Source organism: Limnobacter parvus (genome assembly GCF_024623725.1).
GTDB classification, from domain to species: Bacteria; Pseudomonadota; Gammaproteobacteria; order Burkholderiales; family Burkholderiaceae_B; genus Limnobacter; species Limnobacter parvus.
On sequence record NZ_JANKHG010000027.1, the window covers coordinates 114,275 to 229,617 of the forward strand.

Annotated in this window: 100 protein-coding genes, 1 tRNA gene and 1 pseudogene (2 of these 102 running past the window's edge); 51 read left to right on the plus strand and 51 right to left on the minus strand. The window is 52.1% G+C overall.

Features of this window, described 5'->3' with window-relative positions; genetic code table 11:
* Positions 1-575: the 3' portion of a MaoC family dehydratase gene (locus NSP04_RS14225; protein ID WP_257513013.1), read on the plus strand. It extends 316 nt beyond the left edge of the window; 575 of the gene's 891 nt are visible here — the last part of the coding sequence; its start codon lies off the left edge, out of view; its stop codon occupies positions 573-575.
* A gap of 68 nt (positions 576-643) precedes the next feature.
* Here NSP04_RS14225 and NSP04_RS14230 read toward each other — a convergent pair whose 3' ends face one another.
* Entirely contained in the window at positions 644-1,303 is a 660-nt protein-coding gene (locus tag NSP04_RS14230; RefSeq protein WP_257513014.1) for a TetR/AcrR family transcriptional regulator, read from the minus strand.
* Between the two features lie 129 nt (positions 1,304-1,432).
* A complete protein-coding gene (locus tag NSP04_RS14235) occupies positions 1,433-2,467 on the minus strand; it encodes an extracellular solute-binding protein (protein WP_257513016.1) in 1,035 nt (344 codons plus the stop codon).
* A 178-nt stretch (positions 2,468-2,645) separates the two neighbouring features.
* Here NSP04_RS14235 and NSP04_RS14240 point away from each other — a divergent pair, with 178 nt between their 5' ends.
* On the plus strand, positions 2,646-4,559 hold the full coding sequence (locus tag NSP04_RS14240; protein ID WP_257513017.1) for a propionate--CoA ligase: 1,914 nt from the start codon (positions 2,646-2,648) through the stop codon (positions 4,557-4,559).
* 95 nt (positions 4,560-4,654) lie between these two features.
* Positions 4,655-5,455, plus strand: a complete 801-nt coding sequence (locus tag NSP04_RS14245; RefSeq protein ID WP_257513018.1) for a M48 family metalloprotease — start codon at positions 4,655-4,657, stop codon at positions 5,453-5,455.
* An 18-nt stretch (positions 5,456-5,473) separates the two neighbouring features.
* Here the strand turns inward: NSP04_RS14245 and NSP04_RS14250 are convergent, their stop codons facing one another.
* Together NSP04_RS14250 and NSP04_RS14255 are read right to left on the minus strand one after the other, a co-directional pair.
* Positions 5,474-6,994, minus strand: coding sequence for a fumarate hydratase (locus NSP04_RS14250; RefSeq protein WP_257513019.1), 1,521 nt, complete (start codon positions 6,992-6,994; stop codon positions 5,474-5,476).
* A gap of 39 nt (positions 6,995-7,033) precedes the next feature.
* The gene (locus tag NSP04_RS14255; RefSeq protein ID WP_257513020.1) at positions 7,034-7,567 is read right to left on the minus strand and encodes a TIGR00645 family protein; all 534 of its coding nucleotides are present in this window, start codon (positions 7,565-7,567) and stop codon (positions 7,034-7,036) included.
* A 199-nt stretch (positions 7,568-7,766) separates the two neighbouring features.
* On the opposite strand from NSP04_RS14255, the gene acs reads away from it, so the two are divergent.
* From acs to NSP04_RS14270, 3 genes are all read left to right on the plus strand, one after another.
* Entirely contained in the window at positions 7,767-9,749 is a 1,983-nt protein-coding gene (gene acs / locus NSP04_RS14260; protein WP_257513021.1) for an acetate--CoA ligase, read from the plus strand.
* A gap of 112 nt (positions 9,750-9,861) precedes the next feature.
* Complete coding sequence (locus NSP04_RS14265; protein WP_257513022.1) at positions 9,862-11,916, plus strand: VC_2705 family sodium/solute symporter; 2,055 nt, start codon at positions 9,862-9,864, stop codon at positions 11,914-11,916.
* A gap of 60 nt (positions 11,917-11,976) precedes the next feature.
* Positions 11,977-12,067, plus strand: a tRNA-Ser gene (locus NSP04_RS14270).
* A 192-nt stretch (positions 12,068-12,259) separates the two neighbouring features.
* On the opposite strand, the gene NSP04_RS14275 is transcribed toward NSP04_RS14270, so the two are convergent.
* Both NSP04_RS14275 and NSP04_RS14280 read right to left on the minus strand, forming a co-directional pair.
* Entirely contained in the window at positions 12,260-12,523 is a 264-nt protein-coding gene (locus NSP04_RS14275; protein ID WP_257513023.1) for a type II toxin-antitoxin system RelE family toxin, read from the minus strand.
* Positions 12,510-12,743 carry an RH3 domain-containing protein gene (locus NSP04_RS14280; protein WP_257513024.1) on the minus strand — a complete coding sequence of 78 codons (234 nt, stop codon included), beginning with the start codon at positions 12,741-12,743 and terminating at the stop codon, positions 12,510-12,512. Before NSP04_RS14280 ends, NSP04_RS14275 begins: the two co-directional genes overlap by 14 nt.
* Before the next feature lie 179 nt (positions 12,744-12,922).
* On the opposite strand from NSP04_RS14280, the gene NSP04_RS14285 reads away from it, so the two are divergent.
* On the plus strand, positions 12,923-13,528 hold the full coding sequence (locus tag NSP04_RS14285; protein ID WP_257513025.1) for a DsbA family oxidoreductase: 606 nt from the start codon (positions 12,923-12,925) through the stop codon (positions 13,526-13,528).
* A 104-nt stretch (positions 13,529-13,632) separates the two neighbouring features.
* A complete protein-coding gene (locus NSP04_RS14290; protein WP_257513026.1) occupies positions 13,633-14,967 on the plus strand; it encodes an NAD(P)H-dependent oxidoreductase in 1,335 nt (444 codons plus the stop codon).
* 17 nt (positions 14,968-14,984) lie between these two features.
* On the opposite strand, the gene NSP04_RS14295 is transcribed toward NSP04_RS14290, so the two are convergent.
* The 3 genes from NSP04_RS14295 to NSP04_RS14305 form a co-directional block, all read right to left on the minus strand.
* Positions 14,985-15,428 (minus strand): VOC family protein, encoded by a 444-nt coding sequence (locus NSP04_RS14295; protein WP_257513027.1) that lies wholly within the window; start codon positions 15,426-15,428, stop codon positions 14,985-14,987.
* Positions 15,429-15,534: 106 nt separating this feature from the next.
* The gene (locus tag NSP04_RS14300; protein ID WP_257513028.1) at positions 15,535-17,505 is read right to left on the minus strand and encodes an alkyl/aryl-sulfatase; all 1,971 of its coding nucleotides are present in this window, start codon (positions 17,503-17,505) and stop codon (positions 15,535-15,537) included.
* An 89-nt stretch (positions 17,506-17,594) separates the two neighbouring features.
* Positions 17,595-18,992 carry a sodium-dependent transporter gene (locus NSP04_RS14305; RefSeq protein ID WP_257513029.1) on the minus strand — a complete coding sequence of 466 codons (1,398 nt, stop codon included), beginning with the start codon at positions 18,990-18,992 and terminating at the stop codon, positions 17,595-17,597.
* A gap of 44 nt (positions 18,993-19,036) precedes the next feature.
* Here NSP04_RS14305 and NSP04_RS14310 point away from each other — a divergent pair, with 44 nt between their 5' ends.
* A complete protein-coding gene (locus tag NSP04_RS14310) occupies positions 19,037-19,666 on the plus strand; it encodes a class I SAM-dependent methyltransferase (RefSeq protein ID WP_257513030.1) in 630 nt (209 codons plus the stop codon).
* A gap of 8 nt (positions 19,667-19,674) precedes the next feature.
* Here NSP04_RS14310 and NSP04_RS14315 read toward each other — a convergent pair whose 3' ends face one another.
* Positions 19,675-19,875: a heavy-metal-associated domain-containing protein gene (locus NSP04_RS14315; protein ID WP_257513031.1), complete on the minus strand. Its 201-nt coding sequence runs from the start codon at positions 19,873-19,875 to the stop codon at positions 19,675-19,677.
* 123 nt (positions 19,876-19,998) lie between these two features.
* Here NSP04_RS14315 and NSP04_RS14320 point away from each other — a divergent pair, with 123 nt between their 5' ends.
* Together NSP04_RS14320 and cueR are read left to right on the plus strand one after the other, a co-directional pair.
* Positions 19,999-22,224 carry a heavy metal translocating P-type ATPase gene (locus tag NSP04_RS14320; RefSeq protein ID WP_371825027.1) on the plus strand — a complete coding sequence of 742 codons (2,226 nt, stop codon included), beginning with the start codon at positions 19,999-20,001 and terminating at the stop codon, positions 22,222-22,224.
* Position 22,225: 1 nt separating this feature from the next.
* Positions 22,226-22,630 carry a Cu(I)-responsive transcriptional regulator gene (cueR, locus tag NSP04_RS14325; RefSeq protein WP_257513032.1) on the plus strand — a complete coding sequence of 135 codons (405 nt, stop codon included), beginning with the start codon at positions 22,226-22,228 and terminating at the stop codon, positions 22,628-22,630.
* Here the strand turns inward: cueR and NSP04_RS14330 are convergent, their stop codons facing one another.
* From NSP04_RS14330 to NSP04_RS14350, 5 genes are read right to left on the minus strand one after another with little or no spacing between them, the layout of a single operon-like run.
* Entirely contained in the window at positions 22,631-23,401 is a 771-nt protein-coding gene (locus tag NSP04_RS14330; RefSeq protein WP_257513033.1) for an ABC transporter ATP-binding protein, read from the minus strand. It lies immediately after the preceding gene.
* Positions 23,398-24,393 carry a FecCD family ABC transporter permease gene (locus tag NSP04_RS14335; protein ID WP_257513159.1) on the minus strand — a complete coding sequence of 332 codons (996 nt, stop codon included), beginning with the start codon at positions 24,391-24,393 and terminating at the stop codon, positions 23,398-23,400. Before NSP04_RS14335 ends, NSP04_RS14330 begins: the two co-directional genes overlap by 4 nt.
* 39 nt (positions 24,394-24,432) lie before the next feature.
* Positions 24,433-25,044, minus strand: coding sequence for a TetR/AcrR family transcriptional regulator (locus NSP04_RS14340; protein ID WP_257513034.1), 612 nt, complete (start codon positions 25,042-25,044; stop codon positions 24,433-24,435).
* 1 nt (position 25,045) lies between these two features.
* Positions 25,046-28,180, minus strand: coding sequence for an efflux RND transporter permease subunit (locus NSP04_RS14345; RefSeq protein WP_257513035.1), 3,135 nt, complete (start codon positions 28,178-28,180; stop codon positions 25,046-25,048).
* A 24-nt stretch (positions 28,181-28,204) separates the two neighbouring features.
* Positions 28,205-29,365: an efflux RND transporter periplasmic adaptor subunit gene (locus NSP04_RS14350; RefSeq protein WP_257513036.1), complete on the minus strand. Its 1,161-nt coding sequence runs from the start codon at positions 29,363-29,365 to the stop codon at positions 28,205-28,207.
* Positions 29,366-29,549: 184 nt separating this feature from the next.
* Between NSP04_RS14350 and NSP04_RS14355 the strand changes: the two genes are divergently transcribed.
* Positions 29,550-30,854 (plus strand): NAD(P)/FAD-dependent oxidoreductase, encoded by a 1,305-nt coding sequence (locus NSP04_RS14355; protein ID WP_257513037.1) that lies wholly within the window; start codon positions 29,550-29,552, stop codon positions 30,852-30,854.
* A gap of 1 nt (position 30,855) precedes the next feature.
* Here NSP04_RS14355 and NSP04_RS14360 read toward each other — a convergent pair whose 3' ends face one another.
* From NSP04_RS14360 to NSP04_RS14375, 4 genes are read right to left on the minus strand one after another with little or no spacing between them, the layout of a single operon-like run.
* On the minus strand, positions 30,856-31,587 hold the full coding sequence (locus NSP04_RS14360; RefSeq protein ID WP_257513038.1) for an SDR family oxidoreductase: 732 nt from the start codon (positions 31,585-31,587) through the stop codon (positions 30,856-30,858).
* Positions 31,584-31,850, minus strand: a complete 267-nt coding sequence (locus NSP04_RS14365) for a SemiSWEET transporter (RefSeq protein ID WP_257513039.1) — start codon at positions 31,848-31,850, stop codon at positions 31,584-31,586. Before NSP04_RS14365 ends, NSP04_RS14360 begins: the two co-directional genes overlap by 4 nt.
* Entirely contained in the window at positions 31,851-32,804 is a 954-nt protein-coding gene (locus NSP04_RS14370) for a PA2778 family cysteine peptidase (protein WP_257513040.1), read from the minus strand.
* On the minus strand, positions 32,801-33,184 hold the full coding sequence (locus NSP04_RS14375) for a PA2779 family protein (RefSeq protein ID WP_257513041.1): 384 nt from the start codon (positions 33,182-33,184) through the stop codon (positions 32,801-32,803). Before NSP04_RS14375 ends, NSP04_RS14370 begins: the two co-directional genes overlap by 4 nt.
* 131 nt (positions 33,185-33,315) lie before the next feature.
* Here NSP04_RS14375 and NSP04_RS14380 point away from each other — a divergent pair, with 131 nt between their 5' ends.
* From NSP04_RS14380 to NSP04_RS14390, 3 genes are all read left to right on the plus strand, one after another.
* Positions 33,316-33,888, plus strand: a complete 573-nt coding sequence (locus NSP04_RS14380; protein WP_257513042.1) for a hypothetical protein — start codon at positions 33,316-33,318, stop codon at positions 33,886-33,888.
* Between the two features lie 393 nt (positions 33,889-34,281).
* Positions 34,282-34,710, plus strand: coding sequence for a TadE/TadG family type IV pilus assembly protein (locus NSP04_RS14385; protein WP_257513043.1), 429 nt, complete (start codon positions 34,282-34,284; stop codon positions 34,708-34,710).
* A complete protein-coding gene (locus NSP04_RS14390; RefSeq protein ID WP_257513044.1) occupies positions 34,703-36,331 on the plus strand; it encodes a Tad domain-containing protein in 1,629 nt (542 codons plus the stop codon). Before NSP04_RS14385 ends, NSP04_RS14390 begins: the two co-directional genes overlap by 8 nt.
* A 2-nt stretch (positions 36,332-36,333) precedes the next feature.
* On the opposite strand, the gene NSP04_RS14395 is transcribed toward NSP04_RS14390, so the two are convergent.
* Positions 36,334-37,236: a DMT family transporter gene (locus NSP04_RS14395; protein WP_257513045.1), complete on the minus strand. Its 903-nt coding sequence runs from the start codon at positions 37,234-37,236 to the stop codon at positions 36,334-36,336.
* 154 nt (positions 37,237-37,390) lie between these two features.
* Between NSP04_RS14395 and NSP04_RS14400 the strand changes: the two genes are divergently transcribed.
* Both NSP04_RS14400 and NSP04_RS14405 read left to right on the plus strand, forming a co-directional pair.
* Positions 37,391-40,513 carry an efflux RND transporter permease subunit gene (locus NSP04_RS14400; protein WP_257513046.1) on the plus strand — a complete coding sequence of 1,041 codons (3,123 nt, stop codon included), beginning with the start codon at positions 37,391-37,393 and terminating at the stop codon, positions 40,511-40,513.
* Between the two features lie 2 nt (positions 40,514-40,515).
* The gene (locus NSP04_RS14405; RefSeq protein ID WP_257513047.1) at positions 40,516-41,625 is read left to right on the plus strand and encodes an efflux RND transporter periplasmic adaptor subunit; all 1,110 of its coding nucleotides are present in this window, start codon (positions 40,516-40,518) and stop codon (positions 41,623-41,625) included.
* Here NSP04_RS14405 and NSP04_RS14410 read toward each other — a convergent pair.
* Positions 41,622-43,577 carry an alkaline phosphatase D family protein gene (locus tag NSP04_RS14410; RefSeq protein ID WP_257513049.1) on the minus strand — a complete coding sequence of 652 codons (1,956 nt, stop codon included), beginning with the start codon at positions 43,575-43,577 and terminating at the stop codon, positions 41,622-41,624. The genes NSP04_RS14405 and NSP04_RS14410 overlap by 4 nt on opposite strands.
* An 89-nt stretch (positions 43,578-43,666) precedes the next feature.
* On the minus strand, positions 43,667-44,077 hold the full coding sequence (locus NSP04_RS14415; RefSeq protein WP_257513050.1) for a hypothetical protein: 411 nt from the start codon (positions 44,075-44,077) through the stop codon (positions 43,667-43,669).
* Between the two features lie 153 nt (positions 44,078-44,230).
* Between NSP04_RS14415 and NSP04_RS14420 the strand changes: the two genes are divergently transcribed.
* From NSP04_RS14420 to NSP04_RS14430, 3 genes are read left to right on the plus strand one after another with little or no spacing between them, the layout of a single operon-like run.
* Positions 44,231-44,530: an iron uptake protein gene (locus NSP04_RS14420; RefSeq protein WP_257513051.1), complete on the plus strand. Its 300-nt coding sequence runs from the start codon at positions 44,231-44,233 to the stop codon at positions 44,528-44,530.
* A 12-nt stretch (positions 44,531-44,542) separates the two neighbouring features.
* Complete coding sequence (locus NSP04_RS14425; protein ID WP_257513052.1) at positions 44,543-46,234, plus strand: PepSY-associated TM helix domain-containing protein; 1,692 nt, start codon at positions 44,543-44,545, stop codon at positions 46,232-46,234.
* A complete protein-coding gene (locus tag NSP04_RS14430) occupies positions 46,227-46,538 on the plus strand; it encodes a DUF3325 family protein (RefSeq protein WP_257513053.1) in 312 nt (103 codons plus the stop codon). Before NSP04_RS14425 ends, NSP04_RS14430 begins: the two co-directional genes overlap by 8 nt.
* Position 46,539: 1 nt before the next feature.
* Here the strand turns inward: NSP04_RS14430 and NSP04_RS14435 are convergent, their stop codons facing one another.
* The 5 genes from NSP04_RS14435 to ahpC form a co-directional block, all read right to left on the minus strand.
* The gene (locus tag NSP04_RS14435; RefSeq protein WP_257513054.1) at positions 46,540-46,842 is read right to left on the minus strand and encodes a hypothetical protein; all 303 of its coding nucleotides are present in this window, start codon (positions 46,840-46,842) and stop codon (positions 46,540-46,542) included.
* A 14-nt stretch (positions 46,843-46,856) separates the two neighbouring features.
* Entirely contained in the window at positions 46,857-47,342 is a 486-nt protein-coding gene (locus NSP04_RS14440) for a hemerythrin domain-containing protein (RefSeq protein ID WP_257513055.1), read from the minus strand.
* 103 nt (positions 47,343-47,445) lie between these two features.
* A complete protein-coding gene (locus NSP04_RS14445) occupies positions 47,446-48,195 on the minus strand; it encodes a hypothetical protein (protein WP_257513056.1) in 750 nt (249 codons plus the stop codon).
* 161 nt (positions 48,196-48,356) lie between these two features.
* Positions 48,357-49,931: an alkyl hydroperoxide reductase subunit F gene (gene ahpF, locus NSP04_RS14450; RefSeq protein WP_257513057.1), complete on the minus strand. Its 1,575-nt coding sequence runs from the start codon at positions 49,929-49,931 to the stop codon at positions 48,357-48,359.
* Positions 49,932-50,027: 96 nt separating this feature from the next.
* Positions 50,028-50,591, minus strand: a complete 564-nt coding sequence (gene ahpC / locus NSP04_RS14455; protein WP_257513058.1) for an alkyl hydroperoxide reductase subunit C — start codon at positions 50,589-50,591, stop codon at positions 50,028-50,030.
* Positions 50,592-51,031: 440 nt separating this feature from the next.
* Here ahpC and NSP04_RS14460 point away from each other — a divergent pair, with 440 nt between their 5' ends.
* The 3 genes and pseudogenes from NSP04_RS14460 to NSP04_RS14470 all read left to right on the plus strand — a co-directional run.
* Positions 51,032-52,375 carry a sigma-70 family RNA polymerase sigma factor gene (locus NSP04_RS14460; RefSeq protein WP_257513059.1) on the plus strand — a complete coding sequence of 448 codons (1,344 nt, stop codon included), beginning with the start codon at positions 51,032-51,034 and terminating at the stop codon, positions 52,373-52,375.
* A 91-nt stretch (positions 52,376-52,466) separates the two neighbouring features.
* Positions 52,467-52,979, plus strand: a complete 513-nt coding sequence (locus NSP04_RS14465; RefSeq protein ID WP_257513060.1) for an STN domain-containing protein — start codon at positions 52,467-52,469, stop codon at positions 52,977-52,979.
* Between the two features lie 12 nt (positions 52,980-52,991).
* Positions 52,992-54,839, plus strand: a pseudogene (locus NSP04_RS14470) (TonB-dependent receptor); the annotation flags it as partial.
* Here NSP04_RS14470 and NSP04_RS14475 read toward each other — a convergent pair.
* On the minus strand, positions 54,836-55,435 hold the full coding sequence (locus tag NSP04_RS14475) for a TetR/AcrR family transcriptional regulator (protein ID WP_257513062.1): 600 nt from the start codon (positions 55,433-55,435) through the stop codon (positions 54,836-54,838). The pseudogene NSP04_RS14470 and the gene NSP04_RS14475 sit on opposite strands and share 4 nt — an antisense overlap.
* Positions 55,436-55,561: 126 nt before the next feature.
* Between NSP04_RS14475 and NSP04_RS14480 the strand changes: the two genes are divergently transcribed.
* On the plus strand, positions 55,562-58,003 hold the full coding sequence (locus tag NSP04_RS14480) for a hypothetical protein (RefSeq protein ID WP_257513063.1): 2,442 nt from the start codon (positions 55,562-55,564) through the stop codon (positions 58,001-58,003).
* Between the two features lie 13 nt (positions 58,004-58,016).
* Positions 58,017-59,582 (plus strand): neutral/alkaline non-lysosomal ceramidase N-terminal domain-containing protein, encoded by a 1,566-nt coding sequence (locus tag NSP04_RS14485; RefSeq protein ID WP_257513064.1) that lies wholly within the window; start codon positions 58,017-58,019, stop codon positions 59,580-59,582.
* Here the strand turns inward: NSP04_RS14485 and NSP04_RS14490 are convergent.
* Positions 59,579-59,863 (minus strand): sll1863 family stress response protein, encoded by a 285-nt coding sequence (locus NSP04_RS14490; protein ID WP_257513065.1) that lies wholly within the window; start codon positions 59,861-59,863, stop codon positions 59,579-59,581. The two genes, NSP04_RS14485 and NSP04_RS14490, sit on opposite strands and share 4 nt — an antisense overlap.
* A 182-nt stretch (positions 59,864-60,045) precedes the next feature.
* On the opposite strand from NSP04_RS14490, the gene NSP04_RS14495 reads away from it, so the two are divergent.
* From NSP04_RS14495 to NSP04_RS14515, 5 genes are all read left to right on the plus strand, one after another.
* On the plus strand, positions 60,046-60,960 hold the full coding sequence (locus tag NSP04_RS14495) for a VTT domain-containing protein (RefSeq protein WP_257513066.1): 915 nt from the start codon (positions 60,046-60,048) through the stop codon (positions 60,958-60,960).
* A 94-nt stretch (positions 60,961-61,054) separates the two neighbouring features.
* Positions 61,055-61,921, plus strand: a complete 867-nt coding sequence (locus tag NSP04_RS14500; protein WP_257513067.1) for a phosphate/phosphite/phosphonate ABC transporter substrate-binding protein — start codon at positions 61,055-61,057, stop codon at positions 61,919-61,921.
* 18 nt (positions 61,922-61,939) lie between these two features.
* On the plus strand, positions 61,940-62,821 hold the full coding sequence (gene phnE / locus NSP04_RS14505; protein WP_257513068.1) for a phosphonate ABC transporter, permease protein PhnE: 882 nt from the start codon (positions 61,940-61,942) through the stop codon (positions 62,819-62,821).
* The gene (locus NSP04_RS14510) at positions 62,818-63,555 is read left to right on the plus strand and encodes a phosphonate ABC transporter ATP-binding protein (RefSeq protein ID WP_257513069.1); all 738 of its coding nucleotides are present in this window, start codon (positions 62,818-62,820) and stop codon (positions 63,553-63,555) included. The genes phnE and NSP04_RS14510 overlap by 4 nt, the downstream gene beginning before the upstream one ends.
* Positions 63,556-63,558: 3 nt before the next feature.
* Positions 63,559-64,491 carry a hypothetical protein gene (locus NSP04_RS14515; protein WP_257513070.1) on the plus strand — a complete coding sequence of 311 codons (933 nt, stop codon included), beginning with the start codon at positions 63,559-63,561 and terminating at the stop codon, positions 64,489-64,491.
* A 17-nt stretch (positions 64,492-64,508) separates the two neighbouring features.
* Here NSP04_RS14515 and NSP04_RS14520 read toward each other — a convergent pair whose 3' ends face one another.
* The 9 genes from NSP04_RS14520 to NSP04_RS14560 form a co-directional block, all read right to left on the minus strand.
* A complete protein-coding gene (locus NSP04_RS14520) occupies positions 64,509-66,101 on the minus strand; it encodes a gamma-glutamyltransferase family protein (protein ID WP_257513071.1) in 1,593 nt (530 codons plus the stop codon).
* Positions 66,102-66,126: 25 nt separating this feature from the next.
* Complete coding sequence (locus NSP04_RS14525) at positions 66,127-66,963, minus strand: sulfite exporter TauE/SafE family protein (protein WP_257513072.1); 837 nt, start codon at positions 66,961-66,963, stop codon at positions 66,127-66,129.
* Between the two features lie 17 nt (positions 66,964-66,980).
* Positions 66,981-68,303: a TRAP transporter large permease gene (locus NSP04_RS14530; RefSeq protein ID WP_257513073.1), complete on the minus strand. Its 1,323-nt coding sequence runs from the start codon at positions 68,301-68,303 to the stop codon at positions 66,981-66,983.
* The gene (locus NSP04_RS14535) at positions 68,303-68,806 is read right to left on the minus strand and encodes a TRAP transporter small permease subunit (RefSeq protein ID WP_257513074.1); all 504 of its coding nucleotides are present in this window, start codon (positions 68,804-68,806) and stop codon (positions 68,303-68,305) included. The genes NSP04_RS14530 and NSP04_RS14535 overlap by 1 nt, the downstream gene beginning before the upstream one ends.
* 15 nt (positions 68,807-68,821) lie before the next feature.
* A complete protein-coding gene (locus NSP04_RS14540) occupies positions 68,822-69,913 on the minus strand; it encodes a TRAP transporter substrate-binding protein (RefSeq protein WP_257513075.1) in 1,092 nt (363 codons plus the stop codon).
* Positions 69,914-70,278: 365 nt separating this feature from the next.
* A complete protein-coding gene (locus NSP04_RS14545) occupies positions 70,279-70,725 on the minus strand; it encodes an Lrp/AsnC family transcriptional regulator (RefSeq protein WP_171099909.1) in 447 nt (148 codons plus the stop codon).
* Positions 70,726-70,831: 106 nt separating this feature from the next.
* Entirely contained in the window at positions 70,832-71,791 is a 960-nt protein-coding gene (locus NSP04_RS14550) for a class I SAM-dependent methyltransferase (protein ID WP_257513076.1), read from the minus strand.
* Positions 71,792-72,092: 301 nt separating this feature from the next.
* A complete protein-coding gene (locus tag NSP04_RS14555; protein ID WP_257513077.1) occupies positions 72,093-72,953 on the minus strand; it encodes a universal stress protein in 861 nt (286 codons plus the stop codon).
* 11 nt (positions 72,954-72,964) lie between these two features.
* Positions 72,965-74,443, minus strand: coding sequence for a SulP family inorganic anion transporter (locus NSP04_RS14560; protein ID WP_257513078.1), 1,479 nt, complete (start codon positions 74,441-74,443; stop codon positions 72,965-72,967).
* Positions 74,444-74,764: 321 nt separating this feature from the next.
* Here NSP04_RS14560 and NSP04_RS14565 point away from each other — a divergent pair, with 321 nt between their 5' ends.
* Positions 74,765-76,324: a carbon-nitrogen hydrolase family protein gene (locus NSP04_RS14565; RefSeq protein ID WP_257513079.1), complete on the plus strand. Its 1,560-nt coding sequence runs from the start codon at positions 74,765-74,767 to the stop codon at positions 76,322-76,324.
* Here NSP04_RS14565 and NSP04_RS14570 read toward each other — a convergent pair.
* The gene (locus tag NSP04_RS14570; RefSeq protein WP_257513080.1) at positions 76,310-77,740 is read right to left on the minus strand and encodes an aminotransferase-like domain-containing protein; all 1,431 of its coding nucleotides are present in this window, start codon (positions 77,738-77,740) and stop codon (positions 76,310-76,312) included. The two genes, NSP04_RS14565 and NSP04_RS14570, sit on opposite strands and share 15 nt — an antisense overlap.
* A 3-nt stretch (positions 77,741-77,743) precedes the next feature.
* Positions 77,744-78,925 carry a YbfB/YjiJ family MFS transporter gene (locus NSP04_RS14575; RefSeq protein ID WP_257513081.1) on the minus strand — a complete coding sequence of 394 codons (1,182 nt, stop codon included), beginning with the start codon at positions 78,923-78,925 and terminating at the stop codon, positions 77,744-77,746.
* A 155-nt stretch (positions 78,926-79,080) separates the two neighbouring features.
* Here NSP04_RS14575 and NSP04_RS14580 point away from each other — a divergent pair, with 155 nt between their 5' ends.
* Positions 79,081-79,683, plus strand: coding sequence for a LysE family translocator (locus NSP04_RS14580; RefSeq protein ID WP_257513082.1), 603 nt, complete (start codon positions 79,081-79,083; stop codon positions 79,681-79,683).
* A 4-nt stretch (positions 79,684-79,687) separates the two neighbouring features.
* Here the strand turns inward: NSP04_RS14580 and NSP04_RS14585 are convergent, their stop codons facing one another.
* The 4 genes from NSP04_RS14585 to NSP04_RS14600 all read right to left on the minus strand — a co-directional run bounded on the left by NSP04_RS14585 (position 79,688) and on the right by NSP04_RS14600 (position 83,718).
* Positions 79,688-80,842: a fatty acid desaturase family protein gene (locus tag NSP04_RS14585; RefSeq protein ID WP_257513083.1), complete on the minus strand. Its 1,155-nt coding sequence runs from the start codon at positions 80,840-80,842 to the stop codon at positions 79,688-79,690.
* Between the two features lie 24 nt (positions 80,843-80,866).
* Positions 80,867-82,012, minus strand: a complete 1,146-nt coding sequence (locus NSP04_RS14590; protein ID WP_257513084.1) for a ferredoxin reductase — start codon at positions 82,010-82,012, stop codon at positions 80,867-80,869.
* Between the two features lie 126 nt (positions 82,013-82,138).
* Positions 82,139-83,308 carry a hydroxymethylglutaryl-CoA reductase gene (locus NSP04_RS14595; RefSeq protein ID WP_257513085.1) on the minus strand — a complete coding sequence of 390 codons (1,170 nt, stop codon included), beginning with the start codon at positions 83,306-83,308 and terminating at the stop codon, positions 82,139-82,141.
* Entirely contained in the window at positions 83,305-83,718 is a 414-nt protein-coding gene (locus NSP04_RS14600; RefSeq protein ID WP_257513086.1) for a hypothetical protein, read from the minus strand. Before NSP04_RS14600 ends, NSP04_RS14595 begins: the two co-directional genes overlap by 4 nt.
* Positions 83,719-84,182: 464 nt before the next feature.
* Here NSP04_RS14600 and bcsD point away from each other — a divergent pair, with 464 nt between their 5' ends.
* The 13 genes from bcsD (at position 84,183) to NSP04_RS14665 (ending at position 103,480) form a co-directional block, all read left to right on the plus strand.
* Positions 84,183-84,632 carry a cellulose biosynthesis protein BcsD gene (gene bcsD / locus NSP04_RS14605; RefSeq protein WP_257513087.1) on the plus strand — a complete coding sequence of 150 codons (450 nt, stop codon included), beginning with the start codon at positions 84,183-84,185 and terminating at the stop codon, positions 84,630-84,632.
* A gap of 26 nt (positions 84,633-84,658) precedes the next feature.
* Positions 84,659-85,081 (plus strand): hypothetical protein, encoded by a 423-nt coding sequence (locus NSP04_RS14610; RefSeq protein ID WP_257513088.1) that lies wholly within the window; start codon positions 84,659-84,661, stop codon positions 85,079-85,081.
* Complete coding sequence (bcsQ, locus tag NSP04_RS14615) at positions 85,078-85,824, plus strand: cellulose biosynthesis protein BcsQ (protein ID WP_257513089.1); 747 nt, start codon at positions 85,078-85,080, stop codon at positions 85,822-85,824. The genes NSP04_RS14610 and bcsQ overlap by 4 nt, the downstream gene beginning before the upstream one ends.
* A gap of 8 nt (positions 85,825-85,832) precedes the next feature.
* Positions 85,833-88,055, plus strand: coding sequence for a UDP-forming cellulose synthase catalytic subunit (gene bcsA, locus NSP04_RS14620; RefSeq protein WP_257513090.1), 2,223 nt, complete (start codon positions 85,833-85,835; stop codon positions 88,053-88,055).
* On the plus strand, positions 88,039-90,276 hold the full coding sequence (bcsB, locus tag NSP04_RS14625; protein ID WP_257513091.1) for a cellulose biosynthesis cyclic di-GMP-binding regulatory protein BcsB: 2,238 nt from the start codon (positions 88,039-88,041) through the stop codon (positions 90,274-90,276). The genes bcsA and bcsB overlap by 17 nt, the downstream gene beginning before the upstream one ends.
* Positions 90,273-91,403 carry a cellulose synthase complex periplasmic endoglucanase BcsZ gene (bcsZ, locus tag NSP04_RS14630; RefSeq protein WP_257513092.1) on the plus strand — a complete coding sequence of 377 codons (1,131 nt, stop codon included), beginning with the start codon at positions 90,273-90,275 and terminating at the stop codon, positions 91,401-91,403. The genes bcsB and bcsZ overlap by 4 nt, the downstream gene beginning before the upstream one ends.
* Entirely contained in the window at positions 91,397-95,395 is a 3,999-nt protein-coding gene (locus NSP04_RS14635; RefSeq protein WP_257513093.1) for a cellulose biosynthesis protein BcsC, read from the plus strand. The genes bcsZ and NSP04_RS14635 overlap by 7 nt, the downstream gene beginning before the upstream one ends.
* A gap of 8 nt (positions 95,396-95,403) precedes the next feature.
* Positions 95,404-95,964, plus strand: a complete 561-nt coding sequence (locus NSP04_RS14640; RefSeq protein ID WP_257513094.1) for a GGDEF domain-containing protein — start codon at positions 95,404-95,406, stop codon at positions 95,962-95,964.
* 3 nt (positions 95,965-95,967) lie between these two features.
* Positions 95,968-97,764, plus strand: a complete 1,797-nt coding sequence (locus NSP04_RS14645; RefSeq protein ID WP_257513095.1) for a carboxypeptidase-like regulatory domain-containing protein — start codon at positions 95,968-95,970, stop codon at positions 97,762-97,764.
* A gap of 76 nt (positions 97,765-97,840) precedes the next feature.
* Positions 97,841-98,488, plus strand: a complete 648-nt coding sequence (locus NSP04_RS14650; protein WP_257513096.1) for a TetR/AcrR family transcriptional regulator — start codon at positions 97,841-97,843, stop codon at positions 98,486-98,488.
* A complete protein-coding gene (locus NSP04_RS14655) occupies positions 98,485-99,597 on the plus strand; it encodes an efflux RND transporter periplasmic adaptor subunit (RefSeq protein WP_257513097.1) in 1,113 nt (370 codons plus the stop codon). Before NSP04_RS14650 ends, NSP04_RS14655 begins: the two co-directional genes overlap by 4 nt.
* Positions 99,594-102,704 carry an efflux RND transporter permease subunit gene (locus NSP04_RS14660; RefSeq protein WP_257513098.1) on the plus strand — a complete coding sequence of 1,037 codons (3,111 nt, stop codon included), beginning with the start codon at positions 99,594-99,596 and terminating at the stop codon, positions 102,702-102,704. Before NSP04_RS14655 ends, NSP04_RS14660 begins: the two co-directional genes overlap by 4 nt.
* Positions 102,701-103,480: a nitroreductase family protein gene (locus tag NSP04_RS14665; RefSeq protein ID WP_257513099.1), complete on the plus strand. Its 780-nt coding sequence runs from the start codon at positions 102,701-102,703 to the stop codon at positions 103,478-103,480. Before NSP04_RS14660 ends, NSP04_RS14665 begins: the two co-directional genes overlap by 4 nt.
* A gap of 60 nt (positions 103,481-103,540) precedes the next feature.
* On the opposite strand, the gene nhaA is transcribed toward NSP04_RS14665, so the two are convergent.
* The 5 genes from nhaA to NSP04_RS14690 all read right to left on the minus strand — a co-directional run bounded on the left by nhaA (position 103,541) and on the right by NSP04_RS14690 (position 108,311).
* Positions 103,541-104,812 (minus strand): Na+/H+ antiporter NhaA, encoded by a 1,272-nt coding sequence (gene nhaA / locus NSP04_RS14670; protein WP_257513100.1) that lies wholly within the window; start codon positions 104,810-104,812, stop codon positions 103,541-103,543.
* 107 nt (positions 104,813-104,919) lie between these two features.
* The gene (locus NSP04_RS14675) at positions 104,920-105,654 is read right to left on the minus strand and encodes an SIMPL domain-containing protein (RefSeq protein WP_257513101.1); all 735 of its coding nucleotides are present in this window, start codon (positions 105,652-105,654) and stop codon (positions 104,920-104,922) included.
* Positions 105,655-105,680: 26 nt separating this feature from the next.
* On the minus strand, positions 105,681-107,015 hold the full coding sequence (locus tag NSP04_RS14680) for an NADH:flavin oxidoreductase/NADH oxidase family protein (protein ID WP_257513102.1): 1,335 nt from the start codon (positions 107,013-107,015) through the stop codon (positions 105,681-105,683).
* A 7-nt stretch (positions 107,016-107,022) separates the two neighbouring features.
* Positions 107,023-107,682 carry a DUF6989 domain-containing protein gene (locus tag NSP04_RS14685; RefSeq protein ID WP_257513103.1) on the minus strand — a complete coding sequence of 220 codons (660 nt, stop codon included), beginning with the start codon at positions 107,680-107,682 and terminating at the stop codon, positions 107,023-107,025.
* Positions 107,679-108,311, minus strand: a complete 633-nt coding sequence (locus tag NSP04_RS14690; RefSeq protein WP_257513104.1) for a TetR/AcrR family transcriptional regulator — start codon at positions 108,309-108,311, stop codon at positions 107,679-107,681. Before NSP04_RS14690 ends, NSP04_RS14685 begins: the two co-directional genes overlap by 4 nt.
* Before the next feature lie 88 nt (positions 108,312-108,399).
* Between NSP04_RS14690 and NSP04_RS14695 the strand changes: the two genes are divergently transcribed.
* Positions 108,400-109,455 carry an MBL fold metallo-hydrolase gene (locus tag NSP04_RS14695; RefSeq protein ID WP_257513105.1) on the plus strand — a complete coding sequence of 352 codons (1,056 nt, stop codon included), beginning with the start codon at positions 108,400-108,402 and terminating at the stop codon, positions 109,453-109,455.
* 26 nt (positions 109,456-109,481) lie between these two features.
* On the opposite strand, the gene ppnP is transcribed toward NSP04_RS14695, so the two are convergent.
* Complete coding sequence (ppnP, locus tag NSP04_RS14700) at positions 109,482-109,793, minus strand: pyrimidine/purine nucleoside phosphorylase (protein ID WP_257513106.1); 312 nt, start codon at positions 109,791-109,793, stop codon at positions 109,482-109,484.
* Positions 109,794-110,018: 225 nt separating this feature from the next.
* Between ppnP and NSP04_RS14705 the strand changes: the two genes are divergently transcribed.
* The 5 genes from NSP04_RS14705 (at position 110,019) to NSP04_RS14725 (ending at position 115,296) form a co-directional block, all read left to right on the plus strand.
* On the plus strand, positions 110,019-110,315 hold the full coding sequence (locus NSP04_RS14705) for a hypothetical protein (RefSeq protein ID WP_257513107.1): 297 nt from the start codon (positions 110,019-110,021) through the stop codon (positions 110,313-110,315).
* Positions 110,316-110,330: 15 nt separating this feature from the next.
* The gene (locus NSP04_RS14710) at positions 110,331-111,809 is read left to right on the plus strand and encodes a hypothetical protein (RefSeq protein WP_257513108.1); all 1,479 of its coding nucleotides are present in this window, start codon (positions 110,331-110,333) and stop codon (positions 111,807-111,809) included.
* A 143-nt stretch (positions 111,810-111,952) separates the two neighbouring features.
* On the plus strand, positions 111,953-113,053 hold the full coding sequence (locus tag NSP04_RS14715) for an NAD(P)H-dependent flavin oxidoreductase (RefSeq protein WP_257513109.1): 1,101 nt from the start codon (positions 111,953-111,955) through the stop codon (positions 113,051-113,053).
* Between the two features lie 122 nt (positions 113,054-113,175).
* On the plus strand, positions 113,176-114,855 hold the full coding sequence (locus NSP04_RS14720) for a GMC family oxidoreductase (protein WP_257513110.1): 1,680 nt from the start codon (positions 113,176-113,178) through the stop codon (positions 114,853-114,855).
* A 3-nt stretch (positions 114,856-114,858) separates the two neighbouring features.
* Entirely contained in the window at positions 114,859-115,296 is a 438-nt protein-coding gene (locus NSP04_RS14725; RefSeq protein WP_257513111.1) for an acyl-CoA thioesterase, read from the plus strand.
* 33 nt (positions 115,297-115,329) lie between these two features.
* Here the strand turns inward: NSP04_RS14725 and NSP04_RS14730 are convergent, their stop codons facing one another.
* Positions 115,330-115,343, minus strand: the final stretch of a protein-coding gene (locus NSP04_RS14730) for an alkane 1-monooxygenase (protein ID WP_257513112.1). Its footprint extends 1,147 nt past the window's final position; only the last 14 of its 1,161 coding nucleotides appear in the window; the start codon falls outside the window, past its right edge; its stop codon occupies positions 115,330-115,332.

A 115,343-nucleotide genomic window follows, 5' to 3' on the forward strand; every position in this document is an offset into this window, starting at 1 on the left:
TGCACAATTCAATTGAGTGCAACAAAGCACTTGAATATGGCACCGCATACGACGTGATGGTGACGGTGGGCGAGACCCGTGCTATTCCGCTGGGTTTGGAGTTTGACGTACACACCGAGTTTTTGGTGGGTGAAGAAGTGCACTGGCGCAGCGTAATGACCATTCTGTGCCGGGTAAAAGGCATGCCGAAATCCGGCAACAAGCCTGCGCCAGCAGAGCCTTTGAGTGCTGTTGGTGCGCAATACGCTGCGGTTAAAGTGCCTGAAAACCAGGGTCGAAAGTACGCCAAGGTTTCCAACGATTACAACCCGATTCATTTGTACGCGCAAACCGCAAAAATGTTTGGTTTCAAGCAGGCGATTGTGCATGGCATGTGGACTGCTGCAAAAACGCTGAGCATTGTGCAAGCCAATTTGGGTGCGCCTGCACGCAAGTTCGATTTGTCGTTCAAGCAGCCGGTGTTTTTACCTTCGGGTATATCGGTGAAGCACATGACCGCTGATGGTTCGTCGAAGTTTGAAGTACTGGCGGAGCGGGATTCGAAAGTGCTGATGGTGGGGAGCATTGCAGCTTGATTTTTTGATTGAATGAGTGGCTCGGTTGGGTTTGTAGCGCGTCACTCATTTCGCCTTCAGGAATGCCGCTATCGCTCTGAAAACCCCGGCATCAAACTGGTTTCAATCATTTTCTGCATGTCGCGAATCGGAATTTCCGGGTGTTGAATCCACCACCTTGCACCGGCTTCAACTGCGCCCACCATGATATTGGCGAGTGCCACGGCTTTAATTCCTGCCTTGTCACCATTCGAGGCCTTGCTGGGGTCATTTAGTTCTTCAATGGTTTTGGCAGCAGCTTCAATGAAGCTGTTCCTGAAAAAAGAAACTTTTTCTCCCACCGGCCCAACGCTGGTCAATGCTTCGTTGTACAGCACTGACCAACCTTCGCGGTGCCTTTCTACAAAGGTCAGAAAGCTCAGCATGATCAACTTCAAACGTTCTCGCGCGTTTGGATTGGCCATCAGAATTGAGAGCCCTGACATTAAATGGTTGCCCACTTGTGTAATTGTGGCCAGATAAAGTGCGTCTTTTGATCCGAAGTAACGATACAGCAGGGGCTTGGTTACGCCTGCACCTTCTGCGATTTGCTCCATGCTGGTGGAGTGGAACCCATGCCGAGAAAACACCGAACCGGCCACATCCAGGATTTGGCCCATTCGTTGTTCTTTGGGAACCTTGCGTGTGCCCAAGCGTTTTGTTTCAAGGATGGGCGCAGTTTTTTTATTGTTGTCGTTGGCTTTCTTCACCAATTTACTTGTCGGTTACATTGATGATTCAAAGTGTATCAAGCTTCTTTCAGTTTTGTGAACAAAAAAAGGCCCCACAAAAGTGTGGGGCCTTTTTACTGTGACCTTCAGGTAATTTACCGAAATTGCTTACTTGTAGCCAACCCGGTCCATAATTTTCTGTGAAATTGCTGTGTTGGCAGCAAGGATTTTCGCCGGCGTTATGTCCTGTTTGAAAGAGCCCAGTGCATCCAGCGCAGGGTTGTTTACCTTCACGCCAGGCACAGTTGGCCATTCGTTGTTGCCATTGGCGAAATATTTTTGAGCAGAGTCGCTGGCCAGATATTCGAGAAATTTAATGGCGCCTTCGCGATTTGGGGCATGCTTTGCAACTGCTGCACCTGACACATTCATGTGAACGCCGTAGTTGCTCTGGTTTGGCCAAATAAAGCCGACCTTGGACACCACGTCCTTGTCTTCCGCTTTGTCTGAGTTGACCAGGCGAACCCAGTAGTAACTGTTGGTCAAGGCCACGCCGCATTCACCCGAAGCCACTGCGCGAATTTGATCAGTGTCGCCGCCCTTTGGGCTGCGAGCCATGTTTTCAACCACGCCTTTGGCCCAGCTTTCCGCTCCCTTTTCGCCCATGTGATTGATCATGCTGCTCATCAATGAAAGCATGTATGGGTGTGAACCAGAGCGAGTACACACTTTGCCTTTTAATGCGGGCTTGGCCAAGTCTTCATAATTCTGGGCCAGTTTCGGATCCACGTTGGCCTTGTTGTAAACAATCACGCGGCTTCGTGAGGAAAAGGCATGCCACAGGCCATTGTCACCAGTGAACTGGGCTGGAATTTTCTCAGTCAGAATTTTTGATTTCACGGGTTGAAACAGGTTTTGTTCCTGAGCAGTGGCCAGGCGCGCAGCATCAACCAACAACACCACATCAGCAGGGCTGCGAGTGCCTTCACTGCGCATGCGTTCCAGTAGTGCCTCGTCTTTCAACTCAAGGCGCTTGATTGCGATGCCTGTTTGTTTGGTGAATTCCTGGTACATCATTTCGTCGGTTGCGTAATGGCGTGCCGAATACACATTGATTACCTTGTCATCGGCTTGGGCTACCGCGCTGGCGCCCATCAAGCCAGCGATGGATATTGAGATCAGTTTTTTGAAAGTGTTGTTCATGGTGGTACGGACTTTCCTTTTTCTGAAATGGATGAAGAATTTAATACGGTAAGTTTATCAAATAGTAATCATTTGTGTAACAAGAAGTGTTCTCGTTCAACAATATATTTTTCGATAGTCAGAGTGCCGTAAGCGCGGGTTTTTACATTGGAGACAAGAAAAACATGGAGACAGCATTGTGGCGGAGCAAGAAAAATACGAGTCCAACGGCACCTATCAAAATCTGTATGAGGAATCGATTCGTAACCCCAAAGGTTTCTGGGCTCGCCAGGCGGATTTGATTCATTGGCAAAAGCCCTTTGACAAAGTGCTCGACGACAGCAAGCCTCCGTTTGCCAAATGGTATGTGGGCGGGCATACCAATCTTTGCTTTAATGCAGTAGACCGTCACCTTGATCAGCTCGGTGACAAACCTGCGTTGATTTACGTGTCTACCGAAGTCAATCAGGAAAAGGTTTATACCTTTCGGCAGCTGCATCAGGAAGTTCAAATCGTTGCAGCGATGTTGCAAAAAATGGGAGTTCAAAAGGGCGACCGGGTTTTAATTTACATGCCCATGATTCCCGAAGCCACATTCGCGATGTTGGCCTGTGCCCGGATTGGCGCGATTCATTCTGTGGTGTTTGGTGGTTTTGCATCGCACAGCCTTGCCTCCAGAATCGAGGATGCCAAACCCAAAGTGATTGTGTCGGCCGATGCGGGTTCACGCGCTGGCAAAGCGGTGGCCTACAAACCCCTGCTGGATGAAGCAATTGAGCGGTCTAGCTACAAGCCAGCCAATGTGTTGATGATCAACCGTGGCTTGGTGTCTTTCAATTCAGTGAAAGGTCGCGATCACGACTACACCGCATTGCGCAGTGAGCTTGCTTCGGCGAAAGTGCCGGTGACCTGGCTTGATGCCACGGATACCAGCTACATTCTTTACACCAGTGGCACCACTGGCAAACCCAAGGGCGTTCAGCGCGATGTGGGTGGTTATTCGGTGGCTTTGGCTGCGTCGATGAAATACATTTTTATGGGTGAAAAGGGCAAAACCTTTTTTGCCACCAGCGACATAGGCTGGGTAGTCGGGCACAGCTACATTGTGTACGGTCCGCTAATCGCAGGTATGGCCACCGTGATGTACGAGGGTGTACCTATTCGACCCGATGCTGGGATTTGGTGGAAGATTGTTCAGGACCACAAGGTGTCCGTGTTGTTTTCCGCACCCACAGCAGTGCGGGTATTAAAGAAGCAGGACCCGGCTTACCTAAGTAAATACGATTTAAGTTCGCTGAAAGCGCTGTTTCTGGCAGGCGAACCCTTGGATGAAACCACATCCGACTGGATTTCTGGCGCCATCCACAAACCGATCGTCGACAATTACTGGCAAACCGAAACTGGTTGGCCGATTCTGGCTGTTCAACGCGGCATTGAAGCCATGCCAGGCAAACTGGGCAGCCCCGGCGTACCCGTATTTGGCTTCAATGTGAATGTACTGAATGAAGACACTGCACAGCCCTGCAAGGCCAATGAAAAAGGTGTTGTGGCCATTGAGGGCCCGTTGCCACCGGGTTGCATGCAAACTGTGTGGGGTGACGACGAACGCTTTGTGAAAACCTATTGGTCAAGTTTTAAAACGAGGCAAGTGTATTCAACTTTTGATTGGGGCATTCGCGATGAGGATGGATATTTTTTCATTCTGGGCCGCACCGACGACGTGATCAATGTGGCAGGCCACCGCTTGGGCACCCGTGAAATTGAAGAAAGTATTTCTTCACACCCTGCTGTCGCCGAAGTGGCCGTGGTGGGGGTGGCGGACTCTGTGAAAGGGCAGGTTGCTGTGGCTTTTGCGATTCTGAAATCGGCAGATGCAGTGGAGGCAGAAAAAGCGAAAATGCTGGAAGCCGAAATCATGAAAGTGGTCGATAGTCAATTGGGTGCAGTGGCCCGGCCCGCACGCGTGTATTTCGTGAATGTGTTGCCGAAAACACGTTCAGGCAAACTGCTGCGTAGGTCTATTCAAGCTGTGTGTGAAGGGCGAGATCCCGGTGACATGACCACGATCGAGGACCCGACAGCCCTGGAGCAAATCAGGGGGGCCATGATTTAAACAGAGTGACTAAGCAAGGCTTGCTCTGGCTTAGGCTTCAGTTTGGAAACATGCTTTAATGAGTCATCTCAGGCTGTGTCCGGGAGGGCTTCAGAATGGCAGACTACTCTGTTTCGAACGATTCGGCTTCGCGTGAGCTGGAAGTACTCAAGCTCAGCGTGCTTTTCGACAGCCATTTCTTTAACGGCTTGCCCACACAGGTTCATTTCACGCACAACAGCAGCATGGTTGGCACTTGGGTTGACCATCAAGGTGTGGCCAATCTAAGCGTTAGTCTGGATCGAATTCGTTTCATGAATTCAGATCAATTGGCCTTTCTGATTGCGCATGAATATGGTCACCTGGTGCTGAAGCACCCTGAAAAAACTGTTGAAATTCAACAGCAGTTTGGCGTTGCATCCACTTTCGATGAATTCATGTTGTCCTTCGACATGAAACGTGAGTACTCCAAATTGATGCGGGAAATGGAAATACAAGCCGACTTGTTTGGTGCAAAGCTGGCGTTGGGATTGGGTCGGGATCCTGAGTTGGGCGCGTCTTTTTTGTTGGGTGAAACGAAAGGTATTCAACACCCGGAAGGCACTCTGCGTGTGGCGAAAATCAAGTCGGAAAAAGAGTCGATGGCGGCAGAGGATTTCTCCGATACGTTTGACAGTCTCGCAGTTCAGTTGGGCGACGCGGAAGTCTTGGCTGCCTTGTTGCCCAGCAACCTGGTTTTGTATAGAGGGGATACCCCGGCTGGTGTGAAAGCAGCGGTGGAGAGTTGGTCCGAACCTGGCATGGAACCGGCTTACGCGGGCGGACCAGACTACGGGTTTGAAGTGTCGATACTGTTAACTTTGGCCGTGCTGGCCTGCGCCCTGCCAAGATGGTGGCGCAAGACCAGCGGCGGATAAACTTTACCGCCTCACAATTTAAACCACTGTTACCGGGATTTTTCCAATTTTCGCTTGCCATTCTTTTGGCCCGGTGTTGTGCACTGAAATACCGGTGCTGTCTACAGCCACGGTCACTGGCATGTCTTTGATCTCGAACTCATAGATCGCTTCCATGCCCAGGTCTTCAAAACCAACCACTTTGGCATTGGTAATGGCCTTTGACACCAAATAGGCCGCGCCACCCACTGCCATCAGGTAGGCCGATTTGTTGTCGCGAATGGCTTCAATGGCCACGGGGCCACGCTCTGCCTTGCCGATCATGGCGATCAAGCCAGTTTTTTCCAGCATCATGCGCGTGAATTTGTCCATGCGTGTGGCGGTGGTAGGGCCTGCGGGGCCAACCGCTTCGTCGCGAACGGGGTCTACCGGGCCAACGTAATAAATGACGCGGTTGGTGAAATCGACCGGCAGTTTTTCGCCTTTGGCCAACATGTCCGCAATGCGCTTGTGAGCGGCGTCTCGGCCCGTCAGCATTTTGCCGTTTAGCAGCAGTGTTTGGCCCGGCTTCCAACTGGCCACTTCGGCGGGGGTCAGGGTATTCAGGTCAACACGCTTGCTTTTTTCGGTGTCAGCTTTCCAGGCCACTTGTGGCCAGTCGGCCAGGTTGGGCGCTTCCAGTTTGGCTGGGCCGTCGCCGTGCAAATGAAAATGCACATGGCGGGTTGCCGCGCAGTTCGGAATCATAGCCACGGGTAATGATGCTGCATGCGTGGGGTAATCCATAATTTTCACGTCAAGCACAGTGGTTAAACCACCCAAGCCCTGGGCACCAATGCCGAGCGAATTGACTTTGTCGTACAGCTCAAGGCGCAATTCTTCAATGCGGTTGCTGGGGCCACGCTCAATCAGTTCATGCATATCGCAGTGGGCCATCAAGCTTTCTTTGGCAAGCAACATGGCCTTTTCAGGTGTGCCACCAATGCCGATGCCCAAAATACCGGGGGGGCACCAACCCGCGCCCATGGTAGGAATGGTTTTTAAAACCCAATCCACGATGGAATCGGATGGGTTCAACATCACCATTTTCGATTTGTTTTCCGAGCCGCCGCCTTTGGCCGCACAAATCACTTCAACTCCGTCACCGGGCACGATTTCATAATGGATCACAGCAGGTGTATTGTCTTTGCTGTTTTTGCGGGCACCCGCTGGGTCCAGAAGTACCGAAGCGCGCAGTTTGTTGTCGGGGTGCAGGTAGGCACGTCGTACACCTTCATTGACCATGTCAGTGACGCTCATGGTCGATTCCCAGCGCACATTCATACCAACTTTCAAAAACACCACTGAAATGCCTGTGTCTTGGCAAATCGGGCGCTTGCCTTCCGCGCACATGCGGCTGTTAGTCAGAATCTGAGCAATGGCGTCTTTCGCAGCCGGGCTTTCCTCACGCTCGTAGGCCTTACCCAGCGCCTGAATATAATCAAGTGGGTGGTAATAAGAAATGTACTGGAAGGCATCATCAATCGAGCTGATGAAGTCTTCTTGCTTGATCGTGGTCATGGACTACTCCTGAGGAAAATAGATGCGCTGGTCTCTAGTTTAGTGTGCTTTGTTGTGCACAGGTTGTGAGATAAGTCGATCACACCAGGCGATTGCCACAGCAGAGAACAGGAAAATCACATGGATAGAGGCCTGAGCCACAATGGTTTTGGTGTCGTACTGCTCGGCATTGATGAAGGTTTTCAACAAATGAATGGAAGAAATACCGATGATTGCCATGGCCAGTTTAACCTTCAGCACGGAAGCATTTACATGGTCAAGCCACTCTGGCTGATCGGGGTGCGTGTCGAGCCTCATTCGGCTTACAAAGGTTTCATAGCCTCCCACGGTCACCATGATCAACAGGTTGGAAATCATCACTACATCGATCAAAGCCAACACGATCAGCATGATTCCGGTTTCGTCTAGCTGGTGTGTCGCAGTGCCGCCGACCAAATGCCAAAGTTCAATCAGGAAGTGGTACACGTAGACAACTTGCGCAACAATCAAACCGAGGTAAAGCGGAAGTTGTAGCCAGCGGCTTGAGAATATGATTTTTGCAAGAAAAGGGATGCGGGCATTGGTCGGTTCCATGGGGGCCTGTGTGCTGTGCTGCGGTGGTGGGTTAACGGTGGCGAAATCATATCAGAACGGAGTTATTTCGGTGGGGGGGCTGTGTTGCTGGTATGCGAATTGCTGGTGCGCGCGCCGGTGTAAGGTGAGAGTAAGAGCTTTTGCCTATTGTTTATGCAAACTAAATTATTAGAAAATTAAGTAACCCTTGGAGGCCAGGATGTCATCAATCGAATCAGTGTCACACGAAACGCGTGTGTTTCAACCCAGTGCAGACTGGCAGCGCAGTGCCGCAATCGGCGGCATGGACGCTTACAACGCCCTGTGCAAGGAAGCTGAAACCGACTTCGAAGGCTTTTGGGCCCGACTGGCCAAAGAGAATTTGCAGTTTGGCAAAGCCTATGACAAGGTGCTCGACGAATCGAATGCGCCTTTTTACAAATGGTTTACGGGCGGCGAGTTGAATGTGTCGGCAAACTGCCTGGAAAAGAACATCGAGGCGGGTTTGGGCGACAAAGTGGCCCTGATTTTTGAAGCCGACGGCGGCGAAGTCACCAAAGTGACCTACCAGCAACTGCTGGGCAAGGTGAGCCGCATTGCCAATGGTTTGAAAAGCCTGGGTGTGAAGAAGGGCGACCGGGTTGTAATTTACATGCCCATGAGTGTTGAGGGCATTGCTGCCATGCAGGCTTGCGCGCGCATTGGTGCAATTCATTCCGTGGTGTTTGGCGGTTTTTCCGCCAAGGCTCTGCAAGACCGGATTATGGACACTGGCGCAGTCGCCGTATTCACCGCCGACCAGCAGGTGCGCGGTGGCAAGCAGTTGCCACTGAAAGCCATTGTGGACGAAGCCCTTGCCATGGGTGGCTGTGACGCCGTGAAGAATGTGATTGTTTACAAGCGCACTGGTGCCGACGTGAACATGCAAGCTGGCCGAGACGTGTACATGCACGACCTGACCGAGAAGCAAAGCGACGTGTGCGCGCCGGTGATGGTGGATTCCGAGCACCCTTTGTTCATTCTTTACACCTCCGGATCAACCGGCAAGCCCAAAGGCGTTCAGCACAGCTCAGCAGGCTATCTGCTTTGGGCGGCGCTCACCATGAAATGGACGTTCGATATCAAGCCCAATGATGTGTTCTGGTGTACAGCCGACATTGGCTGGATTACCGGCCACACCTACATTACCTACGGCCCATTGGCTGTGGGTGCCACGCAAATCGTATTTGAAGGCGTGCCAACTTACCCGAATGCAGGTCGTTTCTGGGAAATGATTCAGCGCCACAGCGCCACCATTTTTTACACCGCACCCACAGCCATTCGTTCGCTGATCAAGGCATGTGAAGCCGATGAAAAAGTGCATCCAAAAAGCTACGACCTATCAAGCCTGCGTTTGATGGGTTCAGTGGGTGAGCCGATTAATCCGGAAGCTTGGATGTGGTACTACAAAAATGTGGGTGGCGAAAAGTGCCCAATTGTGGACACCTTCTGGCAAACCGAAACTGGCGGCCACATGATTACGCCGTTGCCTGGTGCCACACCTTTGGTGCCCGGTTCATGCACTTTGCCACTGCCCGGCATTATGGCGGCAGTGGTCGATGAGGTGGGTGGCGATTTGCCCAATGGTCAGGGTGGCATTCTGGTGGTGAAGCGCCCATGGCCTTCCATGATTCGCACCATTTGGGGCGATCCAGAGCGCTTCAAGAAAAGCTATTTCCCCGAAGAACTGGGTGGCAAGTTGTACCTGGCTGGTGATGGCGCCGTGCGCGACAAGGTAAGTGGCAATTTCACCATCATGGGTCGCATCGATGATGTGTTGAATGTGTCGGGTCACCGCATGGGCACCATGGAAATTGAAAGCTCGCTGGTGGCCAATGAGCTGGTTGCCGAGGCTGCTGTGGTGGGGCGCCCAGACGATGTAACTGGCGAAGCCATTGTGGCCTTCGTGGTGTTGAAAGGCGATCGACCCACAGGCGAAGCCGGACAAAAACTGGCGCTGGATTTGCGCAACTGGGTGGGCAAAGACATTGGCCCGATTGCAAAGCCCAAGGAAATTCGTTTTGGCGACAACCTGCCCAAAACACGTTCAGGCAAAATCATGCGCCGCCTGCTGCGCAGCCTGGCCAAGGGCGAAACCATTACGCAAGACACATCGACTTTGGAGAACCCGGCCATCCTGGATCAGTTGGGCAAACCGCTTTAATTGATCAGGCGTTCTCCTTGAACGGGAATGCTGTCGATTCAAGAAAAACCTGCTCCATTTCGATGGGCTGGTTTTTTTCGTTTGAAGGAATTCACATGCCGCGAACCCTGCCATGAGTTTCACACTCAGCCTGACCCGGTTTTTCTCGGTGCTCACCTTCGGCTTTCTGGTGTGCATTGCGGGCGCAGCCATCATGGAGGACTATGGCATTGGCCGCCAGTGGATTGGTTACTTTTTCATCTTCGTGACCCTGGGTGCTTATGCGGTCATCGGCTTGTTGAGCCGAACATCGGACATGCAGGAATATTTTGTGGCCTCTCGAACTGTGCCTGCGGTGTACAACGGCATGGCCACAGCGGCAGACTGGATGAGTGCTGCATCGTTTTTGGGGGTGGCGGGCACCTTGTTTTACAGCGGGTTCGAGGCATTGGCTTTGCTGGTGGGATGGACAGGCGGTTTTGTGTTGATTGCCCTGCTGATTGCGCCTTACCTTCGTAAATTCGCTTTCTTCTCGGTCGGTGATTTCCTGGCGGCGCGTTATGCGGGCGCAGACAAGGGCAGGGCGGTTCGGCTGATTTGCGTGCTTGTCACGGTGAGTATTTCTTTCGTTTACGTGATTGCGCAAATTTATGCGGTGGGCTTGATTACATCGCGATTTGCCGGTGTTGAATTTGGCATCGGTGTGTTTTTTGGCCTGGCCGGTATTTTGGTGTGCTCTTTCTTGGGCGGCATGCGCGCAGTAACCTGGACGGCTGTTGCACAGTACATCGTGATGATTGTGGCCATGATGGTGAGTGTGGTTGCCTTGATCGGCTTTACCGGGCAGGGCAGCAGCGAACGCTTCGTTGATGGAGGCCCCACCAGCTTCCCGGAATACGTGCGCGCGCAAGAACGCAAGTTTTTCGCAGACCCTGCAGAGGCAGAGGTGCGCAGCGTTTACCTGCGCGAAGCAGACCGATACCAATTGTTGATCGATACCTTGCCATCTTCGTGGGCTGAAGGCTATGAAGCACGCCGCAAGAACCTGGAGCTGGCGCGCTACGACGGCTCCACTTTTCAGGAAATCAAGGCGGCTGAGCGGGTGTTGAGCAGCTACCCAAAAGACCCGCAAGATGCCAAGCGGCAGTGGAGTCAGGAAAAGCAGCGTTACCTGGACAAAGTCAAAGCCAGTGTGCCGCATTTTGGCTCGGTGCAAGATGATTCCGGCTTGTCGAACACCGGCGCATTGATGAGTTTCCTTGCAGTGGCATTCACATTGATGTGCGGCACCGTGGCTTTGCCCCACATCATTATGCGGTTCTACACCACACCAAATGCGTCGCAAACCCGATGGTCGGTGGTGTTTGCACTGGGCTGTATTTTGGTGATTTATCTGGCCTCGCCCTGGCTTAGCGTGATTGCCAAAGTGGTTGTGTATGAAAACCTGGTGGGCTTGAGTTACAACGAAATTCCCAACTGGATTGCAGCGTGGTCGCGCGTGACGCCCGGTTTGGCCACCTTGCAGGATGTGAACCAGGATGGCGTGGTACAGTTCGCCGAAATTGGCTTAAGCCCCGACATTTTAGTGTTGATTACACCCGAGATTGCCGGCATGCCGTTCTTCTTGTCGGGATTAATTGCGGCTGGGGGTTTGGCTGCGGCGTTGTCGACTGCGGATGGTTTGTTGCTGGCTATTGCTGGCAGCTTGTCGCATGACCTGTATTACCGGGTATTGGACCCGGAGGCCACTGCGCAACGGCGTGTGACCATGTCGAAAATTGCATTGTTGAGCGCTGCCTTGATGGCTGCGTGGATTACCAGCTTGCAACCCGGAAACATTGTGGTGTTGGTGGGGTCCGCCTTTGCATTGGCCGCTTCCAGCCTGTTTGTGCCGCTTGTGGCCGGTATTTTCTGGAGTGGTGCCACACGCCGCGGCGCCTTGTGGGCCATGGGTATTGGTTTTGTCAGCTCCAGCTTGTGCCTTGCGCTTACGAATTCATCATTTATGGCCATGTTTAACCTGGATGCGGTGTTGATTGGTGGTTTAAGTGGCGTGGCCAGTGGCGTGTTCACCATCCCGCTGAGTGCACTGGCCATGGTGGTGGCTTCCTTGCTGGGTGGGCGCAAAAATGAAGCACCTGCGGTGATGCGTGTATTGCGAGTACCTGAAACCGATGGAAATGTTTAAGGCAGTGTGAATGCTCTGGATACCCGAGGGAATTCTTTGCTATACTCACGCGCTTACCGCGGAGAGATGGATGAGTGGTTTAAGTCGCACGCCTGGAAAGCGTGTATAGGTTAATAGCCTATCGGGGGTTCGAATCCCCCTCTCTCCGCCAGAAATTACAAAAAGCCCTGAACATTGTTCAGGGCTTTTTTCATTTCAGGGCGGCAGAGAAGCAAAGTCCCTGCGGACTTTGCGTGGGGGATTCGAAGCTTTTCGCCTATGAGCGAAAAGCCGGGAGAATTGACACAGCCAGTGACGCGAACAGCGGCACGCAGGTGTGGCAAGGCATAAGAAATAACAAGGCTCAACTTTTCTTATAAACACCGGACCGATGCCCAACCTTGATCACGGCAACAAACAATTCAGAATCTCTAATTTCATAGATGATGCGGTAAATTCCGCACCTTACTCGATAAAGTTCTAATCCAGTGAGTTTCTTGCAGTCTTCTCCCCTTGGATTGATAGCGAGACCATTAATCTTTGAAAGAATTTTTCGTACGTCTTGGTTCGGAATACTTCGCAGGTCTTTGGCAACTGACTTTTTGAATACGATCTTAAAGTTTGCCATGCTTTCTTAAGTCGTTGAGTAGGGCTTCATAGCTGATTTCAGGCTCGGCCAATCGGTTCGAATAGGCCTCTAGATCTTCTTGATCTTCTTTCATCAACAAGCGCACCGCCTCATCGACCAATTCAGACAAGGATTGTTGCGAACTGGCCGCTTTCAGCCGTAGCGCCTGGTGTAGTGTTGGGTCGAAATACACCGTCGACCTTTTGGACAAATTGCTCATTGCTGTATTCCAATTGAAGCGTTATGACATTATAACGTTATGACGCTAAAACGCTATTGTCTTTCTTTGATCATGTTCTTTCAGAAATACAGGTAGTTTCAATTTTCTGCCCAAAGCTGAAACGCGCAGGGTGGCAAACTAAGGATCGTAGTTAGCAGCTTTCAATTCAGGAGTACCTCATGTCGTCCCCCAACGCCACCCCCATCAAAATTCAGGTTTGGACCGATTTCGTGTGTCCGTTCTGCCTGCTTGGTGAATCAATCATCGAGAAGGCAATCGCAGGAATGAACGTTGAACTGGAGTGGATGCCATTCGAGCTACGCCCTTATCCAACACCCACTTTAAAACCCGAAGACGATTACTTGCCCAGGGTTTGGAAGGCCTCGGTTTACCCCATGGCAGAGCGCTTGGGCGTGCACATCAAGCTGCCCACTGTGTCGCCACAGCCCTACACCCGCAAGGCGTTTTTGGGTTTGCAGTACGCCAAGCAGCAGGGCAAGGGCAATGAATACACCACTGCAGTGATGAAGGCATTTTTTCAGCAGAACCAGAACATTGGTGAAGATGAGGTGCTGAAAAGTATTCTTGAAAAACTAGGTATAAATCCTGCGGGGCTGGATGAGTTCGTGAATTCACCGCAAGCCAATGCGCAACACGATGCCGACCTGCAATATGCAAAACAAGTGGGCATTCAGGCGGTGCCATCGCTGGCCGTGGGTGCACAATTTTTCTCAGGCGTACCCAGTGTTCAGGCGCTGCGGGATGCGATTCAACATGCCAAATAACGCTTGATTGCATGGTGTAGTTCTTAGGGATAGTTCGGGTTTTCCGTGCAGGGGCGCGCACGTTATTCTGTACATCAAATCCTGCATCCACATACAAGGCATTCATGAATTTATTTTCGAAGCTTCAGCAGCGTGCTGCTGAAGGCAAGCCCCTGCGCGTTGGCATGATAGGTGCCGGCAAGTTTGGCTCCATGTACCTTTCCCAGGTACCGCGCACACCCGGCATTCACATGGTGGGCATCGCTGATTTGTCGCCCACTCGTGCCAAGTCGGCTTTGAAGAACGTGGGCTGGAAAGAAGAAAGCTACAGTGCTATATCGCTGGAGCAAGCGGTCAAGCAAGGCAACACCGCGATTATCGACGATGGCATGAAGCTGATTGAATCGCCTTTCGTGGACATCATTATCGATTCCACGGGCAACCCGGCTGTGGGCATTGCCCATGTGTTGGCCTGTTGCGAATACAAAAAACACATTGTGATGGTGAACGTAGAGGCCGATGCTCTTGCCGGCCCCTTGCTGAAACGCAAAGCCGATGAAGCCGGCATTGTGTATTCACTGGCCTATGGCGACCAACCTGCGCTAATTTTTGAAATGGTGGATTGGGCGCGTGCTGCGGGCTTTTCAGTGGTGGCGGCAGGCAAAGGCACCAAGTACCTGCCCACTTACCATGAAAGCACGCCAGATACTGTGTGGAATCACTATGGCCTAACCGCTGAAGATGCAGCCAAAGGCGGCATGAATGCGCAAATGTTCAACAGTTTTCTGGATGGTACAAAAAGCGCAATTGAAATGGCGGCTGTGGCCAATGCAACCGGCTTGGCCGCGCCAAGCGGTTTGAAATTTCCGGCAGTGGGAGTCGATGACTTGGCGCGAATTTTGAAGCCGCGCGAACACGGCGGCATTCTGGACCAGCGCGGACAGGTGGAGGTTATTTCCAGTGTAGAACGCGACACACGCCCAGTGTTCCGCGACCTGCGTTGGGGCGTGTATGTCACCTTCGCTGCCGACAGTGAATACGTGGCGCGCTGCTTCAAGGAATACGGTTTGATCACCGACCCCAGCGGGCAATATTCAAGCATGTACAAACCGTTTCATTTAATTGGTTTGGAACTTGGAATTTCGGTGGCATCCATCGGCGTTCGTGGTGAAGCCACAGGTGCGCCAATTTGCTGGCATGGCGACGTGGTGGCCACGGCAAAACGCGACTTACACGCTGGTGAAATACTTGATGGCGAAGGCGGTTATACCGTATATGGCAAGTTAATGCCCGCGAAGGAGTCTTTGGCCTTGGGCGGTTTGCCATTAGGCCTTGCGCATGGCGTGAAGTTATTGAAACCAGTTAAAGCAGGGCAGGCAGTCAGCTGGAGCGATGTGGCGTTTGATGCCGATTCCACGGCGGTGAAATTCCGCCGTGAAATGGAAAAAACTTTTACCTAAAACTCATTTTGCAAAGCTCACTTTGCAAAAATCTGGTCCATGTTGGCAAAGGCCTTGAACTCAAGTGCATTGCCGCATGGGTCCATGAAAAACATAGTGGCTTGCTCACCCACCTGGCCTTTGAAGCGAATGTAAGGTTCAATCACAAATTTGGTGCCCGCTGCCTTCAAGCGGTCAGCCAATTCATTCCATTGTTCCATGGTTAAAATTACGCCGAAGTGTTTGGCAGGCACGGCATGGCCGTCTACGCTGCTATTGGCTTTGCAGCCCACTTCTTCAGGTGCCAAATGGGCAACCAGTTGGTGGCCATAAAAGTTGAAATCTACCCAGTGGGGTGCACTGCGGCCCTCTTCACAACCAATTACTTCACCATAAAACTTGCGTGCCACGGCAATATCGGTAACCGGAAATGCAAGGTGAAAGGGTTGAAGCGTTGAGTGTTTTGCTGGGGTTGCGGCCATGTGAATTACCAGTTAATAAGCGGTTGATCGTTCACACACTATAGGGGTGTTCGGGTTTTGCAACCAATCGTGGAAACCCGAATATTACCGACAAGCCCCTGCCTGCTTATGGGGTCACAATGTTGAAGTTGCCGGTGGCCTTTTCCAGCATGCCGAAAAACTGGCCCAGCTTGATGGTGCTACCGTCAATTTTGGTTTGGTCCGAGAACAACAAATCGGCGGCACCTGCTTCCCCGGCCATCATGTTCAGGAAAAACGGTTTGCTCAATGTAAGTGTGGCTGCAGAACTTTCTTCAGGCTTGCCGGCACGGTGGTGCAACACACTGTTGTTGATGCGAAGCACGTAATTTTCTTGAGTATCAGAAAACACCAGGTTGATTTGAATGTCTTCACCTTCGGCTTTGTCGCTGTTCAATGCCGCTGCCATGGCTTCCAGAAAACGCTCGGTGGGTGTGTGCTTCAGCATGTCCAGAAACATGCTTCGCTTAAAACCCTCGGTGTAACCACCTTCTCGCAGTTCAAGCGCACCGGTCAGGTAAAAGTTTCGCCAAGGCGCCGATTCCGCCATATAGCCCATCTGGTCAAAACTTTGCGCAAGCAGGTTCTTCGCGCGCGTGTTGTCGGGGTCGGCATACACCGCGTGCTTTAGCAACTCTGCGGCCCAGCGGTATTCACCTTTGTTTACGGCTTCTTCGGCCTTGTTCAGCAGGGCGTCTATACCGCCAGCCACTTCAACATACTTTTTCGCTGCTTCAACAGGGGGCAGGGGGTTCAGGTTGGCGGGGTTGGCATCAAACCAGCCCATGTAAAACTGGTACACCGCCTTTACATTGTGTGAAACCGTGCCGTAATACCCGCGACCACTCAGGAAAGTATTTAATGCGGGTGGCATAACCACCTTCTCGGCAATTTCACTTGAAGTGAAACCCGCATTCATGTGGCGCACTGTTTGGTCGTGAATGAAGCGGTACACATCGCGCTGCTTTTCCATAAAACTGCGTATATTCTCGCTGCCCCACACTGGCCAGTTGTGTTGGTGAAACATTACTTCTGCATCGCCTGCGTAGGCAATGGCTTCATCCATGTAGCTGGCCCATTTCAGTGCGTCGCGTACTTTTGCGCCACGTGGTGTGTACAGGTTGTGTAGGGTGTGGCCAAACAGTTCAGCGCTGCAGAATGCTTTCAACTCAGGCAAGTAAAATACAAATTCGGAAGGTGCCTCGCTGCCGGGCACGTTGTGAAACATAAATTCAAGCCCGTCCAGCATGTGGGTTTCTTTCGATTCTTTGACCACCAACGTGGGCGGCAAAATACCCACTTTCCCATAGGCCACCGCTTTGCCCAGGCCGTTATCGATCAGTCCTTCCGGGTTGCTGGGCAGGCGTTTGCCATACATGTAAATGGATCGCCTTGCCATGGCCATGCCCACCAGCACATTTTCACTGGTGGCTTCTTCCATGAAACCGATCGGCGCAACCACCGGTACGTTTTTGGCGGCCACTTCTTCGGCATTCATTACGCCCAATGCACCACCAAAGTGGTCCACATGGCTGTGGGTGAATACGATTGCCGTTACAGGCTTGTCGCCAAGGTGTTTGCGTGCAAAGGCCATGGCTGCACGCGCAGTTTCCTCGCTGGTCAACACGTCCACAACAATCCAGCCAGTCTCACCATCAATCAGGGTCATGTTCGACAAATCAAAGCCGCGCAATTGGTAAATTCGGTCGGCCACTTTGTACAAACCAATCTGGTTGTTCAGGCTTGCTTGTCGCCACAGGCTGGGGTTGACCGTACTGGGGGCTTTGCCTTCAATGAAGTTGAATTCATCGTAATCCCAAATTACATCGCCCTCAGCGTTCATTACTTTGCCAGTGGGCTGTGCAATCAAGCCACGCCGTGCATCGGCATTGTTGGCTGTGTCAACAAGGTCGGTGTTTGCGGCCACATCGGCATGAAAAGCCTGTGTGAATTCACTGGCTGCACTGCTTGGGTCGAGGGGGGCAGGTGCGTCTGAACACGCTGTAAGAAGGGCGGACGTACCAAGAACAAGAGCCGCCATAATCGGGCTTGATTTCATGCTGTCTCCAGAATTTTTTAATTTTTCTTATTACAGCATAAATGTGGCATTGTGCGTGTCAGTAATTCATTTGAATTCCAATTGAAAAACTAACTGGAAAACTTGGTGATCACTGTTACGGCAAATACGGTGGCCAAAATTGCTGGAATCCAGAAGGCCAAGGCGAAATGGGTGTAGCGTTCAAGCCAGCCTGTGTGCCCACCCGCAGCCATTTCGGCACCCATGTTGTGGCGCTTCCACTGCCACACCACCAACAGGCAAATCAGCAGGCCGTTGAAAGGCAAAATAGTGTCGTAGAACACATCTACCAACACATCGAAGAGTGATTTGTTGGCACCTGAATAAAAAGCAAATTCGCTAAGCCACTGCACCTGCCCGAATGACAATGCGCAAAGCAATGCACCCACCACAATACCCGCAAGAACCCAACTCAGTGCCTTGTTACGGGTTTTTTTACCTTGAGCTTTCAGTGCCGCTACGGGTACTTCGATGATGGACACCAGGGATGTAATGGCTGCAACAAATGCAAGCAGGAAAAACACAGCTGCGATGCAGCTTGAAACCAAATAGCCAAACTTGGGCGCCATGGCCATGAAAATATTGGGGAAGAATGAGAAAATCAAACCCACAGAAGAATCACTCAACTCGCTTGGGTTTGTGTTGGGGTAGATTGCAAAAATTGCGGGCAGGGTCATTAAGCCCGCCACCAAAGCCACCCCCGTGTCTGTTGCTGCAAGTAACTTCGCAGATTGAACCAGGTTGTCTTGCTTGCGCAAATATGAACCGTAAGTAATCAAGATACCCATGCCCAGCGACAGTGAAAAGAAAGCCTGCGACAGCGCACCGTTCACCACGCTCCAGGTAATTCTGTCCAGTTGGGGGGTGAAGTAGAATTTCAAGCCAGCGCTGGCATTGGGCAAAGTCAGCACAAAAACTGCCAACCCGATCAACATTACAAAAAGCATGGGCATCAGCAAACGTGACGCTTTTTCAATTCCATCCCGAACACCACCTTTCAGTACAAACACCACAATTGCAATTACAGCCGCCAAGTAGGCAAATATCCAAGGGCTGGTAATGAACCCGCCAAAAAACACTGGGGTGGCCAACTGGTCAAGCTGGCCGAGCAACACCAATACGAAATAACCCAACAGCCACACGGTCAACACACTGTAAAACACGGCGATCATGAACGGTGTAATCAGTGACAAAGCACCTGCCAACACCCATGCCTTGTTGCCTTTCGCCACTTGATGAAATGCACCCAACGGGCCTTTGCCCGTGGCACGCCCCAAGCTTAGTTCAGCAAGAATAAGCGGCAGGCAAATGGCCACTACAAAAAAAATGTACAGTAGCAAAAAAGCGCCGCCACCATTTTTGGCAGCAGCCACTGGAAAGCCAACCAAATTTCCAATGCCCACTGCTGAACCTGCTGCAGCCAGTACAAAGCCGATTTTGGAGCTGAATTGGTCTGGATTGTTTTGCATGGCTGTGCCGTTTCCTCAATATAAAAAGGACAATCAATTTGGGAATGTTTAGGGAATTATACGACCGACATATGTTGCCCACCCTGCTTGACTTCGCCTGCGGCATGAAAGCGATTAACCGGCAGCGCCAGAAGGTGGTGCCCAAGGCCACGGGCAAAGTGCTTGAAATCGGCATTGGCACGGGTTTGAACATGCGCCATTACGATGCTGCAAAAGTTGAAAAAATCATAGGTCTGGACCCTGCAATGCAAATGCACCGCTTGGCCAAAAAACGTATACAGCAAACTGGCTTAAGTGTTGAGTTAATGGGCCTGCCCGCCGAGAAAATTCCGCTGCCTGATGCCAGCATTGACACCATTGTAATGACCTACACCCTGTGCACCATTCCTGAACCTGTGCAGGCTTTGAAAGAAATGCGCAGGGTACTGAAGCCGGGTGGCAAGCTGTTGTTTTGCGAGCATGGTGTGGCACCCGACGAAGCAGTGCGCAATACGCAAAACCGTTTGCAGCCGATCTGGGGAAAACTGGCTGGTGGTTGCCATTTGAACCGCAACATTCCAGCCCTGTTGAAAGCTGGCGGTTTTGATTTGGATGAAATAGAAACCATGTACGTGCCTGGCCCCAAAGCATTCACCTACAATTATTGGGGTACGGCGTATTCCGAAAGTAACTAGCTAGAAAACTAGGCCTTTACTTGGGCAGGGTAGCCCGCCTCGCTGATTGTTTTGGCCAGGCTGGCTGCGGGCAGTGTGCTTTCTACCTGCACCAGTTTCTGTGCCAAATCAATTTGCACTTGCGCTGCAGGGTCTTGTGCTTTCACAGCACGCTCCACATTGGCAGAACAACCGCCACATTTCATTTTTTCAACTGTTAATTCAATCATTGTTCTACTCCGGTGGGTTGATCACAAATGTAGCTTGAAGCTTCCAACCGTGGTAAGGTCAAGTGCTTGACTTTGACATCATGGGAAGGTTCATTCTGTGGGCATTGTTTAACGGAGAATGCCGTGAGTAGCAACAACACATTGAATTTGGCCGTGGGGGGAATGAGCTGTGCCTCGTGTTCCTCGGCCGTAGAAAAAGCCTTGCTGAAAGTAAGCGGCGTGCAAAACGCCACCGTGAATTTGGCCACTGAGAAAGCCCAGATTGAATTCACAGCCCCGGCCACCCCTGAACACCTGGCCAAGGCAGTGGTCGATGCGGGTTATGACGCTGAAATTCTGAATGAAAGCGGCGAAAAGTTAGGCACACAAGCCACAACCCAAAACACTGCAGCCAGGGAAGGTTTCGGCGAAGGTGCATTGGTTGTAATTGCAGCTTTGTTAACCCTGCCACTGGTGTTGCCCATGGTGGCCATGCCATTTGGAAAACACTGGATGCTGCCCGGTTGGGTGCAGTTGTTTCTGGCCATTCCTGTGCAGTTCTGGTTGGGTGGGCGTTTCTACCGCGCAGGCTTGAAAGCCATTCAGAACCGCACCGGCAATATGGATTTGCTGGTGGCCATTGGTACCACTGCTGCGTTTGGCCTGTCTGTGTACATGATGGACCAAGGCAGCAGCCACCTGTACTTCGAAGCTTCCAGTGCAGTTATCACCCTGGTGATGTTGGGCAAATGGCTTGAAGGCCGTGCCAAGCGACAAACCACGGCAGCCATTGCTGCCTTGCAGGCTTTGCGCCCCGACACCGCACGCGTGCGCCGCAATGGTGTTGAACAAACCATTCCCATGGCAGAAGTGAAGTTGAGTGACGAGGTGGTGGTTCGCCCCGGTGAACGCATACCTGTGGATGGTTTGGTGCTGGAAGGCAGCAGCCATGTGGATGAAGCCTTGATCACCGGCGAAAGCGAACCCATAGTGAAAGCTGCGGGCACAAAGGTGACGGGTGGTGCCGTGAATATTGATGGTTTGCTGTTGATTCAAACCAGCGCCATTGGCACTGAAACCACACTGGCCAGAATTATTCGCCTGGTGGAAGACGCACAAGCCGCGAAGCCCAATATTCAAAAACTGGTCGATAAGGTAAGCGCGGTGTTTGTGCCAGTGGTGTTGGTGATTGCCTTGTTTACAGTATTGGCATGGGGCTTTTTTGGGTCTGCTGAAAACGCTTGGGAACAAGCCATTCTGAATGCTGTGGCCGTACTGGTGATTGCCTGCCCGTGTGCATTGGGCCTGGCAACACCCACAGCAATTATGGCGGGCACAGGGGTGGCCGCGCGCAATGGCATTCTGATTAAAGACGCGCAGGCGCTTGAACTGGCGCACAGCATTAACACCGTGGTGTTCGACAAAACCGGCACGCTGACTGTGGGCAAACCCACCTTGATGCAGCTTGAGGCGGTGCATGGCGAAAGCCATGACATGTTGGCCAAAGCCGCTGCAGTGGAAGCTGGCAGCATGCACCCGCTGGCCAGCGCTGTGAAAAACCGTGCTGAACAAGACGGGTTGACGATTCCCAAAGCCAGCGATTTGCAAGACGTGGCAGGCAAGGGTTTGTCGGCCAACGTGGGTGATTCACGTGTGTATGTGGGCACCATTCGCTGGATGGAAGAAATGGGTATTGCGGCCAGCAGCATGCAGCAAGTACAGGGTAACTTGAATGCCAGTGCAGCAACCCGTTCCTGGGTGGCTGAAGAAACCGGCATGGGCATTCGCTTGTTGGGTGTTCTGGCCTTTGGCGACGAATTGAAGCCCAGCGCACATGGCGCTGTTAGTTCGCTGCATGCATTGAATGTAAACACAGTGCTGCTAACCGGCGACACGCAAACCAGCGCAGAACGGGTTGCCTCTGAACTGGGCATCAAGCAGGTAATGGCGGAACAACTGCCGGGCGATAAATCGGAAGCCGTAGCGGCCTTGCGAGATTCGAAAGTAGGCAGCAAACAGGTGGTGGCCATGGTGGGCGACGGCATCAATGATGCGCCCGCACTGGCCATGGCCGACGTCAGCTTTGCCATGTCCACCGGCACCGATGTGGCCATGCACACTGCCGACATTACCTTGATGCGTTCTGACCCCAGCCTGGTGGCGCAAACCATTGACATTTCACGCCGCACCTACAACAAGATCAAACAGAACCTGTTCTGGGCATTCATTTACAACGCAGTGGGCATTCCGCTGGCGGCTTTGGGTTACCTGAACCCGGTGCTGGCAGGTACGGCAATGGCGCTGAGTTCAGTCAGTGTGGTCACCAACGCATTGATGTTGCGCAACTGGAAACCTAAAAGTGGAGCATGAAATGAGCAATCACTACTTCACCATCGGCGAAGCGGCTATGGAATCCGGTATCTCTGCAAAGATGATTCGCCATTACGAACAGGTGGGCTTGCTGAAAGAAGCAGCGCGAACCGAGGCGGGTTATCGGCTTTACACCGATCGGGATTTGCATGTGCTGCGCTTCATTCGACATTCACGCGATTTGGGTTTTTCGATCAAACAAATCGAAGAATTACTCGGCCTGTGGCAAGACGTGGACCGACCCAGTCGAGAGGTGAAAAAACTGGCGCAGTTGCACCTGAATGCATTGAATACAAAAATTCTTGAGTTGAATGCCATGAAGGCGGAACTTGAACGTTTGGTGAACTGCTGCAAGGGCGATTCCCGACCCGATTGCCCAATTCTTGAAGGGCTGGCCGCCGAATAACTATTGGAAACCGGAAACCACTGCGGTGTGGCCTGTTTCAGTGGTGCTGACAAGCACTGGCAGGCCGTACAAGGCGCTTAATGACTGCGAGGTAATCACGTCATGCGCGGGGCCTTGCGCAAGCACTGCACGGCCCTTGAGCAGGCAGGCTGTGGCATTAATACCCAGTGCGTCTTGCGGGTTGTGTGTGCTGAAAATAACACTTTTGCCCTGCGCGGCCATTAAGGCCAGCGTTTGCATTACCTTTGCAGCATTGGCGAAATCCAGGTTGGCGGTGGGTTCATCCAGCACCACAATGTTTGCGCCCTGGCACAGGGCGCGCGCAATCAGCACCAGTTGCTGTTGCCCGCCTGAAAGCAGGCTGAAATCACGTTGCTTCAATGCTGCAATGCCCAGTTGTTCCAATGCGGTGTCTACTGCCAAATAGTCTGCTTTGCCGGGGCCACCAAACAGCCCCCAGTTTTGTGTGCGGCCCATTAACACCGTGTCGCCAACGGTAAAACCCAAACTGCTGCCGTGGCTTTGTGGCACATAGGCCAGTTGCCTGGCCAGGTCATGCGTGGGCAGTTGCTGCAAGGGGGTGTTGTTCAACAGAACTTGCCCGGCACACGGCTCAATTAAATTGAGCAAGGTTTTTATCAAGGTGCTTTTGCCGCTGCCATTGGGGCCAAGCAGGCAAAGAATTTCGCCTTGCTTCAGCTCAAGGTTAATGTGCTCAACAACCGCACAACCCCCATGCCCAACCGACAAATTCTGAGTGTACAAACTCATTCCGGCACTCCGCGTTTTTTCAGCAACAAGCCCAGAAAAAACGGTGCACCCACCAGGGCAGTCAAAATACCCAGTGGTACTTCAATGTCGCCGTAGCTTCGCGACGCTGTGTCGACCAGCAGCAGAAACAGGGCACCCATCAAAATGGAAGTGGGTAACAAGCGCGCAAGACTTGGCCCGACCAAGAGGCGTGCTGCGTGGGGTATCAGCAGGCCTATCCATCCAATAACACCGGAAACTGCCACCACAGCACTGGTCATTACGGTGGCCAGTGCAATTACGGTAATTCGCAAGGGTTTAACAGGCACACCAAGAGCTTGCGCTTCGTGTTCGGGAAGGCTAAGTACGTTAAGCCGCCAGCGCAGCAGGTACAAAACACCACAAGCCAACACCACCACTGGCGCAATGGCGAATATTTCCAGCATGGTGACGCCGCTTAAGCTGCCCAGCAGCCAAAATGTGATGGCGGGAAGTTGATCATAGGGATCAGCAAGAATTTTTAGTAGCGATGTCACTGCGCCAGCCAGTGCACCCAGCACCACCCCAGTAAGCACCAGCACCAAGGTGCGGTCAGCATGTTGCATGGCCTTGCCCAGGGCAATTACCAACAGCACGGCAGCCACGCCACCCGCAAAGGCCAGGCCCTGCACACCCAACATTGGTAAACTGAAGAACAGCCCCAACACCGCACCCAAGCCTGCACCTGCTGAAACCCCCAAAATGTCGGGCGATACCAAGGGGTTTCTGAACAACAACTGATAAGCAGCACCGGCAGCAGCCAATGCCGCACCCACCAAAATGGCACCCAGAATTCGGGGCAGGCGAATGTCTTGAATGACTTGAACGGTCATGGCTTCGCCCTCACCGAAAAGCGCCGGCAGACTTTCTTCCAGATTAACCGGGTAAGCACCCAAAGTTAGTGACATGGCAGCGACGCCCAGCAAGGCGAGCAACAGCAACAGCAGGCAGAAAGGCAGGGCAATGCGTGGCATGTGCATCAGGGCTGTGAAGAAGAGCCCGAGTATATCCCATCAATTTTGAAGCATCTGTGTAATCACGGTTTTCAACACGCGCCCAATGTCGTCGGCTTTCATATTGGGGTCGCGAATAGCGCGAATTTGTAAGCCATCAAACAGCGCCATCAGGATGGTCGACTTTGCCGCCAGGTTAAGCGGGCAGGGCGGTGGCCCCTTTAATGCCCCTTCCACTGGCTGTACACCTTTGATCAGGTTAATTACTTTTTCGCGAATTACAGCATCCGTGCTTTGCACTGTCGCAGCCACCTTCGGGTTTCTGGCCGCTTCAGCCAGAATTTCCGTGTCCAGTTCACTGCGGTCAATGCGGCGCTGAACACCTTCATCAACTGTACCCAGCATGGCTTTCAGAATGTCTTTTTCACCCTGAATTTTTGCGATCCGCTCCAAGGCCTGGTCCAAGTCGCGCTTCACCATGGCCTCGATAATCGCTTCCTTGCTTTCAAAGTAGTTGTAGATGTGCCCGGCGCTCATGCCGAAAGATTTTGCAATCTCCGACATGCTCGCGCCGTGAAATCCACTTTTTCGGAAACATTCGGCCGCGGCATCCAGAATTTGCTGGCGGCGAAGTTCGGCCTTGCTGTTCAACTGGTTGGCCTCAAGGTTCATGTCAGTCTCCCGATTGAGCGGTCTTTTTTTGAGCACGCTTCTTGGTGAATATTTGGGTCACCACCACAAAGAACAAAGGCACGAAGAAAATACCCAATGCAGTGGCGGCAATGGTGCCGCCCAGCACGCCAGTACCAATCGCGTTCTGGCTGCCTGAGCCTGCCCCGGTCGAAATGGCCAATGGCACTACGCCCAAACCAAATGCCAATGAAGTCATCAGAATAGGGCGCAAGCGCATGCGCACTGCATCCAGCGTGGCTTCCACCAAATCACGACCCTGGTCAAACTGATCTTTAGCAAACTCTACGATCAGAATGGCGTTCTTTGCAGACAAGCCCACTGTGGTCAGCAAGGCCACCTGGAAATACACGTCGTTGGCCAAGCCGCGGCTGCTGGCTGCCAGCAGCGCACCCACAACACCCAATGGAACTATCAACATGACCGCAAATGGAATGGTCCAGCTTTCATACAGGGCCGCAAGGCAAAGGAACACGATGAGCAGTGAAAGCGCATACAGCAGGGGTGCCTGTGAACCGGATTGCCGCTCTTCATACGACAGGCCAGTCCACTCAATACCCAATCCATCTGGCAAGTTGGCAGCTATGGCCTCCATTGCGTCCATGGCATCGCCAGAACTCATGCCTGGCGCTGCCTGGCCCTGGATTTCAACTGCTGGCAAACCGTTGTACCGTTCAAGTCGGGGCGAGCCCATGCTCCATTCCGCAGTTGCGAAATTGGAGAAGGGCACCATTTCACCCTGGTTGTTGCGCACAAAAAAGCGGTTCAGGTCTTCTGGCAGCATGCGGTAAGGTGCATCGGCTTGCATATACACGCGTTTTACCCGACCACGGTCCAGAAAGTCATTGATGAAACTGCCGCCCCAAGCGGAAGTCAGTGTGTCGCTGATTTCTGCCACGCTGACACCCAACGCACCTGCTTTGGCATTGTCAATGTTCAGTCGGTATTGGGGTGTGTCGGCCGTCGCGTTCGGGCGTACACCCGAAAGAATAGGATTCTTCGCTGCTTCAGCGATCATGTCGCTTCTGGCTTGCAACAGGGCGTCTCGGCCCAAACCTGTGCGGTCTTGAATAAACAGGTTAAAACCCGTGGCATTGCCCAGTTCGCGAATCGGCGGCGGTGCGAAGGCGAAGGCCTGCGCTTCAGGCCAGCTCGCAAATTCCTTGGTTGCGCGTTCAACCACACTGGCGGCAGAATTTTCATCGCCAGGCCGTTCACTCCAATCGCGCAGGCGAACAAATCCAATGCCTGAATTTTGTCCGGTACCCGAGAAGCTGAAGCCTGCAACCGTGAACAAAGACTTCACCGTTGCCTCTTCCTTGTTGAGAAAATAGTCTTCCATTTTGGCCAGAACTTGCAAGGTTTGTTCTTGTGTAGCGCCCGGTGGAAGTTGCACTTGCGTGAAGAACACGCCCTGATCTTCATTCGGTAAGAACGAAGTAGGCAGCCGGGTGAACATGAAGGCGGTAATCGCCAGCAAACCCCCATAAATAATCAGGTACCTGCCTGATTTTTGCAGCATTCGGCCCACGGTGCCCTGGTAACGGGTGTTGCTGGAATCGAACTTGCGGTTGAACCAGCCGAAGAAGCCTTTTTTCTCGTGCGTGTGGCCCTTCTCAATGGGTTTCAGCATCGTCGCGCAAAGGGCTGGCGTAAGCACCAACGCCACCACGACGGACAAGGCCATGGCCGATACGATTGTGATTGAGAATTGTTGGTAGATCACACCCGCAGAGCCTGGAAAAAAGGCCATAGGCACAAATACTGCCGACAGCACTAGGCCAATACCAACCAGCGCTCCCGTGATCTGGTCCATCGACTTCCGTGTGGCCTCAAGCGGCGGCAAGCCTTCCTCGGCCATCACACGTTCCACGTTTTCAACCACCACAATGGCGTCGTCCACCAGCAAGCCGATGGCCAGTACCATGGCAAACATCGTGAGTGTATTGATTGAGAAACCAAAGGCGGAAAGCACAGCGAATGTGCCCAATAGCACCACGGGCACGGCGATGGTTGGAATCAGGGTGGCGCGGAAGTTTTGAAGGAACAGGTACATCACCAGGAAAACCAGAATGATGGCCTCGATCAAGGTTTTCACAACGCCTTCAATGGAGATCTTTACGAATGGTGTGGTGTCATAGGACACATCCCATTCCATTCCTTCGGGAATCAGCGGTGTAATACGCTCCATCTCTTCAATCACCGACTCCGCGGTGTCCAACGCGTTGGCGCCCGAGGCGAGGCGTATGCCAATGCCGGATGCATTGCGCCCATTCCAGCGCGGCAGAATATTGTAATTTTCGCTGCCGTAATCTAGGCGGGCCACATCTTTTAAACGAACGGTGGCACCGTCTTCCGATGTCCGCAAAATAATCTGTTCAAAATCTTCTGGCGTTTCAAGCAAACTTTGAGCTGTGATGGTTGCCGTCAGTGATTGCCCCTTCACAGCGGGCGCTGCGCCCAGTTCACCTGCCGAAACCTGCGCATTTTGTGCAAGTACTGCATTGCGAATGTCGCCTGCAGACACCTTGAACTGGTTCATTTTGTCCGGGTTTAACCAAATGCGCATCGCGTAGGGGCTACCAAAAACTTGCACCTCACCCACGCCGTTCACTCGGCTGATGGTGTCTTGAACATTCGAAGTAATAAAGTCGGCCAGTTCCGTTGATGTAAACGCACCATCGACCGCAGTGAAGGCGATCACCAACAGGTAACCGGTTGCGCTTTTGGTGACTTGAATGCCCTGGCGCTGGACAGCACTGGGCAACAGCGCATTGGCCAGGCTCAGTTTGTTTTGCACTTGAACCTGCGCGATGTCCGGGTTGGTGCCAGGTTCGAATGTCAATTCAATTCGTAGCCGGCCAGTGGAATCGCTCGTGGACTTCATGTAGCGCAAGCCATCCAGTCCGGTCATTCGCTGCTCGATCACCTGTGTGACAGAGTCTTGAAGTGTTTCCGCCGACGCACCGGGGTAGGTCGCTTGAATGGTCACTGCAGGTGGCGCAATGGCCGGGTACTGCGCAATCGGCAAATTGAAAATCGCCAGCGCACCGGCCAGCATGATCACTATCGCGATCACCCATGCAAAAATCGGGCGATCAATAAAAAATCGGGACATCGTACAACTCCTGCCAGGCGGTGTTTATTTGTTCTCGGTGTCGGAAATAATTTCGGCTTCTTCACCGGGGCGAACTTTCTGAATGCCATCGACAATCAGGCGGTCGCCTGCTTGAAGGCCTTCAGCGATCAGCCACTGGTCACCAATGGCCCTGGCAGTTTTTACACTGCGTTTTTCAACTTTATTTTCAGCGGTCAACACAAAAGCGGAAGGCTCGCCGGTGGCATCACGCATGATGGCCTTTTGCGGTACCAAAATACTGGCTTCACGCACGCCTTCTTCAAGTGAGGCACGCACATACATGCCAGGCAGCAGCTGTTGGTCTGGATTGGGAAAAACAGCGCGCAAGGTTACGGTTCCCGTGTTTTGGTCAACAGTGACGTCGCTGAACTGCAACTTGCCCGTTTGTGCATAATCGGATCCGTCCTCAAGCTTCAAGGTGACTGTCGCTGCGTCTTTCCCTGCACTTTTCAATACGCCGCTTTCAAGGTCACGCTTGAGTTGCAACAATTCCGTCGTGGATTGGGTCAGGTCGACATAAATTGGATCGAGTTGATGAATGGTGGTCAGTGGATTGGTTTGGCCTTGTTGCACCAAAGCACCTGCGGTGATGTTGGATCGCCCAATCTGCCCGCTGATCGGCGCCGTTACGCGAGTGTAAGTCAGGTTGATCTGGGCCGATTGCAGGGCAGCCTTGCTGGCTGCCACGTCGGCCTGCGCAAGTTTCAACGTTGCGAACGCGTCATCACGTTCCTGTTGGCTTACCGCATTCTGTTTGGCCAGTTCCTGAAAACGATCATTGCGAATGGTTGCGCTGGTCAAGCTGGCCTGTGCTTTTTCCAGCATGGCTTTGGCGCTGGCATATTCGGCCTGGTAGGTAGATGGATCAATTTGGTAGAGCGACATTCCAGCCTTCACCTTGCTGCCTTCCTGAAACTGGCGTGCTTTGATGATGCCATTGACCTGCGGACGCACTTCAGCGATCAAATAAGGGCTGGTTCTGCCGGGTAGTTCGGTGAAAAGTGAAACTGGTTTTGCAGTGACCTCAAGTACCCGCACTTGGGGCAGGGTTGGCGAGGCTGCAGCATTGGCACCGCCTTCTTGACTGCCGCAACCGGCCAGGGACAGGCTGCCGACAGTCAACAAGGCGCTGATGCACAGCGCACTATTTCGTTTGTAAATCATGGAACTACCTCAATATGGAATCAATGCGAAAGTTGCGGGGCACTGATGCTGAGAGGCCCCTGAACTGTCAATGGACAAGAAAACTGAATGAACGTTCATTCTTTATCCTACCAAAATTGAAATTTGCGCTCAAGCGCGCATGCGTTTCTAATGAACGAACAATCTTTTTCATGGAGTGAATGTTTTGGATCTTTCTTCAGTGGTGATAGTGGGTGGTGGTGCCGGCGGTCTGGAACTGGCTTGCAAGCTGGGGCGCAAGCTTGGGCCTGACAGGGTGGTCCTGGTGGACCCGAAGATGTACCACATCTGGAAACCATCGCTTCACGAGGTGGCAGCGGGCACGCTGGACATTCACCAAGAAGGTTTGTCTTACCCCATGCTGGCTCACAACAACGGATTCAATTTCGTATTGGGTTCCATGATGGGCCTTGATGCAACAAATAAAACGGTCAATGTTGCTGCGGTGACTGACGACGCGGGCGATGAAGTACTGCCCGCACGTGTACTTTCATTTGGAACGTTGGTGATCGCTGTGGGCAGTCAGTCAAATTATTTTGGGGTAAAGGGTGCGCAGGATTACACCATTTCACTGGACGGGCCCCAACAGGCTGAAAACTTCCGCTTGAAGATGTTAAAGCATTTGGCCACGCTCGACATGCGCAAGAAAGACCAGCCCGATGCCAGCCTGGACATTGTAATTATTGGCGCAGGTGCCACCGGGGTGGAATTGGCCGCCGAACTGCGCGAGGCAAGCCACGTGCACAGTCGTTATGGGTTTAGCCGAATTGATGCAGCGAAGGATGTAACCATCACGCTTTTGGAGGGTGCACCCACCATTTTGCACGTGCTGCCTGAAAGTGTTTCAAGCGCTGCTTTGACTTTGCTGCAACAACGGCACATCAAAGTGGTGAACAACTGCAGGGTGGTGGAAATTTCTGCCAAGCAGGTTGAAGACGCCCATGGCAACCGTTACAAGGCCGACCTGTGCGTGTGGGCTGCTGGAATCAAAGCCCCGGCCTGGCTGGCCAATCTGGGCTTGCCTGTGAACCGCAATGGTCAACTTGAAGTACAGGGCGATTTGCGAGTGAAGGGGCAAAGCGATATTTTTTCCCTGGGCGATTGTGCCGCCTGTGAACAACCCGACGGCAGCATGGTGCCACCGCGTGCGCAGTCTGCCCATCAGCAAGCGGACTATATTTACCAGGCCATATTGAGTCAGGAAAAGGGCAAATCTGCCACAAGGGAACCCTACTTGTACAAAGACCACGGATCGCTGGTGTCACTGGGTTCGCGAAGTTCGGTAGGCAGCTTGATGGGTGGTTTGTTCAAATCCAGCAGCATGTTTGTTGAGGGTTTTTTTGCACGCACCATGTATGCAAGCTTGCACTTGATGCATCACTATGCAGTGCTAGGCGGAATGAAAACTGTGCTGTTGGCTTTGGCGAGATTTCTGGTCAAACGCGCCACGCCCTTGGTGAAGCTGCATTAGGTTAGTAAGTGCGCAAATCGTCCACGGCAATTTCACCAAACTTTGGCCCCAGCAAATAGCCAAGTATTCGTGCGCCGGTTTCTTCTGCACTGGTCAACAATCCTTGTTCGTGTAGTTCAATAAAGCGTTGTTTGTTCGGGAAGTGCGCTTCGTCGACTTGGCGGATTTGCGCCTGCATGCCCGTGTCAATCACACCTGGCGCCAGGCTACAAATGCGCACATTCGATAGATTGTCTTGTTGAACCGCCTGCGCATGCATGTCGAGCGCGGCCTTGGTGGCGCAGTACACGGCCCAGCCCGAGTAGGCACTTCGCCCAGCACCGCTGGAAACGTGCAAAATACGCAGCTGCTGGACAGGTTTTAGCTGCTGGGAAATGAGCGCGCTCAGTGCCAGCGGCGTACCTACATTCAATTGCACACTGCGTGAAACATCGTGGGGGTTTTGTGTCTCCAAAGGGCCAATTGGAGTGACCCGACCTGCATTGTTAATCAAAAGTAAAAGTGTTGCGTTTTCAATGAATTGTTGCAGTTCCGGGGATGTTTCCAGGATTTCGAGCGCTGAGTTTTCACTTAAATCAATTGCGATTTGATGCAAAAGAGTTGGAAACCGAGGTTGAAGTGTGGTGTTTATCGAGCTGGAAAGACCCAGAACTGGGTGTCCTTGCGCCAGAAGAGCTCCCGCGATTCCCAAACCGAGCCCTTTGCTGTGACCCGTTACTATCGCTTTGATCATGGTTTTTTTTGGTTCAACTTAAGGTACAGGATGGAACTGGCCAGCACCAAGGTGACTGCATTGGCGGCCACTACAGGCCACTGTTTTACCATTAATCCATAGATCAGCCAGCACAGAACACCCAAACAAAAACACGCGTACATGCCCAAAGAAATACTGTGGGTGTCGCGTGTTTTCCAGCAATAGACCACCTGTGGAACAAACGAAAAGGTGGTCAGTGCTGCTGCCATGAAGCCCAGTGCCTGGGCCCAATCAACCTGCATTTAGTCGGCCTGAATTTTCTGGGCTGTTTCTTTGTACACCGCGACACGGCTGCCACCAATCGCGATGGCTTTGTTAATTGCGGCGCGTGCTTCGCTCTTGCGATCCAACTTGATCAATGTCTCGGCTAGGTTGTTCCAGGCGTCGGCCATATCTGGGTAAACACCGACCGCCTTTTGGTAGTACTGTTCAGCTTCAACGTACTTCTCAGCACCATAGGCCAGATTACCCAGGCCAAAGTGGAACCAGGGTTCTGTTGGCCATGTTTTTGCCCCTTGTTGATAAGCAAGTCCGGCGTTTTTGATGTCAGAACGTTCTAGCGCGACAGCAGAATTCAAATAACCCTGCGCGTTCACATAGTTAGGCGGTTCAGCACCCGGTTTAATCACGGTGAATCCCCAATTTTTTGATCGTTCCCAAAGTTTCAGGAAGGTGGCAACCGGGATCAGCTCACGTTCTTTGGGGCCAGAGCGAAGAATCATGTTGTTGGTGGCCGGTTCATAGCCCACCACCACGGCATAGTGCCATTGCGGGGCAATCTGCAACGACAGGTTTAACAGCACAACCACTGGCGACCCCGCATTCAGGGCGTCAAACAGGGCAGGTAATTTTGGCTCGATCTGGTAACTCAGGTAGCCAAGGCGGCGTGGGGCAGCCAGCATTTCAAGCTGTAAACTACCCTGGCGGCCGGGCAGATAAACCAGTTCGGCAAGTTTGTTGGGTTCAGTGCTTTCGCCAGCATGGTTCAGGACCATGGCCAATGTGGATGGGCCACAATAGAACTCTTCCTGAGCGAAGAAGGGTACGTTTTTTAATTCAACGGGGGGCTGAGATTGAACGGTACTTTGAAGGTCTTGCGGGACCGTTGGCAGCAGGGAACAGCCTGCCAACAGCCCTACAAGTACTGCTGAACCCGCCAAGCGGGCCCAGGCGGTACTAGAAAAACTTAATTTCATCGAGCTGATCGGGTAAACGGGAATACCTTGGTCAAGCCAAGAATGTCGGTTACCAACAAAATAATGAACACAGTGAATATTACACCAACAATGCCGGCGCCCGCAGGGGCATCTTCAATGTGGGCTGCAAGCTTCTGTGCCTCTTCTTCGGTCATGGAATCAACGCGAGCTTTGGCAACCTCAGGGCTTACGCCATGTGCTTGCAAAGCGTTCGCAATGTCTTCACGGTCGAAGAATTGTTTAAGTTCGGTACGGTCCTGCTGATGCATGGCAACAGCTTGTTCGGTACTTACGATTGCAGCGTGAGCGGGTGCAACAATAAAGCTGCTTGAAAAACTCAACAAAACTGCAAGTGCTGTTCCGCGCATGGATTTAGTCATTTTTTACTCCATCATTCTTGTGTGTGGGAAATTCATCATACGGTTAAACAAGCATCACTGCTTGCTTATTCCGAGTCAACCAAACGAAAGCCCCTGCGTTTTAGTTGACATCACAGCAAGGAGGATTTGTGATGAAAAATCGTTTGTTCAGAATTTTTTCGGCCAGTTGCGCAGTTTTGGCTGGTCTGGCCTTGGCACCAACCCAAGCGCAAGCCATTAACATTTCAATTGGCGTGGGCGGTGAGGTGTTGCCCGGTGTTTACGGTTCGGTCAATCTCGACAACGGCCGCTACCCAACCTTGGTTTATGCCGAGCCGCTGATCATCAAGCGCCAATCACGCATTTTGTCGCCTGTGTATCTGCACGTACCCCCGGGGCATTTAAAAAAATGGGATCGTTACTGTGATCGGTACGGCGCATGTTCACGCCCTGTTTACTTTGTGAAGTCGCGCGATTATTACAATTTCAGCCCACGGTACATTGATCAACGCTACGTGTACCGTGACCGCGTTACTTATGTAAACCGGGGTGGTTATGATCGCCGTGATGTGTACGATCGCCGGGACTACAATCGCCGCGACTATGACCGTCGTGAATATCGCCGAGATGACCGTCGTGGATATGACTCCCGCGGTTACGATCGCAAAGACTGGAAACACGATGGACGCGGGCATGGCAAGCATGGGCGTGGTCGGGACGATTAAAACCGCAATATTCAAGTCATCCTGACAGTCATCTAGAGAAGTTGACTGTGTATTTTCCCTCCAAGGGCCGACCTTCGTGTTGGCCCTTGTCTTGTGCAGCGCTACCTTGAGTTTCACTCCAAATTATTCCTACACCGGTTAGCTACTAATGGTTAGTTAGGCTCCTTGGAAGATGCACAGCAGAAGAAAAAACTCATTTTTATTTCGTATCGCGATAATATTTAAATGGTTGAAATATAAAAGATTTTTTCTTGTTCACGTAAATAAAGCAGTAAAATCATCCTTGTTTGTTGCTATCATTGCCACTGTTTGATGGCAAAGTGATTACGTAACAATTGGGCTAACCCAATTTGACTAACCTTTTGGGTGAATTCCGGAACAACGATGAAGATCATGCGCAAAAATCGTCAGGGCGGTGCACTGTTGATTGAACTGGTGTTGACCATTCCTGTTCTTCTGGCGGTCATATTTGCAATCGTTGAATATTCCGTGTTGCTGGGTGCCTTGTTAATCATGAACAACACCACGGGTGAAGCGGCGCGACAGGCCACGGTCTATCGAAGCGGGTTTACCACATCGGATTATGAAAATTTAAGTCAGGAAGCTCTGCAAGACTTGCTGCCTGCTTACGTTGGCACTTTCCGCGAACGTGTTGTGCCCTCTGTAAATTCATTTGCCTGCGGCGATTCGGTGTGCTTGCGTCTGCGTCTGGATTATCCCAATTACAGCAGCAACCCTATTGTTGGCAATTCATTCTTTATTCCTCTGCCCAGCAATTTGTCTGCGGAATCCACCACACGCGTGGAGCCCAACGATGGTTAATCACCACCATTTTCCAGCTCAAAGGGGTGCATATTCAATTTTGACTGTTTTCGTAATCTTGATGAGTCTTGGTGCCATCGGGGTTCTGGCTGTTGGGCATACCGCTTGGGAAAAGAACCGACTGCAAAGTGTTGCTGATTTGGTAGCCCTCACTGCGGCGCGCCAAATGGCAAACGGCCCTGATTTTTCTGAAGCACAAGCAATTGCGCTGGAAAATGGTTTACAAGCTGACGATGTAATCACGATTGATTGCATCATTGACAACGCGGTCACCGCAGACTGTGCCAATGCCATCACAGCCAGGGTCACGATTAATCGTTCCTTGAGTGCGCTTTTGCTGTTTTTCCCTAATCAGAATCTTTCTGTATTGGCTGAAGCAACAGTGACACCCACTGTGGTTGGAACAGTTTCTTCTGGGCTGATCGCTTTGGACACCAATCAATCCGCCTTGCTCAATGGTCTGCTAACTGCCCTGGGCGGTGGGGCAATCAATTTGAATGTGGCGCAATGGGGCAGTTTGCTCGGTAGCGACATTCGTGTTGATCTGCTTGCTCTAAGCACCGAATTGGGCCTTGGCAGTGTTAACGATTTGTTGGCTTTGAATTTGTCCGCGCTTGGCTTGCTGGAAGATGCTTTGTTGGTTGGTAATGCAGAACAGGCTGACAAAATGCAGGTTGAGGGATTGTTGAGTTTGCTTAGCGGTCCCTTGAACAGTGTGAACGTTACTGTCGGTGATTTGCTGGCACTTGATTTGTCGGGGCGCACCAACACGCCGCTTGAAGTCAGCTTGGGACAGCTTGCGCAGGTTACTTTGCTGAATGCTGTTGAAGGCGTGGGGTACATGTTACCAATTTCGTCGGGTCTTTTGAATCTCGATGTGGGCGTGAATATTCTTGAAGCACCCCAGGTGTTTGTCGGTCGGAAAACACCGTACAAAGATCCAATCGCAACAGGTCGTACTGCCCAGGTCGCGCTTGATGTACGTGTGCGTCAACCTTTGAATTTGAACCTCGCCTTGATCAATTTAAGTGCCCTTGATTTGGGTTTGCAGTTGCGGGTTGCGGGTGGTCTTGCAGAGGTGAATGAACTGAGTTGCCGATACCCACGTGCAAGCAACAACATGGTCATGACAGTTGTTCCTGCCGTTGCAGAGGTTTGTATTTCCAGCGCAGCCGCTAATTTGAATACCACCGTGGGAGCGCTGGAATGTGGTGCCCCAGCGGAGGTTTTGGACGTTACCCTCCTGGGTGTGGTCAATGCCGGGGTTACCGTGGGTGCAGAAGCCAGTTTGCGTGCGGACCCGGTGCAAAGCAGCTTTGATGGTGTGGCGCCATTTAGCGAAACAGTTGATTTAAACCTGGGTGAAACTTTGGGTAGCCTGCTACAAAACACAGACCTTGATATCAACCTGGATTTGCCATTTGTGGGGCCATTGATCAGTGGCATTGTCAATGGCTTGGTCAACGTGTTACTGAATGCACTTGAGCCTGCGCTTCGGCCTATCTTGGGCCTGGTCGGCAATATTCTTGACAGCTTGTTACAGGTGTTGGGCGTCGATTTAAATACAGTGACTGTGAATGTGGATTCAGTGGATTGCCAAAGCGTAGTGTTGACCCGATAAGATTAATCAGGCGTTGCTATTTGAGACACAGGGACCGGTTTTTGTAATCCATACATTGCGGCCAAGGCTGTTCCGGCCAGCACCACAACGCCGCCAATCAAGGTGTGCCAGCCCACGGTTTCATCCAGAAATAAATTGCCCCACAACACCCCGAAAACAGGTGTCAGAAAGGTTACCGTCAGCGCCGACGTGGGTCCAATGTCCATGACCAGACGGAAGTACAGCAGGTAAGCCACTCCACTGCACAACACGCCCACGCCCAGTATCGCCAGCCAGCTGCTCACCGCAGGCATCTGTGCTGGCAGACTGAACGGAACAAAGGGCAGCAAGATGAACGAGCCCAACAACAGACACCCGAATGCATTGGTTAACGGGTCAATGTCGCTTCCCAAATACTTGGCCATGTTGGTGGCAATCCCATAGCAGGCTGCAGCACCCAGTGCGGCGGCAATCCCCAATCCTGTGCCTTCCGTATTCAATGTTGTTGTGTCCAAACCCACAATGATTCCGACTCCTGCCAAACCCAGCAAAAGCCCCAGAATAGCCATGGGTGAGGGCACTGCGCGGGTCCAAATGAGTGCAACCAGTGCGGCCCATATTGGCGCTGTGGCATTAATGATGACCAGCACAGAAGCCGTCACTGTCAACGATGCATAGGCCACCAAAGTGAATGGCAGCGCTGAAGCAAACACTGCGATGGCTGCAATCAATTTCCAGCGTTTGACCACCTGGGTTTTTTTGTGTGTGAGCGCGAAAAGCCCACCCAGAAACAGGGCACCAAACATCACCCGCAACGCGGCCATCAGGGTTGGGGCCATGTCTACAGCTGCGATTTTGTAGAATACAAAAGATGCTCCCCAGATCATGGACAGCAGCAACAATCGCAGCGCACTGGCTTGACTCATGGTTTTCATCAGGTGGTGAGTGAATGCGCAAGTATGCTTAAATTGAGCCGCTTGAAGAGGGGTGTCCGGAATATATTCCGGAAAAATTTGAACATTTTTGGGCAATGGTGCTCAAAGAGGGCTGTGCAAAGAGGCAGCAGGCAAAGGACACACAATGTGGTTGGTGAAGTACGCATTGCGCAGACCGTATTCAATGGGCGCATTGGCAATATTGGTGCTCATTCTCGGTTTGACGTCACTTAGGCAGTTGCCGGTCGACATTCTTCCAGAAGTGGAAACGCCGGTTGTGAATGTGGTGTGGACCTATCAAGGTTTGAACGCCCGTGAAATGGCCAGCAAAATTACGTCATTCTCGGAATTGGCGTTGTTGAACAACGTCGACAACGTGAAGGAAATTTCTTCAGAAACCTTCAATGGCGTTGGCTTGGTGCGTGTAATTTTTCAAGACAACGTTGAAATCGACATTGCACTTTCCCAAGTTGCCGCAATTTCTCAAACGATCTTGCGGCGCATGCCCCCCGGCACCAGCCCGCCAATTGTGGTGCGCAATTCGCTGTCCAGCCGGCCCATTTTAAGCATGGTGGTGTCATCAGACACGCTTAGTCAAAGCCAGCTTGCGGACTATGCACGCATTCAACTGCGCGGCCAAATTCAAAGCATTGGCGGCATGCGCCTGACCTTGCCTTATGGCGGTGCGACCCGTCAGATCATGATTGATCTGAAACCCGATGCCTTGCCTGCATTCGGCTTGTCTGCCGCTGACGTGGCTGAAGCTGTGAATCAACAGAATCAAACATTGCCTTCGGGCAATGTGCGGGAAGGCCTGCGAGACATGCAAATCTCCGTGGACGCCAGCCCTGAAACCGCCGAGGTGTTTGAGAACCTGCCCATCAGCGCCAAAGATGGACGTATCGTGAAGCTGCGCGATGTGGCTGACGTGCGTGACGGAGGGGCCAATCAAACCAACCTGACCCGAGTGGACGGTAGCAGTGCCGTGTTGGTGTCGATGGTGAAGATTGGTGACGCCTCGACCACTGACATCATCAAAAAAGTGAAAGAGCGTCTGCCTGAAATACAGGCCGCAGCGCCAGCCGGTGCGAAAGTGATCCCAATTTTCGATCAATCGGTGTTTGTACAAAGTGCGGTGGATCTAATCGCCAAAGAAATCTTGATTGTGGGTTTTCTGGTGGGATTGGTGGTGTTCATTTTTCTGGGATCGTTCAAGTCCAGTCTGATTGTGTTGGTGTCAATTCCGTTGTCGCTGTTGGTTGCGGTCATTGTGGTGAAATTAACCGGCCACACCCTGAACCTGATGAGTCTTGCAGGTTTGGCTTTGGCAGTGGGTATTTTGGTCGACAATGCCATGGTTGAAATCGAGAACATCAATCGCAACATCAGCCTGGGCTTAAGCGCACCGCAGGCTGCACTGGCAGGGGCAAAGCAGGTTGCATTTCCTGAATTTGTTTCCACCGTATCAACCTGTATTGTGTTCACACCAATTTTTTTCCTGGAAGGCATTGCTGGCTACGTGTTTCAGCCCTTGGCCATTACGGTGATTGCTGCATTGGCCGCCTCCTATTTCTTCTCAAGAACCGTGGTGCCCACTTTGGCCGCGCTTTATCTCAGCAAAAATGACAGGCATTACAAGGGCTTTGACAAGCTCGAAGCGTCGATTGACCGCTTGGGCCATGGCATAGCAGACCGCCTGCCCGCGCTGCGCGCCAAGGGGCCAGTGGTGGCTTTGGTGGTTGTGTTGATTGTTGCCAGTGCAGGTGTGTTGCTGGCCATCAGCCCACAACAGTATTTTCCGCGTACGGATGCCGGTTTGCTTAAACTTTATGTGCGTGGCCCGGCGGGAACACGGGTAGAGGAAACTGCCAATAATTTTGCAAAGGTGCAAACCGCCATCCGTGATTTGATCCCCCCTTCCGAACTCAAACAAATTGTGGAGTTGATCGGCCAGCCCGACCCTGTGAACATGGCGTGGGTGGACACGATGACGGTGGGCGGCTTTGACGGCGAAATGCTGATTGAACTTGACCCGAAACAGGCCAGTACATTTGAATATCAAACCTTGTTGCGAGCAGAGCTGAGCGAACGCTTCCCCAATTTTAAGTTCCTCTTTTTACCTGCTGACATTACCAATCAGACTTTGTCGGGCCTAACACCCACATCCGCAGAGATTCGGGTCATTGGACGGGATGTACCGGGAAACATTGGCATCGCGCAGGAGCTACTGGCGAAGCTGAATGGCTCAGACGACATCAGCGACTTGATGCTGAGACAGGTCGGTAACTTGCCCGAATACATGGTGTCGATTGATCGAGATCGCGCCTTGGCACTGGGCATCACTTCTGCCGATGCATTGCAAACTCTGCTCGCTGTGTTGGGTACTGGGGGCACTGTGGCGCCCAGTTACTGGTCCGACCCGCGCGCTGGTATTTCGTACGTGGTACAGGTGCAGGCACCATTGCAAAGCATAAGTTCTGCAGACGACCTGTTGCGCTTGCCCATCACCACGCCAACTGGCGACAGCATTCAGCTGGGTGCGATTGCCAGCATCACCCCCCGAACCGTGCCCGCGAGTGTGGTCCGTTCAACGCTACAGCCCGTTATCAGTGTTTTGGCCAACGCGCCCGGTGCGAATTTGCGGGTGTTGGCAGAACAATCTCAAGAAGCTGTAGCGCAGGTGCAGGGTCGATTGAAACCCGGCAATCGAATTGACATCAACGGACAGGCCGCTGCAATGACCGCAGTATTCAAAGAACTGGCTGTGGGCTTGCTGGGTGCGTTGGCCTTGATTGTGTTGGTGATGGTGTTCAACTTTCAGTCCTGGACACTGCCTTTTGTGGCGCTGAGCAGCTTGCCGATCGCCTTATCGGGTGCAGTGGCCGCATTGTACTTAACCGGCACGCCCATCAGCGTGCCTGCTTTGATGGGATTGATCATGACCATGGGCATTACAACGGCCAACAGTGTGCTGTTGACATCGTTTGCCCGTGACGCTTGGGTGCAGGGCTTGAGCGCTTGGGATGCAGCCACACAAACTGTTCGCCAACGCATTCGACCCATCCTGATGACCGCTTTGACCATGATCGTGGGGCTAATACCGATGGCCACGGCTTTGGGGCAAGGTGCCGAACAAAATGCACCACTGGCTCGCGCTGTAATTGGCGGTTTGATGACTGGTTCTGTGGCCACCTTGATCGTGGTGCCCTTGATTTTCGCATTTGCCATGAAAAATGCAGTGCCCAGCCAAGCGCTGGTGGAGGAATAAACATGAATAAAAGTACGGTAATTGTATTGGCTGTCGGCGTGTTGTTCGCGGTGGGCACGGGGCTGGTGTATTGGGGACAAGACGCCAAAGCCAACCTGAAACCACAAAGCGGGGAGGCGGCGTCGGCCCCCGTGGTCAATGTCGTGCAGCCCAAGGCTTCCGAGATGGGCAGCGACATTCAGTTCTCAGCCCGCTTGGCACCCTCTCGCGAAGCCAGTTTGTTCGCACGCAGCTCGGGATTTGTTCAGGCGCGTTATGCCGACATTGGTACCCGTGTAAAAGCGGGTGAAGTGCTGGCACGAATTTCTGCGCCAGAACTGGAGGCTTCTTTGAACTCCGCGCGAGCTGCTCAACGACAGCGTGAAGCCGAATTGCTCGTGGCCAAAAGAAATCGTGAACGCGTAGAGCCTTTGGGTGTTGCTGGCGCAGTGTCGGCGCAGCAGGTTGATGAATTGACCGGTATGGAAGAGGTGGCCAAAGCCAATTTGGCCGCTGCAAAGGCCGAGGTGCTGCGTCTGCAAAGCGAGGTCGCCTATTTAACGTTGACCGCCCCGTTTGACGGAGTAATCACCGAGCGTAATATTGACCGTGGGGATCGGGTTAGTCCAACTGATTCCATGATGCTTTACCGAATCATCAACAGTGATGTGTTGCGGGTGCAGGTGGATGTACCCCAGCCACAGTTGTTCCGGATTGATCCGTCTGTTGATGCAAGCTTGACGATTGCTGAACGACCTGGACAAAGCATCCCCGTGAACTACAAACGGTCCTCTCAGGAATTGAGATCAGAATCAGGAACTGTGCGCATTGAATACGAGTTCGACAACCGTGAACTTGCCTTGGCTGCTGGATTGAATGCCATGTTAAAGGTGGTGTCAAATGGCAAGGGCAGCAGTGTGACGGTGCCGGCCAACACCATTGTGTACCGGGACGGTGGTGCCACCTTGGTTGCATTGAATGATGCGAACCAGGTGGAATTCAGAAAAGTAACTTTGGGGAAGAATTACCCGACCATGGTCGAGGTTCTGCAAGGTGCGGGCACGCAAGACCGCATTGTGGTGAACCCGAACGCCTTGCTGAAAGAAGGTCAGGTGGTAGAACTGGCGAATTAATGCGCTTCTGATTCCAGGCGTTTTTCGAAGTAGATGCAATCGCCGTCTGCCATCAACTGCATGATTTTCAACGGCGCGCCGTTGGAATCGAGCGTAAGCAGGCCTACACCGCTTCCGTTCACAAGCCGTTCGCCACGGCTTCCGTGGTCGGGCTTGCGCGGAATAATTCGCATCTTCCGGCGTTTGGTGAACCAGTTCAATGGCGACCAGGGCGCGTAAAGCCATCGGTTTAATCGATCCAGCGTATCCAGCAGTCTGCGGGGAAATTCATTGCGAAATCCACTGCTGGTAATTTGCCAGATGTTGGGGCTGGTTTTTTTGGCACGCAGCTCGACTTCATAGGCAAATGAATAGTGCACATCGCCGGAAAGGATCACAAAATTTTGTGGCGTTTTGCCATGCCTGAACAAATTCAGCAAGGTACTGGCAGCACCCCTGTGGGCCATCCAGTTTTCGGCATCGACCATCAGCGGTTTGCCAAACCAGGTGAATATTTTCTGAATGCCTTCGATCAGTTTTACACCGAACATTGGGGCTGGTGAAACCAACAGCACCGCGTCATGGCCAAGCAAACGTTGTTGCAATTCCGACAGGGCTTCCCAGTCCATCAAACCCGAAGGATGTGACGGGTTGAATTCCGCGCGCCAGCGGTTGGTGCGTGTGTCGATCACCATTAACACTGGTTCGGTGTTCCATTTGTATTGCCAGCCACGGAACGCGATCAGTTCGCCAATCAGCTCTTCGTGTGCTTCTTGCCCTGGAATTTGCAAGGCTTCGTCACAGCGTTGCATCATGTCATCGGAAAAGTTTTCCGGGGCGTTGCCCCAACCCTGGCACACCAAATAGGCCAAAAGTGCATTGCCGATAATTCGCCGCGAAAAAGGCTCGCCATACGCTGTTTCTTCCCAGTCTGCGCTCAGGTTCCAGTCGTCTGTGATGTCGTGGTCATCGAACATCATGGCAACAGGCAGGTGCGCCATCAGCCGGTGAACGCTGTCCAGCTCAGCCACAAATTCTTCAATTGCTGCAAGCTGTGCATCGTAGCGTTCCGCGAATTCGGTGGGTATGGAAGAGGGCATCGCCATGTCCGTGTACCGCCACGGAATGGGCGACCACGCCAGCAAGTACATGGCCATGACTTCGGCCAGAGAAATTAGATGGTTTCTGGCGTTATCCGTCGTGAATACAGGTTTTTTTACACCCGTGAACAACACTGTACGCAGGTCTCTCGAGGCTTCAGTTTTCGGAAGTAGTTCGTGCCGTGTGTAGTAATGGGGTTGTTGCTGGTGAAGTTCCTGGCTGTTTGTTAGCTTGGTTCCGGGCAATTCTTCAACGGGGTCTTGCAGCTGGCTTAACAAGTGGTGGATGGCCACCAGCATGGGGCCGGCCACGTCGTCTGTGTAAACCTGGTCACCACTCATGACCAGTAGCGCGGGCCATTGGGTAGGGTCCGCCGAACTTTCCAGCAAGTGTCGATCTGCGCGGGCCAGCCCATCGCCAGCAGATGTGCCTTCTTTTCTCGTGTAGTGCGGTTTGCGACATGAGCCATGCAGCACGCTTTTTATTTGATTTTGAATCACGAAGCCCAGAGTTGTCTTGCCAGGGTAGAGCAGGTGAGGTGCTTCGTGAATCAAATTGATCCATTCCTCGTCCCCGCCAGAACGGTGGCCAAGTTCATAGCCCACCCAAGTGTTCAGGGGCAGTTCCATGTCCAGCGGCAAATCGATCAAGTGAATGTAAAAACGCTCCGCAACTTTCAGCTGGCGGCAGTGGCTGCGAATTTCGTGAACTTGGGAATCGTGTTTATTCGGGAAAAGGGCAAGGCGCCACTGCACCGGTTTGGACGTTGCAAGCCACAGGGTAATGCGATCGCTTTGCATTCTGCGCAGTATTGGGCCAGCCAACAGGGTTTGGATTGATTGTGTTCCGGATGCGTCTAACTGAATGGTCATACTGCCGATGAATTGTGTGGATTAAGCCCAAGCAACTTTGTTCAACGTTTACGTGGTAAATCGGTGTACATGCTCAGGCCCAAGTGTTCTCAGCCTTTGCAAGCGGGTTGCAGGGTTGACGTCATCCATGTTGTGAAAGCAGCTGAATCGGTTTCGAATTGGGCCTTGTCCGTGTTCAAGCGATCGGCCTGCTGATTGAACGTATTCACCGCCTCGTTGTGTTTGGCTTTCGCTGCAGCGTCGGTTTTGCCGTCACTCAACTTTCTTTTTTCATTTTGTAGGGCCAACCGTCGGTCTGCCAGTAACTTTTCGCTGCCACGCAATTCCTCTGCACGGGTTTCAAGCTTTTTAAAGCGTGTTTGGCCTTCCTGTTCAAGTTGTAAACAGGTGCGTGACTCGGAATTTTGAACGGGCGCTGGATTGGGTGCTTGAGCTTGCGCCAGGTTACCAAAAAGCAGTGAAGAAAGAGAAATAGCCAGAAAAAAATTCAGTGAATTCATGGGATTCAAACGCAGCTCCTAATAGAGCTTGACTGTAGCAGATGGCGAAGTGTAGGCGGGCTTTGAATGCATCAAGACAAAAAATCAAATTCCTCGTTGATTTAGTAAGTAATAATAATTATCATTAGCGTTTATTTTAATGCAGAGCTTGCAATGACCAAATTGGATCATCTGAATTATCTTTTGATCAGTCGAATTCTATCGGCTGTGCTGGGTGGTTACCTTTTTACCTGGGGCTTTACTGCGGTCGGAATTGCTGGCCTGGTTGCAGTGGGTGTTGATTTTCACGAAGCAGAAACTGCAGCGCTAATCATGGCCTTTCTTGTATTTCCAGGCGTATTTCTGTGGGCGTTTGCTTGCCGCCGTGTGGCGGTGGTGTGGACTGTGTTGGCGGGGGGCGGGGCGTTGATGACTCTGGCTGCCCGGGGCATTCAGCAAAGTATCTTGGTTTAAAGGGGCGCTGTCGTGTTGAGTAATTTCCGTTTGTCCATGGCGTGGTTGCACACTTGGTTTGGCTTGGTGTTGGGCTTTGTGCTGATGATCTGCTTTTTCTTTGGTTCCTTGTCGGTGTTTGATCGGGAAATTGATCGTTGGGCGATTCCTGAAACACGTTTTGATGCGCAACCCATGCCTTCTTTCGACAAGGTTCTGCTGCCTGTGTTTCAGCAACTTGAACCTGATGAACAGGATTACGCTGCAAACATGCCGCGTCTTCACGACCCGGCAAAAGGGGAAATTACGCCCCGCACTGAACTTCCAATCGATGAGTACTGGGCTTACACCACACACCGCGACCCCGTGTTGCGTATGGGGGCAGGTTTTGGTGTGCCCTTGGCCAAAAATCCGGAAGACCACAACCACATTCACAAGAACGTGACCATTGATCCGCGTACGGGTACCTTGTTGCCCGATGATCAACTCAAAATTGGCAGTGAATGGTTTTACCCGATGCATTACAGCCTGCACCTAAAATGGAAAAACCTGGGGTACTGGGTGGTGGGTTTGGCGGGTTTGGTGATGCTGGTTGCTTTGGTTACCGGCGTGATCATGCACCGCAAATTCTTTCGCGAGTTTTTTACTTTCCGCCCCTGGAAGCGCACACAACGCGCAACTCTTGATTTACACAATTTAACTGGCGTGGTTGCGTTACCGTTTCATTTCTTTTTCGCATTTACTGGCCTTGTGATTTTCGCGGGGATCTACTTGCCCGTAGGCGATACTCTCTTAAAGCCAATGCACCAGCAGCATGAAATGCGAGAGTCTGCTGCCAAAGGTTTGCCGCATGATGCGGCGGGTGTGGCTGCACCACTGGCGTCGGTTGACTCCATGGTTGAAGAAGCCAAGCGCCGCTGGGCAGCCCGCGACATGGCCGGAGAGGTCGGCTTCCTGGTGGTTCACCACGTGGGCGACGCCAACAGTTATGCAAGCATTTACAGGGCAGGTAGCGATAGGGTGGCTTTGGTGGGTGAGGCGATTCACTTCAAGGGAAGTAGCGGCGAAGTGTTGTATGAAGAGCCACCGCGATCCGTGGTGTCCGAAATCGATCAGTTCCTGACTGGCTTGCACCTTCAGCATTTTGAACACTGGTTTTTGCGTTGGCTGTATGTGTTGGGTGGCCTTCTGGGTTGTGTGTGTATAGCCACCGGTTTTGTTTTCTTTGTAGAAAAGCGCAAGTTGCAGCACGCCAAAAGCGGCAGCAATGCAAGCCGTGTGGTGGAGGCATTGGGCATGACCACGGTAACCGGCATGGTGATCGCCGCCCTTGGCATGCTGGTAGTGAACCGCCTATTGCCTGCGGACATGGTTGGCAAAGGTGATTGGGAGAAAGCAGCTTTCTGGCTTGTATGGGCCCTGACGATGTTGCATGCCTACGTGCGCAGTGCACCGGTGCGCCATGCAGCGTTTAACCCCGCTTGGCGTGAACAGTGCTGGGCCATTGCGGTGTTGTGTTTGACTGCTGTGGTTTTGAACTGGGTGACCACGGGAGATCACTTGATTCAAACCGTGTTCCTTGATCCGTATTGGCCTGTGGCAGGTGTCGATTTGAGTTTGTTGACCTGTGCGGCATTGGCAAGCTGGGCCGCATTGAAAATGGCCCGAAGACAGGGTGCTGCGTCATACGTTGCAAATAATAATCACGAGGTTGCTCATGTCTGAAACTTTTTATTTGGCCATGGCAGTGGTGTTAAGTTTGCTGGGAATGTGTTGGCTGGCCTTGTCGATGGATGTGCACTGGGCGCAAACGAGGCAAATTGCACTGGCCGACAACAAGCCGCCGCGCAAGCTGCTGAAGGTGCTGGGTAGTCTCGCGCTGTTGCTTTCATTGGCGCTGTGTCTGCTTGCAGACAGGCCATCGATTGCTGTGCTGGTTTGGGTCATGTTGATGGCGGGCTCAGCTGCCTTTCTGGCTTGGGGCTTGTCGAAAAAGCCCCAAGTGCTGAAGGTGTGCTGGCCCTTTTAACTTACTTGCCGCCTTTCGGCTTTGCCTTGGGCTTGGGTTTTGGCTCGGCTTTGTTGTCAGTTTTTACTTCTGACTTGGATCCCGTTTTCGATTCTGCTTTGGTGTCTGCTTTGGGTTTTGCCGGGGCAGGTTTCGAAGCGCTTGTCATTGCTTTCACGTTTTCCGTGGTCGCTTTATTAATCGCAGCTGTAACTTGCCGTTTGGCCTGTGAAGTGGCCTGTGCACGTGCCGCGCCGGTTATCTGATTGAAGCCACTAAGCCACATGCTCATAAAAGGGTTTGCTTTTAACCAAGGGTTGTTCATGGTGAGTTCCTCCTTTAATCCCGTTCCGCAAGTAAATCGATCTTGCGCTCTGCCATCAATGCGCCAAGTTCGTCCAAATCCAGTGAGTCGGTTTTGGCTTTTGTGAACATTTCGCTTTGCTCCTCTTTCACATGGTGTTTTACATACTCAGACAGCACCTTCACCTTCGCGTCGTAGTCCTCGCCATCGGGTTCGATGCCTTCGATTTGCTCAATTAAACTCATCATCGTTGCGTGTTCCACTGTGGCTTCGGGAACCAGCATTTTGTCTTCATGTGCTGCTTTGAATGCAGGGTAAAAAATTTCCTCTTCAAGCTGGGCATGCACACTTAACTCCGCACAAATTTCAGCGACAAGTTCTTTTTTTTCTTCGTCAGATTCTGCTTTTTCATACTCCTCAAACAAGGCATTTACCTTTTCATGGTCGGCTTTCAACATTGACACTGCGTCCATTTCTGTTTCAGTGGTGTCGAATATTTCGGTGTTTCGTGTGTCGGTCATGGTGTTTCTCCTGGGTTCAAAATACAAAGATCGCGAGCAGAATGATGATGGGTATGGGGATCCCTAAAAACAGCAACATTAGTGAGCGCATGGTATGGGGGCCTTATAAGGTGGAGTGATCGGTGTTGATTGCATCACGTTGCTTGCCACCGAACGTGGCGGACAAACTTGCGGCAAATGCGCCAATTAACAGAGCCACAAAAATCCACAAAGCAGCATATGCAGATGCTTCACGGGCGGCTTCTGTGGCTTCTTTTCTAGATTCTTCCGACCCTTGTATTTCGTTTTGAACCCGTGTGTAAATTTCGCTGACACGTTGCTCCATGTCCTGCTGCGATATGCCTGTTCCTTGAGATTCGTTGGCCGCCATTGCTGCCATGGTCGCTGTGTTGCTGACATTACTGACCATGGACGCTCCTCCACTCAAAATGGATCCAATGACCGAAGTAAGAAGTACTGCCGTGACCAAGGATGCGACTGCCCATGCAAGAAAGCCATGTGCGGTATCCCGGAAATAGATTTCATCGTTGTGAACATCAACCCATTTGGTGCGCAACCTGCCAGCCAGATAACCGCCCAATGCAGAAGAAAGAAGCTGTGTGACAGTGAGCCAGATGATGGTCGACATCCCGAAGCTTTCAGCACTGATTCCCTCATTCGCCCAAGGCGACACGGAGGACAAACCCAGGCCCATTCCAAGAATGAGCAAGATGAGAGACAGCGCGGCAGCGCCAGCGGCGCCTGCCACAATGGCACCCCATGAAACGGCGCTAGGGCTTAAAGAACGCGAGTTGTTGTTGACGTTGTAGCCGTAATCCTGAGGATGGGTAGTGGCGGTGGTCGTGGTATTCATTGGCAGTCCTTAACATTGACAAGATCTTGCAATGTAGTGGGCCGCTGAAATCACGTCTGTTGGGGGGCGCACATAACCAGGGCATGCCTGGAAATGACACTGCCACCGCAGAGGGTGGCAGTGAGGTGATTGCCTCGACCAATTGGCCGAAAGCGCATCGTTTACTGACGAATCAAATGATCAAATGCCGCCAATGAAGCATTTGCACCTTCGCCCATGGCGATGATGATCTGCTTGTAGGGTGCTGTTGTGCAGTCGCCTGCAGCAAATACGCCTTCCATGCTGGTGTGGCCTTTGTGGTCCACCACAATTTCGCCGTGTTTGCTCAATTCCAGCGTGCCTTTCAGCCAATCGGTGTTGGGCAACAAACCGATTTGAACAAAAATGCCTTCCAGTTCAACCTGCTTTGTTTCGTCAGTTGCACGGTCTTTGTAGCTCAGGCCGTACACCTTGGTGCCATTGCCGTTTACCTCGGTGGTCAGTGCATTCAAAATCACTTTCACATTGGGCAGGCTGTACAGTTTTTTCTGCAACACAGCGTCGGCTTTCAACTTGGTGTCGAATTCAAACAAGGTGACTTCTTTCACAATGCCAGCCAGGTCAATGGCGGCTTCAACACCGCTATTGCCACCACCAATTACCGCAACACGTTTGCCTTTGTACAGGGGACCATCACAGTGCGGACAATAAGCCACACCTTTGTTGCGGTACTCGGCTTCGCCGGGCACATTCATTTCGCGCCAGCGTGCGCCGGTGCTAAGAATAATTGTTTTGCTGCTCAGCTTCGCGCCATTTTCGAGTTCAACTTCCACCTTGCCGTCATCCAGTTTTTTCAAACCTTTAGCACGTTGCAGGTTCATCACATCAATGTCGTATTCTTTCACGTGCTGCTCAAGCGCGGCAACCAGTTTCGGACCTTCGGTTTCTTTCACGGAAATGAAGTTTTCAATGCCAAGTGTGTCCAATACCTGGCCACCAAATTTCTCGGTGACCACGCCGGTTTTCACGCCCTTGCGTGCGGCATAAATTGCAGCGGCTGCGCCAGCGGGGCCACCACCGATAATCAACACATCAAACTCGCCTTTGGCGTTTAACTTGGCTGCGTCTTTCTCGGCGGCGCCAGTGTCCAGCTTGGCAACAATCTCTTCCAGTGTCATGCGGCCAGAACCGAAGCTTTCCGTGCTGGTGCCACCTTGAACGCTTTGGAACACCGTGGGTACCGCCATCACCTTGCGTTGTTCCACAAGCGGCTGGAACATGCCACCATCAATCATGGTGTGGCTAAATGCGGGGTTCAACGCCGCGATGGTGTTGAATGCCTGCACCACGTCGGGGCAGTTGTGGCAGCTCAACGAAATCACTGTTTCAAAATGACCGCCATTCGCGGGCGCTTGCAGGTCCTTGATCTGTTCGATGACGTCAGCTTCCACTTTGGGTGGGTGACCGCCAACATGCAACAGGCCCAGCAACAGCGATGTGAATTCATGCCCCATGGGCAAACCGGCAAAACGCACGCGACCTTCTTCACCTTTTTTGGCAATAGAAAATGAAGGGCGCAGATTGTATTCACCGTCGAGGCGAACAGACACCTGGTCTGAACACTCACCAATTTCCTGAACAAGCTGTTCCATGTCGCGTGCTTTTTCGCTATTGTCCAGCGATGCCACCAATTCAATGGGGTGGCGCAGCATCTGCAGATAGGTCTTCAGTTGTTGTTTGATGTTTGCATCGAGCATGGGGTACTCCGAGGGGTGTTCGTCGATTGTTTTTGAACATTCGCCGCTCCCTTGTGGGGAGCGGTTTTTTACAACAAATTCAAAGGTGATTTGAATTTAGATTTTGCCAACCAGGTCCAGTGATGGAGTCAAGGCTGCGTCGCCTTCTTTCCACTTGGCTGGGCAAGCCTGGCCTGGGTTCTTTGCAATGTACTGGGCAGCCTGAATCTTGCGCTTCAGTTCAGATGCATCACGGCCGATACCCAGATCGTGAACTTCCATGACCTTGATCACGCCCTGTGGGTCCATTACGAATGTACCGCGCAGTGCCAGACCTTCTTCTTCAATCATTACGCCAAAGTTGCGTGTAATTTGACCAGTGGGGTCACCAATCATTGGAAAGCGGATCTTGCCAATTGTTTCTGTGGCATCAGCCCAGGCTTTGTGGGTGTAGTGCGTGTCTGTTGAAACAGAGAATACTTCCACGCCCATCGATTTCAGTTCTTCATACTGGTCAGCCAGGTCGCCCAGTTCAGTGGGGCACACGAAGGTGAAGTCGGCTGGGTAAAAGAAGAACACAGACCATTTGCCCATGACATCGGCTTCGGTCAGTTGAATTTCTTTGCCATTCCAAAATGCTGTTGCTTTGAAAGGCTTGATTGCTGTGTTGATCAAAGACATTTGATGATCTCCAAAAAGTTAATGAACAGTCAGTTAATTAATCACCGCCAATTCTACAGAAGAAATTGTGCGATTGCAAAATTTAATTGAGTTATTGAAGTGATTGTCATTCGCTATCGTATTTTTTGGTCCTGAATTTTTGAATGTAAGTGCTTAGCCCGCAAAGAAAAAGAAATCAAGCAGTCTATGGTCCGGTCTGGTATTTTAATTTTTCTGGAATAAGTACTCTATTTTTGGGCGCTCTGCTTCCTAAGGTAGAGTTAATTGATGGTGAATGCTGCAACGCGGCACACAAAAAGAATGACTCCACGCAGTCAAACGGCGCAGTTGACAGTCGACCATTATTTTGCGAATATAAACAAAAATCATTCTCATTAAAGAGATGAGGTATTTTTGTTTTCATCACAACTTGCCCATCTCAATTCCGGAGTTTTCCTATCATGCACCGCGAGGCCAGCGGCACTCTTCAACGACATGTTCTGGATATAGAGTTTGCTCACTGCTACGGTCAACATGCGGATTGGTTGGCGGCGTGGTTTCAACGTCGTTTGGCTTGTAATGGTGCGGCCAGTGAGTTGGCTCAAGAGGTATTCTTGAGGTTGTATGAGCAGCGCCAACAATTGCCAGCCATTCGTGAGCCTAGGGCCTGGTTGACCGCAGTGGCTCATGGCCTGCTGGTTAATCATTATCGGCGGGTAGACCTTGAGAAGGCGTATCTGGCAGCGCTTTCATCTTTCCCCAGCGATAACACGCCTGGCCCGGAACAAAAGGCGGTGTTGTTTGAAACACTTCTTGAGTTGGATCAATGCTTGCGGGACTTGCCAAGAAAAGTTCGTTATGCATTTTTACAGGCTCAACTTGAAGGCAAAAAGCAGCAGGAGATTGCCGGTGATCTGGGCGTTTCGCTGAGCATGGTCAAAAAGTACATTGCCCAAGCTCAAAAGCGTTGCTCGGGTGTTGAACAAGCCGCATTAAATTTTTCAAATCTGGATGCAAGGCAACGGTTAATGTCGTCCAGGGCCCTGGCTACCATGCCGCGTTTTAGTCGCCGTGCCGTACTGAAATCCCTCGCGGTACTGTTCGGCTCCGGCGGGCTGTTTTATGGTTATCATCGCAGCGATTATTCCGCAGACTGGACTAGTGCCAAAGGCGAAATCCAAACCCAAATATTGCCCGATGGCAGCGAGTTGACTCTCGATTCCGACACCGCTGTTGATTTGACATTTACAGCAACTCAAAAGCTGATCGTTTTGCGCCGTGGCCGAGTCATGATCAACACTGCAAGCACATCGAGAACAAATGATTTGAAGCCGATGGTGCGCACTCGCGAGGGTTTTGTGCAAGCGATGGGAACTGTGTTCTCGGTTGAACAGGGCGCTCAAAGCACCCTGGTTGAGGTGTTTGAGGACAGTGTGCAGTGGCTTCCTTTGGCGAGTGGGGACACTCATTTGTTGAAAGCTGGTGAACAGGCGGAATTTGGCAGATACGGACTGATTTCGCATCAAACCGTTTCCGGCGAAAAATCGGCTTGGGTACGTGGTTTGTATGTGGCCAGTTCGGTGACCTTGAAAGAATGGGCGGCTGAAATGAATCGATACCGAACAGCCACTTTGTATTGCGATAAGGCAGTCGAAAGCTGGCTTGTTTCCGGAACATTTCCGTTGAATCAACCTGAAGTTGCTTTGATGGCATTGCAAGATGCCTTGCCGGTCCAGTTGATTCAGCACAATACATTGGCTGCCTCAGGTCCTGTGCTATTGGTGGCACGAGATCAGGCTGAATAAATGTCGAATGTTTGGTGTACTTTTTCTTTTTTCAATTGGCATATGAGTTGAACCTTTATTTCAACCCATTTGATAAATTGGAAAATTTCTCATGTCTTCTTCATTTGCTTTGCCCCGCAAGTTAAGCCCAATCGTACTGGGCCTACACCTGGCCATGACCGGCCTTGCCAGCGCCGCGTTTTTCACAAGCTCGTCAGCTTATGCGCAGCAAAGTTCAATTGATATACCGGCAGGATCTTTGTCGGTCTCGTTGAATATGCTCGCGCAGCAGCGCGGTGTGGTGTTGTCATATGACCCGGCATTGCTCAATGGTTTGAGCAACTCCACCCTGAAAGGTAAATACACTTTCGAGCAGGCAGCCATGCAATTATTGGCGGGAACTGGTGTGGTTTTGCAGCCTACATCGGTCGGCTATACCCTGGTTAAAAATTCACCTGCTGGCGCGTCAACCCTAAAGGCGGTGACAGTGACAGCCGAGGGTGAGCCCGTGTATGGCGCTTCAACAGCGGCTGGATTCTCTGCGAAGAATGCAAAAATTGGCGTATTGGGCGAGCGCTCATTGCTGGAAACGCCATTCTCGGTGAATGTCATTTCAGGGGAGTAACTTGAAAACGCAGGTGTGAAGAACCTGGCTAGCCTGGTGCGCCTCGATCCTTCCTTGACCAGCTCATTTTCTGCAGTGGGCTACTACGATGCCATTTCAATTCGCGGTTTGAGCCTGAATAACTGGACCAATTATTATAAGAATGGATTGCTGTTTGCGAACCAAGCGAAAACGCCTTTTGAGAATATCGAGCGCGTTGAAGTGATGCGTGGATTGAGCGGATTTTTACAAGGTTTCGCTGCACCGGGCGGTGCGATTAACTATGTCACTGAACGCCCAACGCCTACCTGGCAGCGAAAGGCAGAGATTGCGATGGACGAGTTCGGCACATTCATGCCGGGTATCGATGTGGGTGGGCCTTTGACCGAAGACGGTCGTTTGGGCATTCGAATCAATGCTGCAGGGGGACAGGAAAATTTCTTTGTAGACGATGTCGAAACAGATCGTGGTTTCGCTTCGATCGCATTGGACTGGCTTGCTACTGATCGACTGAGCATACAATTTGATGCACAGGTGGATCAACGTGAGGGAACGACACAACCCTCGCTTGAGGTTGACACCAATGGTCAGGTTCCTCAAGGCGTAGACCCTTCGCGATATCTGGGTCAACCATGGGCTTCTTATGACACGCTCACCCGAGAGTATGCACTTGCAGCCGACTTCAGAATCAATGCCCAATGGAATGCATCATTCAAGATCAATGATGCGCACCTGTATCGCGATGATTTCAGTGCAAACATTGGGAACATCCAACCCAATGGCGATTTTGACATTCAGGAATACAAATCGATTGGTGAGGTGCGCGATTCCCGCAATATGGAACTTGCGGTGAGGGGGGATTTGACCTGGGGTTCGATACGTCACGAAGTGGCTGCAGGTTACACACAAAGAAAACTGGCCGCCGTTTTTGGTAACAGCGTTTTTAGAACGGTGGGTACCTCGAATCTCTACAACCATGTGATTATTGCAGACCCAAATGGTGTGCCAGGCGAACCCAGTTTGGCCATTTTGAATCGTGACAAAGGTGTGTTTGTGTCCGACTTCATTACTTTCAATGAACAGTGGCAGGCCCTTTTGGGTTTGCGCAGATCAGAAGTGGAGTTTTTCTCAGCCTTTAGTCCTACAGTGTATGAAGACACGGTGACCACACCAACCGTGGCTTTGATTTACATGCCAGTGCCGAGTACTTCAATTTACGCCAGCTACCTTGAAGGCTTGGAGCAGGGGGGCACTGCGCCAGGCAGTGCAAACAATCGAAATGAACAACTTGAGCCTGTCACTGCCGAGCAAACTGAAATTGGTGTGAAAACTGAATGGTTCAATGGTGAATTGATCACCACAGCGGCACTGTTTGAAACCGAGGTTCCACTCAGTTATCTGGACCAATCCAGCAATGTGTTTGGCTATTTCGGAACACGTCGTCACCGTGGCCTGGAACTGACTGGCACAGGCCAGGTTTGGAAAGGTGGGCGGCTTAACGCGGGTTTGGTTGCTCTGGATGCAAAGTCGTTAAATACCGGCACGCCAGCCAATGATGGCAAGGTACCGCAGGGAGTTGCCGAACGGCAGGCCACCTTGTGGCTGGATCAAGCCACTGGCATTCGAGGTCTTAGCGCACAGCTGGGCGTGCGCCACTCTGGCAAACGCGCTTTGGATGCGACCAACTCGGTGTTTTTACCTGCCTGGACAGTCGCGGATGTGGGTTTGCGCTACACAACCAAACTGCAAGGAAGGAATGCGACTGTGGGTGTGCTGGTTCAAAACATCGCCGACAAAACCTACTTCAACGAAGGTTCGTTTCGAAATATCTATTTCGGCAGCAAGCGAGCAGTCAGTTTGACAACGAGCCTGGAGTTTTAATGTTTAAGTTTGGCCAATCCCGCCCAAAGCAGGTTAAACATGGTGTTCACCACCATGGCTTTGGGCACTTGGGGTTGTGTAAGCCACCACTTTGCAAGTTGCTCGCCTGCGCCTGAAAGGGCGTGGGCCGTGGCCACAATTTCTTCCTCTGAAACAATTCCTTTCAAGTCGCCAAGCAGAAGTGCGATTCGATTCACCGTATCGAAACGAAGTTGGCTGGCGGCATCGGATGCGGGCCCGGCCACCGCAGCACCACTGTCGTAAAGAAAACGAAAAGCGGCCTGTTCGCATTCAACAAATGCAAAGTAACCCTCAATGCCGCCACGCAATCGACCTTGTAGGTCTTCACCTTTCAGTGCATTTTCGATGATGTAAATGTTGAGTACTTCGCGTGCTTTTTTCAGGCAGGCCAGGTAGACGCCGTCTTTGTTGCCGAACAGTTTGTAAACCACCGGGCGAGTTACGCCTGCTGCCTTGGCAATGTTTTCCATGGCCGTGCCCTGGTAGCCGTTTTCCACAAACATGCGTTGCGCCACTTCGAGCAACTGGCGTTCCCGATCCTCAGGTTTCATGCGGGTTTGTACTTTTTTTAGCATGTTTAACTCATTGAATTTACAGTGGAAAAACTACACTAGACGTATTACAACTTCATAAATTAATCTCTAGTTACAGTAATGTAACTTAAGGGTCGAGCACAAGACCCCGCGCAAAAAGAGAGAGACATGAGGACGACAAACTTGGGTGGGGCCATCGTATTGGCCTGGGCTTTGCTATTGGGCGGCTGCATGGGCGACTCAGGTTCGCCTGAATCGGCCAGCCCCACTGTTACCAATCCCAATGAAGAGGACCCCGACACGCCTGTAGACCCGGAAGATCCCGATGATGGCGGTGATGACAACGGTGAGGGTGACCCGCCACCCCAGTTTCCGAAAGACCCGATTGTTCGAACCGAACCAGCTGGCACCGGCGCTGCACCGGCGGGTGCAGAGCGCTGCGATCCGCTCGACCCCGCATACTGTTTATTCCCGTTTCCCAACAATTACTTCACCACAGCCGACACGCAAACCGACACCAAAATGCGGGTGAATTTGAAACTGCTGGCCATGCCCAAAAATATTCTGGGCAAGCCGATTGACCCCACTGACTGGAATCGAAATGACGGCTTTTCTCCGGGGCAGCCTATATTGACCCGCGTGCCCGGGCTTGACTTACAGGAAACTGGCGCAGTGCCCATTACCAATATCGAAGCCAGTTTGCAACCCCATCAACCCATTGTGTTGATTGACACACTGACCTTGAAAAAGCAACTGATTTGGGCTGAGTTCGATGCGAATCTCACCCAGGGCCAATTGAACTTGCCCAATGCTGACCCGGGCCCTGCATTAATTATTCGGGTTGCAAAAAATCTGGAACCGGGGCGCCGTTACATTGTGGCCTTGCGCGATTTGAAGAACAGCGAGGGCAACACCATTGAGCCTTCGGCGGTGTTCATAGCGTACCGGGATAATTTGCCTTTGGGCAATGCCGCACAAAATGCACGCAAGCCGCTGATGGAAAACATCTTCAGCGTGTTGGACATGGCAGGCGTTGCACGGGAAAACCTTTACCTGGCTTGGGATTTCACAGTGGCTTCAGGCCGCAACCTGACCGAGCGATTAATTCACGCCCGTGATGAATCGATCGAAGCCACCGCGGGGCAGTCGCCGAACTTCACCATTGATGCAGTCATTGAAAACCCGGAAAACGGATCAGCCAGTGAAATTACTGCGCGGCGAATTCGCGGTCACATTGATGTGCCCTGTTTCCTCACCAGCCCGAATTGTTTGTCGGGTGGCACTTACAATTACCCGCTGCTACCTACCGGCAGCTCAGCGACTGCGCTACCGCAGCGCAATCCACTCACGCCAAACGCCAGCGTACCTTTTATTTGTTCAATTGCCCGCAAGAATCTGGACACGGGCGAGCCCGCGCGGGCATCGCTTTATGGCCATGGTCTTCTGGGCTCGCGCGATGAGGGCAATACTTATGACTTGAACGTGCGCGTGATGGCTGAGCGCCACAATTTCCTGTTCTGCATGGTGGATTGGGCGGGGCTTGCTACCGGCAATTTGCCGGATGACCAAAACGACAACCGCAAATACGATCCGCTGTGGGATGCCGTGGGTGGAGACATCGCCAGCACTGTGTTGATGCTGACCGATTTCAGCGGCTTCAATCGCCTCACAGACCGCTTGCAGCAAGGGTTTTTGAATTTCACCATGCTAGGCCGCGCCATGATCTCCGAGAACGGTTTCTGCACGCACCCAGCCTTTCAGAAAGAGGGCGAATGCCTGATCGATCGCAGCGAACTGTTTTATGACGGCAATTCGCAAGGCGGAATCAATGGTGGGCCAGTCACTGCCATTTCACCCGACATACAAGCTGCAACCCTGGGCGTGCCGGGCATGGCGTATTCCACCCTGCTGCAGCGCTCCGTTGATTTTGCGCCGTATGCTCCAGCCTTCTACCAGGCCTACCCGGCTTCGCTAGATCAACAGTTCATTCTTTCGCTGATCCAAATGCTGTGGGACCGTGGCGAAAACAACGGCTACGCATGGAGCCTTGCGCCGGGACGGGAACTGCCGGGTACACAGCCCAACAAGCGCGTGTTGCTGATTCCCGCGTTTGCGGACCACCAGGTGTACATGAACACTGCAGAAATCATGGCAAGAACGATTGAAGCGCCGTTGCAATGCCCGGCGGTGGTGGGTGGGCCTTCCGCACAGCGCGGACCCGCAGTATTGAAGCAGGCGCACCCCGCAGTGCGTGCCGAGCAAGAACAATTCCCCAACGTTTCTTTTGGGCGAAGGCATCCGGATGATCACCCGTATTTTGGTTTGCCATGTATCAAGAAATACCCACATGCAGGCAACGCACTAACCGTGTGGGACAGCGGCCCCATGACAAATGCCGATGGTTCTGCAAACCCCAATGGAAGTGCTCCACCACCGCTGGACAATCGACCCATGACTTCGGGTTACGGCGCTGACCCCCATGGCCACCCGCGTAATGAAGAGAAAAACATGGACATGAAGTCCGCCTTCTTGAAAAAGCAGGGCGCATTGATTGATGTGTGCAATGGGATGCCGTGTGCATCGCGCGGCTTTAACCCGTCATTAAAATAAAGGAAGCATCGCAATGAAAACAGTTCAATGGAATGCTTTGCTGGCCTGCCTCTTGTTGTCCGCCTGCCTTGGTTCGGGTAATGACGTGGTAAATGGTTCGCGCACGGATGTCAGTGAGGAAGACCCTCTAATCATTGTTGATCCGCCCCCTGGCAACCCAAGTGTGCTCGACACCTCAGAATTTCGCGCGGCTTCAGCCAAACGCAACATTGACCCCACCCCGGCACAAATTCAGGGTGTACTGACCAGCGACATACCCGTGGTCGGCAAGCTGCAGCAATTCAACTTGGGTGGTTATGGTGGTTTTGCGTTTAATGGTCCGGAAGATATTGTGAACTTCGACATCGGCGGGCCACCCGCCAATGGCATTGGCGATGGCACCTTTGTGCGGGTGTTTGTGCTGGAAGAACAAGCTGAGTCGGCGAATCGCTTGGTGTTTGTCACCATTGATGCCATTGGCGCTGGCAATGTGATTCAAAACAAATTGAAAGCTGCGGTTGCGCAAGCTGCCAACGTGCCGCCCAACAATGTGTTGTTTGCACAAACGCATTCGCATTCGGGTGCCGACCTGCAAGGTTTGTGGGGTGGCGTGCCCGCAAGCTGGTTGAATTGCGAGCAAGCTGATTCCGCCCAGGCCTGTGACCCTGTATTGCAGGGCGGGCTTTACCAGCTAGCGGCACAGGCTGCTGCCGAGGCGGTGGCGAATCTTCAGCCAGCCTATGTGGACTATGCACAAACCGTGCTGGAAGGCGAGGCACGATTGAACAACTTTCGCCGCTGTGATCCGGATGATTCCAGAATGCCAGACCCCACATTGACTGTGTTGCAAGCCCGAAGCGCCGAGGGTGATGTACTGGGTTCGGTGTTGAATTACTCGGCACACCCCACAGTACTGGGGGCAAGCAACCGCTTGGTTCACACTGACTGGGTGGGTGGTGCCCTTCGCACGCTGGAACAGAACTTCAATTCCACGGTGTTGTTCTACAACGGCGCCATCGCAGATTCTTCGCCCCGTGCGCCTGCTGCAGAAGACCCCTATGAGCGAGCCAATGCCATGGGTGTTGCTGTGGCACAAGCGTCCATGAATGCCCTAGGTCAGCGCAAGAAAGTAGAAGGTGGCATGTTGGTGAATCATGCCACTGCATTTTTGCCAGTCACCAATCCTTTGTTTGTGGGCGCGGGTGGATTGCGCAGTTTCAATGGTTATTACAACTTCACACCCTTGGGCGAGGAATTGGCTGCCAATATTCCCGGCTTTGAAAACTTTCCTCAAGTGGCTTTGTATGCAGAAACACCGGTTAGCCGAATTCAATTGGGTCAGGGTGATGGCAAGGTGCTGGAATTGGTGACCATTCCTGGCGAGGGCTCAAAAGGCATGGCCGATACAATTCGCGCACGCAGCGATTCACCCATGATGTTGCTGGGGCTGACCCACAATTCGCTGGGCTATATTTTGACCGAAGATGAATTCGGCAATGGCTTGTTTGAATGTCAGTCTTTCTACGAGGAAACTGTGTCGCTGGGGCCTTTGACGACCCCAGCGCTGAACTTACAGGCCTACGACCCGTTATTTGATTAGAACTTTGATTTCGCCTTGTCGAAAGCGTCCTTGATGTTGTCCCAGGCGCTGTTGGCGCCTTCCTTCAGGCTTTCAAATGCTTCGCTGCTGGCACCTTTCAGTTCTTCTAGTTTCGATCGACCTTGTGCCAGCTTGGCTTCAAGTGCGTCGATGGATTCATTCATTTCCTTCTTGGCATCGGCTGATTTGCCATCGGCCTTGGCCTTGAGTTTGTCCAGATCTGCTTTCCATTCATCCAACTGGGCGTTGAGTTTTGCCTTGTAGTGGTCGATGTCTGCCATGTGGTGTACTCCTTTCATGTTGTGAAACTGGAAAGATCAGGGTAACAACTCTTCATGACATAAAGTACCTACTCGCGCAGAGGACTTCCTCTAATCCGGCCTTTTGGGGTTGGAAAATGCTTATGATGTAGCCAAGTTCAGGCTGTGAGTGATTGGTCGCTCGGCTGTGTTGGCGCAACCCCATGTCTTTGTTTGAAACCACCGAAGTGCTTGTGTTTTTCAACGTGCTTTTACAGCAGTTGGGTGCACCTGTGCCTGCCGTTCCCACCCTGATTTTGTCGGCCAGTTTGTCAGGCGAATGGTCGGGTATTTTATTGCTTGCCTTGTTGGCCACCTCCGCTTCCTTGGTTGCAGACTGGGCGTGGTACATCGCCGGGCGTTTTTATGGCTACCGGGTGTTGTCGCTTTTGTGCAAGCTGTCGATTAATCCGGAATCGTGTGTCAGCCAAACCGAGTCGCGTTTTCGGGTGTGGGGCCCGTGGTCACTGGTGGTGGCCAAGTTCATTCCAGGTTTTTCAACCGTAGCACCACCCATTGCCGGTGCCGTCAAAATGTCGCTGATCAGCTTCACCCTGGCCTCTGCGCTGGGTGCGTTTTTGTGGGCGATGGCCGCTTTGCTCGCAGGCTGGTTATTTAAAGATCAGGTCAACGCGGCATTCGCAGCGCTGCAAGACAACTGGTTCATCGTGTTGGTAGTGGCTGCCTTGGTGTGCAGTCTTTGGCTAATGTGGAAACTGGCTCGGCGCGATGAATTTCAATCGCGCTTGAAGATGCCGAAAATTCCAGCAGAAGAAGTGCTTGAATTGGTGAAGGCCGGGCATTCAAACCTGCGCCTGCTTGATCTTCGGCCTGCCGTTGTTCAGGATGCCGAGCCTTTGCCCGGATGGTTACCCGCCAATTCAGAAAGCGCCCTGGCCGCAGCGCGTGCATGGCCAAAAACTGATTTGATTGTGACCATGTGTGCCTGCCCGGATGACGTGAGCGCCAGTTATGTGGCGGATCGCCTGCGCAAACAGGGTTATCGACAGGCAAAGGCCATGGACGGGGGTTATGAAGCATGGCTGGAAAGCAATAAGGTCAACAACAAGGCGAAATGAGATTAAATTCATGTAACCTTTGTGGCTTGTTTAGCGTAATAAGCTTTGCGACGTTTTTACCTTCCTTCATTTAATTTCACCACGGAACTTGACCATGCGTTTGTTGAGCAAAGCCCTGATTGGCGCCTTTAGTTTTGCACTTGTTTCCCTGCCTGTGGCTGCCAGCGAGATTATTCAGTTTGGTGTTGGCCTGTATCAGCCCGACAAAGACAAAAACGACGCCACTTACACACCCTTGGCGCAGTACCTTGAGAAGAAACTGGGCAAGCCGGTGAAGCTACGCACCGTGAGCAGTTGGGAAGGTTTGGCGAAATCGCTGGCCAATGGTGAGACTGACATTGCCCTGATGGGCCCATGGGGTTATGTGTTGGCCAACAATGAAGCGAAAGCGCAAGCCGTGGCCACGATTGAATACGAAGGCAAGCCAGAATATTTTGGCATCATGGTGACGAACCCGAAAAGCGGCATCAAAAGCATGGCCGACTTGAAAGGCAAAACCTTTGCGTTTGGCGACAAAGGTTCTACATCGGGTTACCTGATTCCTTTCCATTATTTTCAGAAGCAGGGTATTAACCCCGACACTTATTTCTCCAAGGTAATCAACACCAGCCACCAAGCCATTCAGACCCAGGTTACCCAGGGTGCAATTGATGCTGGCGCAGATTACAACCGAAATCGCGACGCGATGATTGCCGATGGTCTCATCAAAGCCGAAGACTCGAAAATTATCTGGACTTCCGACCCCTTGCCCAACGACGCATTGGCCGTCAGCGCAAAATTGTTCGAAGACAAAGCCTTTGTGGCCAAGTTGCAAGAGGCCTTGTTGGGCATTGGTGCTGAACTGAAGAATCAACCCAACTTGCTGCCCCCGCGCTACACCGGCTTTGCCAAAAAAGACAACAGCTACTACAAGCCAATTCGTGACGCAGGGCTGGCCACTGGCCGCTTGCAGCCCAAGTAAGGTGGCTGGAACGCCCTTATGAACTGGATGCAGTTTAAGTTGCGCCTAAAAGGCCGGCTCGGTTTTTTCGGGCTGGTCTTTTTGTATGCGCTGATAGTGTTTGCCTGCGTGTACAGTTTGGCCACAGCCGGCGATTTGTCAATGGGGCGCAACCCCGTTGCCAATTTTATTAAAACCGCCACCGAATTCGCCCGCCCCAGTTTTATGGATGTATGGTTTGGCGACCCTGCCTATGAATACACAAGCGACGATGGCGCGGTGCTGCGCACCGAGAACAGGCAAGAAGTAGAAAAGCAATGGCTGGTGCAGTTGGGTTTTGCCACCTGGACCACCTTCAAAATTGCCACATTGGGTTCGCTGTTGGGGGCCATTCTGGCCTTGCCTTTTGGTGTGCTCAGCGCCAAGAACATCAAAGCCCCGCGTTTGCTGACTGCCTTATCGCGTTTGGTGCTGGATACATCGCGATCCATTCACACGCTGGTGTTTGGCTTGGTGTTGGTGGGCATTGTGGGCCTGGGTCCCACTGCCGGTATTCTGGCGATTGCGTTTCACAGCCTTGGCACTTACGGCAAGCTGTTTGCAGAATCCATTGAAACACTCGACATGGCGTCCATTGAAGCAGTGAAGGGTGTGGGTGCCAGCCCCTCGCAAACCTTTTTCTGGTCGGTGTGGCCCAATGTGCTGCCGCAATGGGTTAGCAGCCACTTGTACCTGTGGGAATACAATATTCGCGATTCTACAATTTTGGGCATTATTGGTGCCGGTGGTTTGGGCCTGTTGATTTCAGAAGCAGTGGCGTTGTTTCAGTGGGGGCGCTTGTCCAGCATCCTGATTGTGGTGGTGTTGATGGTGACCGCATTTGATGCAATCAGCCGCAGAATTAGGACGGCCTTGTTATGAGCACCAACATCATTGAAATCGAAAACCTTGAAATGGTGATTGCCGGGCGACGCATTTTGAAAGTGGATTCACTTCAGATTGCGCGTGGTGAAAAGGTGGCCATTCTAGGGCGCAATGGCGCAGGAAAATCAACCCTTCTGCGGTGTTTGAATGGTTTTGTAAAACCCACGGCGGGGCACATTGTGGTGAACCAGCGCACTGTTTTTCCTTTGCGCCGTGAACGCGATTTGCGCCCTGTTCGTGCAGAAGTGGGGCAGGTTTTACAGGGCCTGCATTTGGTGGCCCGCTTAAGCGCCATGGAAAATGTGTTGGTGGGTGGCTTGGCCAGCATGCCGCGTTTGCGAAGCTGGGCACGAATTTTTACCACTGAGGAAACACAGCGTGCACAGGCCGCTTTGAAGGCTGTGGGGATGGCGCATTTGGCTGAAAAACGCGCCGATAAACTTTCTGGTGGCGAAAAGCAGAAAGTGGCCATTGCCCGCATGTTGATGCAGCAACCCCAATTGGTACTCGCCGATGAGCCGACTGCCGCACTTGATCCGACAGCGGCTGATGAAGTGTGTGAACTCCTGGTGAAAGCCAGTGAAAATTCCACGCTGATCACTGTGGTTCACAATGTGAGTTTGGTGCCTTTGCTGAGCCACCGCGTAATCGGTTTGAAAGCAGGCGAAGTGGTGCTGGATTGCGCAAGCAATGCGTTAACGCAAACGCAACTTGATGATTTGTACGAGTGAACGATGAATGACAACGCAGGGCGCAGCTGCCCAATTCGATACCAGTATGGCGCAGCAAAAATTGCACAGCGACTGCCAACGCAGTGTGATGTGCTGTATGTGGTCGGCGGCTTGTATGGCAACGCGTTTGCACTGAACACCATTGAGAATTTGGCTGCTCAAGAAACTGGGGAAGTCCGCATTTGTTTCAATGGCGACTTCAACTGGTTCAACAAATCCCCTGAAGATTTTGCGCACATCAACCAGCGCGTGCTGCAACACGATTGCATATTGGGTAATGTGGAGGCTGAACTGGGCGAGCCTTTGGATGTGGCCGATTGCGGTTGTGCTTATCCTGCGAATGTTGATCAGGGTGTAGTAGACCGGTCCAATTTCATTCACACCGAATTAAAGCGCACCGCGCAACAGCAGCCGGAGTTACTGAAGCAGTTGTTGGACAAGCCTTTCTTTGCGCGTTACACCGTGGGTGGTTTGAATGTGGCGGTGGTGCATGGCGACGGCGATTCACTGGCAGGTTGGCGTTTCGACCCAGTACATTTGAAGCGTGCTGAAGAAGCACCTTGGCGGGTTGCTTTGTTTGAAAAAGCGCAGGTGAATGTGTTTGCCAGCAGCCACACTTGCAGCGCAGCTTTTCACCATGAGCCTTTGCCCAATGGGCAAACAGGGTTGATTAGCAACAATGGTGCAGCGGGCATGCCCAGTGCAACATCGCTTGATCAAGCCGGTGGTTTGGACGGGCTGATTACCCGCATTTCCACGACACCTTTGAACAATCGTTCTTTGGTGTTTCAATCGACACAACTGAATGGTGTGTGGGTTGAGCAGGTGCGCGTTCAGTTCGACCAGGCTGCATGGCAGCAGTACTTTCTAAGCCAATGGCCTGAAGGCACTGCTGCGCACACCTCGTATTTCAAACGCATCAGCGAAGGCATTTAATAACCAAGCACACGCAATCAAACACACGCCACCGAGCCATCCGAACGCGGGTCGGCTGCGCCTTCCATCATGCCGTTGGGGTGGCGCACCACCGCGCCTGCATGGCCCATGGTGTCGCTGAACGCTTCAGGTAACACTTCCAGCACATGCCCAGCATCGCGCAATTGTTGAACCAGTGTTTTATCAAATCGGCTTTCCAGCTTCAGGGTGGTGCTTTGTTCGCCCCAGGTGCGGCCCAGCAACCAGCGCGGGGCAGTTACTGAAGCTTGCAGGGGTTGGTTGAACAGGCCATAGCGGCTGAACACTGCCGCCTGAGTTTGTGGCTGGCCTTCACCGCCCATGGTGCCGTACACCATGCTGCGGCCGTCTTTGAAACGGGCCATGGCCGGGTTCAGTGTGTGGAAAGGTTTTCTACCCGGCTCAAGGCGGTGCAGGGCGTCTTCTTTTAATGAAAAACTGATGCCACGGTTTTGCCACATCACACCCGTGGAAGGGCACACCACACCCGAACCAAATTCCCAGAATACACTTTGAATAAAGCTGGCGGTGCGGCCTTCGCTGTCAATACAACCCATCCAGATGGTGTCGCCTTGCCAGGGGTCTTGCGGCCAGGGCAGTGCACGTTGCATGTCGATTTTCTTCGCACGCTCAGCCAGCGCCTCACGGCTTAAAAAGTCGTTGGGGTTCACAGTCATATAGGCCGGGTCGGTGCAGTAGCGGTCGCGTACCAGAAAGGCTTGCTTGGTGCTTTCTACCATGCCGTGCAAATACTCAAAACCATCGGCTTGTTGCACGCCGAGGGTATCAAACATGCCCAGAATCATCAGCGAGGCCATCCCTTGCGTGGGCGGTGTCATGTTGTAAATCGTGCTGTTGTTCAGCTCAGTTTGCAGGGGGGTTACAAACTGCGCGTGGTGATTATTCAGGTCAATCAATGTCAATGGGCTGCCCACACGGGTCAAATCCTCTGCCATGGCTTGGGCCAGTTCACCTCGGTAAAAATCATCCAGCCCCACCTGGCCCATGCGTGCCAGTGTGTCGCCCAAAGCGCCTTGTTTCAATACGCTGCCTTCTAGAGGCACTTTGCCATCCATCAACAAATGTTCAGCAAAACCCGGTGCTGTGGAAAGTTCATCGAACTTCACACGGGTTAAACGTTCCTGGCTGCTGCTAACCGCCACGCCATGGTGTGCATGCACCACTGCGTCGCTCAACAAACGGTTCAGGGGCATTTTTCCGCCCCATTGTTTGGCCATTTCTTGCGCCTTGATCCAACCGCCCACAGTGCCCGCCGCGGTGAGTGCAGCCAAGGGCCCCCGGTTGGGAATGGCATCGAATCCTTGTTCTGTATAAAAAGCGCGGCTTGCTTTGGCAGCTGCTTTGCCGCAGGCATCAATGCCAATGGGCGCTTTGCCCGGTTCGCTAAGCAGCCAGAAGCCATCGCCGCCAATCGAGTTCATGTGCGGGTACACCACTGCAATTGCAGCGGCAGCGGCGATCATCGCCTCTGCGGCGTTGCCGCCCTCTTTCAATACATCGCGGCCAGCCTGTGCCGCCAAATGGTGGGGGGCTACAAATACGCCGCCCAGTGCACGTTTGGTGTGAATCATTGTTCTTTTAACTCCCTTTTGTTGCTTAACCCAACACGCCGTAAAACATACGCACGGCGGTGATGAACAGGAAAAATGCAAATGCCAGTTTCAGGCGGGCTGCGGTGGTGGCATTGGCCATGCGCGCGCCAATAGGAGCCATCCACATGGTCATGGGCACAATCAATGCAAAACCAATCAGGTTGATGTAGCCAATGGTTAATGGTGGCGTATTTTCAACATTCCAGCCATTGAGTAAAAACCCGATTGCGCCGGGAATGCTGATGACCATTCCGATTGCAGCGGCGGTGCCCACAGCCCTGTGCATCGGCACATTGAACGCATTCAGAATCGGCACACTCAAGGTACCGCCCCCAATGCCCATCAGCGTTGAAAAGCCACCGATGAATATGCCCATGATTTGTTTGAAGGGGCTGCGCGGCAAACTTTCAGCCACTGGTTTTGCTTTGCTGCGAAATGCCATGTTGCCAGCCACCAATAAAGCAATGCTGGCAAACACGATTGACAACACATCGCCAGATACATAGCCGCTTGCAAAGCTGCCAATAATCACACCGATGAACAGGGGCAGCACCAGGCTTTTAAACAGTGGTTCATCCAGATTGCCTTTGGCTTTGTGGCTTTTCGCCGAGATGAATGAGGTGGGAATGATGGTGGCCAGCGAGGTGCCCACAGCCACATGCATTTTCACACTTTCATCCACGCCCAACAGCGTGAACAGGTGGTACAGCACCGGCACAATTACAATGCCCCCACCCACACCCAGCAGGCCTGCCAGCAGGCCTGCGATGGTTCCTGTGACGGCGAGCGCCACCACCAGCCCTGCCAGCCAAGGCAGGGAGTATCCACTTAATAATTCCATGAAAGCTCCTTGCTTTTTTACCAGCCAATGGCTTTGGGAAGCCAGGTTGCAACAGATGGAAACACGAAGATGACTGCCACTGCCATGGCCTGCAACAACACGAACGGCAGTACACCCACATAAATATCGCGCGTGGTAATGCCCGGTGGGGTTACCCCCTTCAGGAAGAACAACGCCCAGCCGAACGGTGGTGTCAGAAACGACATTTGCAAATTCATTGCGATCAGAATGGCCAACCAAACCATGTCGGTGCCGTAACCGATGAACACTGGCAAGAACATGGGCAATGCAATGTAGGAAATCTCAATCCATTCCAGGAAGAATCCCAACACAAAAAGCAGTGCCATCAGAAACAGCAGGGCGCCCACTTCACCACCAGGAATCATGTCAAACAGGCTGTGTACCATATCTTCACCGCCCAAGCCGCGGAAAGCCAGGGCGAAGGGTTGTGCGCACAGCAAAATGAAATACACCATGGCTGAAATGGTCAAGGTGCCGTGCATGGTGTCTTTCAACAGTTGCATGTTCATGCGACCAAAGCCCACAGCGATCAACAATGCGCCCAACGCGCCCATCGATGCCGCCTCTGTGGGCGCAGCAATACCGCCCACAATTGAGCCCAACACGGCAAACACCAATAAAACAGGCGGCAACACATCGCGAATCAGCTTGCGGCGCAGCTCGGCTTTGTTGATTTTTCGGCGTTCTTCCAGTGGCACTGCCGGCACCAATTTGGGCATGAACATGCCCAGCAAAATAAGGTAAGCGCAGTAAATACCGGCCAACACCAAGCCTGGAATGAGGGCGGCTGCGAACAGCGTGCCGACTGATTCACCCATGATGTCGGAGAGCAAAATCAACACCAAACTCGGCGGAATAATTTGCCCCAAAGTGCCTGAGGCACAAATGGTGCCGCAAGCCACGCTGGGCGCATAACCACGGCGCATCAAGGTGGGTAGCGTTAGCAAACCCACGGTAACCACGGTGGCACCTACAATGCCTGTAGAAGCGCCCATGAGCACGCCCACCAACACAATGGCCAAACCCATGCCGCCTTTCAAACCACCCATGGCAGTGCCGATGGTGTCGAGCATGTCTTCAGCCACGCGGCTTTTTTCAAGCATCACGCCCATGAACACGAACAATGGAATGGCAAGCAAGGTGTAGTTGCTGACCACGCCATACAAACGCGCTGGCATCAAATTAAACAACATGGGGCCAAAGCCAATATAGCCTGCTACAAAGCCGGAAACAGCCAATGCAATGGCCACTGGAATGCCAATGATCATCAGGCCCAAAAAGCCTGCAATCATGCCCAGCACAATCCACTCATTGTCCATCAGGCCACCTTCGCTTCTTTAATTTGCACAGCAGCCTGCAACAGGTTGGCAATGCCTTGAATCATCAGCAAGCCAAAGCCTAATGGCAGGAATATTTTCAGCAGGTAGCGGTAGGGCAGGCCACCGGGGTCGGGTGAACCTTCCATCATGTCGAAAGACTGCATCACATACGGCACCGACAAATACACAATCACCAGCGCCACCAGAAAGGTAAGCACTGCACTGAACAAATCAATCCAGCCTTTGCCCAAGGGGCCAAAACGCTCATACACGAAATCGACCCGTACATCGGCTTTGTGTTTCATGGCGTAGGCCAGGCCGAACAGGGCGATGGGGGAGATCAGGTGCCATTCCAGTTCTTGCAAGGAAACAGGCCCGATTGAAAACAGGTAACGCAAAATAACGTTGGCGGCCACGAGGACGACGAGGGCAAGCACGCACAGGCGTGCAAGCCCCCCAATGAACTCGACAAACGCCTCGAGTTTGGGGATGGCTTGCTTCATGACAACAATCGCTTATTAAAGGTTCAGGAAAGTTTTTTCGCTCAGGGCTGCCCAGGATTCATGCTTCTTCTTGAATGCCATGAACGAGGTGTGCACCTTCTTGGCCAAGGGGTCGGAAGCGGCCACGCTTTCCAGTGTGTCCATGGTGGCTTCTTTCAACTTGTCCACAATCGGTTTGGGCAGCGCTTGCGCTTTCACACCCTGGTTTTTCACCAGGTCTTCCAGTGCTTCTGCATTCACCGATTCCGACCAGGAAAGGCTTTCCACCACGCTGGCTTGTGCTGCCATTTGCACCATCATTTGCAGGTCTTTGGGCAGCTTGTCCCACGCTTTTTTGTTGATCAACAGTTCGGTGACATTGGTGGGTTCGTGCCAGCCAGTGGTGTAGTAAAACTTGGCAGCTTTGTGTAGCCCCAAGCGGCGATCCTGGAATGGGCCCACGAATTCGGCAGCGTCGATTACGCCACGCTCCAGTGCGGGAAAAATCTCGCCCCCGGGTAGCAAGCGAACATTCACACCCAACTCGCTGTACACCTTGCCTGCAAGGCCAGGAATGCGCATCTTCAAACCCTCAAAGTCTTTGACGGTTTCCACAGGCTTGCGGAACCAGCCTGTCATTTGAACGCCGGTGTTGCCCATGGGCATGGCAGTCAAGCCGAAGGGTGCATACACTTCTTGCCACAACTTCATACCTTCGCCGTGGTAGAGCCACGCCATCATGCCTTGGGTATTCATGCCGAAAGGCACGGTTGTGAAGTACTGAGCCGCGGGTGCTTTGCCCGACCAGAAGTAGGCATTGGCGGCGTTCATTTCAACAGTGCCTGCAGACACTGCATCAAAGCCCTCCAGCGCGGGAATCAGTTCGCCGGCTGCGAAGTGCTGAATTTTCAGGCGACCATTCGACATGGCTTCCACTTTTTTACAGAAGTCGGTGGGGCTGCCTGGGCCCGCCACGTAAAAAGGCGAGCCAGGTGGGTAGGCATTGGTCATTTTCATGGTGACCTTGGCATTTTGTGCGCTTGCAACACCGGGTACGGCCAAGGCTGCACCACCTGCTGCTGCGGTGGCAGCGCCTGAAATAAACTTGCGACGATCAATTGAGGTCATGGAACACGCTCCTGCTGCTTGGAAAACAAAGGGTTCGCCGGCTGCACAAATGGCAACCGGTCACAGCCCTGTATTAGCGAAAGGCGTGCCAGGTTAAAAAGTAACTTAAGCTATTGAAAAATATGAAGTAAATTAAAATTAGGGTTTACCCTTGGTTTGAGTTTTTGACACCACAATGAGGCATGTAACATGCATATGCCCATGCCATTTGTATACATTTTGTTTACTTTTGTTGTCGAATCGAATGCAATTGCTGCATTGAAAAAATCAATCGGAAGCAGATGGATTTGAAAAGGGGCACTTTGGTATCGAATGTATTTACGGACCCAAAATGTGGCACTGCACCACAACGGGGACTGCACATTCTACAAACGCGCGCCACCCCGGCGATGTTTTACACGCTTTAGCAAGTTCTTGCATTCCACAGAAATAATGTCGGGCTGGCCGAACAAATATTTTTGCGCAAAGGCCAAAAAGCTTTCTTGCGTGTCGGTCAGTGTGTGAATGTGAAGGCTTTGTAAATCGGACATGATGTACAGGCTGGCTACTTCAGGTTGAGCTGCCAATTCAGTGGCCACAGCCTCGATCACGTGGCTTTTCACCTTCAAATCAACAAAGGTACTGGTGACCTTGCCCAGCTTTTCGGGGTTCACCACAGCGGTGAATTGTTCCACTGTACCTTCTTCCAGCAAGGCTTGAACTCGTGCCCGGGCATGGGCGCGTGAACAGCCCAGCTGCCGCGCAATGTCAGCGAAAGACAATCGGGAATCTTTGATCAGCAAGCTGAGCAGGGCGGCGTCGAGTTCGTTCATGGCGTTTTCCGGTGTGGTTATGCCATGAACAATGCAAGAGCTGTACCTGTTCAAGATTTTTGAGAGTGACCGGATGAAGTGTGTCGAGTCATGGCGGCATGAATGTTTAGAAATTGGGCAGCTTATGAATTTGATCCAGGATCGCTTTAGATCTCATGTGCTTAATTTTGTGCTCATTCAAGGCCTTCGGAATTCGGGTGAATACTTTGGTCAAGCCACCCCCTTTAAACAGGTATTCTCTCCATCCTTTTTCGTCTAAACGCTTGGTAACCCCTTTAATGTCGACCAATGAGGGCGTTAACAGCCCCTGCAACACATGGTCTTTGCGCTTGAAGACGATGAACAGATTCCCTTCGTCTTCGACATAGACTTGATCAAAGTAGGGGCTGGCGGCAGCAATCAAACTTGGGCGGCTGTAATAAAACAAATGTGCTTTGAAATAGATATTATGCGGGCTTGCATCTTTCTGCGTGATATTGGGGACCTCAACGACAAAATATCCTCCTTCCTTCAACATTTGATGCACCTTGATCATTACCTGCGTAGGGTGTGCCAAATGTTCCAGTACATGGAACATCGTCACCACGCCGAAGCCCTTGTGTTCAATGTCTGAAATCTGGCAGGTATCGATCTTTACCCCATACTCGTCACGGGCAAACTCTGAATACCCTTGATGGGGTTCAACGCCCCGCGATTCAAACCCGGCTTGCTGGGCCATGTACACAAACTCTCCACCGCCGGCGCCGATGTCCAATAAAGCAGCACCTGGCGAAATACCCGCTTTGCGCATTCTTGCCAACCGGTCCAAAGCCGCCTTGCCCGCCCTGTGTACGTACTTCGGTTTGGGCTGGTGGGTGGACTTGTATTCTTCCCGATAGTTGTGCGAGTAGTAAATGTGCAATTCTTCGTCGGTGGGAAGATTAGCCTGCTGTACCAGTGCACAGGTATTGCACATGAATATGACAAGGGTTTCAGCGATCTTTGCATCTTTCACAGACCAGACCGAGCTACTTTCCGCACCGCACAGGCGACATTTATGCATAGTAAAAAACCTCTTCAGGCCCACATGTTTTTAACTTCACCGCCAGGCGAAGTAGAAGGAAGTGGGCGAACAATTTGACGATGTTGTTGATCAACAGTGGCGTTGTACAAAGAATCCCAATCAGTTCAGGTTGGTTCCAAAAGTAAAATTCAATAAGTAATTGGCCACGATTAACCCGGGGCGGTCGAAATGAATTCGCGCCTTGTACGGGGAATCTTGCTTTGAATTGTTGCAAAGGCTAAAAAACTACATGGGACAAGTTTCGCGGTTGTTAGATTTTTAAATGAGCACAAGTGCTTCAAGTCAATTTTTTTGAGCCGATCAATTACCGCAACAGCAAGGCAGGTACCTTGGTGGCCCGCAACATGTCTTCGGTCTTGCTGCCGAAGAACAATTTTCGCAGTGGTGAATGCGTGTACGCGCCCATTGCCAGCATGTCAGCTTGGTGAATTTCCAGGCCATTCAGCATTTGGGTAACCACATCGCCTTGCACATGGCTGAACTCGGTTGGAATGCCGGAATCAGTCAAGGTTTGTGCGGCTTCTTCCAGCAGTTTTGTGCCACCGGCAGTTTTTTCCCCGCACATTAACAGCGTGCCCTTTAAGCCTTTGAATAATTTGCTTTGCAGTACGGTTTGCACACCGCGCTTGCTTACAGCACTGCCATCGAAGGCAAACAAAAACCTTTCAGGCACTTTGAACTGTTCATGAACACCCAGCACCGGCACATCAATTGCTCGCACCGCTGCCTCGAAAGTGCGGCCAATGTCGCGGTTCGATGCAAGCGAGGTTTCACCGCGCCTGCCAATAATTGCAATCCGCGTGTCGTTCTGCATTTCAAGCAGACAATCCACCAAAGTGCCGTGCCGAATGCGTGAATCGGCCTGAGCCACGCCGTCTTCAATGGCGCGTTCACGCAGGCCATTCAAAAACAGCCGCCCTTGGGTTTTCGCCAGCTTGGTTTTTTCGCTGTCGCTCATCACCAGTTTGTTCATCAGGTTTTCTTGCGCGCCAAAACCAATCGCACCGCTGTGGTCTTCGCCTTCTGCCTGTTCAAGGTGTCGATCAATTACGTGCAGAAATTCAACAGGTGCTTTGATTTGCCTGGCTACCCAACTAGCACAGTCGGCCACTGCAATCGAATATTGCGAGCGGTCCACACAGGCAACTATTTTACGTTCATCCATGTTCGTGCTCCTTAGTGTTGGGCCATGCGTTCAAGCGCATCGTCTTTGTCGTGAATGGCGAACTTGTCGACCAGGGTGCGGCTTGCTTCATTCATGCCGATTACTTCAACTTCGGTGCCTTCGCGTTTGAATTTGATGATGACTTTGTCCAGCGCGCTAACGGCTGTAATGTCCCAAAAGTGCGCACGGCTTACATCGATGGTGACTTCATCAATCACTTCTTTGTAGTCAAACGAGTTGATGAAGTTTTCAGCCGATGCGAAAAACACCTGGCCAGAAATAACATAGGTGCGGTTGCGGCCTTCATCTTGCGTGCTGGATTGCACACGCAGAATTCGGCCCACCTTGTTGGCGAAGAAGAAGCCTGACAACAGCACACCCACCAACACCCCTTGTGCCAAATCGTGTGTGCCCACAGTAACCGCGACTGTGGTCAGCATGACCACACTGGAACTTTTTGGATGTTCACGCAGGTTGCGAATGGAAGCCCAGTTAAACGTTCCGATCGACACCATGATCATGACCGCAACCAATGCGGCCATTGGAATCATGGCCACGTAGTCGCCGACAAACACAATCATGATTAGTAGAAAAACACCTGCGCACAGGGTGGACAATCGACCGCGGCCACCCGACTTCACATTGATCACAGACTGCCCAATCATGGCGCAGCCCGCCATGCCACCAATGAAACCCGAGGCAATGTTGGCCACACCCTGGCCAATGCATTCGCGGTTTTTGTTGCTGGGTGTGTCGGTAAGGTCGTCCACAATTTGCGCGGTCATCATCGATTCAAGCAGACCGACCACTGCCAAAGTCAGTGAGACCGGGAAAACAATTTGCAATGTTTCCCAGGTCCATGGCACATCGGGAATCAAAAACACGGGCAGTGAATCGGGCAACTCGCCCATGTCGCCCACGGTGCGAATTTCCAGCCCGATGAATATGCTGAACAGAGTAAGCACAACAATCGCGACCAGCGGGGAAGGAATGGCTTTGGTGATATACGGCAACAGGTAAATAATGCCCAGGCCAGCAGCCACCATGGCGTACACATGCCAGGTTACGTTGATCAGTTCGGGCAACTGTGCCATGAAAATAAGAATGGCCAAGGCGTTTACAAAACCGGTGATGACCGATCTGGACACAAAACGCATCAACTTACCCAGTTGCAACACACCTGCAATAATCTGAAGCACGCCTGTCAGCAGGGTAGCCACCAGCAGGTATTGCAAACCATGGTCTTTGACCAGCATCACCATGACCAAGGCCATGGCGCCAGTGGCTGCGGAAATCATGCCAGGCCGCCCACCGGTGAAAGCGATCACGGTTGCGATACAAAACGAGGCGTACAAACCCACTTTGGGGTCAACGCCGGCAATAATTGAAAAAGCAATTGCTTCAGGAATAAGCGCCAGCGCAACAACGAGGCCAGCCAACAGGTCATTTCGGACGTTCGAAAACCAGTCCGTTTGAATAGTTCGGATCATTTTTTGTTTCTGTGAATGAATGCGGCCAACACTTTTCCGCCAAGACTGATGGGTAGCTTGAGGAAAAATTACTAAGGCAGCGAATTAAATGGAATTTGCGCCAGCGGGCAGGACACACTGGGCTGTAACAACACGAAGGGGGTGGGACAGGTGATTACAAGGGTCTGATTGATTTTGTTGATCAAGGTAGCCCTAAATTATAGCGCGCTGCAACAAGCAGGTCAAACCACGTTTGCTGCTTAGAATTGACCGCGAATTCATCAATTATCCGAATGTGTTCTAATACGAGGGTTCATAGAGTAAACAATTGGAGTGACAAGCATGTCGATAGAAATCGAAAATCCCGAATATGAACACACAGAACACAAGCTCACGCTGCGCAATTTGCGGGTGACAGATTACGCTGACATCAAGCGCATTATGGAAGCGGTTTACCACAGCGCCGGTGGCGCGTTGCCTGAGGCAAAATTTCGTTCAATTCTTAAAACATTTCCCGAAGGGCAAATTTGCATCGAAGACGATGGCAAAGTGATTGCAGCAGCCTTCGCGGTGGTGGTTGATTACGACAAATTCGGTGACAAGCACACCTACATGGAAATCACCGGCAACATTTACGCCACCACACACGACCCCAAGGGCGATGTGTTGTACGGCATTGATGTGTTTGCCGATCCTGAATACCGCAACATGCGCTTGGGTCGCCGCTTGTACGAAGCCCGCAAGGAGCTGTGCCAGAATTTGAACCTGCGCGCCATTATGGCGGGTGGCCGTATTCCTGGCTACAAAGCGCACATGCAAGAAATGTCGCCGCAGCAGTACATTGCCGCGGTAAAGCGCAAAGATATTTTTGATCCGATTCTTACCTTCCAGTTGAGCAACGACTTTGAAGTAAAGCAGGTGCTGAAAGGCTACCTGCCGGAAGACAAGGAATCGCAAGGTTATGCAACGCTGCTTGAATGGTTCAATCTGTATTTTGAACCTGAAAAGCCCATGCTGTTTGGCGCACCCAAAACCACTGCGCGAATTGGTTGTGTGCAGTGGCAAATGCGTGAATTTCACAACGTGGATGACGTGGTGAAGCAGGCGGAGTACTTCATCAATGCGCTTTCTGATTACCGCTGCGATGTGGCCCTGTTTCCCGAGTTTTTCAACGCACCCTTGATGGGCTTGGCAGGTAACGGCAATTCGCTGGAAGCGATTCGCCACCTGGCCACCTACACCGATCAAATTCGCGATGAAATGAGCCGCATGGCTGTGAGCTACAACATCAACGTGGTGGCAGGCTCCATGCCGTCGATGGAAGACGGTGTGTTGTACAACGTGGCTTACTTGTGCCGTCGAGATGGCACAGTGGAAGCGCAATACAAGATTCACCCTACACCGCACGAAAAGCGCGAGTGGATGATGGAAGGCGGCAACAAGCTAAGCGTGTTCGACACCGACTTTGGCAAGATTGGAATTTTGATTTGTTACGACTCAGAGTTTCCCGAGTTGTCACGTTTGCTGGCTGACAAAGACATGCAGATTTTGTTGGTGCCTTACTGGACCGATACGAAAAACGGATACTTGCGTGTGCGCCTGTGTGCTCAGGCCCGCGCCGTTGAAAATGAGTGCTACGTAGCCATTTCAGGCAGCTTCGGCAATTTGCCCAAGGTTGACAATGTGGACATTCAGTATGGCCAGACTGCTGTATTTTCACCTTCCGACTTCGCGTTTCCGCACGATGCGATCATGGCCGAAACCACACCCAACACCGAGATGACCCTGATTGTGGATGTGGATCTGGACAAGCTTCAGAACTTGAAAAACGAAGGTTCGGTGCGCAACTTCCTGGATCGCCGACGCGACCTGTACAAAGTGGTTTGGTTAGGCGACGAATAACTGACCGAGTTTTGCCAAGGCCACCGCGGTGTCGTCTGTCACCGGGTGGCCACAATTTATGCGTATACAGTTTTTGTACAGGCCGCTGGCAGAGAACACTGTGCCCGGCATAAAAGCCACTTTGCGGGCAATCGCTTTGTTGAACAGGGCGGCAGTATCGATGTCGCCCGGCAGTTCGATCCACAACACAAACCCTCCTTTCGGTTCCGAGATGCGAGTTCCCTGCGGAAAATGTTTCAACACCAAATTCCCCATGGCACGCACCTGCGTTTCGAACTGTTGCCTCAGTGTACGCAAGTGTCGCTCGAACGATCCTTTCTCTAGGTAATGGGCCACAGCCACTTGGGTAATCGGGTTGGTTGATCCACTCAGTATCCGTTTTTTAGACAGCACCTGTGTGGCGTATTTGCCGCCTGCCACATAACCGATTCGAAGTGACGGGCTGAGTGATTTCGAGAATGACCCACACATCAACACACGATCACTTTGCTTGTAGGCTTTTAAAGGGCGGGGTCGAAACCGCTCGAAATACAGGTCGGCGTACACGTTGTCTTCCACAATAGGAAAGTCGTACTTTTCTGCCAACTCCAGAAGTTTTTTCCGGTTCGCATCGGGCATAACTGAACCCATCGGGTTGCTGGCGGTGGGACACACAATGCAGGCAGCAATGCGGTTTTGCCTCACCGCAATTTCCAGTGCCTCAAGCGACATGCCGGTTTCAGGGCTGCTGGGTATTTCCAGTGCGCGCAGGCCCAGTGATTCAATCATTTGCAGCAGCAGGTAATAGCCAGGCGACTCAACGGCCACAATGTCGTTGTGTTTTGCCACGGTTTGCAAGGCCAGGCTAAGGGCCTCTGTGCAACCATCAGTAATTACCAATTCATCGCGTTTTAACTTCATGCCCATCAACTCGAATCGTTGTTGAAGTTGCTGCACCAGCTCGGGTTGATTGGGCTCCACATGGCTACCCATGGTAAGCAAGTCGGGCCGGGTGCGATTTACCGTGGCGTAACTTCTGCGCAGGGTGGCAATGGGCAGCAGCTCATGGGCGGGGAAAGCCACGCCCAGTGGTGCAACCCCTTCGCGTGTTGAGCTTTTCAGCAAGATGGAAATTTGATCTGCCACTTCCAGATTAATCGGCGGCTCAAGCACAATCGAGTCGGGTGCCTGGGTGCAGGTGCTCGCAATCGATGCAGTTCGGGCCTGCACGTAGTAGCCAGATTTCGCCACTGGCTGCACATAACCCCGGTCTTCCAGCAAATTCAGTGCTTTTTGTACAGTGTCGATGGAATAGTGCCATTGTTCAGACAACTTCCGGATCGAGGGTAATTTGTAGCCTTCCGAAAAATGATTGTTTTCGATCAAGGCCTGCAGGTTCAGGGCCAGGGTTTCATATTTTCTGGCGTTGTTGTCCATGCTTTAAACCCCCGCCTTGGCCAAATTGTCGCGGTCAGTCTGCTTTTTCAATTCCCACACCATGAACACACCCGCCACCATTAACAGGGCAGCCAGGTAAAGCGAACCCCGGTAGGTGCCTGTGCGTTCTGCAATTAGACCAGCCAGTGCCGGTGCAGCTATTTGCGACACACCATAGCTTAGAGTCATGCGGGCCATGGCCTTGCTGGGGTTGGCTGGAAACTGCCGGCCAGCAATGCTGAGCGTTAAATTCACTATGCCTGCAAAGGTGCCGCCAAACAGCACGGCACTCACCATATTGGCCCAGTAGCCATCAATAAAACCTGCCATTGCGATTGAAATGATTTGCAAGATGTAGGCCAGCACCAGCGCTTCGAAGACGCCAGTAATGCGTGCCACGCGGTCCCAAAAGAAGGATGACGGAATTGCAGCCAAACCCACCACCACCCAAACCCAGGGGCCTTTGCCTTGAAGTTCAGGCAGTGTTTCGGCAATGGCCACAATGAAGGTTGCACTGATTACATAGCCAAAGCCCGCACAGAAGTACGCGCCCAGCATCAGCCGCATCCACTTGGTGCTCGGTGGTGCAACATCGGCCACCTTGGCCTCGTCGCTACCGGCTTTGGCGGGCTTGGGCATCCACAGCCAGGCGGGCACAAAGAAAATTACACCGACCATGCCAAGCACCCACCATTGTTGGTCCCAGCTCAGGTAATCAACCATCGCCATCACCGCAAGGCCAGACAACACCAGCCCCATGCCGGCCCCCGCAAAGTGTAAGCCCAGTTCTGTTTTCAGGTTCTGGCGAGCAAGCCAGTTCATGATCAATCCCGATGCGATCAACATGCCTGCCGTGCTGGAAACACCCGAGATAAAACGCAGGAACACCCACAGGTTCACATCCGTGGTCAAGCCCATACCAATGGTGCTGAGCACAGCGACAACAAGCCCGAAGCGATAAAGCAGGTATTTGAAATTCAGATTGCTTAGCGTTGAAGCCAGCAATGCGCCACTGATGTAGCCGATGTAGTTCACCGTGGCCAACCAGCCGCCATCAAAAGCGCTTAGCCCTGCTTGTTCGCGCATGATGGGCAGCAGGGGCGTGTAGGAAAAGCGGGCCAGGCCCACAGTCAGAATGAGGGAGCAGATGCCTGCAGCAATGACCTGCCAACGTTCCAGTTTCATGGGAGTACCCGCACAGAAATCAGTGTTCAAAAGCAGTACAGATTCGATAGTAAATAATCTGTACTGCATATTATTTAATTATCCTGAATCTGTACTGAAAATGCAAAACTTCTTAAAGTGAGTGTTCCATTTTTACTCCACGAAAGGAGTTCGCCATGCAGCACTTTCAAGCAGTCGCCTTGTTTGCATTTCTAAGCATCATCACGCCTGGTCCCAACAACCTGATGATCATGACAAGCAGCATGAACTTCGGTGTACGAAAAAGCCTGCCACATTTCTTCGGCATTATCGTGGGTTTCCCGTTGATGCTGCTGGCCATGGGCCTGGGCTTGAATGCGGTGTTTGAAAGCTTGCCCTGGTTTCACACGGCCTTGCTGGTGTTCAGCCTGTTGATGATGGTGTATTTGGCTTGGCGCATTGCAAGCTTTTCACCTTCAGCCGATGCATTGAGGCCAGGTGCAAAGCCACTGAGTTTTTTCCATGCGGTGATGTTTCAATGGGTAAACCCAAAAGCCTGGTTCATGGCCACAGCGGCGGTGGCTCTGTTTCCGGCCAGTTCAAACACGCCTTTGTTGGATGTGTCGCTGGTGGCCGTGGTCATGGCCAGTGTGGGAATGTTCTGTGTAGGCTTGTGGTTGTTGCTGGGTGCGCGCTTGCGGGCCTTCATTAACAGCCCGCTGCGGCTGAAGTGGTTCAACGGAACCATGGCGGCCAGCCTGGTGCTGTTTTTTGCGTACAGCACCCTGCAAGCCATGTAGCGTTTTAGGGCAAAGACAAACGCCAGATGTTCCAGGTGGTGGTACCAAACTGGCGCGTGAAGCTGCCCTTGTTGTAAGGCAATCCATAACGCGCTGCCAGCGCCTGTACCCTTGGTGACATTTCCGCATAACGGTTGGCGGGAATGTCCGGGAACAGGTGGTGTTCGATCTGGTGGCTCAGGTTGCCCGACAAAATATGGAACAGCTTGCCACCGGTGATGTTGCAACTGCCCAGCAACTGGCGCACATACCAGGCCGCGCGGGTTTCACCTTCCACTTCTTCTTTGGTGAAGTGGTGCACACCTGCCGGGAAGTGGCCGCAGAAAATAATCACATTCGACCAAATGTTGCGAATGCCATTGGCGATCAGGTTGGCCACCATGGTGAAGCCCAAGGCCGCCAGTGCAATGTTCACAATGTCGAAGCCGAAAAACACGGTAAACGGCACAGTGACAGCAGCGCCCAGCAACGGCCAGCACACATAGTCTTTCAACAACTGGTGGCGTACCTTCCAGCCGATTCGTTTAAGCATGGGGATCACTTCGCGCCAGCTTTTCTTGCCCGCCAGCAATTTGTCAGCTTCCAGATCGTGCAAGGCAACGCCCCATTGAAACATCATCATCAGCACAAAGTTGATCACCGGGTTGAACAGGTACTTGGCGTGCCAGCGTTGTTCGTCGGTAACGCGCAATACGCCGTAGCCAATGTCGGGGTCTTTGCCGTGCACATTGGTCCAGGTGTGGTGCACCACGTTGTGGCTGTGTTTCCACTGGTCAGAAGGGCACACGTTGTCCCACTCCCAGGTGTTGGATTGAATGTTGGGGTCGCGCATCCAGTCGAACTGGGCATGCATGATGTTGTGGCCCAATTCCATGTTTTCAATGAGCTTGGCAACACCCAGCATGCCCGCACCCAGCAACAACACCACCCAGAATTGTGGCCAACCCGTGAAGGTCCAGTCGCTCATGGGCAAGAGGAAAAAACTGAGGAAAATTACAATTCGCCCGCTAAGCATCAGCGTTCGCTGCCATTTGATGACCGACAAAATATAGGCGCGGTCTCTACTGCCCAGTGAATCTGCGATTTCATTGCGTATGGCGTCCATTTCTCGACCGAATTCTTCAATGTCGCTGGCGCTCAGATGTGTTGGCATGCCCATGTTTGTCTCCTGCTTCTTTCTTGCTTACACTTCAATTTCTGCGTCGCCCACGGCGGCACACACGCAAATTTGAATCACTTGTCCGGTTTCATTAATCAGCGCATTGGTGCGCAAATCGCGCACGCATCCACTGGCCAGTTTTACGTCACAGCCATGGCAAATACCCATGCGGCAGCCGTGTTCCGGGTTCAGGCCACTGTCTTCAGCCAGGCGCAACAAATTGGTTTCACCATCAGAATTGGCGCTGACATTGCTGGTGGTGAATTTCACCACGCCGGTTTTTACTTCGGTAGGTACACCCGCAAGTTGCGCGCGGAATCGCTCCGTGTGCACTTGGCGGCTAAGCCCTTCTGCCTCGTACAGTTGCTCGATGGAATCGAGCATACTTTGCGGGCCGCAGGCGTACACATCGCGTTTTTGCCAGTCGGGGCAAAGCTGTTCCAGTTGCTCCCTGGAAAAGTGAGGGCGTTTGCCGGTAAGTTCTTCAAGTTTTTGCCCTGGTTCGCGGGTGTGCACAAGGTTCAGTTTGTACAGTTTTTGTGTATCGGCTATTTCCTTCAGTTCTCGCCCAAAAATTACATCGTAGGTGTGTGGGGCATAGTGAATGTGCACGGTGTTTGGCATTCGTTCTTGCATCACCAGGCTGCGCAGCATGCTCATAATTGGCGTAATGCCGCTGCCAGCGGTAATGAAGAGTGGCAACACGGGTTGCGCGTCGGGCAGATAAAAGTCGCCCTGCGGCACGCCAATCGGTATGTGGTCGCCCACTTTCAATTTGCGCACCAGGTGGTGCGACATGCGGCCATTGTCGATCGCTTTCACCGTGATGGTGAAGCAGCCATCATTGCGTTCCGGGGCAGAGCTGATGGAGTAGGTGCGTGTGAAATGTTGCCCGCCGATCGGCACGCCGATTCGCAGATGCTGGCCGGGGCGGTGGCTTCGCCAGTTCAAGCCGGGGCGAAGTGTAATGGTGCGTGAATCAGAAGTTTCATCCCACACGGCTTCCACCCGTGCTTGTAGCGCATGGGTGCTCCACAACGGGTTGACGAGCTCAATGTAGTGAGAGGTACGGAGGGGAAATGCGAAGGCGTCAGAAACTTTCGTTACCAAGCCTGTGACACGTTGAAACAATGAGCTGTTCGACTTCGGGGGTCCTGCTTGAGCCTGCATTCTGTCTCCTCGTTTTTGTCTTGTGAAACGAGTGTGCACCCAAACAGATTTGAAGTCATTCCGCACTGCACCAGCAGTCAGTGTTTTACTTACAGCCCCATGGGTTGGGTGTTGACTGGTTTGTTTTTAGCGGTTTCTTCCATAGGCGTCGTGCGATGAAACCCATTCATCTGCAAGAATGGCTGACAGCAGCGACAAATCGCCTGCCAGCACCGTAGCGCCCACGATTTCAGCCAGTTTGCGTGCTTTGCCTGTGCCGTCACAGCCCAGCATCTTCAAGCATTCTGCCTGGGTGGCCAGGCCAGTTCCGCCGCCCTTGGTAGCGCATATAACAGAAGGCAATGTGACTGAAAAATACAAATCTCCTTCCTTTGTAATGTCCATAAAGACCATGCCGGTGTGGCTTTCCACCACATTGGCTTCATCTTGCCCGGTGGCGATGAACAAGGCTGCGATGCCGTTGGCCGAGTGGGGGCCGCTGTAGGCGCTACCGGCCAGTTGTGCGCCAATGGCACTGCGTTGGCGTTGCTTGAAAATGGTTTCCGGGGTGGTGCGCGCAAGGCGTTGCAACACCTCGCGCTGAATGGTCGCTTCTGCAATCACCCGTTTTCCCCGGCTGTGAAGCAGGTTCATGTGGGAATGTTTTTTGTCGGTTTCGATTGCACCGCTTAATGCAAAATAGCTGATCGCTTCAGGGCTGTTCTTCAAAATCCATTGGCAGGCGGCGTGCGTTGCCTTGCCGCACATGTTTTGCCCGGCTGCGTCGCCTGTGGTGTAGTTAAAGCGTGTGTAGACCATGCGCGCCACTTGCCAGGTTTGAATGTGTTCAAGCTTTCCAAAGCCTGTGGTTTTCTCGGCTTCGGTTTTGACTGTGTTCAGGTTCGCGTCAAGCCATTGTAGAAATCGCTTGGCCGCACGGGCGTCATCGAATTCAAACAGCGGCGCACGCTGCATGAATTCTTCGGCCACGGTTACTTTCACACCACCTGATTCACTGACCATGCGCATGCCGCGGCTGTAACTGGCCACGAGTGTGCCTTCCGTGGTGGCCATGGGCACATAAAACCAGCCTTGCGCGTGTTCACCATTGATCAAGACCGGGCCGGCAACACCCACTGGCATTTGAACCACGCCAATGAAATTTTCGGTGTTGCTTTTCAGGCTTTCCGGGGGCAGGGAATAGTTGCTGGTGTGGTCAAGGCTTGTGCCTGTTTGTTGCACAAGGAAGTCGCGGCGCGCCTTGGCCGCTTCCTCGGTATAGTTGTCGTCAAAGCGTGGAATGGGTGTACGGGTCATTTCCTGGCCCTGGTTTTACGGCTCACTGCGGCAATCGATTCCTCGTAACCGCTGACCAGCTTGCCAATATTTTCCAGCTTGGCCTTCATTACATCAAGTTCCATTTGGGTGCGGTCCAGCTTCATATTCAGGTGGGCATTTTCTTTTTCAAGTACTACCATTGTTTTGGTAAGCTCCCGGTTTTCCTGTTCCAATTCCTTGTTGGCTTGGTACATTTTCAGCAGGTTGGCCTGAAGCCCTTTGACTTTGTCCTGCATGCCATCCACAGTTTGTTTAATGCCACTTTCAAACTGATTAACCTGTTCCACCACGGCATTAATCAAATTACCAGCCGGCAAGCTTGATGCCCGCTTTTGTGCGACTGATTTTAGCTTGTTAAGCGCATTACTGCCTTTTTGTGCCATTCCCATGTCTGTCTCCTGTTAGTAACTTTGAGCCGGTAATCCACGTCTTGAGGTTTTCGGAAAAGTTACACGATACTGTCGGCAATACAACTATGAGACACAAAGCAAGTGTCTGTTACCCGACTTATAGAGTGAATTACTTAATTTTCTGTTTTAGTCAATGTACCTTTACGAATTCAAATTTTTCTGATTTTATTCATATAAATATGTAAAATAAAGGTAAAAATACGTATTTAGGGTGAGTGTTAAATAAATTTTTTGACCGTTTTCACAAATTAGGTGACTGCTGTCACCGTGACTTCAAAGTAACTTTAATTTACAATCGTTGATTACCAGTGCATGCGCATTCACTCGGAAGATTTTCAGGTGAGTTCGGTTTTCAGTCACTGGTTGTGGATTAAAAATTTTAACAGCGCATCCAATGCCGGGTGTACTGAGTAATCGGGTCATTCCCGCAAATTGCATTCGCCATGAACCCTGGACTTAATACATTAATTACTCAGTTGCATCCCAAAGGCTGGACCAGTCTATTTGTCAGTCTTGTTGACGCCAGTGTTGATTTGCTCGAAGAAAACGAAGTGCAGAAATTACTTTTTACCACCGGCTTAAACCTGGCCAAACAAAATCCGTTACCTGAAGATTTATCTCTCGATGAGTTACAAGCCGAGATGAACCTGGTGTTCGATCGCCACGGTTGGGGCTATTCCGAAATTATCCAGAAAGGCAACGAGATTTATGTGCGTCATCTCGGGTGTCCCTTCCTGGTCTGTATGGGGCCGGAGAAATTGGAATTGGCCGGTGTACTTTTGGGTGGAATGTATTACCAGTGGTTCACGAATCTTGGTATGCATGAAGACACCGAAGTCAGTGTCATTTCAGAGGACGACACTGGACTTTTGGCTGAAGTCAGCTTTATTTAAGTTTGCAAAAACGTGTTGAGGGCAATATGAAGGACGTAGAGAACCTATTTAAGCGCTTGGGTACAAAGTCTGATTATCAGGATTTTGGATCCAAAGTACTGGATGACGTCCGACAAAAATGGCCGCTGCTTGACGACGTTAGCACTGCGGAAAAGCTCAGAAAACCTTCAAACATTTCCACAAGTATTGAGAACATTACTGCCAAAGCCGAACCGGCTCCCGCATTGCCAATGTCGGAGGTTGCTCGTCCTCAAGGTGCTGAACAGGAAAGCCGTCTTCCAGTTCGTGCATTCGTGTCCAGAAAGGCGCCTGTGCAGGAGTCTGTTCGCGAAATCTTCAAGTCAATTGGAAAGTCTCAAAGACTAACGCCCGCCAAAGAATCAGATCCAGCGGCGAAGCCGAAAACCCTGTTTGATGGCACGCAATTGAACAGTGGCAAAAAAACTTGAGAACCTTTGTTATTGCTTCCATCAAGGGCGGTGTTGGTAAAACAACCATGACGTCCAACTTGGCTGTTGCGTTGCGTGCGCAGGGCATGAATGTTCTCGTCCTCGATCTTGATCCTCAAAACGCTGTCCGATTTCACCTGGGGCTTTCAGCGGCAGAAGGTGGGGGGCTTGCCGCTTACCTGACTCAACAAGGGCACGCATTGCCAAAATACGAAGCTGCTTGTGGTGCATGGTTGGTGCCCTATGGTGATGTGAATGAAGATGCGCGCCTTCAGTTCGAGTTCATGTTGTCTCAGAATGATTCGATTCTGGAAAAGTTCATTGATCGGATTGGCATCCCGAGCGACACAATTGTGCTTATAGATACACCGCCAGGCCCCTCGCTTTATTTCCGCCAGGCGGTTCATTTCGCTGACCGGGTGCTTGCTGTAGTGTTAGCGGATGCTGCTTCCTTCGCGACCTTTCCGCGCATGTTGGGTTTGTTTGGCCGGTATTCTCAAGGCGCGCGTTTTTCACCCGATTTAAAGTTGCTGGTCAACCAGATCAATCCCTTGAAGGAGCTTTCCGAAGATGTGTTGCTGCTGATGCGCTCCGACTTCCCGCGCGAGTTCATGACGGTGGTCCATCAGGATTTGGCAGTCAGTGAAGCACTGGCCTTTCGTAAAACTGTGTTTGAGTATGACCCCAAGTCGCAGGCCTCCACAGATCTGAAATTGCTTGCTCGTCAGTTGCTCGAGAAGTAGGACCATCAATGAACCATTCAATGCTGGCGAAGTTGCGTGCCAGAACAGCCGCAGCATTCGATTCCCTTGTTTCGGCCAGCGACAACTCCAGTCTGATTGACGACAAAAGACTGCTTTCTTTGGCGCTGGTATTGATCGCGTCAGTTTTCGTGTTTTATACAAGCCTGGAGATGGATCTGGGCAGCCAGATGGTTTTTTCACTAATCGTCGTTTTATTTGCATTGATGATTCGGCGAATTAGCTCTCCGGTTACCCGCATGATCCTGATTTTCCTGTCGATCGTGTTGTCATCGCGCTACTTGTATTGGCGGATTACTGAAACCTTCAACGAGGGCAACCCGATTGACTATGCGTTTGGTTTCGGTTTGTTGGTGGCAGAAATTTATGCGTTTGTCATCCTGATTTTTGGTTACATCCAAACCATCTGGCCCCTGAATCGACGACCACAACCGTTGTCAGCTGACAACAGGGACTGGCCGACTGTCGATATTTTCATTCCTTCGTACAACGAACCGCTCGATGTGGTGAAGCCCACCATTCTTGCGGCTATGGCCATTGATTGGCCCGCTGAAAAAATCAAAGTGTATGTGCTGGATGACGGAAGGCGAGAAGACTTTCGTGAGTACTGCGAAGCGGTGGGCGTTGTTCATTTGACCCGACCTGACAACAAGCATGCGAAAGCGGGCAATATCAATGCGGCGCTTAAAGTTACCCAAGGCGAGTTTGTAGCCATTTTTGATTGCGACCACATTCCGACTCGAAGTTTTTTGCAGGTGGTGATGGGTTGGTTCTCTGGCTATCCCAAATTGGCGATGATCCAGACACCTCACCATTTTTTCTCGCCAGACCCTTTTGAAAAAAATCTTAAGACGTTTAAGAAGGTGCCTAACGAAGGCGAGCTGTTTTACGGTTTGATACAGGACGGCAACGATTTCTGGAACGCATCGTTTTTTTGCGGCTCATGTGCAGTGATTCGCCGTACACAGCTTCTTGAAGTGGGCGGAATCGCCGTGGAAACCGTGACCGAAGACGCGCACACCGCCTTGAAGCTTCATCGCAAGGGTTACGACACGGCGTACCTTGCAGTGCCTCAAGCGGCTGGCCTGGCCACGGAAAGCCTCTCTGGACACGTCGGTCAGCGCATTCGCTGGGCACGTGGTATGGCTCAAATTTTTCGGACCGACAATCCTTTGCTGGGCAAGGGGTTGAGTTTTGGACAAAGAGTTTGCTATCTCAACGCGATGATGCATTTCTTTTACGGTCTTCCCCGAATCATTTTCTTAACCGCGCCAATTGCATATTTGGTGTTCGGCGCGCATGTGATACATGCTGCTGCGATTGAAATAGCAACCTATGCGATTCCATTCCTGATTTTGGCCAACACCGCCAACTCGCATATTCAAGGCAATTACCGGCATTCTTTCTGGAATGAGGTATATGAGACGGTGCTGGCTTGGTACATCCTTCGCCCCACGCTGTATGCACTGATTAACCCGAAAGCAGGTGGCTTCAACGTGACCGCAAAGGGTGGCTTGATCGAGAAGTCATATTTCGACTTAAAGATTTCTGGCCCTTATATCCTGATTTTGCTGCTTAACCTTTTCGGCTTCATCTTTGGGGTTTGGCGCCTGTTTAACGAGCAAGGTGATGAATTTCTGACCGCGATCATCAACATGGCGTGGACAGGTTACAACGTGTTGCTGCTTGGGGCCAGCGTGTTGGTGGCACGGGAATCCATTCAAAGGCGCGAACATCCGCGCGGACAGCTCGACATCAATGTCAGCGTTCAGACCCCCGATGAGCGGGCGTACTCCGCCAAGGTTCTGGATTTCTCCATGGGTGGCTTGGGCTTGGAGGTGGAGCATCAAGGGCGGCTGCAAAAAGAACAGTCACTTTTTGTGGTCATGCCATTAAACAATCGCAAGTTTGTATTGCCGGTGCGTGTGGCCAGTGTCAGTGGCAACCGTTTGGGTCTTCAATTTCATCAACTCAGCATTGAACAGGAAAAAAACCTGGTCAATGCGACTTTCGCCCGAGCCGATGTGTGGGTGGATTCATGGGCAGTGGCGAGTCGCAAGCTCTCTCTGTCATCTCTCTGGAACATCGTTCAAATCGGTGCGTTTGGAAATATTTACTTGTTACGGAAACTGCCCGGGTGGTTGTGGGCCAATATCAAGTTCCGGGTGTCTTCTATTTTGAAAGTCAAAGAAAAAAATGCTGAAATTTCTTGAAAGTTTTTCCTGGTCTGGAATGGCGAAGGTGTGCTCTCGCCTTGCCTTGTTTTTTTTGTTAGCCAGTGCTGCCCAGCAACCTGTTTTCGCCAATGACTACGAGGCCACGTTTCGGCAGCTCGGTTTTCAGCAGGCGCTCAATATTCGTGGGGTGAACGGGCAAATAGCTGTGCCCTTCAGCGTAAGGGCCGACGAGGTGGTCATCAGTGCCAGCGTGGACCTGATGTATAACTTCTCTCCGTCAATGCTCGATGACTTGTCTCATTTCAATATTATCGTGAATGGCGAAGTGGTTGAGTCGGTGCCTTTGCGCAAAGACAATGCAGGCAAGACCAACCAACGGAATGTGGAAATACCCGTTCGTTTGTTGGCCCAGTTCAACAGGCTGAGTCTGGAACTAATTGGGCACTACACTTTGGGCTGTGAAGACCCCGCACACAGTTCTTTGTGGCTGAACGTCAGCAATGGCAGCATGCTGCGACTGACCACGTCGTCCTTGCCCCTCAATGACGATTTAAGTTTATTGCCAGCACCATTTTTTGATGAGCGCGATCGCCTGCCCATGGTGACTCCAATTGTTTTCGCGGGAGCACCCAACAATGCGACCATTGAGGCCGCAGGTACTGTTGCTTCCTGGCTAGGTGGTCTGGCAAGTTATCGTGGGTATTCCTTTCCAGTTACGATTGGTAATTTGCCAATCGATTACAACACAATTGTCTTGATGCTTCCGGGTCAAAGCGTGCCCGGTTTGAATGTGCCCGCCATGAATGCACCACGTTTGACGATGGCGGTTCATCCGGGTAACAGCAGCAAGAAAGTCTTGGTCATTTCCGGTCGGGACGAGAAGGATCTGAAGACTGCTGTGAAGGCATTGGTGTTGGGTACGCAGTCATTAAACGGCACTACTTTGACAATAGAAGATGAAGTGAAATTGAATCCCAGGGTGCCGTATGACGCACCTCGCTGGGTCAGCAGCACACGCCCGACTAAGTTGGGTGATTTGGTAACACCGTCAACGTTACAGGTTTCTGGCCAGTATCCTGATTTAATTCGCGTTCCGATGACCATGCCACCGGACCTGTTTTTTTGGCAGGCGGATGGAATTCCACTCCACATCAAACATCGCTACACCTTGCGCTCTGAGAACGACAAATCCACTTTGAACGTAAGCTTCAGCGAGAAATTTATTCGAGCAATTCCACTGCAATCCGAGCAGGAAATTTGGCGGGCAGAACGTTGGTTGCGCGACCTGTTGGGCAAGCCCCTGTCGACCAATCAAGCCAGTGTGAAAATCCCTCGGGAGGCATTTTCTCCGAATGGTCAGCTTCAGCTGTACTTTCACTTTGAACAACCTCAAAAAGACCAATGCGCCGATGTTCCCCTTTCAAATATCCAGGCGGCTGTTGATCAGGAATCGTATGTAGATATCTCTGGTTTTCCAAAATACATGCACATGCCCGATCTGGCCTCGTTTGCCAACGCAGGCTATCCCTTCACGCGAATGGCAGATTTGTCTGAAACAGCAATCGTAATTCCTGCCCAAGTGGATTCCACCGCTTTGTCCAATCTGTTTGTATTGTTGGGTCGTATTGGTGATTTAACTGGCTTGCCTGCGCATGGGTTCACTTTGCTGCGTCCCAATGATTTGAAAACAGTTCAAGACAAAGACCTGTTGTTGCTTGGCAATCTTGAATCCGATCCGATTTTGCAAGAGTGGGCCGAGAGCATGCCGGTCACACTCAATGATCAAACATGGAATGTGAAAACAGGGGGTGGTTTTCGATCAATCATTGATCAATGGATTCCGGCGATTCGGGATGAAAGTGTGGCACCGGTCACCAGCTTGACTTTGCGGGGAAGTGAGCCGGCGGGCTTGATGATGGGTTTCGAGTCGCCTTTGAGCAGTGACCGATCAATTGTTGCGCTGTTGGGGTCAGATCAAGGTGTGGCCCAAATTATTGATGCCATGCTTTCACCTGAAGATGTCCAGATGATTCGCGGCAGTGTGGTCTTCTCTAAAGTCGGCTCGGTTGGTTCAGTGCTTGACGAAAAAACATACAGCGTGGGTTCATTGCCCCTGCTTACCTGGATTCGTTACCACCTGTCTTCCAATGTCCTGTTGAACATTCTTTTCCTTTTGGGTGCAGCATTCCTGTTCGCTTTTGTGTTTAATCGGGTTCTCAAGCGGAAGGCAGCTCAGCGCCTGGAAAAACGTTCATGACGCGTGGGTTTTTCATTGCACTGATGGGCATGCTTCTATTTACCGAATCTGGGACTTTGCATGCCGCGAAATGCATTGGTCCATGGACTGAACTGAAGCTGTTTGAGTCCAAACATTTGCAAGGTGGCAGGGTGGTTGATTTCAACACACCCGAGCAAATCACAACCTCCGAAGGCCAGTCGTACGCAATGTTCTTCGCCTTGGTCAACAACGACCGTGTGCGTTTCAAGCAACTTTTGGAGTGGACTGAACAGAATTTGGCATTGGGCGGTTTGTCGCAAAGTCTGCCTGCGTGGAAGTGGGGCAGGTTACGTGGCAATCAGTTCGGAATGCTCGATCCCAATTCTGCATCGGATTCTGATTTGTGGATTGCCTACAGTTTGCTGGAAGCTGCTCGGCTCTGGGACATTCCGGAATACAAGGAGAAAGGCTTGGCTTTGATGAGACTGATCAAGGACCAGGAAAGCGCGGCATTACCAGGCTATGGACCAATGGTGTTGCCTGGGTCGCAGGGCTTTAATCCGTCGCCAGATGTTTACAGGATGAATCCAAGTTATCTGCCTGCCTTCTTGATGAACAGGTTGGGGGAATTGGGCAATGACGAGTTTTGGCGCAATCAGGCAGATTTGTCGGCAAAGCTGGTGGTGAATGCGTCTCCCAACGGGTATGTACCTGACTGGATTACTGTGACAGCTGATGGCATTTTGCCTGACTTGGAGAAAGGCAAAACCGGCAGCTACGATGCCATTCGTACCTATCTGTGGGTAGCCATCACATCGAAACAAGACAACAACCGTGGCCGGTTAATGCAGAGCGTATTTGCCTACATGCAATTGGCAAATCGGCTGGGCGAACCGTTGGAGCGGGTGGATACCAGCACTGGTATTTGGGATGGAACTGCCGCACCCGGATTTTTCTATGCACTCGAGCCCCTCGCGGTAGAACTTAAATTAACTCGACTGTTGACTGCGATTCGGGCGAAGCAGAGTGAAATCAAGTCACAAAGTTACACCCCACTCGCGTATTACGATTGGGTGCTTTTGTTGTACGCCAAAGGTTGGATGGATGGCCGCTACCGGTTTGATAAAAACGGTGCTTTGCAAGTTTCCTGGAACAAAGTATGTTGAACACGACAAGAAAAATACTCGCTGTTTTAATCCTTGCAGCAACTTCGCCCGGTGTGGTGGTTGCGCAAGATGCGGTAAGCAACGCACTAACCGAGCAAGGCAAGTTTTGGCAATCGCGGGGCGATTATGACAAATCTGCCGACGCCTGGAGCAAGCTTTTAAGGCTGGAGCCAAAAAATGCTGACGCCTTGCTCGGAATGGGCCTGGCTGAATTGAACAAAGGTCGAATTGATTCAGCGCGCAATTATTTGGCGCAATTAAAGACCAGCTCAGCGTCAAGAAGCCAGATTGCTCAGCTGGAGCGTGCGCTTGACGCTGGCCGTGCGGACAGTGGCTCATCATTAGAGTCTGCGAGAGCCTTGGCTCGAAGCCGCCAGTATGATGAAGCCGTCAAATTGTACAAAGAGTATTTCGCAGGCCAGCGCCCGACCGGGCTTGTTGCCTTGGAGTATTACCAAACGCTGGGGGCAACCAGAACTGGATGGGACGAAGCCCGCCGTGAGCTGGAAAGTTTGAGCAAAGCTTCGCCCAACGATGACCGCTACGCCTTGGCCTACGCCCAACATTTGTCGTATCGCGAGGCAAGTCGACGGCAGTCCATTCAAATTCTTTCAGCATTGACCGGCTCTCAATCGGTGGGGCAGCAGGCACTTCAAGCATGGCGACAGGCCTTGATCTGGCTGGAAAGTCGTCCGAGTGACTCTGGCCTCTACACGGCCTATTTGGAACGCAATCCGAACGATGCCAATGTCCAGAAAAAACTGGATGACATGCGCAATTCAATCGCGCCTCCTGTGGTTCGCGATGTCGGCGCAGAAAGGGAAGCCATTGCTGGCCGATTGGTCACATCGGGTTTTCAAGCGGTTGAAAACAACAATCTTGCGCTCGCAGAACGCGACTTCCAGCAATTGCTTTCGATCGAGCCCAACAACCGGGATGCCTTGGGTGGTTTGGGCATCATTCGTTTGCGGCAAGAACGCTTTAAAGACGCAGAGGGATTTTTGGGGCGTGCTGCAAGGGGCGATCGAAGTGGCCGATGGAATGAGGCTTTGAGTTCAGCCCGGATAGGAAACTTGATGGTGCAGGCGAACACTCAGGTTAACCAAGGTCGCCTTGGCGAGGCCAAGAAGACCTTTGGCGAAATTCGAAAGTTGCCAGGTGGTACCGAACAGGCAGACACCGGGCTGGCAAAACTGGCCTATGAAGAACAAGATTTTCAAACCGCAGAAAGGCTGTACAGGGGCCTGCTGCAAAAAAATCCAAACAACACCGACGCAAGGGTTGGCCTGGTTTTGACCTTGTCAGCTTCAGGTCGCGCGGATGAAGCTCAGCGATTGATCGACAGCATGCCTGAATCTGCTGTCGCTGGAGCGGGGGGGCTCGACACGCTGCGCGCCGCGATTGCTTACGAAAGCGCTAAGCGGGAGTTGCGGCAGGGTAATGAAAGTGCGGCGCGGCAGTACTTCGAAGACACAGTGGCGTTTAATCCGTCTTATCCATGGGCCAGGGTTGAACTTGCACGTTTGTACAACGCACAAGGTCGCGTTGATGAAGCCAATGCCCTGATTGAGCCACTGACGACGGCAGACAATGTACCCGAAGAATCTTTGTATGCTGCCGCGGTTTATTTTTCTGAAGTTGGCAACAACACAGCTGCCGCCGCGGTTTTGGCTCGAATTCCCAAAGATGAATTAACCAAAGAGCAAAGAGCCCTGACTCAACGCACGGAATTTCGTTCAGTGCTTGACCAGGCATCCACATTGAACCGACTAGGGCGCAAAGAAGATGCTCGCCGTTTGTTGTCTTCTCTTGAACAAGAGGCAACTCAGCAGCCAGATCTGTTGCTTCAGCTTGCTTCGGAGTATGCCGAAGGGGGCGACACTGCAAATTCAATGCGCTTGATGCAGCAGTACCGAAGCACGAGAAGCTTAAGCGAACTAAGTTCTGCGGAAAGCATTCAATACGGTTATGTGCTGCTCAAGAACAATCAGACGGCAGAGTTGCAGTCATTGATTCGCCGATTGCAAAACAGCGCACTCAGCGCGGATCAATCCCGTTCCCTGGCAGAGTTGACCCGTGCCATTGCACTTAAACAATCGGACGCGTTGCGCAACAACGGGGATCTTGCAGGTGCCTATGACGCAATTTCGCCGTCCTTGGCTCAAAGTCCCAACGATCCAGACTTGTTGGCTGCGCTGGCGCGTCTCTATTCTTCTGACAACAAGCACGATGAAGCCCTGCGACTGTATCAATCGGCCTTGAGCGGTAAACCATCTGATGTTGATTTGCTTGGAAGTGCCTTGGGTGCTGCTGCTGCCGCTCAGGAATTCCGGATTGGGCGTGATTTGGCTAGCTCGCTGGAGCGAGCAAGGCCTACAGATCCAATTGCCTTGGCTGAAATCGGCCGTTTTTATCGCGCTTCTGGTGACACGGGCAGAGCACAAAGTTATTTTGAAGCTGCGTTGGCAGCCGAGGTCAAGCTTACCGGCACCAGCTCTGCCATTAATCCAGATCAAAGTCAGATTAAACCCGCAATCCGCGGCGCAGGGTTTGCCTCGGACCAGATCAGACAAGGTCGAATTCCAGGCAATCCATTCAGACAGGGTTCTCCCTCACAAGCGTTGAGCGGGCAGCCCGTCACGCCACCTTCTGTACCAAGTATTTCGCCACGCCCGTCATCGCAGCCAAGTTTGCCTGCAGTTTCCCCGGTACCAGTGTTCACGTCACCGGGTGATTACGTGCCACCACCACCAGTCACATCCGGGCCGAACGATCGTATTTCTGTGCTTCAGAATGAATTGCGTACTTTGGTAAAGCCAAAAACTTCACTTGGAACCGGAGGAATATTCGTGCGTTCCAAGCAAGGTGAGTCTGGCTTAAGTCAGTTAACGGAAGTTGCCGTGCCTGTTCAATATCAACGAAGCATTCTGGGCGGAACCGGGACTGTGTCAGTGACTCCAGTCGTGTTGTCGTCTGGTGATGTTTCCAATGATTTTTCGACGACCAGTCGATTTGGTGCTGGCCCTGCTGCAAGTCTGAACAACTTGGGCTTGGGGCAATCCGGCATTGGTTCTCAAGAATATGCGGGGGCTCAATTGGGCGCAGCATACGCATCGGATGTGTTGAGATTTGATGTTGCAACTCGGCCCAGCAACATCGACAAAACAGATGCTTCAATTGGCCTAAGTTTTTCTGTGCCTGTTGGCCCGGATTTTACCGCAACCTTTCAAGCTTCCAGACGACCCGTCACTGACAGCATATTGTCCTATGTTGGTGCCAAGGATGATCGCGCAGGCCTTGAGTGGGGGGCGGTCAGCGCCACTGGCGGACGTGTTGGCCTGACTCGCGAGGTAGACGGTTTTGGTTTGTACGGCTATTTGGGTCTCTATCAATACGACGGACAAAATGTTGCTGACAACGAAAAAACCGAATTCGGAATGGGAACCTATTACAAAGCCATCAATGAGGAAGACGAACGCCTCACGGTGGGATTGGGTTTAAACACCTTTGGTTTTTCGGACAACCTGAGTTACTTCACGTTTGGCCATGGCGGTTACTTCAGTCCTCAACGATATGTCAGCATCACCGTGCCCATGGAGTATTGGGTTAAAAAATCCAAGCTCAGCTACGGCCTAAGCGGTTCCTTCGGGTTTCAAACATTCAAGGAAGATGGCAACGTCTATTTTCCGACAAGTGCATTGCTGCAAGCTCAGGCACAGTCTGCGTTTGATCAAATCGGTTTGCTGGGCTTGTCAGCTGGCGTGCTTGGGCCAAACTACGGCGGTAGATCCGAGAACGGCTTTGCCTACAATCTGGCGGGTACTGTGGAATATGCACTGTCTCAAAAAGTCGTGCTGGGTGGTTTGATCGGCCTGGACAATGCATCGGATTTCCAGCAGTTCAAGGTGGGCATGTATTTGCGCGTTTACCTGGATCAAGAAGAAACCGGGGTTGCTGCGCCGCCGCAGGTACCCAATCCTTTCATGTATTAATTGCAGCAATGGAATGGTTCCTGATCAGCGGTTTGCTTTTAATGCTGTCGGTGCTTGCGATTTGGGTAGTCATGCTGCGCAGTGAACGTGGGCGTCTGGAAAGCTTGTTGCTGACGGACGAATTAACAGGTGTGCTCAGTCGCAGAGGATTGCTGTTTTCTTTTTCAAATCTTTCGGCACAGAAAACAGACCAAACTGAAATCCAAGTTGTATTTGTGGACATGAATGGCTTGAAGGCCTTGAATTCAGAGGGTGGGCATTTGGCAGGCGATAAGGCCTTGCGAACACTGGGCCAGCGCTTGCGTGAATTTTGTGAACCCAATGAGTGGGTTGCTCGATACGGCGGTGATGAATTTGTGCTGTTCCTGCGAACTTCCTCCGGCGTAACGGTCGATCGTCTTGAACGTTTGAATGAGTCATTGGATCGTAGTCAGCAATTTACTTGGGCGCATGCGATGTTGGATAGGAAAGGCGATTTACTCAAACAAATTAATGATTTGTCCAGGCAAGTGTTGAATAAAAAACTGGACATCGATTCTCAACGTATTTTTGACAGACTGGATTTTTGATTTATGAAGCCCCTATTTGCCCGTGTTTGGATACTTTCAATCAGCATTTTTTACCTGACTGCATGCGGCGGTGGTGGTGGGGATAACGGCGCTGGCGCCGCTGGAGGCGCAGTATCGGTCAATAGCATTACAGGCTTTGTGGCCACAGGCGCACCAGTTCGGGACTCGGTAATAACGGCCACCAACGGTGCAGTCGTGGTGACTGCACGAAGCGACGCTTCAGGTCGATTCACTTTGAACAATATTTCGCAGTTTACGTTTCCACTTCAGATTACTGCGACCAACCCAGCGCGTCCAGATGTTGAACTGCGCACCGTGGTGCTTCAGGGCCAGCGCATTGCAAACATCACCCCAGCCACAACAGCGTTGACGAAAGTATTGGACAGCGGGCAGATAACAGCAACTGAAATCGTTCGTCTTTCCCGTGTTCTGCAAAATGCGCTTGCAAACTATATATTGTCGCCTGCTGCCGTGAATTTCTTTTCTGATGCTGCTTTTCGTCCCGACTCAACGGGAATTGATGCGGTGTTCGACTTGGTGCAAATCGATTTCGATGGGGCCGCTCTGGTGCTGACAAGCAAACCCAATCCGACTTTGCAGGTCAGTGTAAGTCCTGCTCAGGCCAACGGCCCTGTTCTTCAGCGTCCGCTAGAATCTGAGTCGGTTTCCCCGTCCGCTTTGGCCGCATTGGTTCAAACTTTTGACAATGCGTTTCGAACTGGTAATTTGTCCGAGACTAATCTTCGAAATGTAATGCACACTGATTTTCAGGATGATCAGGGTTACCGTGTCAGCAGCTTCGCTCAGGTCTACAACAATCCCAGTCTTGTGTCGGTGTCTGGATTTGAAATTTTGAGATGCTTTGCGGATACTGCAACATTGTTTGATCGTTGTCAGATTCGGCTTGGCTTTTCCCGCCCGCTGACTCGATTCGCCGAAGACTTCGGGAATTCAAACTTTACACAGGTGATTCGTCGCGAGTTTTATGACCTGGAGGTGGAGCGCAGAGACTCACAGCTCAATCCACTGAAGTTGTCTGGAGGCTATTTCAAGCCATTTGCCGCCAAGGTTAAGCGAATTGACAGACTTGACCAGGTCGTTGGCGCAAATGGCTTTCCTGCGCCGGCGTCAACCGTGCAATCCGGTGCGTTTATTCAGGCACCAGTGACCCCGTTCGGCATGCAACCTGTCGGGTTTGCCGAATTGGTCAATTCGAATCTCGTTAAAGCGGAGCTGGTGCAAAGTGCACCGGGCTCTGGTACCACTGGACTATTCAGCGTATCCAAAGCTGCAGAAGGACAATGCGCCGCAACTACCAATCTGTTGGTGGTCCAACCGGATCCCATGGCCGCCGAGGGAGCAAATTGCACCAACGTGGGCTTTGGTAATTTTGTGAATGGGCTGACCGCCAATTCCAGGGCCGGCGAAGTGTTCATGGACTTGACGCAGAGATTTGGCGAGCTGAATTTTGTTAATCGTTCACGCCCAGTCCGGATCGATTCGTCTGCTGCTGTGAATACAAGTGACTTTCCTGTTTTAAGCAATGAATCGCTGGCGAATTTGTTTGAGTATGCTTCCACTCCCATGCTCAGGTCGGTGGTTATTACCCTGGTTACCCCCCCAAATCGACAGTCGGTTTGCATTTCAACCGGACTTGAACCTGAGCCAATCTGTGTATATGGCCAACGTCGATTGTCCCTGTCTCCTGACCAAATCGGGAAGGCCGGTGCATATTTGGTCAGTTCCGAAGACAGCTTTGGAAATGTTATTCAGCGTCAATACCAATTCAATATTTTTTGATAGCGATAATTGTTGAGTTCAATTCAATCGTTTGATACATTTAAATCAATCGATTGAATTAATTTCGGAATTCTTCATGCTTCAAGACAAACAGCAGTCTGCACGGCAAAAGCTGGTGCAGGCAGCTCTATCCACTTTTGCTGAAAAAGGTTATGAAGGCGCGTCCACGCGTGAAATAGCTGAAAAAGCAGGTGCCAACATCTCATCCATTCGTTACTACTTTGGTGACAAGGCGGGTCTTTATCGGGCTGCCTACACCGAGCCGCTGTGTGGCACCCCTTTCGAGCAGGGCATACCCGACTTGAACAGCAACGATGTGGACAAAGCCTTGAAGCAGTTGTTCCGTGATTTTCTGGAGCCTTTGAAGCACGGTGAAACATTTCGCTTGGTGATGAAGTTGCACTTCCGGGAAATGATCGAGCCCACTGGGGCCTGGGAACACGAAATTGATGCGGAAATAAAACCACAGCACATGGCGTTGGTGAACATGTTGACCGCTTACTTCGGCTTGAACAAACCCGACCTTGACATTCAAAGGTTGGCCTTTGCGATGATGGGCATGGCCGTGAACTTCTATGTGGCCCAAGACGTGGTGGATGTGGTGTGCCCAAAATTGATGGGCAGTGCCAAGGCAATCGACACATTGTCCGAACGGTTGGCAGGTTACGCCCGCGCCATGCTGGACGGTGAAAGCAAACGACGCAGTCAGGAAAACAAGCAATGAAATTCTTCCAGTTATTGACCTTGAATCGGTGCGCAACACTTGCTGCCGCTTTTCTACTTGGCGCTTGCTCTCCCGGCGCAGAAAAGACTGCCACGGGCGATTCCACTGAATCCGCAGCACCCGGCAAAGCCAGTTTGTCAGTTGAGCTTGCTGCGGTTGAGCAAAAATCCATTCCCTTGAAAATATCGGTCAACGGCAGTTTGGCGGCCTGGCAAGAGGCGATTATTGGTTCGCAATTGAATGGTGTGCGTATCGACGCCTTGCGCGTGGAAGTGGGTGACACGGTAAAGAAAGGCCAAACGTTGGCGGTGTTTGATCAGGAAACCATCAAGGCCGATCTGGCCCAGGCCCGAGCGGGCGTTGCGGAAGCGCAAGCCTTGTATGAACAGGCAAAGCTGAACGCCGACATGATCCGTAATATCACCGATCAGGGTGCGGTGAGTGCACAAGAGCGCAACCAGATTGTGGCCGCAGAGAAGTCTGCTCAAGCCCGCTTGCTTTCTGCCAAGGCGCTTCAAACCCAACAGGAAATTCGACTACGAAATTCCACGGTAACCGCGCTTGATGACGGAGTAATCAGTTCACGCACCGCCACACTGGGTGCGGTGCCCAACCCGGGGCAGGAGCTGTTCCGCTTGGTTCGCCAACAGCGTTTGGAATGGCAGGCCGAGGTTACTGATTCTGAGTTAAGCCGAATCAAGGTAGGAATGCCGGTTGCGGTGTTCAATGAAGCGCAGACCTTGAAAGGCACGGTGCGCACCATCAGCCCGGTGATCAATGCTGACTCCCGAAACGGCATGGTGTATGTCGATGTACCCGGTGCCTATGCCAAAGGCTTAAAGCCCGGTATGTACCTGCGTGGTGAGTTTGATCTGGGAGAACAAACCGCCACCGTGATACCGCAAACATCAATTATTGAACGCGATGGTTTTACCTATGCCTTTACGCTGGACGAAACCAACAGTCAGGTGCAGCGCATCAAGCTGCAAGTGAACAAGGCACAGGGCGAATTCATTGAAGTACTGGATGGATTGAAACCAGGCGACAAGGTGGTGAGAAGCGGCGTGGCATTTCTGGCGCACGGCGACGTGGTGAAGGTGGTCAAGTGAACGTTTCCACCTGGTCAATCAAGAATCCGATTCCCTCGGTCATGCTGTTTTTCCTGCTGACTGTGGCGGGGCTGTTCAGCTTTTCCAGCATGAAGATTCAGCAGTTCCCCGATATTGAATTGCCCACTGTATTGGTCACTGCCAGCTTGCCGGGCGCTTCGCCTTCGCAACTTGAAAATGATGTGGCGCGCAAAATCGAGAATTCACTGGCCACGCTGCAGCAGCTCAAACACATTTACACCAAGATTCAAGACGGCATAGTCAGCATCACGGTTGAATTCAACCTTGAAAAAGACACCCAGGAAGCGGTGGACGATGTGCGCTCTGCAGTGTCCCGCGTGCGTGCCGATTTGCCCACCGACCTTCGCGATCCGGTGGTCAACAAACTTGAATTGAGTGGTGCCCCCGTGTTGGCGTACACCATTGCATCGACTGCATTTGATGAAGAAGGTTTGTCCTGGTATGTCGACGACACCATCACCAAAACTTTGCTGAATGTTAAAGGTGTGGGCGCGGTAAGCCGCGTGGGTGGCGTGAACCGCGAAGTGGTGGTTGAACTTGACCCGCTGAAAATGCAGGCGCTGGGCGTCAGTGCTCTCGATGTTTCTCGCCAGTTGCGCAATACCCAGCTTGAAGCAGCGGGCGGCAGGGCAGATCTGGGTGTGGGTGAGCAGCCCCTGCGCACCATCGCCACGGTTGAAAACGCCAACCAATTGAAAGACATTTCAATTACCTTAAGCAACGGCCGCAATGTGCGCTTGCCTGAAATTGCAACGATTACCGACACCGTGGCGGACCGGCGTTCACAGGCATTGCTGAATGGCAAAGAGGTGGTAGGTTTCGAGATTACCCGCAGCAAAGGTGCCAGTGAAGTGGAGGTGGGCGCTGGTGTTGAAGAAGCGCTGAATGCGCTAAAGCAACAGCGTCCCGACCTGACCATCGTAGAGGCGTTTAACTTCGTTGAACCGGTGGAAGACGACTTCGCCAGCTCCATGAAAATGCTCTATGAAGGTGCTTTTCTGGCCGTGGTGGTGGTGTGGTTTTTCCTTCGCGACTGGCGCGCTACTTTTGTTTCGGCAGTGGCTTTGCCACTGTCGATTATTCCCGCCTTTGCCGGCATGTACTACCTGGGCTTTAGCTTGAATGTGGTGTCGCTGTTGGCCATGTCATTGGTGGTGGGTATTTTGGTGGACGACGCCATTGTGGAAGTGGAAAACATTGTTCGCCACTTGCGCATGGGCAAAAATCCATTGGATGCTGCGCGTGAAGCCGCCGATGAAATTGGCCTGGCAGTAATTGCCACCACCTTCACCTTGATTGCTGTGTTTTTGCCGACCGCATTCATGAGCGGCATTGCGGGCAAATTTTTCAAGCAGTTCGGCTGGACAGCCGCCTTGGCTGTTTTTGCATCCCTGGTGGTGGCGCGCATGTTAACACCCATGATGGCTGCCTACATGCTGAAATCCAAAGGCGACGAACACGAAAAAAACGAACCCGGAAAAATGATGCTTCGTTACCTGGACTGGGTGCGCTGGGCGCTTGCACACAGGTTGATCACCTGCATTGCTGCCGGTGCGTTTTTCATCGGTTCCATCATGTTGATACCCCTGTTGCCCACTGGTTTCATTCCACCCGATGATTTGTCGCAAACCCAGGTTTACATTGAATTACAACCGGGCAGTACTTTCGAGCAAACCCGAAAGGCGGCAGAGCGCGCACGCGAACTCGTGAGTGAAGTTGAATATGTGCGCAGTGTGTATACCACCATTGGTGGTGGGGCTGCCGGTACCGATCCATTTGTAATGAGCGGGCAGGGCGAAGTGCGTAAGGCCACGCTGACCGTGTTGCTTGATCCGCGCGGCGAGCGAAGCGTTCGCAAGCAGGTCACTGAAACCCAAATGCGCGAAGCGCTCAGCAACCTGCCGGGTGTGCGTTACAAAGTGGGTTTGGGTGCATCGGGTGAAAAATATGTGCTGGTGCTTTCCGGCGAAGATGGTGATGCCTTGTCAAAAGCTGCAAGCGAAGTGGAACGCGATTTGCGCACCATTCCCGGTTTGGGTTCAATCGCATCGAGCGCTGCATTGGTTCGCCCTGAAATCTGGATCAAACCCGATTTTGCAAAAGCTGCTGATCTGGGTGTTAGCACCGCAGCGATGGGTGAAACCCTGCGAGTTGCCACAGTGGGGGATTACGATGCGGCATTGCCAAAATTGAATTTGCCACAACGCCAGGTGCCCATCGTGGTTCGTCTCGATGATGAAGCCAGAAAAGACTTAAGCGTGCTTGAGCGGCTGGCTGTGCCATCCACCAAGCCCGGAGTGCCCAGTGTGCCGCTGAACCAGGTGGCCACATTGGGCATGAATGCTGGCCCGTCGGTGATTGATCGTTACGACCGCGCCCGCAATGTGAACTTTGAAATTGAATTGCAGGGTCAGCCCTTGGGTGACGTGGCTGCGGCTGTTCAGGAATTGCCCAGCATCAAGAACCTTCCGCCCGGTGTAGCCCAGCGAAACATTGGTGACGCCGAGGTAATGGAAGAACTGTTCGCCAGTTTTGGGTTGGCCATGCTCACCGGCGTGTTGTGTATTTTCGTGGTGCTGGTGTTGTTGTTCAAAGATTTCTTGCAGCCAGTTACCATTCTTGCGGCACTGCCGCTTAGCCTGGGTGGTGCCTTTGTGGGTTTGTTGATGGCCGGAAAAAGTTTTTCCATGCCCTCATTAATTGGCTTGATTATGTTGATGGGCATTGCCACCAAGAATTCAATTTTGCTGGTGGAGTACGCCATCATGGCGCGCAATGAAAAAGGCATGACCCGGCTGGATGCAGTGATTGATGCCTGCCACAAACGGGCACGCCCCATCATCATGACCACCATTGCCATGGCAGCGGGCATGTTGCCCATTGCAATTGGTACGGGCGATGCAGACACCAGCTTTAGAAGCCCCATGGCCATTGCGGTAATTGGCGGTTTGATGACCTCTACTTTTTTAAGCCTGTTGGTAATCCCTGTGGTGTACACCTTGATGGATGATTTTGAACATGGCTTCAAGAAAATTTATTTGAAACTCGGTTCGACCTTTAAGCAGCTTGGAGCACGCAAAACATGAAAGCATCAGCACGCAAATTCAAGACCATTGAAGTAGACGGTAAGCAACGCTATTACGAACCTGCGCCAAAAGGAATTAGCGCAGCAAACTTCAAGAAAGTGGTGGAAAGCAGAAGGTCGGTGCGCAAGTTCACTGACAAGCCCATTCCGAAAGAGGTGTTGGATGAATGTCTCGACATGGCTTTGCTGGCGCCGTGTTCATCGGGTTTGCAGCCCTGGGAATTCTATGTGGTGAAAACCCCAGCCAAAAAAGCCAAACTGGTCACAGCCTGTTTGGGCCAACTGGCTGCAAAAACCGCACAGGAATTGATTGTGTGTGTGGCGCGTGTCGACCGGGTTAGCGAGTTTTCCAAAAAGATGATCAAAGACTGGCCCATGCCGGAAGTGCCCACCTTGGTACGCCGTTATTACCAGTTGATTCCCTACAACTATTCACCCGGCCCCTTGAACAGCTTTGCCATGGTGAAGAAGGCTGCATCCAATGTGGGTGGCTTGATTGCGCCGCTTCCACGTGGCCCCTACACACGCAGTGAAGTGGAATTGTGGGCAGCGAAAAGCGCCGCGCTGGCCTGCGAAAACCTGGTGTTGGCTTTCCGTGCCCATGGGTTCGATACCTGCATGATGGAGGGCTATGACGAAGCCCGCGTGCGTAAATTGCTAAAGCTGAACGACAACGCCTTTCCGATCATGGTGATTGGCGCTGGCGAACGGGCAGAGGATGGCGTGTTCTGGCCTCAAATTCGGTTCGAACGTGAGTTGTTTGTGCATGAAGTGTAGGACCAACACGTAAAACCAACTCGTAAAGCGATCGAGGTATGTTTTACGGTGGTCTGCACTTCAGATGTTTTTAACGTCCCCGTCGCGCAGAAGTTCTTCATTCTGCGCGGTCTCTTGTTCAAGCTGATCGGCTGCCTTGGGTGCGAAACGAAGTATTGAACAAGCAATGATCGCAGACAAGATGGATCCGAGAAGAATACCGATTTTTGCTTCCTCGACAAGTTCGGCACTTCCCGAGAAAGCCAGGCCACTGATGAACAAACTCATCGTGAAGCCAATTCCGCAAAGCATCGAGACGGCGTAGATTTGCAACCACGTGGTACCGCGGGGCTTCGCAGCGAACCCGGTTTTTACCGCAATGACTACGCCACCAAATACGCCCAGCTGCTTGCCGAGGAAAAGGCCAGCCGCAATGCCGAGGGGCAGCGGCGCCAGCATGTCGGAAGGGGACAGGCCTTCAAATGAAACCCCGGCATTGACGAAGCCAAATATGGGTACGATCAAGAAACCGACCAATGGGGCCAGTGCGTGTTCGAGTCGATGCAACGGTGACTCAGGTGCATCCGGCGTGCCAGGCGTTGGAATGTAAGGGATCATAAAGGCACCGACAACGCCCGCGATGGTGGCATGCACGCCCGAAAGCAAGGTGACATACCAAAGTAATGCAAGACCAATCAAATAGGGCCACAGCTTCATCACGCGCGGCTTGTTCATCAAGAACATGCCGGCGAGGATCGCCGCCGCTGCAGCCAGCGCGCCAATGTTGATGCTGGAAGTGTAGAAAATAGCGATGATCGCCACCGCGCCCATGTCGTCAATAATTGCGACCGAGACAAGAAGCAATTTTAGCGACAGCGGTGCATGTCGTCCCAACAGGGCCAAGGCGCCCATTGCAAAGGCGATGTCGGTTGCTGCAGGAATCGCCCAGCCGTTTGTAAGCATGGGGTCGCCTGACGTGAAGTACAGGAAGATCCCAGCTGGCAAAGCCATACCCATCAGCGCTGGCAAAGCCGGCAGCGCGCGCTGCTCCCATGAGGAAAGATTTCCGTCAACCAGCTCGCGCTTGATTTCAAGACCCACAAGCAGAAAAAAGATCGCCATCAGGCCATCATTGACCCACAGGTGAGTCGTCATTGGGCCTAGTTTCTCGCTAAGTTCAGGGCCAATTTCAAAATGCAGGAAATGCTGATAAGTACTTGCCAGTGGGCTGTTTGCAACGACCAACGCGCACATGGCAGCCAGCATTAACAGGATGCCGCCAGCGGCTTCACTGTTAATAAAACGCTGAATGGCAGACTGTTTGGTGTGCGAATGTTGTGCGTTGGTACTCATATTAATATCCTTACGGAAAACGAAAAAGTCGTTCTCCGTATTTGGGTCAGCCCCAAGCGCACGCAGCACACGCATCTCAAGGATAGTACATGATTTTTACAGCTGTACTATTCCACCAAATACTGAACCTTGGTGACCACGCGGATTTTCTTCATTACTGTGTTGTCGCCACCGTATTCGCTCAACGGTGCAGAAATTGAAAACAGTCCTTGAGTGGCTGTTTTCAAAGCACCCACTGTAACGCCAGAATCGGTCGCGAAAGTTTGCGCTGCTTCCTTCGCGTTTTCGGTGGCAGCTTTCAACATGCGTGGCTTGATGGTGTTCAAGTCTGTGAAGTAAAACTGCACATAGCTTGATTCAAGCACAATGTTTTCATTCAGAAACACATCGGTTTTCAGCGTGGCTTGTTCAACTTCATCCACTTTGGCGGTTTCCAGCACAATGCCGCCCTGTGCGCGCCAGCGTTTTTCCGGTTCCACAAACCCACCATTCGGGTTCACGTTTTCAAATACATTCATGGGCTGGCGGCGAATGTCCGCCGCCTCAAATCCCATGCCCAGCACCAGGGTTTCCAGTTTTTCCAGCTTCGTGTTCCAGGCCTGGCTTGCTGCTTGCGGCGACTCCGCCACAGCAGAAAACGACAGGTTCCAGCTGGCTTTGTCGGATTTCACAATTTCTTCGGCCAGCCCACGCACTTCAATAAACTGATCGTACTTTCGGAAGTCTTTCAGCGCAGTCGCCATCAAGAAACCGGCCGCCACTACACCTGCTGCCAATACTACAGAGGCCAACAAACCCATCCCGCTTTGTTTTTGGGGCGAGTACAGCGCGCTTCTTGACATGAAATTCTCCTGAATGTTGAACGGTGTTAGCGTGAAGAACGTTTCACTTTAAATGCGGTTGTCCATTCATTGAATAAATATTTGAAAAATGACCCGATCAGGCTCATCGATGGTTTGGCTTCAAGGCCGTCGGCCAAGCGGAAAATTTGCTGGTAGTACCAGGCCTGTGCGCCCAATACATTGATCAGCTTCAGTGGAAGTACAGGGCTGACCGGCGAGAAAATACCTTTGTCAGCCAGTTTCAACATGTGCTCGAAGCTGGCCGCGCGATCGATTTTTCCGTTCATCAATTGTTTGGGTGTGTCGGGGTGAGTGCAAAGTGGACGGCCCAGACCAATCACGTCGCACACGCCATCATTCAACGCTTCTTGCATGGCTTCCCGGCTGCGAAACCCACCTGTAACCATCAAGGGCATGGTTGCCACTTCCCGAATCGCTTTGGCATAGTTCAAAAAGTACGCTTCGCGCTTCTTGGTACTTTCGCGCACAGCGGGTTGTTCGTCTTTCACAGAATCTGTGGCACCAGTGTGGCCCAGTAAGCGGGGTTGTTCATAGGTGCCGCCTGAAATTTCAAGCAGGTCGATTTTTTCATCGTTCAACCACTTCACTACCTGCAGGCATTCCTCATTGGAAAATCCGCCTTTGCGGAAATCGTCTGAATTCAACTTCACCGCAACCGGAAAATTGGCCCCTACAGCTTTGCGAACGGCACGCACTGCCTCCAGCAAAAAACGGGCGCGATTTTCAAGGCTGCCGCCCCACTGGTCAGTGCGTTGGTTGGTCACTGGCGACAGAAACGACGACAACAAATAACCGTGCGCGCCATGCACTTGTACACCAGTAAAACCAGCATCTTTGGCAATGCGGGCCACGCGTGCAAAGCGTTGAATCAGGTCCAGAATTTCGTCTTCGCGCAAGGCACGTGGCGCTGCGTAATTGCCCAGCAGTTCAAGCTGAACTGCGGATGGGCCCACGGGCTGGGTGGTCACGTAGCGTGGCGATTGCCGCCCGGCGTGTGAAATTTGCATCCACAATTGGTTGCCGTTGCTGGTGCCAGCCTTTGCCCACGCGCGCAGGGCGTCCATGCCTTGTGGTTCGCCTTGCTCGGGTGCAGGGTCAATGGATACATTGCCCGGGCGCTCCAGAATATTTCGGTCGATCAGCACATTGCCTGTAATCAAAATACCGGCACCACCCTCGGCCCAGCGTTTGTACAAGGTGGCGTGGCGCTGCGTGGCTTGCAGTTTGGCGTTGGCCACGCCTTCAGTCATGGCGGCTTTACACAAGCGGTTGGGTAACACAACGCCACAGGGCAAGGTAAAGGGTTGATTCAGTTCAATTGTGTTCATTTCATTGTTCATTGAGTTGTTAGCCTATCCAGAGCAGTGAGAGGGAAAGCGCGCCCGCGTAAAAAACCGCAAGGGCCAATGCGCCAAGAATTTGTTGAGCGTAGTGCTTCTTGCCCAGAATTTGCCACAGCCACAATGCGCCGATGGCCAACAGCATTTCAGGAATCAAAGGATAAATTGCAAAGCCTTCAACTTGAAGAACATTTTGGGCATGCCACAAATTCATGGGGCGCGCAGCCCATTCCCAAACTAGAAACCCGCCAAGCGAAAGGGCTGCCACCACTGGGTAGGGTTTTGGGGTGGCCAGTGCAAACCAGCACACCTGCCACAGCAGCATGATCCACAGGCCCATGAAGTAAAGCGGAACTGCACCGCCAAGGCGGGGTATGCCATGGTCTGGGAAAGTCAGCGTACCCATGCGTTCAACCAGCATCCAGTCGGCGCAGGGCAGGGCAATTGAAAGGGGCAGCAGGAATTTCCATAGCTGTACCCAGTCAGTGTGGCCACGCCAGTGGCCAACCCAGGGCAAGGCAATGTTGTAAGCCACTGCAAACACCATCAGTGCAATGCCCAAGGCATTGCCTTCCACGTTCAACGCCACTGGAATGGCGACGGCAAAAAACAGGGCGTGAAATACCAGCGCATCGCGCACACCTGCTGTGCTGGTTCGTGCCATCATTGCGCGGCTCCACGAATCAGCGCATTCAAAATATTGATGATTTCTTCGCTGAGTTCCGGAATGTCGGGCGGGTTTTCCAAAGTCAACCACTCGGCCAGCAGCTCATTGATTCCACCCACCAGCGCAATGCTGACCAGGTGGTAATTGCGTTTTGGCAAATCACCGCGTGCTACCAGGCTACCCAGGTAGGCTTCAATCAAACCCGCCATGTCGTGAATGGCCTCACGCCTGCGCGTTTCCATTGCTGGGCTAACACCCACCACCTCAAGAACACCCACACGCGCCAGGCGGCTGTCTTCCAGATAGTGGTGAACCATGGCGCTAACCCCCAAAGGAATTTGCTCTGCCAAGGCAAGGTTGGGTGCGGACATGGCTTTCAAAACACCTGCACGCAAATCTGCGATGATGTTGTCGTACAGCGCGCGCAAAATCGCTTCACGACTGTCGAACAACTGGTAGAAGTGTCGTGCTGTTACTTTCGCTTCCGTGCACAGTGCCTCAATCGTGGTGCGTGCATAGCCCTGGCGTGCGAACAATTCCAATGCTGCAGCAAGCAAGCGCGCTTTGCGCTCTTCGGCGCGCTGGTCAGCGGTCACGCCACCGTATGCCCTCGTGGGTGTTTTGATCATTCAGTTTTCACTTTTGACAAGATTTCTTGTCCAAATTATAGTGAGCTTGTTTCACAAAGCGCAACCACAGATTAAAGGCACTCCAACCATGTTCACACGCATTGCTCATTTTGACGGCACTCGGGATGCACTTCGCCCCATGCAACGCGTGGACAATGTGCGCGAAGCGGCAAAAGACTTTCGCCATGACATGCTTAAAAAACCCAAAGTGCTTTTTTACAAATCATTCGAGTTGGTGCGCGTGCCGTACCCCAGCAAGTTTGCTTACCTGAATGCACTTGGTTTGCCCATGCCGTTTGTACATTTGTGCAACCGTTTGTTCGTCATTCAATTTTCCAGCGGTGAGGGTGTAAAAACTTTGTTGGTGAGTCCATCGGACTGGGAAAACCAGCGCGCCACGCCTTTCTTCGCTGAGCTAGACCGGAAAGCTGGCCCCTTGGTGGGAGTAATGGAAGCCTTGGTGCTGAAAAAAACATCCACGGTGTTGCAGTGTTTGGCCAGTATAGGTTTACGCCCCGAAGACGTGGATTACATCACTTACGACCACCTTCACACGCAGAACGTTAGCCGCTGGCTGGGCGCGAATGGGCTAGTACCTGTGTTTCCAAATGCCAAGCTGTTAGTGATGCGGGAAGAGTGGGAAAGCGCGCAATCCCTGATTCCCTGGCAAAACCAGTGGTACTGCCCAAATGGTACACAAGGCATAGCACCAGAGCGGCTTGAACTGCTGGATGACAGCGTTTGGTTGGGCGACGGCGCGGTGGCGCTTGTGCGAACAAAAGGCCACACCGAAGGCAATCATTCAATTGTTGCAAACACTGACAATGGTTTGTTGGTGACCAGTGAAAACGGAGTCAGTCTGGATGCCTATGAACCCAAACATTCAAAAATCAGTGGTTTGGCCGATTTTGCAAAACGCACCGGTGCTGAAGTGATCATCAACGGCAACACGCAGGAATACGTGGTGGATCAATACATTTCCATGGTTCAGGAAAAAAGCATGGCCGGGCCGAACCCGGCCGACGATCGTTTTCCCAACATGGTGCCTTCCTCCGAGGCACAGCCATACTGGCTGTTCCCCGGCACCGCCCCTACATTGCGCACAGGCAGTCTTGAGTTTGGAAGGTTTGTTGCGCCGGTTTGATTGCGTAGTTTAATGACCTAACTTAGTTACGCAATGTAGCTGCAGCAGTAATCCACAGGTGTCTTCACTTTCAACTGGAATTTTGCGTTGGCAGGCACTTCAAAGGCCTGGCCACCCGTGATTGTTTTCCAGCTTTCACCGGGCAAGCACACGTCCATTTCGCCAGCCAGAATTTCCATGATCTCTTTTTCAGCGGTGCCGAATTCATAGTCGCCGGGCAACATGATGCCCAAGGTTTTCTTGGTGCCGTCTGCAAATAAAACGGTGCGGCTGCTTACCTTGCCGTCGAAATAAATATTGGCCGCTTTCACCACAGAAACATTGTCGAATTGAGTCATTTGAAAATCCTTTGGATGCAAAAAATCTGGAGGTTGAATGATGCCTTAATTTCAGCTGGTTTCTGCTTGCCCTTACTCCCCCAAAATTGGTTGGTTTGTTGTTTTCTGCTAAAAAACTGACACATTGTAAGTAAAAACCTTACAAATTAGGTATATTTGCTACCTAGAAATGGTTAGCCACAAATGATTAACCATTTTGTCTTCAACCCCAGCTGAAGGAATTCAATGTTAAGTCAGTCGCCAGTTACCGTTGGTTTGGAATCCATGGACTCGTTGCCAGGATCGAACTTGATCGATCTTTCTCTTGCGTCTTCATTTATCCCTGGCGATCTGTTTCAAAGCATTGTTTCGCAAATTGCTCAAATCGATTTGTCCTTGTTTGGCATGCACAACCAGTTTGATCCTTTGACTTCGGCCCTTTCTCCATCTTGTTTTGCTGATTTCTTCCAGTCCACATCGCCTATTAACTCCAGTGCATCATTCGCTGAGCCCGTGGTGGCTCAGAGCGCTGAATTCGCTTGATTCAAGGAAAATAAAATGAATTTTGACAGCCCTGTTGTTGCTTCCGTGGCCAATATTGATGGCGACGTCTTTGTGAAAAGAAATGGTGTTGAAGTGCCCTTGCAAGAGGACATGGTCTTGCAGGCCGGGGACGTTCTGCGTTCAACCAGCAATTCAATTGCTGTGGTTAGCATCCCTGGTACCAATCAACAAATTCCCGCATTCCTTGAGATTTCGAATGGCGGAGAGGCGACGCTGGGTTTTGACCCTGACGCTGGCATGAATGGGCAGGTTGTAATCGCCTCCAATGCCGGCGATGGCTTGGGCAATGTGACGTTGGTTTCTGAATTCGATGGTGAGAATCAGGCCGCCGTGCTCGATGGCGAAGAACCCTCTGGTGAAATGAGCGGTCTATTCGGTGCAGGTCTGTTGGGTGCAGGGGCGGGAATAAGTGCACTTCCAGTGGCAGGGGCAGTGGGTGCAGCGGCTTTGTTTGTCGGGTCTGACGATGACAACAACTCAGGTGCCCCGGGATCTGCGGATCCCGGCGCCTTGCCCGCTGAGAATGCGGGAGGATTGGCTGAAACAGTCAGCGACCTGACGAACAACCTGACCGAGCTTACTGAACCGGTGCCAGTTGTGGGTGATGTGGTGGGTGCCGTTGGCGGAGTGCTGGAGTCCACTTTGGTCGGCAACAACAACGGTGGCTTGAACGGGATTTTAAGCGGGGTCACGGATGGCTTGACCAACGGCCTGGACGGTACGCCCTTGGCCCCTGTGGCGGATGTGTTGGACATGGGCCTGGGCGCACTGACGGATTTATTGGGAATGGCAGCGGATCAGGTGAGCGGTTTAGGTGAGGGAACTCCCCTTGCTCCAGTATCGAATCTGATAGGGGATTTGCTGGGCACCAGCGGCCCGAACACCGACGGTGGTGTGGGCGGCGTAGTGGGTACTCTTGTAAATGTGACTGACAGCGTAGGTCAATTGCTTGAACCTATTCCCGTGCTTGGCGATATTGCCAGTGCGTTGGGGGGCGTGGTCGATTCAGTTGCAACAGGAAACAACGAAGGCGGACTGGGCGGAATTTTGACTGGGCTTGGAGGCGGACTTGAGGCCAGCTTGTCATCCACGCCACTGGCTTTGATTGGCGAGGGGGGCAGCACGCTCTTAAACACTGTGGGTGGATTGTTGGGTGGCGTGGGCGATGCAGTTTCTTCGGTGGGTGGCAATACACCTGCCGCGCCGTTGACCAACTTGATTGGAGATCTGGCGGGCTCTTTGGGAGGAGACGTAGATTCTGCTTTGGCAAATATTCCATTTTTGGGAGAAGCACTGGACGGCTTGACCGGAGGGCTGGGCGGAGGTTTTGGTGGTGTACCCGGTGATATTCCCCTGCTCAGTGATTTGCTTGATGGCGGGTTGCTTTCGTCGATAAGTACTACCGGAAGCAGTGGTGGCGGATTGCTGGGCGGTTTGCCACTGTTGGGTGATCTGACAAATACGCTTGGGTAATACATTTCTTGAATGTGAAAGGCCACTTCGTTGAAAAATGAGGTGGCCTTTTGCTAATTACTTACATTGCTTATCAGATTAATAATGCTCGTGTAATATTTAGTGGGTCGCCGCAGCCGGCATAATCGATTCACGGACTTGTCATGAAAACCCGCATCACCGAGATGTTCAACATTCAATACCCCTTGGTTTGCCCGGGCATGACCTACGTGGCCGACGCCAAGCTTGTTGCAGCCACGGCCAATGCGGGTGGCCTTGGCATACTGGCAATTGGGCATTTGAACCCGGAACAAACACTTGCTGAAATTCGCAAGGTAAGAAGCCTGACCAGCAAACCATTTGGCATTGGGTGCGCGCTGATTATGCCAGGGGCGCGCGAAAACCTTGAAGTGGCCTTGAATGAAAAAGTGCCCGTGATCAATTTCAGCCTGGGCAGCGGTGCCGATGTGTGCAAACGCGTGCATGAATACGGCGGCAAGGTGATTGCAACGGTTGTAAATGCAAAGCATGCTCTAAAAGCTGAACAGGCAGGCGTTGATGCCTTGCTGGTCACCGGGCATGAAGCTGCGGCGCATGGTGGCTCAGTCACTTCATTGGTGTTGGTGCCCGCAATTCGGCAAGTTACAAAGCTGCCAATTATTGCAGCGGGCGGTTTTGGCACGGGCGGTGGCGTGGTGGCTGCCTTGGCTTTGGGTGCGGACGGCGTGGCCATGGGCACGCGCTGGGCAGCGTCAAAGGAAAGCCCTGTTCACGCAAACACAAAAGAACTGATTGTTAAAAAGGAAGTGGAAGAAACCATTTACAGCAAGAACTTCGACAGCATTCCTTGCCGTGTCATGACCACACCAAATTCAAAAAGAATTATGGCAAAGAAGTTCAACCCGATTCGCGCCATGTGGCGTGCTTACCTTGCAGCCCGTGAAATGAACAAGCCCCTGCTGGGTATTGTCAAAGACGTATTCAAGATGGGCTTGGAACAAACCCTGACCGTGACTTTCTATGGCGCAGCGGTTTTGCAAATCAAAAAAGCAACCATCGATGGCAACCACGCCCAAGGTGTGCAGCTGATCGGTCAGGTCCAAGGCCTGGTGCAAGACGTGCCCACGGTGGAAGAGCTTACCCAACGTGTGATGCGTGAGGTGGAGCAAGCACTTGCCGACATTAATCAATTGGCTGGGCATTCGGGCATCGACCATACAGCGGTTTCTGGCGCCGTTTCTGAAAAGCTAAGCCGCATCGCTTGACCGGAATTATCAATTTTTTGACCCGGTATCGGCGTTTCATTTCGCCCGGCTTCCTCTATGATTAATGAATAAACACAACAACTAGACTTGACACAAGCGAGTTTGAAATCCAGGAGGAGCACATGAAGACAGAACACGACTACATTGTGGTGGGTGGCGGTACAGGCGGTTGTGCAATGGCCGGTCGGCTTAGCGAAGATTCAACCCTGGATGTGTGTTTGCTTGAAGCGGGTGGCGATGGCACGGGAAACACCATCAATATTCCCAGTGGCGCGGTGGTCATGCTGCCCACCAAAATCAACAATTGGGCATTCGAAACCACACCACAAGCTGGGCTGAATGGTCGCAAAGGGTATCAGCCGCGTGGCAAGTGCCTGGGTGGGTCTTCGGCCATCAACGCCATGGTGTATGTGCGTGGCACTGCATCGGATTACGACCGTTGGGCCAACGAAGAAGGCTGCAGTGGTTGGTCTTACAAAGAAGTGCTGCCGTATTTCAAATTGAGCGAATGCAATGAACGAATTCGTGATGCCTACCATGGCAACAGCGGCCCTTTGAATGTGGCCGATTTGCGTTCCGACAATCCCTTCCAGCAAATTTATCTGGAGGCTGGCAAACAGGCAGGGTTCAAGATCAACAACGACTTCAATGGCGCAGACCAGGAAGGCGTTGGCATTTATCAAGTGACTCAAAAAAATGGTGAACGCTGGAGCGCAGCCCGCGCCTACTTATTCCCGCACTTGCACCGTAAAAATTTGACTGTACACACCAAAGCCATGGTTCAGCGTGTGTTGTTTGAAGGCAAGCGCGCGGTGGGGGTAGAGGTTTCAATCAACGGCCAACTTGCGGTTTTGAAAGCACGCAAGGAAATTATCCTGACAGCAGGTGCCATTCAAACGCCGCAGTTGTTGATGGTTTCCGGCGTTGGTGATTCCAGCGAGTTGGCTCGCCACGACATTGAGGTGGTTCATCACCTGCCAGGCGTTGGCAAGAATTTGCAGGATCACCCCGACTTCATTTTTGGCTATTCCACGAAGAGTCTGGACACCCTCGGCTTGTCACTTCGCGGCAGTTTCAGGCTGCTGCGTGAAATTTTCCGCTATCGCCGAAATCGCCGAGGTGCACTCACCAGCAACTTTGCTGAAGGTGGCGCATTCCTGAAAACCAAGCCCGACATGAAAGACCCGAATGTGCAGTTGCACTTTGTGGTTGCTATGGTTGACGACCACGCCCGCAAGATGCACCTTGGCCACGGTTTCTCATGCCATGTTTGCCTGTTGCGGCCGCACAGCCGGGGCAGCCTGACCTTGCAGGGCAACACCATGGACACACCACCGGTGATCGACATTGGATTTTTGAAAGACCCGCGCGACATGGAAGAGTTGGTCGAGGGATTCAAGCTGACGAGAAAGATCATGCATGCACCGGCACTGGCCAAGTGGATTTTGAAAGACAAATTCACTGAGCATGTACACACCGATGACGAAATTCGCGAGGTACTGCGCAATCGTGTGGACACCGTCTACCACCCCACTGGCACCTGCAAAATGGGCAGTGACCCCATGGCTGTGGTGGACCCGCAGTTGCGCGTGCACGGCCTTGAAGGATTGCGAATTGTGGATGCGTCTGCCATGCCAAGTTTGATCGGTGGCAACACCAACGGGCCTGTCATGATGATGGCCGAAAAAGCAGTGGACATGATCCGTGGCGTGTCGCGCGTGAAAGCGCTTGAACAGGCGGAGCAAAACGCCAAGGTGAGGCAGGAACAGTTGCACCAGGCACTGGTCCCGCAGCCGGTTTAAGTGATGGCTGAACCGTTCCAGTTTTTATTTCGGGTTCGATACGGGGAATGCGACGCGCAAGGCGTCGTGTTCAACGCGCGTTACGGCGATTACGTGGATTTGGCGCTCACGGAATACATGCGCGCAGCAATTGGCGGCTACAACGAACTGTTGCACATGGGGTTTGAAACCCAGGTGGTGCGATTGCTGACCGAGTGGAAAAGCCCAGCGCGATTTGATGAAGTGTTGAAAACCAGCGTCTACCCAAGCCATTTCGGCAACACCAGTTTCACTTTGAATTTTGAATTTGTGAACGCAAGCACCAATGTTTTGGTGGCTACATCACAAGCCACTTACGTGTTGGTCGATGTCAAAGAATTTACCAAGCAAATTATTCCTGCCCAATTAAAAAGCGCCCTTCAAAAGGGCGCTGTGGGCAAGCAGATCAATCAGGCTGGCTAATGTTGATCTGCGTATTCCCGCAGAAATCAGTTCTTATGCTGCCAACG

Coding starts and splice junctions, on each gene's coding strand:
- NSP04_RS14330 (WP_257513033.1), bottom strand. CDS start 23,401: ATGAGTTTGTACACTCAGAATTTGTCGGTTGGGCATGGGGGTTGTGCG.
- NSP04_RS14315 (WP_257513031.1), bottom strand. CDS start 19,875: ATGATTGAATTAACAGTTGAAAAAATGAAATGTGGCGGTTGTTCTGCC.
- NSP04_RS14375 (WP_257513041.1), bottom strand. CDS start 33,184: ATGACTAAATCCATGCGCGGAACAGCACTTGCAGTTTTGTTGAGTTTT.
- NSP04_RS14610 (WP_257513088.1), top strand. CDS start 84,659: ATGAAGGACGTAGAGAACCTATTTAAGCGCTTGGGTACAAAGTCTGAT.
- NSP04_RS14515 (WP_257513070.1), top strand. CDS start 63,559: ATGAATGACAACGCAGGGCGCAGCTGCCCAATTCGATACCAGTATGGC.
- NSP04_RS14390 (WP_257513044.1), top strand. CDS start 34,703: ATGGTTAATCACCACCATTTTCCAGCTCAAAGGGGTGCATATTCAATT.
- NSP04_RS14525 (WP_257513072.1), bottom strand. CDS start 66,963: ATGGAATTATTAAGTGGATACTCCCTGCCTTGGCTGGCAGGGCTGGTG.
- NSP04_RS14305 (WP_257513029.1), bottom strand. CDS start 18,992: ATGCAAAACAATCCAGACCAATTCAGCTCCAAAATCGGCTTTGTACTG.
- NSP04_RS14640 (WP_257513094.1), top strand. CDS start 95,404: ATGGAATGGTTCCTGATCAGCGGTTTGCTTTTAATGCTGTCGGTGCTT.
- bcsD (WP_257513087.1), top strand. CDS start 84,183: ATGAACCCTGGACTTAATACATTAATTACTCAGTTGCATCCCAAAGGC.
- NSP04_RS14295 (WP_257513027.1), bottom strand. CDS start 15,428: ATGGCCGCAACCCCAGCAAAACACTCAACGCTTCAACCCTTTCACCTT.
- NSP04_RS14490 (WP_257513065.1), bottom strand. CDS start 59,863: ATGGCAGACATCGACCACTACAAGGCAAAACTCAACGCCCAGTTGGAT.
- NSP04_RS14245 (WP_257513018.1), top strand. CDS start 4,655: ATGGCAGACTACTCTGTTTCGAACGATTCGGCTTCGCGTGAGCTGGAA.
- NSP04_RS14530 (WP_257513073.1), bottom strand. CDS start 68,303: ATGGACAATGAGTGGATTGTGCTGGGCATGATTGCAGGCTTTTTGGGC.
- NSP04_RS14585 (WP_257513083.1), bottom strand. CDS start 80,842: ATGGGCATGCCAACACATCTGAGCGCCAGCGACATTGAAGAATTCGGT.
- NSP04_RS14675 (WP_257513101.1), bottom strand. CDS start 105,654: ATGTCAAGAAGCGCGCTGTACTCGCCCCAAAAACAAAGCGGGATGGGT.
- NSP04_RS14385 (WP_257513043.1), top strand. CDS start 34,282: ATGCGCAAAAATCGTCAGGGCGGTGCACTGTTGATTGAACTGGTGTTG.
- NSP04_RS14720 (WP_257513110.1), top strand. CDS start 113,176: ATGAAGACAGAACACGACTACATTGTGGTGGGTGGCGGTACAGGCGGT.
- NSP04_RS14635 (WP_257513093.1), top strand. CDS start 91,397: ATGTTGAACACGACAAGAAAAATACTCGCTGTTTTAATCCTTGCAGCA.
- NSP04_RS14380 (WP_257513042.1), top strand. CDS start 33,316: ATGAAAAATCGTTTGTTCAGAATTTTTTCGGCCAGTTGCGCAGTTTTG.
- NSP04_RS14475 (WP_257513062.1), bottom strand. CDS start 55,435: ATGCTAAAAAAAGTACAAACCCGCATGAAACCTGAGGATCGGGAACGC.
- ahpF (WP_257513057.1), bottom strand. CDS start 49,931: ATGCTCGATGCAAACATCAAACAACAACTGAAGACCTATCTGCAGATG.
- NSP04_RS14540 (WP_257513075.1), bottom strand. CDS start 69,913: ATGACCTCAATTGATCGTCGCAAGTTTATTTCAGGCGCTGCCACCGCA.
- ahpC (WP_257513058.1), bottom strand. CDS start 50,591: ATGTCTTTGATCAACACAGCAATCAAGCCTTTCAAAGCAACAGCATTT.
- NSP04_RS14485 (WP_257513064.1), top strand. CDS start 58,017: ATGAAAACAGTTCAATGGAATGCTTTGCTGGCCTGCCTCTTGTTGTCC.
- NSP04_RS14510 (WP_257513069.1), top strand. CDS start 62,818: ATGAGCACCAACATCATTGAAATCGAAAACCTTGAAATGGTGATTGCC.
- NSP04_RS14280 (WP_257513024.1), bottom strand. CDS start 12,743: ATGAGCAATTTGTCCAAAAGGTCGACGGTGTATTTCGACCCAACACTA.
- ppnP (WP_257513106.1), bottom strand. CDS start 109,793: ATGACTCAATTCGACAATGTTTCTGTGGTGAAAGCGGCCAATATTTAT.
- NSP04_RS14415 (WP_257513050.1), bottom strand. CDS start 44,077: ATGAATTCACTGAATTTTTTTCTGGCTATTTCTCTTTCTTCACTGCTT.
- NSP04_RS14535 (WP_257513074.1), bottom strand. CDS start 68,806: ATGAAGCAAGCCATCCCCAAACTCGAGGCGTTTGTCGAGTTCATTGGG.
- NSP04_RS14440 (WP_257513055.1), bottom strand. CDS start 47,342: ATGACCGACACACGAAACACCGAAATATTCGACACCACTGAAACAGAA.
- NSP04_RS14235 (WP_257513016.1), bottom strand. CDS start 2,467: ATGAACAACACTTTCAAAAAACTGATCTCAATATCCATCGCTGGCTTG.
- NSP04_RS14285 (WP_257513025.1), top strand. CDS start 12,923: ATGTCGTCCCCCAACGCCACCCCCATCAAAATTCAGGTTTGGACCGAT.
- NSP04_RS14570 (WP_257513080.1), bottom strand. CDS start 77,740: ATGGACAACAACGCCAGAAAATATGAAACCCTGGCCCTGAACCTGCAG.
- NSP04_RS14580 (WP_257513082.1), top strand. CDS start 79,081: ATGCAGCACTTTCAAGCAGTCGCCTTGTTTGCATTTCTAAGCATCATC.
- NSP04_RS14645 (WP_257513095.1), top strand. CDS start 95,968: ATGAAGCCCCTATTTGCCCGTGTTTGGATACTTTCAATCAGCATTTTT.
- NSP04_RS14275 (WP_257513023.1), bottom strand. CDS start 12,523: ATGGCAAACTTTAAGATCGTATTCAAAAAGTCAGTTGCCAAAGACCTG.
- acs (WP_257513021.1), top strand. CDS start 7,767: ATGTCATCAATCGAATCAGTGTCACACGAAACGCGTGTGTTTCAACCC.
- NSP04_RS14300 (WP_257513028.1), bottom strand. CDS start 17,505: ATGAAATCAAGCCCGATTATGGCGGCTCTTGTTCTTGGTACGTCCGCC.
- NSP04_RS14565 (WP_257513079.1), top strand. CDS start 74,765: ATGTCGATAGAAATCGAAAATCCCGAATATGAACACACAGAACACAAG.
- NSP04_RS14595 (WP_257513085.1), bottom strand. CDS start 83,308: ATGACCCGTACACCCATTCCACGCTTTGACGACAACTATACCGAGGAA.
- nhaA (WP_257513100.1), bottom strand. CDS start 104,812: ATGAGTACCAACGCACAACATTCGCACACCAAACAGTCTGCCATTCAG.
- NSP04_RS14695 (WP_257513105.1), top strand. CDS start 108,400: ATGTTCACACGCATTGCTCATTTTGACGGCACTCGGGATGCACTTCGC.
- NSP04_RS14555 (WP_257513077.1), bottom strand. CDS start 72,953: ATGGATGAACGTAAAATAGTTGCCTGTGTGGACCGCTCGCAATATTCG.
- NSP04_RS14445 (WP_257513056.1), bottom strand. CDS start 48,195: ATGAATACCACGACCACCGCCACTACCCATCCTCAGGATTACGGCTAC.
- NSP04_RS14335 (WP_257513159.1), bottom strand. CDS start 24,393: ATGCCACGCATTGCCCTGCCTTTCTGCCTGCTGTTGCTGTTGCTCGCC.
- NSP04_RS14495 (WP_257513066.1), top strand. CDS start 60,046: ATGTCTTTGTTTGAAACCACCGAAGTGCTTGTGTTTTTCAACGTGCTT.
- NSP04_RS14500 (WP_257513067.1), top strand. CDS start 61,055: ATGCGTTTGTTGAGCAAAGCCCTGATTGGCGCCTTTAGTTTTGCACTT.
- cueR (WP_257513032.1), top strand. CDS start 22,226: ATGAGCAATCACTACTTCACCATCGGCGAAGCGGCTATGGAATCCGGT.
- NSP04_RS14350 (WP_257513036.1), bottom strand. CDS start 29,365: ATGATTTACAAACGAAATAGTGCGCTGTGCATCAGCGCCTTGTTGACT.
- NSP04_RS14435 (WP_257513054.1), bottom strand. CDS start 46,842: ATGAACAACCCTTGGTTAAAAGCAAACCCTTTTATGAGCATGTGGCTT.
- NSP04_RS14685 (WP_257513103.1), bottom strand. CDS start 107,682: ATGATGGCACGAACCAGCACAGCAGGTGTGCGCGATGCGCTGGTATTT.
- NSP04_RS14710 (WP_257513108.1), top strand. CDS start 110,331: ATGAATTTTGACAGCCCTGTTGTTGCTTCCGTGGCCAATATTGATGGC.
- NSP04_RS14655 (WP_257513097.1), top strand. CDS start 98,485: ATGAAATTCTTCCAGTTATTGACCTTGAATCGGTGCGCAACACTTGCT.
- NSP04_RS14395 (WP_257513045.1), bottom strand. CDS start 37,236: ATGAGTCAAGCCAGTGCGCTGCGATTGTTGCTGCTGTCCATGATCTGG.
- NSP04_RS14265 (WP_257513022.1), top strand. CDS start 9,862: ATGAGTTTCACACTCAGCCTGACCCGGTTTTTCTCGGTGCTCACCTTC.
- NSP04_RS14360 (WP_257513038.1), bottom strand. CDS start 31,587: ATGATCAAAGCGATAGTAACGGGTCACAGCAAAGGGCTCGGTTTGGGA.
- NSP04_RS14365 (WP_257513039.1), bottom strand. CDS start 31,850: ATGCAGGTTGATTGGGCCCAGGCACTGGGCTTCATGGCAGCAGCACTG.
- NSP04_RS14465 (WP_257513060.1), top strand. CDS start 52,467: ATGTCTTCTTCATTTGCTTTGCCCCGCAAGTTAAGCCCAATCGTACTG.
- phnE (WP_257513068.1), top strand. CDS start 61,940: ATGAACTGGATGCAGTTTAAGTTGCGCCTAAAAGGCCGGCTCGGTTTT.
- NSP04_RS14345 (WP_257513035.1), bottom strand. CDS start 28,180: ATGTCCCGATTTTTTATTGATCGCCCGATTTTTGCATGGGTGATCGCG.
- NSP04_RS14545 (WP_171099909.1), bottom strand. CDS start 70,725: ATGAACGAACTCGACGCCGCCCTGCTCAGCTTGCTGATCAAAGATTCC.
- NSP04_RS14690 (WP_257513104.1), bottom strand. CDS start 108,311: ATGATCAAAACACCCACGAGGGCATACGGTGGCGTGACCGCTGACCAG.
- NSP04_RS14680 (WP_257513102.1), bottom strand. CDS start 107,015: ATGAACAATGAAATGAACACAATTGAACTGAATCAACCCTTTACCTTG.
- NSP04_RS14520 (WP_257513071.1), bottom strand. CDS start 66,101: ATGATTCACACCAAACGTGCACTGGGCGGCGTATTTGTAGCCCCCCAC.
- NSP04_RS14370 (WP_257513040.1), bottom strand. CDS start 32,804: ATGAAATTAAGTTTTTCTAGTACCGCCTGGGCCCGCTTGGCGGGTTCA.
- NSP04_RS14650 (WP_257513096.1), top strand. CDS start 97,841: ATGCTTCAAGACAAACAGCAGTCTGCACGGCAAAAGCTGGTGCAGGCA.
- NSP04_RS14460 (WP_257513059.1), top strand. CDS start 51,032: ATGCACCGCGAGGCCAGCGGCACTCTTCAACGACATGTTCTGGATATA.
- NSP04_RS14255 (WP_257513020.1), bottom strand. CDS start 7,567: ATGGAACCGACCAATGCCCGCATCCCTTTTCTTGCAAAAATCATATTC.
- bcsZ (WP_257513092.1), top strand. CDS start 90,273: ATGACGCGTGGGTTTTTCATTGCACTGATGGGCATGCTTCTATTTACC.
- NSP04_RS14600 (WP_257513086.1), bottom strand. CDS start 83,718: ATGGGAATGGCACAAAAAGGCAGTAATGCGCTTAACAAGCTAAAATCA.
- NSP04_RS14705 (WP_257513107.1), top strand. CDS start 110,019: ATGTTAAGTCAGTCGCCAGTTACCGTTGGTTTGGAATCCATGGACTCG.
- NSP04_RS14590 (WP_257513084.1), bottom strand. CDS start 82,012: ATGCAGGCTCAAGCAGGACCCCCGAAGTCGAACAGCTCATTGTTTCAA.
- NSP04_RS14400 (WP_257513046.1), top strand. CDS start 37,391: ATGTGGTTGGTGAAGTACGCATTGCGCAGACCGTATTCAATGGGCGCA.
- NSP04_RS14575 (WP_257513081.1), bottom strand. CDS start 78,925: ATGAAACTGGAACGTTGGCAGGTCATTGCTGCAGGCATCTGCTCCCTC.
- NSP04_RS14410 (WP_257513049.1), bottom strand. CDS start 43,577: ATGACCATTCAGTTAGACGCATCCGGAACACAATCAATCCAAACCCTG.
- bcsA (WP_257513090.1), top strand. CDS start 85,833: ATGAACCATTCAATGCTGGCGAAGTTGCGTGCCAGAACAGCCGCAGCA.
- bcsB (WP_257513091.1), top strand. CDS start 88,039: ATGCTGAAATTTCTTGAAAGTTTTTCCTGGTCTGGAATGGCGAAGGTG.
- NSP04_RS14560 (WP_257513078.1), bottom strand. CDS start 74,443: ATGATCCGAACTATTCAAACGGACTGGTTTTCGAACGTCCGAAATGAC.
- NSP04_RS14290 (WP_257513026.1), top strand. CDS start 13,633: ATGAATTTATTTTCGAAGCTTCAGCAGCGTGCTGCTGAAGGCAAGCCC.
- NSP04_RS14420 (WP_257513051.1), top strand. CDS start 44,231: ATGACCAAATTGGATCATCTGAATTATCTTTTGATCAGTCGAATTCTA.
- NSP04_RS14250 (WP_257513019.1), bottom strand. CDS start 6,994: ATGACCACGATCAAGCAAGAAGACTTCATCAGCTCGATTGATGATGCC.
- NSP04_RS14665 (WP_257513099.1), top strand. CDS start 102,701: ATGAAAGCATCAGCACGCAAATTCAAGACCATTGAAGTAGACGGTAAG.
- NSP04_RS14405 (WP_257513047.1), top strand. CDS start 40,516: ATGAATAAAAGTACGGTAATTGTATTGGCTGTCGGCGTGTTGTTCGCG.
- NSP04_RS14310 (WP_257513030.1), top strand. CDS start 19,037: ATGTTTAGGGAATTATACGACCGACATATGTTGCCCACCCTGCTTGAC.
- NSP04_RS14430 (WP_257513053.1), top strand. CDS start 46,227: ATGTCTGAAACTTTTTATTTGGCCATGGCAGTGGTGTTAAGTTTGCTG.
- NSP04_RS14340 (WP_257513034.1), bottom strand. CDS start 25,044: ATGAACCTTGAGGCCAACCAGTTGAACAGCAAGGCCGAACTTCGCCGC.
- NSP04_RS14725 (WP_257513111.1), top strand. CDS start 114,859: ATGGCTGAACCGTTCCAGTTTTTATTTCGGGTTCGATACGGGGAATGC.
- NSP04_RS14480 (WP_257513063.1), top strand. CDS start 55,562: ATGAGGACGACAAACTTGGGTGGGGCCATCGTATTGGCCTGGGCTTTG.
- NSP04_RS14715 (WP_257513109.1), top strand. CDS start 111,953: ATGAAAACCCGCATCACCGAGATGTTCAACATTCAATACCCCTTGGTT.